Origin of the sequence: Actinosynnema sp. CS-041913, from assembly GCF_050942485.1 — a bacterium.
Classification (GTDB): domain Bacteria; phylum Actinomycetota; class Actinomycetes; order Mycobacteriales; family Pseudonocardiaceae; genus Actinosynnema.
On record NZ_CP192037.1, the window covers coordinates 2,466,877 to 2,582,219 of the forward strand.

Here is a 115,343-nt window from a genome sequence, read left to right on the forward strand (position 1 = left end):
CTGAATGAGGTGCGTGGGAAAGAACTGCGCGACCTGACCATCGGGGTGGTCGGCACCGGGCGCATCGGCGCTGCCGTCATGATCCGGCTGCGAGGTTTCGGCTGCCGCGTGCTGGCCTATGACAAGCGCCCCGGCACCTCCGCCGACTACGTCCCTCTCGATGAGTTGCTGCGGCGGAGCGACATCGTCACGCTGCACACCCCGCTCAACGAGGACACGCACCACCTCCTCGATGAGCGGCGTATCGCGCAGTTGAAGGACGGCGCGTACGTCATCAACACCGGACGCGGTGCACTCCTCGACACCGAAGCCCTGCTCCCCGCATTGGAAAGCGGCCGGTTGGGCGGCGCGGCGTTGGACGTCCTCGAAGGCGAGGAAGGAATCTTCTACGCCGACTGCCGGAACGAACCCATCGACCGCAAGCCCCTGTTGCGGCTGCAAAAGCTGTCGAACGTGATCATCACTCCGCACACCGCCTACTACACCGATCACGCCCTGCGCGACACCGTTGAGAACAGTCTTGTCAACTGCGTGAATTTCGACCTCGAAAGGCAACACTGGATATGAAGATCGGAATCATCTTCGGGGGCTCCTCCGAGGAGCATCCCGTCTCCGTCAAGTCCGCGCAGGAGGTTGCCAAGAACCTCGACACCGAGAAGTACGAGCCGTTCTGGATCGGGATCACGGAGACCGGCGACTGGCTGCTCTGCGACGGCCCCGACACCGGGTGGGAATACGGTGACTGCCGTCCGGTCGTGCTGTCACCGGACCGCGGTTCCCGCGGACTGCTCGTCCTGGAGCAGGGGAAGTACGAAGCGATCAGCCTGGACGTCGTGATGCCCGTCCTGCACGGCAAACTCGGCGAGGACGGCGCGATACAGGGTCTGCTGGAGCTCTCCGGCATCCCCTACGTCGGCTGCGACATCCAAAGCTCCGCCCTGTGCATGGACAAGTCCCTTGCCTACCTCGTCGCGGGCCACGCGGGAATCGCCACGCCGAAGTTCTGGACCGTCCCGGCGAACGAGCACCCCGATGCCGACCGGCTCACCTATCCCGTGTACGTCAAGCCGGCCCGTTCTGGGTCGTCTTTCGGCGTCACGAAGGTGTCCCGCAAAGAGGACCTGCCGAGTGCGGTGGAGGTCGCCCGGCAGTACGACTCGAAGGTGTTGATCGAAGAGGCCGTCGTCGCCAGTGAGGTCGGGTGTGCGGTACTGGGGAACGACCTGGAGCTGATCACCGGCGAGCCGGATCAGATCACGCTGTCCCACGGCCTCTTCCGGATCCATCAGGAGGACAACCCGGAAAGCGGTTCCGAGAACTCGACGGTGACCGTGCCCGCGGATATTCCGGCGGAGTCGCGCGCGCTCGTCCAGGAGACGGCGAAGACCATCTATCGCGCTCTGGGTTGCCGAGGGCTGGCGCGGGTGGACCTGTTCCTGAAGGAGGACGGCACGGTGGTCCTCAACGAGGTCAACACGCTGCCCGGCCTGACCTCGTACAGCCGTTACCCGAGGATGATGGCAGCCGCCGGGTTGCCGCTGGCCGACGTGATCGACCAGGTCGTGTCGCTGGCGTTGACCGGGAAAGCCCGATGAAAGACGATTTCGCCTACGTGGACGAGTTGGTGCCCGGCCTGCGCTGGGACGCCAAGTACGCCACCTGGGACAACTTCACCGGCAAACCTGTCGACGGGTACGCCGCGAATCGGATCGTCGGCACGAGGGTGTTGTGCGCGGCCCTGGAGAACGCGCGCGAGAAGGCCGCGTCCCTCGGCTTCGGCCTGCTGCTCTGGGACGGTTATCGCCCGCAACGGGCGGTCGATTGCTTCCTGCGCTGGTCACAACAGCCGGAGGACGGCCGGACGAAGTCGCGGCACTACCCGAACATCGACCGGGCCGAGATGTTCGAAAAAGGGTACGTGGCCGCCAAATCAGGTCACAGCCGGGGCAGCACGGTCGACTTGACGCTCTACCACCTGACGACCGGCGAACTTGCTCCGATGGGTGGTGGCCATGACCTGATGGACGAAATCTCCCATCATGGCGCATCCGGGGTCACCCAGGTCGAAGCGCGCAACCGGCAATATCTTCGTTCGGTGATGGAGGATTGCGGTTTCAATGCCTACGATTATGAGTGGTGGCATTACACGTTGAACGAGGAGCCTTATCCGGACACCTACTTCGACTTTCCCGTAGAATAAGTCAGGCCCACGTGAGGCGGCTGCTCCGGCTATTCTCCCGCGGGGCCGTGCGGCGGTTCCCCTGATCGTGACCTGGCAGTGTGCGGTGGCGCGGCGGGTAGTCGCACGGTGACGCGGAGCCCTCCGGCGGCCCGCGGGGCGAGGGTGAGCGTCCCATCGTGTGCTTGCGTGATGCTTCTGACGATCGCCAGGCCCAGGCCGACCCCCGCGTGGCTGTTGCGTATCCGTCCGGTGCCGCGCTGGAACGGCTCGACAATCGTGGAAACGAACTGCGTGCTGAGCTTCTCACCGGTGTTCTCGACGATGAGCACCACCGTCTTGGGCCGAAGGCTGGTGGTGACCCACACGGTGCCCTGCTCAGGCACGTTGTGGACGATCGCGTTGTGCACGAGGTTCGTCGTCATCTGCAGCAGGAGCGCGTGGGAGCCGATGGTGGGCGCGATGTCACCGGAGGTCTCGATGGTGAGGCCGCCTTTTTCCGCGAGCGGCAGCAGCGTTTCGGTGGCCTCTTCCGCGATGAGCGACAGGTCGACGTAGTCCCGGTTGAAGGACCGCTGGTTGGCGCGGCTGAGCAGGAGCATCGCTTCGGTCAGGTCGATCGCCCGGGTGTTGATGAAGTGGAGGCGGTCGACCAGTTCGCCGGTGTCGTGGTTCGAATCGTTGCGCGCCACGTCGAGCAGCGTCTGCGTGATCGCCAGCGGGGTGCGCAGTTCGTGGGAGGCGTTCGCCGCGAATCGCTGCTGCTCGGCGTCGTGTGCTTCGAGCCGCGCGAGCATGGCGTCGAAGGCGTCGGCGAGTTCGCGGAACTCGTCTCGGCGGCCTTCCATCTCGATCCGGTGGGAGAGCGACCCGTTCGCGACCAGGCGGGTGGCGTTCTTGATGCGGGTCAGCGGCGCGAGCATGCTGCCGGCCAGGATCCACCCTCCTCCGAGGCCGAAGACCAGCAGGAACGCCAGCACCGCGGCTGCCTTCGGCCCGAAGGCGCGCAGCAGGTCGGAGCGGTCGGGCACGAACGGCGGACCGAACGGCTCGAACGTCCCGGGCGGCGTGCTGGACGGCGGGAAGTAGATCACCTCGGGCACGTAGCGCAGCAGGAACACCCACACCGTGGCGAGCAGCAAGGCACCCGCGAGCATGAGGAACCCGGCATAGCTGAGGGTGAGTTTCAGGCGGACGCTCAATCCGGGCGCCCTATCCACGGCTCCCTCCGTCACGTCCGGCGGCGGGCCCTGCGTCGATGCGGTAGCCGGCGCCGGCCACGGTGGCGATGATCCACGGTTCCCCGAGGCGTTTGCGCAGTGCCGAGACGGTGATGCGCACGGCGTTGGTGAAGGGGTCGGCGTTCTCGTCCCACGCCCGCTCCAAGAGCTCCTCGGCGCTGACGACACCGCCTTCGGCGGCGACGAGGACATCGAGCACGGCGAACTGCTTCCTGGTCAGCGCGACGTAGCGGCCGTCCCGGTAGACCTCGCGGCGGAACGGGTCCAGCCGCAGACCCGCGATCTCCCGCACGGGTGGCCTGTTGTGCGCGCGCCTGCGGTCGAGTGCCCTGAGCCGGAGCACGAGTTCCCGGAGCGCGAACGGCTTGGTGAGGTAGTCGTCGGCGCCGAGTTCGAAACCGGAGGCCTTGTCGTCGAGGCGGTCGGCAGCGGTGAGCATCAGGATCGGCATGCCGCTACCGGAAGCGACGACGCTTTCGGCGACCTCGTCACCGGAAGGCCCGGGAATGTCCCGGTCGAGGACGATGATGTCGTAGGCGTTGACGCTCAACAGCTCCAGAGCGGTGTTGCCGTCACCTGCGATGTCGGCCGCGATCGCCGCCAGGCGCAGCCCGTCGCGGATGGCCTCCGCCATGTAGGGCTCGTCCTCGACGATCAACACACGCATGCCCTGATGCTACGAGCCGGCGCATATCGCCGGCCTATCGAAATCCACGTACGTGTCGGCAACACCGCGTTGCCTTGACTGACGGCATGACCTACCGCGAACGAGCACGAACCGCGGCCCACCCCACCGGACGGGTGGCGTCTTCCCCGGTCGTCCGGCACGCCCTCGGCAGGGCGCACGGCGCCGTCCCCGATCCCGTGACGGTTTTCGATGACGAGACCCCGGCCGTGGCGAACCTCGATCCGGAGTTGCTGCGCGCCCTGCGCCGAGCCGCGACCGATGCCGCGGACGACGGGGTCGAGTTCTTCGTCAATGGTGGCTGGCGTTCCCCGGAGTACCAGGAACAACTGTTGCGTGGGGCGGTTTCGAAGTACGGCTCGGAAGAGGAAGCGGCCCGATGGGTGGCCACCCCCGAAACGTCCGCTCACGTGTTGGGGGACGCGGTCGACATCGGACGCCTCGATGCCAGGGCGTGGCTGTCCGAGCACGGCGCGAGGTACGGGCTGTGCCAGATCTACCGCAACGAACCCTGGCACTACGAACTGCGCCCCGATGCCGTCGAGAACGGCTGCCCGCCCATGTACCCCGACCCTTCGCACGATCCACGGATGCGGCGGTGACTTCCCGAGCGGCACGGGGTCAGGTGGCGGTGATGTCCAGTCTGCCGATCTTGTTGGTGGTCAGGAGGCCGAACCAGACCGCGCCGGGTTGGTGGACGTTGATGTCGCAGGGGTAGGAGGCCGGCGAGGGCGTGCTCCACATCCGGGTTTCGCGGGTGGTGGGGTCGAACCGGGCGATCTGGTTGCCCAGTCCGACGGCCGCGGGGAAGCTCACCGAAAAGTAGATGTTGCCGTCGCTCGCCTCGGCGATGGGGCCGGGCATGGGCAGCGGGTTGCCGATGCTGCCGATGGGCAGGCCGTCGAGGATGCTGGTGAGCAGGCCGTTGACGCCGAGCAGGGGGTACTCGGTGATGTGGCCGGTGGTGGGGTTGATGCGGGCGATCTTCATGCCGAGTGCTTCGCCGACCCAGATGGTGCCGTCGGCGGCGGTGCGCACGCCGACCGGGAACGAGGCCGGGGTGGGCATCGTGTACTGGGTGAACCGGTGGGTGTCCACGTCCAGGGTGGCGACCTTGTTTAGCTGGGGCAGGTCGAACACCACGGTGCGGCCGGGGCCCGGTTTGATGATCCCGAACAGCGCGCCGACCTGGCCCAGGATCTCGCCCGGCACGGGGTGCTTGCTCCACGCCCCGGTCGCCGGGTCGTACCGGCCGATCGAGTCCAGTCCGCCGAGCGTGAACCACAGGGCGTCGTCCGGTCCCAACGCGATGTCGTTGGCCAACCCGAGGCCGGTGTGCAGCGGGATGTCCAACGGCCGGGTGTTGAGCGCGTTGGCCCACGGCAGCGGGAACTCGGTCATGCCGCCGTCGTCGGTGTCGACGCGGAGCAGGCTGTTCCCGGTCACCTGCGGCATCCAGAGGTCGCCGGCCGGGTCCAGGTCCATGCCGCCGGGCACGGACAGCGGCATGGGGGTGGAGTAGTTGGCGAACTGCCCGGTGCCGGGGTCGAACCGGGCGACCTGGCTGCTCAGGTACTGCTCGACCCAGAGCGCTCCGCGGTGGTCGAACTCGACCTCGCACACGCCGCCGACGGGGATGGCCGAGGGGACCGGGCCGTACTCGGTGATCGGCGTCCCGACCGCGGTGGCGGCGGGAGCCGGGCCGTACTCGGTGATCGGCGTCCCGACCGCGGTGGCGGTGGGAGCCGGCGCCAGCGCCGACGCGGCAAGAACCGCGGCGACGAGTCGCAGCCGTGGCCGCCCGCGCGGTGTAGACCTCATGATTCCACTCCCGAGATCGCCCCACGGCGATGCTAGGGCTTCGTGTCCCGGTGCTGCGATCACTCCAACAGGTGACGGGAACGGGCGGTGGTCGTCGGTCAGGACCGGTCGGTCGCGGGGCTGTGCCGGATGGTCAGCAGGGCGATGTCGTCGTCGGCCGGTCGGTCGCCGACGAGGGCCGCCATGATCCGGGCACAGGCCGCTTCCGGCGCGGTCGAGGACGCGACCTGCCGGAGCTCCTCCAGCCGGCTGTCCAGGTCCAGCCCGCGGCGCTCCACCAGCCCGTCGGTGTACAGGGTGACCAGCGCGCCGGGCGGCAGGTCGACCCCGGTGCTCCGGCGGCCGGTGACGCCCAGGTGGTAGCCGATCGGCGGGCCGAGCTCGGTGTCGACGAAGCCGGTCGCCCGCCCCGGCACGGCGAGCGCGGGCGGCGGGTGGCCGGCTCGGGCGAGTTCCATGCGGGAGGTCGCCAGGTCGATGACCGCGTAGGCGACCGTGGCCATGCTGCGGGCCTCGAAGTGGCTGGCCTTGCGGTCGAGCTTGCCGAGCACTTCCGCCGGGTCGGCGAACTCCAGGGCGTAGGCGCGCAGCGCGCTGCGCAGCCGTCCCATGACGATCGCGGCCGGCAGCCCGTTGCCCACCACGTCGCCGATGACCAGGCCGATGCGCCGGTCGGGCAGCTCGAAGACGTCGTACCAGTCGCCGCCGACCCCGCTGTCGGTGCCGGGGACGTAGCGGGCGGCCATCTCCCAGCCCTCGGCGGCGGGCAGGTGGCTGGGCAGGAGGCTGTCCTGGAGCATGGTGGCGGCGGCCCGCTCGGAACGCGCCCGGTGCACGTGCGCCGCCATCGCCAGCCGGTCGGCCACCAGTTGCAGCAGCTCGACCTCCTCGTCGGTGAACCGGCGAGCGGTGGTGCTGCCGACGTGCAGCACCCCGGTCAGGTCACCCTGGGCCACCATCGGGACGCCCAGCAGGGTCCGCAGCCCCCGTTGCCACAGCAGGGGGTTGATCACGGTGGACTCGTCGACGTGGGTGATCTGCACCGGTTCCCGGCGCTGCGCCACCTGCCCGGCGAAGCCCACGCCCACCGGTACCCGGACGCCCTGGAAGACCTCTTCCTCCAAGCCGGAAGCAGCCTTGGCCACCAGGTGCTCGCCGTCCGCGTCGGTCAGCAGGACGGTCGCGGTGTCCACCGCGAACAGGTCGCGCACCTGCCACAGCAGCACTTCGAGGACCTTGTCCAGGTCGAGTTCCCGGAGCGCGCTGTCGGTGACCGCCTCCAACACCCGCAGCCGCGTTCTCACGCTCTCCGGATCGCCCATCCGCCATCCCGTCCACGTCCTGGTCGCGTACACCGAGTGGACGGCACGAGTGCGTGACGAATCCCAGGTGAGTCGGTGTCGGTCGAGCCAGGATACCCGGAGCGACCGTGCGGCACACCGAGGTCCGCTTCCCGCCGTACCCTTCGCCGGCTGCCCCAGGTACCGTCTCACCTGGGGATGCGTCGACGGCACGCGCCCGTCCGCGGCCGTGGTGCCGCGAGGAGCGTCGAGGTGGTGGGCATGCGCCGGTCCGGAGTGGTGGGCCACGTGCGTGGGTTCGGGGCGCACGACCACGTGTGCTGGCGGTACCACGACGCGCGCGAGTTCCGCGACCAGGCCCGCGGGTTCCTGTCCGAAGGGCTCGCCCTGGGGCACCGGGTCCGCTACCTCGGCACCGGCGACGCAGACGCCCTGGTCGGGCACCTGGACGGGGTGGCGGGGCTCGCCGAGGCGTTGCGCACCGGCGCCGCGCAGGTCGTGTCGCTGGACACCACCCACCCGGTCGGCACGGTGATCGAGCCCGCCGCGCAGGTGCGCGCCTACGCCGAGGAGACCGAGGCGGCCCTGGCCGCCGGGTTCACCGGTCTGCGCGTCGTCGCCGACTGCACGTCGATGGTGCGCACGCCCGAACAGCTCGTGGCCTTCTCCCGCTACGAGCACCAGATCGACCACTACATGGCCGACCGGCCGTTCTCGGCGATGTGCGCCTACTCCGACGCGGAGGTGGACGAGCAGGCGTTCGCGCAGGTCGCCTGCATGCACCCGAGCACCAACACGGCCTATCCCGGCTTCCGCCTGCACGCCGCCGGTGACCGGGTCACCGTCCTGGGCGGCGAGGTGGACCAGTCCGCCGGTGACCTGTTCGCCGTCGCGCTGCGGCGGGCCGACCCTCGCCCCCACGAGGGGCGGCTGGTGTTCGACGCCACCGACCTCACCTTCCTCGACCACTGCAACCTGCTGCGCCTGGCCCGGCACGCCGCCGACCGCGACGCGTCCGTCGTGTTGCGCACGTCCTGGCCCGGCGTGGCCACGCTGGTGGAATTGCTCGACCTCGCCAACGTCCGAGTGGAGCGTGCCGCGTGACGATCACCGACATCCCGGCGTTGGGTGACTTCGTCCACCCCGCGGTGTTCTACGCCTCCGACGAGGAGTACCTGGAACTGCTCGTCCCCTTCGTCACCGAAGGCCTGGAGCGGGGCCACCCGGTCGCGGCGTCCGTGCCGGGCAAGCGGCTGCGGCTGCTGCGCGACGCCCTCGGCGACGCGGCGGACGGCGTGCTGCTGCTCGACATGGAGGTCGAGGGCCGCAACCCCGGCCGGATCATCCCCGCCGTGCTGCGCCGGTTCGCCGACCGCCACCCCGGAACGCACGTCCGCATCATCGGCGAGCCGATCTGGGTCGGGCGCACGGATGTCGAGTACCCCGCGTGCGCCCAGCACGAGGCGTTGATCAACCTCGCCTTCGCCGGCCGCGACGTCACCATCGCCTGCCCCTACGACACCGCCTCGCTGGAAGAGCACGTCGTAGCCGACGCGCTGGCCACCCATCCGCTGGTGTGGGAGACCACCCGCCGCTACGACAGCGACCACTACGCCCCCGACGCCGTCGTCAACCGCTACAACCAGTCCCTCGACACCGCACCCGACGCCGCCGTGCTCCAGGTCGCCGGCACCGTCGGCATCCGCGAAGCCCGCCGGCTCGCCACCCGGCAGGCGCGGCACTGGCACCTGCCCTCGGAACGGGTGGCCGACCTGGAGCTGATCACCACCGAACTGGTGGCCAACGGCCTCCGGCACACCGGCGGCGGCTGCCTGCTGAGCTTCTGGCAGGACGGCACCCACCTCGTCTGCACGGTCCAGGACAGCGGCCACCTGACCGACCCGCTCGCCGGCCGCCGACCGGCCACTCCCGAACAGGAGAGCGGTCGCGGCCTGCTGGTGGTCAACCAACTCGCCGACCTCGTCCGCACCCACACCACCCCGCACGGCACGACCACGCACGCCTTCCTGCGCATCACCCGCTAGGTCCGGCGGCCCGCGCCTCGACGTGGTGAGCAGGATCGCCCGACGCCGTGACTACGCGGGAGCCGGCACGATGCGGCAGCGGGTGCGGGTTCAGGCCCGGCTGCCACTGTCGATCATGGGCCCGGTGGGGACGCGGGAGGTCATCGGCGGAGGGCGCCCTGGAGGGCGGCGGTGACGTGCTGGGCCTGGAGGTCGCGGCCGTGGGTGTTGGGGTGCAGGTACCAGGGCAGGTTCTGCTCGCCCAGCTTGACCTGGGAGAGCTCGAACAGGCCGCCGATGCCGCGGTCGTCCCCGTCACAGGCGGTGTGGTCGCCGGTGACCGCGTAGAGGTCGACGAACGCGGCGTTGCCCTCGGCGGCCTTGGTCCGCATCAGGTCGTTGAGCCGTTCCTGGACCTTGTCGAACACGAGCAGGGCGTCGATCTGGATGTCGGCCAGGGGCTTCTCGGTCTGCCCGGGTGCGGGGACCTGGCACTTGGCGATGTCGGCGGGCACGATCCGCGGGTAGCCGACCAGCACGGCCTTGGCCTCGGGTGAGAGGCGGCCGATCTGGTTGAACAGCTCCGCCAGCTCCCCGTCGGCCTTCTCGAACAGCTTGTCGAGCAGCTCCTTGCCGTCGCCCTGGGAGAAGTAGACGGCGCACCGGGCGGCGGGCTCGGCACCGTCGAACGGCGCGCCGGGCAGCAACTGGCCCTCGTCGCGCAGCTTCTGGGAGCACTGCTTGAGGATGCTGGAGAACCCGAGGGTGTTGCCCCCGATGCTGCCGACGACCAGCTCGGTGTCCGTGCCCAGGGCTTCCTGCTGCGGCGGCCTGGTCAGGTTGGTCGGTGGCAGGGGCTGTCCGGTCCAGAAGTGCTCGATCAACGCGCCGCCGCAGGACCGGTCGGAGGCGACGTCGAGCGCGCTGCCCTGCTCGGCTAGTTGTCGCACCACCACCGCGGGGTAGTTCTCCCTGGCACGGAAGCAGAGGAGTTCCTCGATCTCCTCGTGGAAGGGTGCGATGCCGAAGTTGGCGGTGTAGGAGTCGCCGAAGAACACCGTCGACACCGCCTCGTCCCCGGGCGTGTGCTCCGCTGCGGCGGGCACGACGGACCCCGCACACACCACCACGACCACTGACGTCACGAGCAGGCCCCGCATCATCGTTGTCACCACTGTGTCCTTTCGCCGGATTGGTCGCCGCCGTCATCCCTGCCGCCCACCGCGTGCGGGGGCGCGACCGAGAGGCCCCGTCCGACCGGGCGGGGCCGTGCGTTGGTCTGCTGTGGTCACGCGGGGGAGCGTGCCGGTCTTGTCCGGTTCGTCGATGGCGGCGGCGTTCGCCTTTCGTTTCGGGAACCTAGGCGCGATCGCCGCCGGCGGAAGCGGATGCCACCCGATCGTGCGGCGGGAAGTCGGCCTCGGTCCGGACTCGGGGAGAACCGAGAGCCACCGGACGTCCGGCGCGAACTCGACTGTCGGGTGCCGGACGGGTACTCGTCCGCGACCCCGATCGGAGCGAACGGCACAGCCCGTGCTCGCCCGCGCCTGCTCTCACCGTCCGGTCGTGGGTGTCTCACTCGCGCAGGCGGTTTTCCGCGGTCCGCGGTGGGAGGGGGCGTTGGCCGGCCGACCGCACGCTGCCGGACCCGGGTGACGCGCCGGCCGGCGGCTGTCGGTGAGGTGCGTTGTCGGTGAGGTGCGGTGTCAGCGAGGTGCGCTGTCGGTGAGGCGCGGTGTCAGCGAGGTGCGCTGTCGGTGAGGCGCAGCCGCACGAACTTGCGTGCCTCGTGGATGCGGAACCGTGCCGTGCTCACCGGTATCGCCAGCCGTTCGGCGATGTCGGCGTATTCCAGGTCGGCGATGTCGCGGAGGACGAACGCCGCCGCCAGGTCGGCGTTGTGCTGTTCGAGCCGCTCGATCGCGTCGAGCAGGTCGATCCGCGCGCCCGCGACAACGCTGGTGGTCCGGGGGTCCGGCCGTTGCGCCAAGACCTCGGCGGGGGCGGCCTCGTCGGCGCGCCGCCGCAGGGCGCGATAGGTGTCCCGCACGCAGTTGGCCACCACGACGTGCAACCACGTGGTGAACGCCGACCTGCCTTCGAAGCTCCCGACGGCGCGGGCCACCTGCAACAAGACGTCCTGGCAGGCTTCCTCGGCGTCGACGCGGTAGAGCAGCATCGCACCGCACCGGCGCAGCACAGCGGGCCGAATCCGCCGTAGCAACGAGTCCAGCGCGCGCTGGTCCCCTGCCGCGGCCCGCGCGGCGAGGTCGTCCAGGGTCTCGACGGGCTCGTCCTCCACCGGAGTGGTCACGCCCGCAACCTCCATTTGCTCGCCGTGACTGGGCCATGATAGGGCGGTGGGCAGACCGACGGCGATCGGCCGATACCCCGTCCGGCGGTTGCTGGGGGCCGGCGGGTTCGCCGTCGTGTGGCTGGCCGACGACGAGCGCCTGGACGACCAGGTGGCGATCAAGGTGCTCGCCGAGAACTGGGCCGAGCGGCTCGATGTGCGGCAACGGTTCGAACGGGAGGCCCAGGCGCTGCGCCGGGCACGGTCGCACCGGGTCATCGAGGTGTTCGACATCGGCGAGTTGCCCGACGGGCGGCCGTACTTCGTGATGACCTACGCCGACCGCGGCAGCCTCGCCGACCTGCTGGCGGACGGCCCGCTGCCGGTGGAGGAGGCGCTGCGGCACGGCGCGGAACTCGCGCGGGGTGCGGCCGACCTGCACGCCGCGGGCCTGCTGCACCGCGACATCAAACCGTCGAACGTCCTGTTCCGCTCGACGGCGGGCCGGCCCCGCCCGCTGATCGCGGATCTGGGGCTGTCCCGTGACCTGGCAAGGGGATCGCGGTTCACCTTGGCCGCCGGAACGCTCGGGTACATGGCGCCGGAGCAGGACGACCCGGACGGCGTCATCGACGAGCGGGTCGACGTGTTCGGTGTCGGCGCCACGGTGTACCACGCGCTGACCGGCCGTGCCCCGGACGAAGAGGTCGTCGCGCCGAGCACCCTGCGCTCCGGCTTGCCGGACGGGACCGACGCGGTGCTGCTGCGCGCCTTGGCGGCCGACCCGCGGCTGCGCTGGCCCACCGCGAACGACCTCGCGACCGCCTTGGACGAACTCGCCGTGAACACCCCTGCCGAGCCACCGCGCGGACGCCCGCGAACGTCTGCGGCTGTGACAGCGGCTCTGCTCGGCGTGCTCGTGCTGGTCGGCGTGGCGGTGACGCAGTGGCCGCGATGGCAGTCGCACAACGCGAGCACCGCGAGTGCCGAGGCCCGTTCGACGTCAGCCGCCCAGGCCTCGTCCCCGGTGAGCGCGCCCAAGCCGCCGGCCGGTCTGCCCAACTGCCGGCACAGCGAGGGCAACGGCGATGTCGTGTCGGCGAACTACGTGCGCGACACCACCAGGCCCGAAGTCATCTTCGCGTCGGTGCAACTGTGCCGCGACGCCGCCCGGCGGTACTGGGTCTACCTGGTGCTGCACGCGCCGCTGGACGACGGCCGGTGGGCCAACGGCTACCTGGAACGCTGGGCCGACGACCGGCCCGACGCGCCGGTCACGTGCGCGAACCCCGGCGGCGGGGCCACCGGCCACGTCCTCCCGGGCCGGACCCAGTGCTGGAGCCCCAAGGTCGACGGCGCCGACAGCCGCTACACGTTCCTGGCCAACGCTCAAGTGTGCACAGGCGCTTACGACGACGTCGCGAACTGCTACGGCGAGGGCCGGACCGCCCGCAAACGTTGACGTTATCAGCTCGTTACTGACAGACGTGCCGCGGCGGCCATCCCATCTCGGTCAATTTCCGACTGGATGGGGACAAGATGAAGATCACGCGCGGATTCCGATTAGCGGGTCTGACGATCGTCCTGCTGCTCGCGTCGTCGGCGACGACCTGGCTGCCGGTCGCCCAGGCGGCGGCGCCGAACCTGGAGTTGCCGTTCGTCTGCGGGACTTCGTGGACGGGCAACTCGAAGGCGAGCAGCGCTCACCGCAACTACGAGATCGACTTCAACCGGGCAGACGGCGGGCAGGACCTCGGCAAGCCGGTGCTCGCCGCCGCCGCGGGCAGGATCAGAGAGGAGGGAGGCGCCTCGTCGGCGTACGGGAACTATCTGGAGATCGACCACGGGGACGGCTACTCGACCCTGTACGCACACCTGAACACCAAGGAAGCGCACCTCGGCGACACCGTGGGACAGGGCGAGCAGATCGGCACCGTCGGCAACACCGACGGCAGCGCCGTCGCCATCTCGCCGCACCTGCACTTCGAGTTCCGGAACCGGGGAAGTGGCCAGAACTACCCGGACTACATCCGCCCGGCCTCGTTCCACGGCGACCCGTTCGACTACGCGAGCGGTGTGGAGACCTACACCAGCCAGAACTGCGGCAGCACGTCACCGGTCGAGCGTTCGGGCGTCGCCGTGGTGTCCCGTGCCGCGGGCCAACTGGACGTGTTCGCCCGGGACGACGACAACTCGTTCCTGCACAAGCACTTCAACGGCCAGTCGTGGTCGCCGTGGATCGAACTCGGCGGCCAGTTCCGCTCGAACCCCGCCGCCAACTCCGGCGCCGGCCGGATCGACCTCGTCGGGGTCGGTGGCAACGGGACGCTGTGGCACAAGCGGTGGACCAGCACCGGCGGCTGGACCGCCTGGCACGACAACGGTGGGGGCCAGATCCAGTGGACCCCCGCGCTCACCTCACGCGGTGGGAACACCCTCGACGCCTTCTCGGTCAACACCAGCGAGCAGGTCGTGCACCGCTACTTCAACGGGACGAGCTGGAGTGCGTGGGTGAACCTGCAAGGCAGCGCCACAGCACCTCCCGCGGCGGTGGCGTTGGGCAACGACCGGCTGAACGTGCTCATGCGCGACGGCAGTGGCACGCTGGCGACGAGGATGTGGACCAGTGACCATGGTTGGTTCGGCTGGGTCGACCGCGGCGAGCGGATCTTCGGTCAGCCTGCGGTGAGCCACCGTTCGGATCAGCTCATGGACGTGTTCGTCCGCGACGATGGCGACAAGAGCCTCATGCACTCCGCCTCGACCAACGCCGGAACGAGCTTCAGCGCGTTCGTCGACCTCGGCGGCGGCGCCATGACCAGCGCACCCGCCGCCGTCTCCTGGGCCGGCAACCGCATCGACGTGTTCGCCCGTGCGGCCAACGGCCACCTGTACCAACGGATCTGGACCGCAACACACGGTTGGTACGACTACGTCGACATCGGCACCGTCGGCTGACCAGCCCCGTCGAGCCGGGAAGGCCCAGGAGCGCTCCGCGGCCTTCCCGGCTTCGTCCGCCATCACCGAAGACCAAGGGACACAACGATGACGCAGGGCCGCACCAGGACATCCGCCGGATCGGTCGCAGTGCTGACGCTCCTCGTGGCGGCCCTTGCCACGAGCCCCGCGCGGACACGTGCCGCCCCTCCGTCGACCGTCGCCACGAGTACGCCGCACGTCGGTCCGGTCGTGGTCGAGCCGGCGGATCCGACCTACTCGTATCGTTCGATGCCTGCGCTGCAACACATCCGCTGGACCGACCGGTCCGGCCACGAGCACGGGAGGCTCGTCCGCAGCTTCCAGATCAGCGGGGACGACGGATCGCTCAAGACCCGCGTCCAGTACCACGTCGGCGGCGGCGCGAGCGTGGCCGACCCGAGCAACTGGCGGCCGGCACTGGACGCCACGACCGGGCGGGAACTGTTGCACACCACGGACTACGCGAAGGTGAACAACGTCTTCCGATCAACCGACGGACACACCGTCGCCATCGATGAGAAGGCCCAAAAGGACGCGACGGGGCGTTACGTCCTGCGTCGATCGTCCACCGACGGCGGCGTGAGCTGGTCATCGACTCGCGCACCCATCGACACGACAGGCGCCACTGTCGACCCCGGTGCGGTGGGACGGGTGTTCCAGCGGGTGATCAGGCTGCCCGGCGATGGGTCGCTGGTGACGCCGTTCTACGCCGCCCACGCCAGGATCGGCGACAACTACCTGAGCGCGTCGCACCTCCTCGTCAGCACCACGGAGGGGAGGAGTTGGTCGTGGGCGGCGACCGTGTTCAAGTCGGACACCAACACCTACAGCGAGTCCTCGGTCACCCGCCGAGCCGACGGCCGACTGGTCGTGGTCGCACGGTACGACGTGGTGCAGAACGGGAACCGCTATGCCAGGCTCGCGTCCCGGACCACCCACGCGGCGGTCGACGACGCGGCTTCACTCCGCGCCGCCACCTGGGGCCCCTGGACGGCGGTGAAGGTCCCGGGCGCCGCCGATCCCCATGCGGCCCAAGGAGTCGCCCCGGTTCTGCACACGATGGACAACGGTGTGCTCTTGCTGGCCTTCGGCCGGCCAGGGAACAAGATCACTGCCAGCCACGACGGCGGAGCGACCTGGGGTGCGGCGCACGACCTCTACGACAACATCCCGACATCCGGCTGCACCAAGGGTTTTCCCACGTCCATCGGCTATTTCCCGTGCTCGTCGCTCGGCTCCAGCGGATACCTGGGCGTGGCCGTGACGGACGGCCGGACCGCGTACGTCATGGGCGACAACTGCCACACCAACTGGGGCTGCGCCGGTGACTACCGGTATCCGCACGGCCGCGACGCCAAATTGTGGTACAGCACCGTGGTTTTCGAGGACATTCGGATAGCGCCGCTGTACGGACGAGCCTGCCCAACCGAATGTGCGAACCTCCTCGGTAGCGCTTGAGCGGCCTGTTCGGAACGACTATGACAGGTCCCACTCGATCGGAAGATCCCTGGGGATGGGGTATGGCCACAGAATTCCGCCTGCTGGGTAATATCGAGGCGCACCTCGATGGGAACCCGGTGAACATCGGTTACGCGCAACTGCGGACGGTGTTGGCGGTGTTGCTGGTCGAGGCCGACCGCGCCGTGTCCGTCGATCAGCTCGTGGACCGGGTGTGGGGAACCCGGCGCCCGCCCCGTCGACCGCGCAGCGCTGTGCAGCACAGCATCACCATGCTCCGCGGTGCGCTCGCCGCCCTCCCGGAAGTCGCCATCACCTGGCAGTCGGGCGGGTACCGGCTCGCCACCGCCCCTGACACGGTGGACCTGCACCGGTTCCGCTCCCTCGTGGCGCAGGCACGCGCGACCGGTGACGACACCGCTGCCGTCGCGCTGTTCGAGCAGGCCTTGGCCTTGTGGCGTGGTGAGCCGTTCGCGGGCCTGGACACCCCGTGGTTCACCGCGCTGCGCGCCACGGTGCTGCAGGAACACCACACCGCCCGGCTGGACCTCACCGACCTGCTGCTGCGCCGGGGCCGACACGCCGTGCTGCTGCCCGAGCTGACCGCCCACGCCCGGCTCCACCCACTGGACGAACGACTGGCCGGCCAGGTGATCCTGGCCTACTACCGCAACGGCCGCGCCGCCGACGCCTTGAACCACTACCGACGACTCCGGCAACGACTGGCCGACGAGTTGGGCACCGATCCCAGCCCCGACCTGCAACAGCTTTTCCAGCAGATCCTCGGCGCCGACCCCACGCTGGCCGCGCCCAAGCCCGCGGCCACCGCCCCGGGCCTGTCCGTGCCACGCCACCTGCCGGCGCCGCCGAGGCTGTTCACCGGCCGCACCCGCGAACTCGGCCACCTCACCGCGGCCCTCGACGACCAGCCCGAACCGGGCGGCGCCATGGTGATCTCCGCGATCGCCGGCGCCGGCGGCATCGGCAAGACCTGGCTCGCCCTGGCCTGGGCCCACCTCCACCTCGACCGGTTCCCGGACGGCCAGTTGTTCGTGGACCTGCACGGGTTCAGCCCCACGGGGCGGTCGACCGAACCGGCGGACGCGGTACGCGGGTTCCTCACCGCGCTGGGCGTCGACCCCAATGGTCTGCCACCGGACCTGGACGCCTTGGCCGCGCTGTACCGCGGGCTGGTCGCGGGGCGGCGGATGCTGGTCGTGCTGGACAACGCCGCCACCGCCGACCAGGTGATCCCGCTGCTGCCGGGCAGCCCGTCCTGCACCGTGCTGGTCACCGGCCGCCACCGGCTGGCCTCCCTGATCGACCGGCACGGCGCCGGCCACCTGCCCCTGGGCGTGCTCACCCGGGACGAGGCCCGAGCCCTGCTGGCGGCACGCATCGGCGTCGACCGCGTCGCCGCCGAACCCGATGCCGCCGAGGACCTGGTCGAGCTGTGCGGGGGCTACCCGCTGGCCCTGTCGATCACCGCCCGCAACGCCGCCACCCGCCCCGCCATCCCGCTGGCCGAGGTCGCCGCCGAGCTGCGGGAGCTGGGCCTGGAAATGCTCGACCACGACACCGACCCCACCGCCAGCCTGCCCACCGTGCTGTCCTGGTCCCTGCACCGGCTCACCGACGAACAACGCACCGTGTTCGGGCTGCTGGGCATCGCACCCGGCGCCGATACGACCCTGCCCGCCGTGATCTCCCTGACCGCCCTGTCCCCGGTCCGCGCACGCAGGGCGTTGTCGGCGTTGGAGGAGGCGTCCCTGGTGGAACGGCGACCGCACGGCCGGTACGCGATGCACGACCTGGTCCGCGACTACGCCGCCACCACCGCCCACACCACCTTGTCCGACGACGTGCGGGAGACGGCGCTGGAGCGGGTGATGGACTTCCACCTGCACACCGCCCACACCGCCGACCGACTCCTGGACCCCCACCGCCCACCTGTCCAACCCGCCCCGCCCGCGCCCGACGTCCACCCGCGCCCGCTGCCCGACGTCGCGACCGCGATGGCCTGGCTGGACGCCGAGCACGCCACCCTCCTGGCCACCCAACGCGCCGCCGTCGCCCTCGGCCGCCACCACTTCGTCTGGCACCTCGCCCGTGCACTGGACACCTTCCACTTCCGGCGGGGGCACCTGCACCACGCGCTCGCCTCGTGGCGGGCCGCGCTGGACGCCGCAGCGCACCTGCCCGACCCCACCACCCACATCCGCGCCCACCGGCACCTCGGCCACGCCTGCTCCCGACTGGGCCTGCACGAGGAGGCCATCGGGCACCTGGAAAAGGCCCTCGACCTGGCCGTGCGCCACCACGACACCGCCGAACAGGCACACACCCACTGGGTGCTCGCGATCGTCCGCGGAGGACGGGGAGACGACCGGCGGGGTCTGGACCACGCCCGCCACGCCCTCGACCTCTTCCACGACCTCGACATGCCGACGTGGGAAGCCGAAGCGCTCAACGGGGTGGGGTGGTTCGCCGCGTTGCTGGGCGACCTCGACAGCGCCCGCGACCACTGCCACGCAGCCCTCACCCTGTGCCGACGCCACCACGACCCCACGGGCGAGGCGGCCACCCTGGACAGCCTCGGGTTCATCGCCCACCGCGCCGGCGACCACCAACAGGCCGTCGACCACTACCACCAGGCCCTCACCCTGTACCGCACCCTCGGTCACACCTACGAGGCAGCGGGCACCCTCGACCGCGTGGGCCATCCCCACGCCGCCCTCGGCCACCACGACCGGGCACGCGAGGTGTGGCAGAAAGCCCTGGAGCTGTACCGGGAACAAGGCCGCGACACCGACGCCGACCGCGTCCGAAGGCAACTCGACGACCTCGACACCACGTCGACAACAGCCTCGGCGAGCACTTCCTGACCCGGGTCGCGTTCACCGCATGGCGACACGGCCCCGCGTCATCGGCGGTCGGTGAGGTCGGTTCGCTGGGCCCGGCGGGTGGTGATCAGCCCTCCGCCCGCCGAGCGGTGAACACCGCGAACATCGGGTTGGCCCGGAGCGTCGCCCAGAATTCGGGCCCGCGCTCGGCCAGTTCCGATTCGGGGATCACCACCGGGTGGCGGCGGAGTCCGGTGAGCCCGGCCGCCGCGCAGGATTCCTCGAAAACGCCGGGCGGCCAGATGTAACCGGTGAATTCGAATGGCGGGTCGCCGTGGACGCGCACGTAGCAGCCCTGGCATTCGCCGGTGTCCTCGGTCTTGGTGACGGACAGCCCGTAGCCGGGGTAGTCGGCCAGGCGATCCCAGTCCGTCTCCGGGTTGGGCACCACCGCGACCAGGTGTCCGCCGGGGACCAGGTTCGCGGCGAGGTTCGCCACCATCCGGTCGTAGGACTCCCGGTCTCCCAGGTGGCCGAGCGGCCAGATCGCGGCGACCAGGTCGAAGTCGCCCAGCTTCGCCATCGCGGTGCCGTCGTGCGCTTCGTACGAGATGCCGAGCGGTTCGCGCTCCTCGGCCTCCCGCGCGTAGGCGAGCATTTCCCGCGCCGGGTCGACGCCGAGCACCTGCCGGGCGCCCATCCGCCGGAACATCCTGGAATAGGCGCCGGTTCCGCAGCCGACGTCCAGCACCCGGCGATCGCGCGGGTCGGGCAGCGCGGACAGCAGGGTGGCCCGCTCCGCGATTCCCATCGGGAGGTCTTTGACCTGTTCGTAGAGTTCGCCGATGCGGTCGTACTGGCTCGGCTCGGACATCCGGACCTCCTCGCGCGGCATCCTCGCTCCGACCCTAGCTCCGGGTGTACCCGGGCAATAACCGCCGAACCGCCGCAGGCGACCAGGTGGACGCCGTCGGCAGGGACGAGGTGTCCCCGAGCCGCCGGCTGCGCGGGCGCGGCGTGCTGCGGGGCGGTGGGGTGTGACGGAAGTAAACTGGATTTATTCCAGACAAGCACCTTAAGGTCGTGGCGTGAAGTCCGACTTCGAGGCGCAGTTGCGGGCGGTCTCGTTGCGCGTGACGCGGCCTCGGTTGGCTGTGCTCGCGGCGCTGCGTGATCATCCGCACGTCGACACCGAGACGGTGATCGGGCTGGTGCGTGTTGCTCACCCCACGGTGTCCCACCAGGCGGTTTACGATGTGCTGCGGGCGTTGACCGACGCCGGTCTGGTGCGGCGCATCCAGCCTGCCGGCGTGACCGCCCGCTACGAGTGCCGGGTGGGGGACAACCACCACCATGCCGTGTGCCGCTCCTGCGGCACGATCTCGGACGTCGACTGTGCCGTCGGCCACAGCCCCTGTCTCACCGCCTCGGACGACGACGGCTACGTGGTCGACGAGGCGGAGGTCGTCTTTTGGGGGACCTGCCCCGACTGCTCGGCCGAACGCACCGCCAATGAACCGTCAGCCGGAAGGAACAGGAAGTAGATGAGCGACCTCAGGGCAACGCCCCCCTCCGATGCGCAGGGCGTGGACCAGAAGGCCGCGGTCGGCTGCCCGGTCGCGCACGACTCCGTGACCGCGCAGGGCAGCGAGAGCGAGAACCCGGCGATCGACTCGCCGACCCCGAAGACGGGCGGCCGGCCGCGCACCAACCGGGACTGGTGGCCCAACCAGCTCGACCTCTCGGTGTTGCACGCCCACTCGTCGAAGGGCAACCCGCTGGGCGAGGGCTTCCGCTACGCCGAGGAGTTCGCCAAGCTCGACGTCGAGGCCCTCAAGCGTGACATCACCGAGGTGCTCACCACCTCGCAGGACTGGTGGCCGGCCGACTTCGGCCACTACGGCGGTCTGATGATCCGCATGAGCTGGCACGCCGCCGGCACCTACCGCACGCACGACGGCCGCGGCGGGGCCGGGGACGGCGGTCAGCGCTTCGCCCCGCTGAATAGCTGGCCCGACAACGCCAACCTCGACAAGGCACGCCGGCTGCTGTGGCCGGTCAAGCAGAAGTACGGCCAGAAGGTCTCGTGGGCCGACCTGCTCGTGCTCGCGGGCAACGTCGCCCTGGAGTCGATGGGCTTCAAGACCTTCGGCTTCGGCTTCGGCCGCGAGGACGTCTGGGAGCCCGAAGAGCTGTTCTGGGGCCCGGAGGACACCTGGCTGGGTGACGAGCGCTACGTCAGCGAGACGGAGATGGCGCCGGAGGTCGGCGCGACCGAGATGGGCCTCATCTACGTCAACCCCGAGGGGCCGCGCGGCAACGCGGACCCGCGGGCGGCGGCCCACTTCATCCGGGAGACCTTCGGCCGGATGGCGATGAACGACGAGGAGACCGTGGCCCTCATCGCCGGCGGCCACACCTTCGGCAAGACCCACGGCGCGGGTGTCGCCGACGGCCACGTGGGTCCGGAGCCGGAGGGCGCCCCGCTGGAGGCGCAGGGCCTGGGCTGGCTGAGCACCCACGGCAGCGGCAAGGGCTCCGACGCGATCACCAGCGGTCTCGAGGTGACGTGGTCGGACAAGCCGACGCAGTGGAGCAACCGGTTCTTCGAGATCCTCTTCGGCTACGAGTGGGAGCTGACCACGAGCCCCGGCGGCGCCAAGCAGTGGGTCGCCAAGGACGCCGAGGCGATCATCCCGGACGCCCACGACCCGGCGAAGAAGCACAAGCCGACGATGCTCACGACCGACCTGTCGCTGCGCGTCGACCCGGCGTACGAGAAGATCTCCCGCCGCTTCCTGGAGCACCCCGACGAGTTCGCGCTGGCGTTCGCCAAGGCCTGGTACAAGCTGCTGCACCGCGACATGGGTCCGGTCAGCCGCTTCCTGGGGCCGTGGGTTCCCGAGGTCCAGTTGTGGCAGGACCCGGTGCCGGCCGTCGACCACGAACTCGTGGGCGACACCGACATCGCCGCCCTCAAGGCGAAGGTCCTGGAGTCCGGCCTCACGACCGCGCAGCTCGTCACCACCGCCTGGGCCTCGGCCGCGAGCTTCCGGTCCACCGACAAGCGCGGCGGGGCGAACGGCGCCCGGATCCGCCTGGAGCCGCAGCGCGGCTGGGAGGTCAACCAGCCGGCGCAGCTCGCGGAGGTCCTGGAAACCCTGGAGGGCATCCAGCGGGAGTTCAACGAGGCGGGCGGCGCGCGGATCTCGCTCGCCGACCTGATCGTGCTGGCCGGCTCGGCCGCCGTCGAGAAGGCGGCGCACGACGCCGGCGTCGAGGTGACCGTGCCGTTCCACCCGGGTCGCACGGACGCCACGCAGGAGCAGACCGACGTCGAGTCGTTCCAGTTCCTCGAACCGCGCGCCGACGGGTTCCGCAACTACGTGCGTCCCGGCGAGAAGCTCCAGCCTGAGGTGCTGCTGGTCGACCGCGCCTACATGCTCGACCTGACGGCGCCCGAGATGACCGTCCTCGTCGGCGGCCTGCGTTCCCTCGGCGCCAACCACGGCGGCGTCCGGCACGGTGTCCTCACCGACCGGCCCGGCGTGCTGACCAACGACTTCTTCGCCAACCTGCTCTCGCCGGGCACCCGGTGGAAGGCGTCGGAGTCCGAGGAGAACGTGTACGAGATCCGCGATGCGGCGACCGACGAGCTGAAGTGGACCGCCACCGCGGTCGACCTGATCTTCGGCTCCAACTCGCAGCTCCGGGCCCTCGCGGAGGTCTACGCGAGCGAGGACGCCCGCGAGAAGTTCGTGGCCGACTTCGTCGCGGCCTGGACCAAGGTCATGGAACTCGACCGGTTCGACCTCGCCTGATCCGGCTCCACCGACGAGCCCCGGCCGATCCACCAGCGATCGGCCGGGGCTCGCCCCTCTTTGAGGGCGATCCGCGCCGCGCACCCCGGGCGACGTCGGTGGAGGTGGCTCACGCCGGTTTCGTCAGGCGCAGGGATTCGAGCCTGGCCGGATCGGTCAGGATCGCGATGGCGGCGATCCGGCCGTCGGCCACCGTGAACGAGATGATCGAGAGCGGGGTTCCGTCCTCGCGCCAGGTGACATAGCCGGGAAGGCCGTCGACGAGCACCGCCTGGTGCCGTGCGACCGCGCCGGAGGACATCCGCGCGCCGGCGGCGACCTCGGTGGCGCCGAGGACGACGACCACCCCGCCCGGAGTGTCGACCGTCAGCCGCACGTCCGGGTCGAGCACGCGCAGCAGCGCCTCGAAATCGCCCTCGGCCGCCGCCGCGCGGAAGGCGTGCACCACCTCTCGCTGCTCTCGTCCGACGGCCGTCGGTCGGTCGGTCGCCCGCACCTTCTTGCGGGCGCGGCTGGCGATCATCTTGGTCGCGTCGGCGGACTTGCCGAGGATGCGGCCGATCTCGGCGAACGGCACCGCGAACAGGTCGTGCAGCACGAACGCCAGCCGCTCGCCCGGTCCCAGCGAGTCCAGGACGACGAGCAGCGCGAGCCCGACCGAGTCGGCGAGCACGGCGTGCTCCGCCGGCTCGGGGCTGTCGTCGACAGCCACGAGTTCGGGCAGCCCGTCGCCACCGGACGCCTCGGGGCGGGTCCGGCGCGACCGCAGGACGTCCAGGCTGATCCGGCCGACCACCGTGGTCAGCCAGCCCGCCAGGTTCCCGACGGCCGCCGCGTCCTGGCGGGCGAGCCGCAGCCACGCCTCCTGGACCACGTCCTCGGCGTCGGCGTGCGATCCGAGCACGCGGTAGGCGATCGCGCGCAGCCGGTCGCGCTGGGCCTCGAACGCCTCGGCCACCAGGTTCGTCGGGCTGGTGTCGGCCATCGTGTGATCTTCCTCCGCTGGGGTGGTGACAGGTCCGGATCGTGGCGTGGGCGGCGCCGGCGACGCGGTCAGCCGCCGGCGCGCTGCTGGCGGAGCGAGATCCGGTTGCCGTCCGGATCCACTGCCTCGATGCGGACGCCGAACGGGTAGTCCACCGGTTCCGGCTCGGCGAACGTCACGCCTCGCCGGCTCAGCACCTCGAAGTCCTTGCGCAGGTCGTCCGACTCCAGGACGAGCGGACCGGGCGCGCCGCCCGGCTCGACCGGTTGTCCCGAGGCCGACGCGTGCGACCAAAGAATGATCTTGACCGGGCTGCCGGCGACGCCCACGGTGAGGAAGCGGCCGTCCGGCCCCGAGTAGTCGACATGCTTCTCCAGGCCCAGCCCTCCCGTGTAGAACTCCAGTGCGCGGTCCTGGTCGGTGACGTAGACCGTCACATACATGATGTTGCTCAGCACGCTGCTCTCCACTCCGTTACAGGTCCGACGACCTCGGGCACACGCGGTCGTCGCCGGTATGACGGGAGCCGGCGGAAGAAGGTAACCGAGCCCGGTCACTCGTTCCGGAGCGCGTCGTAGATGGCCGTCACCCGGGCGACCGCGGACAGCACACGCGACGAACCGCTTCAGCGTCTTCCCGCTCACGCGCCTGACCACCTCGCCGATCAGGTGGCCGAAGTTCGCCGCGTGGTAGCCGACGCCGTGCCTGACGTTGACGTCGGAGGCAAGAGCTGGGGCGGAACATGCGGACCGGGTGTCGGCGATCACGCCGGGGACGTGGTCGGGCCGGTTCACCGGTCGGCACCCGCGTCCGCGAGCGCCTCCGGCCCCGGTCGGGGAACGACCTGCCGCGGCAGCAGGAACGGTGTGCCGAGCAGCAGCAGTCCGGCCAGGGCGATAGCTGCCCGCGGGCCGGTGAGCTGGGCCAGCAGGCCCCACACCACGGTGATCACGGCGATGCCGGCGCTGGTGCTGATCGACCACGCGGTGAGCACCCGGGCGTGCCGGCCGGTGTCGGTTTCGGTCAACCGGTAGGCGGCCAAGACGGGGTTGAAGAGGCTCACGCAGACGATCAGCCCGAACTCGGTCACCATCACGACCACCAGCCCCGCCACGCCCGGCTGGATGAACGCGAGTCCGAGTGGCCAGCAAGCACGGAGCGCGCCGAAGACCCGCAGCACTTTCCGCTCGCCCCAACGGCGCACGACGCGGCGGGCCAGCCGTGACCCGATCAGGCCGCCGACGCACGGGACGGCGAACGCCAGCCCGTACTGCCAGACCGGGAACCCGAGGTGGGACAGCATCAGCACCGACAACAGCGGTTCCGTGGCCATGATCAGCCCGTTGACCAGCACGGCGTTGAAGAAGAACCGGCGCAGCGCGTGGTGGGCGAGGAGGTGGCGCCACCCCTCCACGACGTCGCTCCACCGGCGCGCGTGGGTCTTCCTCGCGGCCGGGGGCTGCTCGGGTTTCCTGATCGCGATGATGCCGAGCGCCGAGAGGAGGTAGCTCACCGCATCGACGACGACGGTGGTCACCGGCCCCAGAATCCCGATCGCGGCGCCACCCACGGGCGGTCCGACGACGGTGGCCGACCAGGTGGTGGACTCGAACCGACTGGTCGCCACCAGCAGCCCGTCGGCCGGGACGATGGTCTTGAGGTAGGCGCCGCCGGCGGCGGTGAACGCGATCTTCGCTGCCGCGGTGACGGTCGAGACCACCAGGAGCTGCGCGAAGGTCAACGCACCCAGCCAGTAGGCGAGCGGGATGGAGGCCAACGCCGCGAAGCGGACCACGTCCATGGCGATCATCACCGGCCGTTTGGCGCGGAACTCCATCCACGGCCCGAGCGGGACCGCCAGCAGCGCCCCGATGGCGAGCCCCGATGACGACAGCGCCGCCACTTCCGCCGAACCGGCGTGCAGGACCGTGATGGCGACGACCGACACCGCGCCGAACCCGAGCCCGGTCCCGTACGCGCTGACCGCGTAGGCGGCCCACAACCACCCGAACGCCCGGCCCAGGCTCGCCCTCCGCCACATGGTCGGCACCCGCTTCGCACCTCGTCGGACAACGCCCTGTTGCCGGTGGGATTGAAGCCGGTAGACGGGCGCTGCCACCAACAACGGATCGAGCGGTGTGCCACAACTCCTCGTTGTGGGAGTAGGTTCTCCGCTCGTGGATCTCGACGCGGTGCGCACCTTCCTGGCCGTCGCCGAGACCGGCCGGTTCCAAGCCGCTGCCGACGACCTGGGCATCACCCAGCAGGGAGCGTCGAGACGAGTGGCGAGCCTGGAGCGGGAACTCGGCGTGCGGCTCTTCGCGCGGATCGCCAGGGGCGTCCGGCTCACCGTCGACGGGCAGGCACTGCTACCCCACGCCCGCGAACTCCTCCGCGCCGCCGAGCGCGTCACAGCGGCGGTGACGCCAGGGCGCCGGGCCCTGCGGATCGACGTCGTCAGCCGCCGGATCGCACCCGCCAACCTCCTGCACGCCTTCTACCAGCAGCACCCCGACATCGAACTCGACGTCGTCGCCCTGCTGAACGCCGACGCCGCGACGGCGCTGGCCGAGGTCGGCGCGGGCACGCTCGACGCCACCTTCAGATCCCTGCGGGACTCCGCCCGCAAGGTCCCGCGCGGCCTCCGGTCGGCACGTGTCATCGACGACCGACACGAACTCCTGGTCGGCCCGCGGCACCCGCTGGCGAGGGCGAAAACGGTGACGCCGGCCGAACTCGCCGATCACCCCATCCGGATGCCCGGCCTGTCCGACCCCGAGCCGGTCGGCTACTACCGCGATCTGGCCGAGACGTTCGGGCTCACCATCGACACGATCGGCCCGGTCTTCGGCGTCGAGGCGCTCCTCGCCGAGATCGCGGACTCCACCCGACTCGCGACCCTCGTCGGCGAAGGCTCGCGCTACCTGTGGCCGGAAAGCTACGACCTCCGCCGGATACCCGTTGTCGACCCGACCCCGGTCTACCCGCTGTCCGTGATCTGGCGGGCGGACAACCCGCACCCCGTCCTCGCGAACTTCCTCGACTATCTCCGCGCCAGGTACGAGACGACGTCCGGCGGTGAGGTGTGGGCCCCGGACTGGGCACGCTGATCACAAAATGGTAAATTGCACAATTGTCCGAAGGTTTTTCTTGGGTCTCGACGTGCTCACCCCCGTGGCGCGAGGTTGACGGCGACCGTGTTCCCACCGCCGGCGAGCAGGGAGTTCACCAGGCTCGTGAACTGGCCGCAGCCGGACAGCGGTGGCATGGTGAAGGTTCCGGACAATGCCCCTCCGAGCCGGGGATCGAATCCCGGGCCGGACGTCAGCGGGATCTCCGCGGGCGTGGTCCGGCAGGACGCGGGCAGGGATACTTCGTGGCCGTGCAGGGTCACCCGGGGAATCGCGAACGCCACCCGGGCCGTGGTGGTGAACACGCCGTCGGCGAGGGTGCCCTCGGGGTTGCCGTCCGGTAGGAATCGCAGGTGGGCCGTCACCGGTGGGCGGTTGTTCAGCGTGACGTCGGTCGGCTGCAACGTCAGCACCGACGTGTGGGTGCGGGAACCGATGGTCGTGTCCAGCGTCCCGGTCAGCGGCACGGAGGCGCCCTTCACCTTCGCCGTGCCTGTCAGTGCGTACCGGTGCGTGGTGGACTGCGGCTTGGTGCGGATCTTCACCGGGTACGTCGCCCGCGCGTACAGGCCGAGTCTCTCGACCGCGCGGACGCGGATGTAGTAGTCGGTGTCCGTGTCGACACGATCACCTGGCTGGCCGCACAACCGTGGTGTGACGGCAGGATCGGCACCTGGGGCGGCTCCTACCAGGGCATGGCCCAATGGCACGCGGCTGCGGCGGCGCCTCCGGCGTTGCGGGCGATCGCCCCGGCGATGGCGTCAGCCGACCCGTATCGCGCGCCTTGGTACTCGCCCGGCGGAGCCCTGTCGCTGGACACGCTCCTCACCTGGGCGAACCGCGCGGCCTTGAACGCGGTGCGCCGCACTTCGCCGGCGGACGGCGAGCGGTTGAAGGAGCTGATGAGCACCTTGGTCGACCGGTGCGCGCTGCTCGACCGGTTGCCCGTGGGGGATCGCCCGCTGCTGCGCGAACAACTGCCGTGGGTCGCCGACGTGCTCGACCATCCGTCACGCGACGAGTGGTGGGAGGACGTGGCCCCGGTGGAGCGCTTCGGCGACATCACGGCGCCCGCGCTCAACATCGGTGGCTGGTACGACCCGTTCCTGGCCGAGACGATCCGTTCCTACGTCCTGATGCGACGGTACGGCGGCAGCCCCGAGGCCCGTGCCGGCCAGCACCTGCTGATCGGGCCGTGGGGGCACGCCGATGGCGCGGACCTCGGCGAATTCCCGGACCGGTCGTTCGGCTTGGCGGGCAACGTGAAGGGCGCGGAGCTGACCGAGGCGCACCTGCGGTTCTTCGACCGATGGGTGCGTGGCCGGACGGACGCGCGCAAGGACACGGCGCCCGTGCGGATCTTCGTCATGGGCGTCGACGACTGGCGGGACGAGCAAGACTGGCCGCTGCCGGGCACGAGCCACGTCGACTATTTCCTGTCCAGCAGCGGACAGGCGGGAACCAGTGCGACAGACGGCGTGCTGGTCACCACAGTGCCGCGCACCGACGGCCACGACACGTTCCGGCACGATCCGCTCGACCCCGTGCCGACCATCGGCGGTCCGGTGATCGCCGGCCCCGGCAGGTGGGCGGGGCCGGCCGACCAGCGGGCGGTGCGCGACAGGCACGACGTGTTGTGCTTCACCACGCCTGTGCTCGACGCGCCGCGCGAGGTCACCGGTCACGTCCGGCTCGTGCTGCACGTGTCGTCGTCCGCCGCCGACACCGACTTCACCGGCAAGCTGGTCGACATCCACCCCGACGGGAGGGCAATCCTGTTGTGCGAAGGAATCCAACGGGTCCGCTACCGGTCGTCCCTGCGCCGGCCGGCGGCACTGCGCCCGAACGAGGTGGTCGAACTCGTCGTGGACATGTGCGCCACGTCGAACGTGTTCCTGCCCGGCCACCGGATCGGACTGGAAGTGGCGAGCAGCAACTTCCCCCGCTACGACCGCAACACCGGCACCGGTCGCGCGATCGCGTTCGACAGCGGGACGGATGTGGTGGCCGCGCTCAACACTGTCCATAATGGACTTTCGAAGCCGAGTCGACTCGTCCTCCCGGTGGTGGACAGGTGAGCGCCACCGAAGACCGGGTAGCCGTGGCCGATGTCGTCGCACGGCTCGCGCACGCACAGGACGACCGGGATTGGGACGCGCTGCGGAGGCTGCTGGCCGACCAGGTCCACCTCGACCTGTCCGGGCAGTCCGGCGCCACACCGGTCGACCTTACCGCCGAGGAGCTGGTCGACCAAGCCCGCTCCGTCCTGGAGGGGTTCGCCTCCGTGCACCACGCGACCTCTCCGCCGCTCATCGAGATCGACGGGGGCCAGGCCACCTGCCGCACGCATGTCGTGGCGTACCACCACGTTCCCACGGAGGGCGTCGACTTCTGCACCATGCGCGGCCGTTGGGAACTGGGTCTGCACCGCAGCCACGGGCGCTGGCTCGTGCACCGGTGGGCCGTCGTGCGCACGGCCCCGTGGGAAGGCTCGCCCGAGGTCTACCGCATCGCGGCCGGTCGCAGGAACGCGCCAGGAGGCGCGGTGTCGACCTGTCCGCACCTGGCGACGACCGGCGGCGACTGATGATCGTCTGGTTACGGCTCGCCGAATCGCTCATCACGTCCCCATGGCTGTACGCCGTGCTGATCGCGGTGTCCTTTCTCGACTCCTTCCTCCCGCTGATCCCGAGCGAGCCCGTCGTGATCGTGGCAGGCGTCTACGCCGCCACCGGGGAGACCGACATCGTGCTCGTCATCGCCGCCACGACGCTCGGGGCCTTCCTCGGCGACCACGTCCCTTACACCGTGGGGCGACTGCTGGGCGCGCGAGTGCTCAAGCGGCTGCCACCGGGCACCAAACGCCGGGCGGCGCACGACTGGTTCACCCGCGAACTCGACGCCCGCGGCGGCTTCATCCTGGTGACCACGCGATTCATCCCGGTCGGGCGCTACCTGGCCACCTTGTCCACCGGGATGGTCGGCTACCCGCTGGGCAGGTACGCGCTGTTCGTCGCGTTCGCGACCGCCACCTGGAGCGCGTACACCGCGCTCACCGGCTACCTCGGTGGCGTGGTGTTCCAGGAGAACACGCTGCTCGCGATCGCCGTCGGCGTCGGGCTCGCGTGTGTGGTGACGGGCACCATCGAAGCCGTGCGCCACATCCGCCGGCGCAGGAGCGCCACCACTCCGGACCCGGTGGCGGACTAACGCGCCACGGAGTGTCGGTGTGTGCCGGCAGGTTCGTGCCCGTGATCCGCTTCGTGCCGCCGCTGCTGCGCAACCCGGCGTTCCGCTGGTACTTCGTGGCCCGGACGTCCTCCCACCTCGGCGACGGCCTGATCTCCATCGCGCTGCTGTTCGGCGCGTTGGGGCTCGGGGCGTCGCCGACCGGGGTGGGGCTCGTGCTGCTGGCCGGCCGGTTGCCGGTGGTCGTGTTCACGCTCGTCGGCGGGGTGGTGGGTGACCTCGTGTCGCGCCGCGCGGTCATGCTCGCCGCCGACGTCGTCCGGTGCGCCTCCCAGGGGTTGACGGCCGCCCTGCTGATCACCGGGACCGCGGCCCTGTGGCACTTGGCCGCGTTGCAGGCGGTGGCGGGTGCGGCCAACGCGTTCTTCGTCCCCGCCGCGGCGGGTCTGGTCGCCGATGTGGTGCCCGAGGGGCAACGCCGCCAGGCCAACGCTCTGGTCAACACCGCCCAGAACGCCGCGGCGCTCGTCGCCCCGGTGGTGTCGGCGGCACTGGTGGCCACGATCGGCGCGGGTGTGTCCTTCGCCGTGGACGCGATCACGTTCGCGGTCAGCGCTGCGGCGCTCGTCGCACTGCGAGTCCCGGACAGGTCGATGCCACGACGACCGGCGCTGCTCGACGCCCTGCGGCACGGGTGGCGTGACTTCCGTGCCCGGCCGTGGTTGCAGGCCACCACGGTCCAGGTCGCCGTCATCAACGGGGTGTGCATCTCCCCGTTCCTCGTGCTCGGCCCGATCATCGCCGACCAGCGGCTGGGCGGACCTCTGGCGTGGGCGTTCATCGGCAACGGCTACGCCGCCGGCGCGCTGCTGGGCAGCACCGTCGCCCTGCGCTGGCGACCGCGGCGTCCGCTCCGGGCAGCCGTCACCATTCCCGTTGCCTTGGCCCCGCTGCTGGTCCTGCTCGCCGCCGGCGCGCCGGTCCCGGTGCTCGCCGCGGCGGCCGTTCCCGCGGGGGTGCAGGCCGCCCTGTACGCAGTGCTCACCGACACCGCACGGCAGGTCCACGTGCCCGCCGACCTCGTCGGCCGCGCCACCGGCTTCTCCACCGTGGTCGGTCTGGCCGCCGCGCCCGTGGGCATGGCACTGGCCGGACCGGCGGCCGAGCGCGTCGGCACGGACGCCGTGCTGCTCATCGGCGCGCTGGTCGCCGTGGTGAGCGCGCCACTGGCACTCGCGGTGCGCTCCGTCCGGCAACTCCCGGCCGAGGCCGAACCCGGTCACTGACCTGCGTGGCGACGGCCCAGACCGACTTGCGCGGTTGTGAGATTTTTACGCGTTCTGTGAGCCCCGTTACTTGACTCGTCGGTAACCCAGGGCTGTACTCGTCGGTAACAAGAGTTTCCACGAATCGGACAACCCCCGCGGCGCTCCTACCGACGCCGCCCGGTGCGGCACTCGCACCTCACCTCCCCGTGACACCCGCGGCGCGATCCAACGCGGCCATTTCCGCTGGGCGCCGCACCGCAAGGAGTCCCCATGCGCTGGTTGAAGGCTGCCCCACTGCTCGTCGCCACCACGGTCGCCGCAACGACCCTGACCACGGCGCCCAACGCGCTCGCCACCACCGCCGGTCCACCGTCCGTCCGCTCGTTCTGGCTGCACCTCAACAGCACCCCCACGTCGGACGAGATGCTGCGCACCGAGGCCGAGCGGCGCAGCTACATCGTGCTCAACGCGTGGGAGGAGAACCTCATCCCCACGCTGAAGGACGCCAACCCGGCCGTCCAGGTGTTCGTCTACAAAGACCTCAGCTCGACCCGCAGCGAGGCGTGCCACGACGGCGTGGACGACCGGCATCTCCCCGCCGGCATCGGCTACTGCGCCGCCGACCGCAACCACCCGGAGTGGTTCCTGAAGGACGCCGACGGAAAGCGCTTCGAGTACAGCGGCTACTCCGGCCACTGGCAGATGGACGTCGGCAACACCGCGTACCAGAAGGCTTGGGCGGACAACGTCGTCTCCAGCAGCAAAGCCTCCGGCTTCGACGGTGTCTTCATGGACAACGCGCTGTTCCCGTGCGACGCCTACCACGAGGGTGTGTGCCCGGCGAAGTACCGCACCGACGAGGCCTTCCAGGACGCCTACAAGTCGATGCTGGCCAACACCCGCGGCGCGTTCACCTCAGCGGGTCTGAAGACCGTCGCCAACCTGTCCAACGCCCGCCTGCACGACGGCGCGTGGGACGCCTACACCGAGCACCTCGACGGCGGCTTCGACGAGTGGTGGCTCACCTTCGACGACACCAACCTCTTGTCGGAATACCCGATGGGCTGGAGCCGGCAGGTCGCCGAGATCGCCGCCAACGAGGCACGCGGCAAGCTCACCTGGGTACAGCCCCACTTCACGCCCGACGCCGACCAGCCGTTCCGCTACGCCCTCGCCAGCTACCTCATGGCGACCGGTGACAAGGCGGCGATCGCGGAACTCGCCCACACCGACCGCTACGACAACGCCTCACCGTGGCACCCGGAATACGACTGGAAGCTCGGCACGCCGTCCGGCGCGTACCGCTCGGTGGGCACCAACGTGTTCCGCCGCGACTTCGCCTGCGGCACCGTGGTGGTCAACGCCAACCGCACCGGCTCTGCCGCGGTGACGGTGCGGCTCGGCGGCTCGTATGCCGACGCCGAGGGCTCGTCCGTCACGTCGGTCTCGCTGCCGGGCACGTCCGGCGCGATCCTCCGGAAGTCCTGCTGACCCGGTCCGGTGTCGTTGTGCCGGCCGGAAGTTCACCGGGTTTCGGGGGTCGGAGCGCTGTCGCGCAGCAGAGTGATCGAGTGGCGGGTGTTCCGGACCTGTTGGTGGTCGGTGTCGAAGACCCGGAGCTGGTCTTCCAGCAGGGCTTCGAGTTCGTTCGCGGCGCGAGCCGGGCCGTGGGTCACCGCGCGGACGTGGGCGAAGCTGCCGCGCATGGCCAGCGTCTGTGGGTGGAACGGTCCGAGGACCGCGGTCTGGTCCTCGATGACCCGCTCCATCGCCGACGCCGCGCCGGTGGCGTCGCCCGACATGGACTGCCACAGCGCGCAGTGGCCGCGTGCGGCGAGGATCAGCGGGTTGTCCGGGCCGAGGGCCGGCCCGTGGTCTTCGAGCAGGGCGTCGAACTCCGCCACCGCACGCGCCGGCCCTTCGGTCAGACCGAGCCAGGTGGCGCGGTCGGTGCGCAGGAGGACCACTTGGAGGTCGTCGGGTTCGGCGGCGTGTCGCCACTGCGCGACGAGATCCTCGGAGACGGCCAGTGCTCCGACCACGTCACCGGTGCAGCCGCGCAGTCGGGCCAGCGCCGCACGGGTCGTCAAGGTGTCCGGGTGGTCGGCTCCGAACAGGCGCTGTCGAGTCGACAACAGCGATTCGTACTCCGCTTCGGCGGCCCGGACGTCGCCGATCTCCGCCCGCCACTGGGCGATCGCGAAGCGGATCGCCAGCGCGTACGGGTGCTCCGGCCCCAGGGTGTCGACGGCGATCGCCCGCAGTTCGGCGAGGTGGTCCAGGGCCGCGGCCGGTTGGCCGCTGGAGGCCAGCGAGTTCTCCGCGAACACCAGGACTGGGTGGGGTTCGGGCCGCCACAGGGCCCGGCCCGCCGCGCTGTGCAGTGCCGCGGTGTTGCGGCGCAGCACATTGGCGAGTCCGATGTCCCGCTCGACCGGCGGCCAGAGGGTCATCAGCGCGGTCGCCACGGTCTGGGGGAGTTCCGCCGCGACCGATGTCGTGTACCGGTCACGGGTCGCTCGTTGCACCAGCACGTGCACTCTCACTTCGGTGTGCGCGTCGTCCGGGGTGTGCGTCAACAGGTTGAGCTTGTGCAGGTTCCTCAGAGCCTGCCGCACGCGGTCCGCATCCGCGTCCAGCCGGGCCGCCACGGGCTCCGCCGTGAGAACGGCCTCCGGCGCGCCGTTGGGGTCGAGCAGCGCGAGCACGGCGAGCACCGCGCCGGCGAGCCCGACCGGCTCCGTGCGGTCCGCCTGCTCGACCGACAGCGACCAGACGGCGGCCACGGTGTGCTCCTGGTCGTCGGGCAGCATGTCCAGGTCTCGGGCCAAAGCCGCCAGCGTCCGCCGCCTGTCCCGCAGTTCCGCCAGGTACCACGCGCAGGTCTGCTCCTGCTCGACCACGACGGCCGCCGCCTGGGCGAGGGCGAGCGGCAGGTGCCCCAGTTCGGCGGCCAGCTCCGCGGCGCCTTCGGCGGCGTTCGGGGTGTCGGCGAGGCACGCCGTCACATAGGACTCGGACTCCTCCGGCGTGAAGGCGTCGACGTGCAGCACCCGCCGCCCCGCGCTGCGCAACGCCGCGTCCCGACGCCGTGTCGTCACCACCACCCGGCCGGTGGCGCTGCCCGGCGGCCACAACTTCACCAGGTCGCGCGGTGACCGGAGGTCGTCCAGCACGATCAGCCACCGCGCGGGAGTGGACGCCAGCCAGTCCAGCAGCTTGCGCGCGGCCACTTCCGGATCGCGGTCGTCGACGCCCGTCACCGCCGCCGCCCACCGCGCGTACTCCCAGACGAGTCCGCTCCGCGACGACGCGGTCAGCCACAGCACCAGCTCCGCGTCACCCGCGGCCCACACCCGCTCCGCGAGCCACACGGCCAACTGCGACTTCCCGATCCCGCCCATCCCCGACAGCACAACGGTGTGCGCCGCCCCCAACGCCTCGACCAACTCCGCGCCGACGCTGCGTTCCTGTAACGCCCCGGCCCGCGGCGGCCACGTCGAACGCCCCGGCAACGCCAGCGGCGCACGCGGTCGCTGGTGGAGGTGGACGCCGCCGTGCAGCTCCCCGACTTGGAGCAGCGTGCCGTGGACGTCGCCCCGCACGATGTTGACCGGGTTCCCACGCCCGCCGGACTCAGCCATCGCGGCCTCCGCGTCGAGTCGAGCCCACCATCCGGGCAAGCCAGCGGCCACCCCCGCACGGTGGCAGGTCGGGATGTTCGGCCGGTCGGGTTCTCAAGCGGTGGTGGAGGCGAGTCGCCCACCTGGTCAAGCCGATCGCGACCGCTACGAGGGCGACGCCGGCCAGGATGTCGAGGACGTAGTGGTGTCCGGTGACGAGGACGACGGACGCGGTGAGGAGGGGGTACAGCCAGGCCGCCCAGGCGGCTCGTGGAGCGCGGTTGCGCAGCGCCGACCACGCGGCGTAGGCGCACCAGGTCGTCCAGGCGACGTGCATGCTCGGCATCGCCGCCAACAGGTTCACGCCGGGACGGGGAATGCGTGACTGGGCTCCGTAGAGGATGTCGTAGGTGGCCATGTAGTCGACGATGCCGGGTTGGGCGAAACGTGGAGGAGCCTCCGGGAAGAGCCACACGAGCGGCAGGTCCAGCAGCATCGTCACCACCAGGACGGTTCGCAGGTTGCCGTAGCGCGGTCGTCGGGCGATGTAGAGCCAGATCAGGACGGCCGGCACGGCCAGCACGCTCAGGCGGTAGAAGTAGCCGGTCAGGTGGATCGCGACGGGGTGCGCCAGCATCGCGTGGTTGAGCGGCTGCTCGATCGCGATGTGGAGGAACCGCTCCAGGCGCTGGACGTGCAGGGCGTTGCTCGTCGCCGCCGGGTCGCCGCGGTCGACTGCCGCCCGGATCAGGCCGAACGCGAAGTACCAGGCGATCAGCAGCGGCACTTCGAGGCGCCACGTGGGCCGATTGTGCTTGCGGGGTAAGGACGGCACGCGCGGTGACGGTACGCGGGCTCCGCGGCCGGAGATCCGCTGGGTCGGGAGGCGTTCGACGCGCTGCCGCGGGCGCTCGACGTGCCCGGTGGCCGTATCCCCGGGCCGCTCGACGAGCGGTCCGCGTTGTGGCGGGCCGAACTCGCCCGCCGCGCGGTGCTCGTGGTCCTGGGCAGGTGACGCGGCTGTGGTCTGTGGTGCCACCCCACCCTCTGAACCACTCCGAATGCGCAATAACGTCGTGTGTTAACGGCAACACCACACCGGCCGCGATGCGCCACAATCCGGCCATGACCGACGAGGCGAGCGTCTCGGCCCTGCCGCAGGCGCCGGACGCGATCGAGCTGCGGCACCTGCGCGGGTTCGTCGCGGTGGCGCAGGAGCTGAACTTCGGCCGGGCGGCGGCGCGGCTCTACCTGTCCGCGCCCGCGTTGAGCCGGCAGGTCCGCACGCTGGAGCGGCTCGTCGGCTGCGACCTGCTGCGCCGGTCGACGCACCGGGTCGAGCTGACCACCGCGGGCGAGACGTTCCTGGACTGCGCCCGGAGCCTGCTGCGCGACCTCGACCGGGGCCTGTCGGTGACCAGGGCGGCCGGCGGCGAGTTCGCCGCGCGGATCGCCAGGTTCTGGGCGGTGGTGGGGGACACCGGTCCGGAGGCCGGCTTACAGGACCTGCGCGACACGTGCGAGGAGCTGCACGCGCGGTTCAGCCCGCCCCCGGAGGTCGGCGTCCGCCCGGTCAACACCGGCGGGGTGCCCTCGTTCCTGCTCTCACCGCGGCCCGACGCCCCGGTGCGGGTGCTCTACCTGCACGGCGGCGCGTACGTGACGGGTTCCGCGTTCGGGTACCGGGCTTTGGCGGGCGCCATCGCGGCGGCCGTCGACGGCCGCGTGGTGGTCCCCGAGTTCCGCCTCGCACCGGAGCACCCGTTCCCGGCCGCGCTGGAGGACGCCGTCCGCGCCTACACGTGGCTGCTCGACACCGGCGCCGATCCCCGCCAGGTGGTGGTGTCCGGCGACTCCTCCGGCGCCGGCCTGGCTCTCTCGCTCCTGCTGACCCTGCGCGAGCACGACCTGCCGCAGCCCGGCGGCGCGATGCTCCTGTGCCCGTCCGTGGACCTCACCTGCCGGGCTTTCCCGGAACCGGTCGAGGGAGCGCCGTCGTCCCGGCTCACCAGGGCGGAGGTGCGGCGGTTCGTCGACATGTACCTGGCCGGGCACCCGATCGACGACCCGGTGGTCAGCCCGCTGCTGGCCGACCTGAGCGGCCTGCCGCCGCTGCTGATCCAGGTGGGCCTGGGCGACCCGGTGCGCGACGAGGCCAGGAACCTCGCCGCCCACGCCCGCGCGCACGGCGTCGACGTCCGGCTGGAGGTCTACCCGACGAGCACGCACGTCTTCCAGGTCTTCTGGTCGTTCCTGCCCGAGGCCGCCGACGCGCTCGCGGGACTGGGCCGGTTCACCCGTGACCTTGCCGGGCGGGGGATTCGGCGCGGTTTGGCTTGATGCGGTGGTCTTCGGCGATGAGGGCTTGTGCAGAGGTCCTGGAGTCCCGCAGCAGGCCGACCGCCCCGCTGCGCGCGCGCGGCGTCCGGGTGCCCCGGACATCCGCGATCCGGTCGGCTGTGTCTCTTCGTCGGTCATCGCTCAGGCCGTCCGCTTGACCGTGCCGACGTGGTCTCGTAGCCGGTGCCGCAGCCACGTCCACGGCGCCGGGCCGGGTTGGGCGCCGGCCGCCGGGAGTGCCGCCGCTCGTTCGTGGAAACGGGCGTTGGAGGCGAAGTCGAGTGGGAACGCGGACCGGTCGACGCCGCAGTAGGCGCCGTGCCGTGCGCGCTCCAGGACCCGGTCCCAGTCCTCGATCGTGGCCAGTCCGGCCGAGCGGGTGCCGTGTGAGAACAGGCCGAGGTGGATCTCGTCGAACGGCGCTGTGCGGCGGAGGTAGTCGTCCAGCATGTCGCGGGCGGGCAGGGTGGAGAACACCGTCCAGTACGGCACGAGGCCGCGGGCCGGTGGGAGGTGCGCGTCGATCAGCGCGAAGCTGCCGACCAGCAACCGGTCGGCAGGCACGCCCTGTTCGGCGTACCAGGCGCGGTACGCCTCGGCGACCGGTTCGCTCAGCGCCTGCGCGCTGGGGAATTCGAGCCGTTCCAGCAGCCAGTTCTCCGCCGTGGACAGGCGCGCCAGATCGGGGACGAGCGTCGGGTCGAAGCCCCACTCGGCTTCCGGGCTCCGCGAGTCGGGCTCGGGGCTGTCCCAGGCCCGCACCGGTGAGCCGTACCCGGCGAGGAACCGGGCGATCCGCGGGCCGCCGCGCGCGTACTCCTCCGGGGTCGCTCCGCCCACGGCGCCGTGCTGGAAGACCTGCCGCGGGCCCGTGGTCGTGGTCGGCCAGTGTTCGGTGCAGTCGGAGATCAGGACCGTGCCGCCCGGCGCCAGGCACTCCCGCAGGAAGTCGACGTAGGCCGGGGGGAGCCGCTGGTACTTGAACCGGAAGTAGGCCATGTGGCGGATCATCAGCCGGTCCTGGTTGGCGTCGTGCATGTGGTGGACCGCTATGCCCGGGTTCGCCTCCGCGAAGGCGGCGCGCTCCTCGGCCAAGGCGGTCATCGACGTGCGCGGCTCGTCGGGGTCGATGCCGTGCCGGCGGACCGGGACCAGGAACGTCTGAGGCAGCCAGGGCACGCCGGCCAGCGCGGCCAGGTGCACCAGCGCCCCGGAGGAGGAGCCGATCACCACTGCCGGGTAACGCCGGCGCGGGTAGTGCCCGACCGCCCAGCGTGCGATCGCGTCGCTGTCCACGTCGCGCAACCGGCGCTGCCGCACCGCCTCCGACCAGCCGGACCAGGTGTAGAGCGCCTCACGGAGGCGGACCGGCAGCCGGTTGACCGCCGGTAGCACCAGCCCCGCGGCGCGGGCGGCGGGCCCGAGTCCCAACACCGGGCTGCCGGCGCCGTGCAGGTGCCGGCCCAGCACCCGGAGGAAGGTCGAGGCGGAGTCGAACGACGCGACCGCGCGTTGGGGCCTCATCGCCCGGCCCCCGCGTCGGCGAGTTCCCGGATCGGCTCGCTCCACGCCTCGGGATCGAGCCACAGGAACGTGTGCGGTCCCGGCATGTCCACCATGCGCCCGTCGTCGGCCAGCTCGGCGAGCCGACGCGCCCAGCGCGCGGTGCACAGCTCGTCCTGTTCACCGCGCAGCACCAGCACGGGACAGGCCAGGTTAGGCACGACGTCTTCGAGGCGGTCGCGCAGGAGCGCCCGGACCAGGCGGACGATCTGGCGGAGGCCGGCACGACGCCACTCGGGGCGGTGGGTCCTGTTCAGGCCGGGGGTCGGGATTCGCAGGTCGCGTCGCCAGTAGTAGAGCGCGCGGGGGACGGACCGCGCCTTCGGATCGACCGTCGGGGCGGCCAGCACCACCGCGGCCACCCGGTCTGGCCGGGCGAGCGCGGCGCGGGCGGCGACCTGGGTGCCGCTGGAGTGCCCGGTGAGGATGACCGGAGGCAGGTCGGCGGCGTCCAGCCAGTCGCACACCGCTTCGGCGTGGCCCGCCACGTCCAGCCTGTGCGGTGTGTCGTCGCTGCCGGCCAGACCGGGCAGGTCGACCAGGTGCGCCCGGGTCCAGGACAGCGCGGCCAAGGCGGGCAACTGGTAGCTGGACACGGCCATGCCCATCACGGCGACGACCGGTGGCGCGTCCTGCCGGCGGCCCAGGAGGCGGCTGCGGATGCGGCCGTGGCGGGTGTCGGTGAACCGGACGAGGTACTCGGCGGGGAGCGCGGGCGGCGTCATGCGTCGACGTCAACGCGCTTCGGTGGTCACGCACGGGCGGACTCCGCCGGCCGGTTCCCCGGCGGCACCGCGGTGGAGCTTCGCCTGCTCCGGCATGACGACCACCTCCGGCACCCGGCTACCTCATTCTCCGGCGGCCAAACCTCCGATCGGCCGGACGGGTGACCGTGCTCGCAGGCGTGAGGGCTCGGAGGCCGGTTCCCGCGGTGTCCGACTTTCCGAGGCGTGGTTGGGGGCGGTGGTCGGGGGTATGCCGACGCCATGCGGACCAGCGATCCAGTAGTGAGGCGCACGGCATGAAGGTCCGGGAGGCCGCGGAGTTCACCGAAGCCGCCGGCACCCGGGTGCACGCCGCGGTTCTCGGCCCGGCGGGCGCGCCCGATGTGGTGTGCGTGCCGGGGCTGGGGTGTTCGCACCGCTACTTCCTGCCGTTGGCACGGCGACTCGCGTCCGAGGCCCGGGTGGCGGCCGTCGACCTGCCGGGTTTCGGTCGCACGCGGGGTCCTCGGGAGCCGTTGGACGTGCGGGGGCTGTCGCGGGCGCTCGCCGACTGGTTGCGGGCGACCGGACGGGGTGGCGCGTTGTTGATCGCGAATTCCGCCGGCTGCCAGGTGGTGGTGGACCTGGCCGTGCATTCTCCGGACCTGCTCGGCCCGGTCCTGCTCAACGGTCCCACGATGGACCGGCACGCCCGTTCGCCGCTGCGGCAGCTCGGACGGCTCCTGGTCGACGGCCCGCGGGAGCGTCCGACGCTGGGCCTGGTGCTGGCGAGGGACTACGTCGACGCCGGGCCGCGGCGGGTCCTCGGGACGTTCCGGCACCTGCTGGCCGATCCGATCGAGCGCAAGCTGCACCACCTGCGCACGCCGACCGTGGTGGTCCGGGGCGACCGGGATCCGGTCGTGCCGCGGTCGTGGGCCCGGGAGGTCGTGGCGCTGCTGCCGGACGGCCGGTTCGCCGAGGTGCCCGGCGCGGGGCACACCCTGAACTACTCCGCGCCCGCCGAACTGGCCGGGATCGCGCTCGCGCTGCTCGCGGAGTGGAGGAGCGGGCACCGCCGCGAGAGTTGAACCGGTGCCCGACCGCGCTGCCCGGCCGAGCCGATCCCCGACTCCCACGGCCGTCCGAGCCGCGCGGAGTTCGCCGATCAGGGGGGTGATGGTGGCTCGGCCGTGTGTAACGCGGAGCCATTCCTTGTCGGGCCGGTCGGCGGCGCGGCATCGTGCCGTTGTCGGGGGCGAACGGAGGTACTGATCGTGGGACCGCGTGTCGTATCCAGGGGCCGGCGAAGCCCGGTCGTGCGGGTGTTGGCGGTGGTGGCCGTGACCTTCTTCCTGGTCGCCGTCCAGGCCGGGGCCGCTCCGGCGGCCACCGGGCCGGGCCAGGGCCGGGAGAACTCCGAGGAGCGGAAGGACCAGTACTACATCGCCGAGTTCATCCAGCAGAACTTCCAACTGCGGACCTTCCACAGCCCCGGCCAGTTCAAGAACCACCACGAGGCGAGCAACTGGGGCGCGAGCTGCGTGCAGGAGCACCCCGGCAGCCGCCCGCACGGCAGGCAGCGCAATGGACCGAATCCCGAAGGCGGTCGCTGCGGGCAGGGCGGCGGCAGCGCCAACACCGCCTACGGGTACGGCATCATGGAACTCAACGTGCCCCGTCCCGTCGGCCTGATCCTCCGCACCCCCACGGCGGTCTCGGCGAAGGAAGGCAAGGCGTGGGTCAGCCGGTGCGTCAACACCCACCCGGAGCCCGACTACCGCTTCGTCAGCTCCACCGCCTCGGCGACCCCGAGGGGCACACCCACCGATTGCTGATCCGGGTAGTCCACCGTCGGAAGCGCCGGACCGGTGCTCCCGACGGTGCGCCCACCGGCGCGCGGTACACACGCCCAGGTGATGTTCGGCGGTTTCCTTGTACCGAAGCGGTGATGCCGGCGTGGTGGTGGGTCCGCGAGCCGTACCGTGGCGCGCCATGGGGCATTGCGACCTGATCGGCTCGCGCCGGGCGGAGCGCCCGACTCGTCGTGGGCGGCTTGGTGATCCGACTCTCCGAGGAGTGCGGATTCCGTTCACGATGACGAGCGCGTGTCGGTGAACCGGGTGGGCCGCACCCGGTACGGGGGCCGTGCCACTCGATAGATGGTCATTGCTCGCGCCGGCTCGGCTCGGTGCGCTATTGCTTGCTTGCCCCAGTGCGTGGCCGTCACCGCGGACGAATCCGCTGCCGGGCAAGGGTTTCCCGCTCCGCTCGGTGTGCCGGGCGATGCCGGGACGGATTCGGCTGCCGCGGTGGTCCTAAGAGGAGCGTTGGATGCTTGGCGTGCGAGGGCCTTTTCCCGAGGCGGAGTTGTGCCATCCGCTCGATCGGCAGTGGTTGCACTACGCGTTCCTGTCTTCGACCAGTGCGCACGCGGTGATCTCGAACCTGTCGGTGCTCGGCCCGGAGCCGCCGGCGGACGGGTCGGCCGCCCGGTGGGCGCCGCAGCGGATGGCCATCCTCCTGCTGCACGACCCGGTGCACGGTTGGTCGTCCACCCAGTTCAACGCGGTCGCGCCCGATACGGCGTGGTCGGCGTTCCGGCTGCCGCACCCGCACGGGTCGCCCGGCGCGTTCCCGGTCGCCGCCGCCGCGGGGAGGCCGGCGGTCGACCTCCGGCTGTCCCGCACCAGCAGGCCGTGCACGTCCCAGTGCGCCCCGTTCGGGCACGACCAGTTCCTGCGGTGGCAGTCCGAGCCCGGCGTGCGCGGCTCGGGAACGCTGCGGTCACCGCACGGTGACGTCCGGTGCGAGCTGCTGGGGTACCACGAACGCGTCCGCGGTCGGTGGAGCTGGCCGGTGCTGGGCGGCTGGGTCTTCGGTTTCGCCAACGCGCCGTCCGACGACGCGGCGAACCCGCCGCCGTGGTCGGTGGTGTTCACCCTGATCCAGCCGCAATACCCGCACGACGCCGCCACCGGCTCGGTGATGCTGTGGCGGGACGGCCGGATGGTGCGGCACTTCCCCCGCCGCCGGCTGGAGGTCGCGGTGCACGGCGAACTCGACCGGGACCGGGTGGTGCTGGTCCCGCCGCTGGCGTCCACCCTGGCCACCCCGCCCGCCCCGCCGGTGCCCAGCCGGTTGCTGATCACCGCGGGGCTGGGCGACGACCGGCTCGTGCTCGACTTCCGGCCCACCACGGCCGCCCGGATCGCCAACCCGTCGGAGACCAGCCTGAAGCCGTTCAGCGTGCACGAGCTGCTCGGCGCCTGCGCGATCGCGGGCGTGGTCTCCGGCCGCAGGTTCGGCTTCGAAACGCAAGGCATCGTCGAGTTCGCCGGAGACGCCCGTGACGACTGAGACCGCGCCGTACACCGGTGCGCGGCTGCTGACCGAGACCGTGGCCGCGCTGTCGGAACGCGCGCCCGCCATCGTCGCCGCCGCCGCCGAGGAGCTGCGGGAGACCCGACTGGGATTGCACTTCCACGACGGCAGCCGGGCGACCATGACGGCCCGCTACAGCCGCCTGCTGGTCGAACCCGACCTGGTCGGCGAGCCGGACGTCGAGGTGGTCTTCGACGACCGGGCGATGAACCTCGTCTTCGACGCCCAGCGTCCCCCGGTGGAGCAGGTGTTGCCGCAGAGCCTGGACGTGCGCGGGCCGCGTGACCGGGTCCTGGCGGTGTGGCGCGCGTTCGTGCTGCTGTCCCAACGCGCCTCGGGCCTGCGGTTCGTGCAGCAGCTTTGGCGCGACTACCGCGACCAGGCGCCCCGGCTGTGGGGCGCGGCCACCGGCGGCTCGGCGCCGCGGGTCTCCCCGCACGGCGACGTGCCGACCGGCTGGCACGCCGTCGACTTCCTCGCCAACCGCCAACCGCTCGAACCGGGCGACCGGACGACCATCGGCGGCACCGCGAGCGCCGCGCCCAGGCTGCTCTGGGACGGCCGCCGCAGCACCGGCTGGTGGGAGGCGCGGCCGGTCGGCGACGCCGACCTGGTGCAGACCATGCGGGCCTGCCGCGCGCGGACCAACCAGGAGATCGACCGGCTGCTGCCGGACCGCGAGCCGAAAGCGGACCTGTACGACCTGATGCGGTCCTACCCGACCCGCCAGGGCAAGGGCCTGCGCCCGACGCTGGTGTTCGCCGCCTGCGCCGCGTTCGGCGAGAAACCCGAGAACGCGGTGCGGGCCGCCGCCGCGCTCGAACTGTTCCACAACGGCTTCCTGGTGCACGACGACATCGCCGACGAGTCGACCCACCGCCGCGGCCTGCCCACGATGAACACCGAGTTCGGCAACGGGCTGGCGGTCAACACCGGTGACGGGCTCAACCTGCTCGCGGTGGACGCCGTGCTGGCCAACCTGGAGACGCTCGGGCTGGCCCGGACGCTGGGGCTCATCCAGGAGGCCATGCACATGTGCCGGGAGTCCATCGAGGGCCAGGCGATGGAGCTGGGGTGGATCCACCACCGCGTGGTGCCGCCCCGGGACGAGGACTACTTCACCATGAGCACCAAGAAGACCGGCTGGTACACCTGCATCAGCCCGTGCCGGATGGGCGCGGTGTGCGCCGGCGTCACCGACCCCGGTGTGCTGGGCCGCTTCGACGAGGCGTTCCGGCTGATCGGGATCGCCTTCCAGATCCAGGACGACATCCTCAACCTCGTCGGCGACGAAGCGCTCTACGGCAAGGAAGCACTGGGCGACCTGCTGGAGGGCAAGCGCACCGTGATGCTGATCCACCTGTTCCGCCACGCGGACGACCGCGAGCGGCAACGGCTCGGTGCGCTCCTGCACCAGCGGCGGGCCGACAAGTCCCAGGCCAACGCCGAAGAGCTGCTCGCCGCCATGCGGCGGCACGGCTCCATCGAGTACGCCACCGAACTCGCCGACCGGCTGGCCGCCGAAGGCATCGCCCGGTTCGAGCGCGACCTGGCCATCATCCCGGAGAACGAAGGAAAAGCAGTGCTGCGACAGATCGCCCACTACGTCACCACCCGGCCGCTATGACCGACCGCCTCGACGACTCCGCCCTCGGCGAAGGCGACCGGGCCGCGCTGCGCTTCGTGGGAAGGATCAACGCCCGGCTGCGCGAGGTGCTGTGCACCCTGGCCCGCCGCGGCGTCGCGATCCGGCAGGACGAGCCGCGGCGCGCCCGGCAGATCCTCGACGCGCTGGCGCCCTGGCCGTTCTACAAGGGCGGCCAGGTCCTGTTCGACCTGCTCGAATGGGAGGACTTCATGGTCGACGGCGAGCCGCCGCCGGTCCTGTCCCGCGCCGAACTCGGCGCCCTGCTGGCCCTGCCGGTGCGCTGGGTGGACACCGCGGTCGCCGCGGTCGACACCCACGCGGCCGGCCCGTTCCGGCAGATCGGTGGCATCCCGCACGTCCGGTGGATGGCAGCCACCGCCCAGTCGACCCTGCACGAGGTGGTACGCGGCCTCACCGAGGTGCTCACCCCACCGCCGGGCTCACCGGACGCCGGCGGGGGTGTCGCAGACACCGACGGGGATGCGGCCGATGTCAGCGGAAGTGTCGCCGACGAGGCGCTGCCGCCCCTGGAGAGCGGCTTCTACCTCTACGAAGACGTCGTGCTAGGCCTGTTCGACCTCATCGGCGCGCGCCTGCCACGCCCGGTCGAACCCGAAGACCCGACCCAGTCCCCGGAGGAACCCGACCAGGAAGACGAACACGACACCGAAGGAAGTTCGATGACCACGAGCCAGCAAACCGCAGCGACCGGGACCGCCCTCTCGACCGAGGTCTTCCCGATCGAGGAGACGTTCCGCGTCACCCGGGTCGACGACCTCGAACACGAGTGGGCGTTGCACGGCGACGCCACCCTCGTCGGGGACGACGGCCTGCAACTGACACCCAGGGCCACGGACAAGGCGGGCACGGCGTTGCTGAACGTCCCGTTCCCGTCCGCGTCCGGTGTCTCCATCGAGTTCGACTTCTCCAGCGCAGGCGGCAACGGCGACGGCTTCGCCGTCTACCTCATCGACGGCGCCTACGACACCGATGTCGGCGGCTACGGTGCCGGCCTCGGGTACGGCCGCGGCCCCTACGGCAAGAGCAACGGCGTCACGAAGGGCTGGCTCGGCCTGGGCTTCGACAAATGGGGCAACTTCTCCCGCGTCTGGGCCGGCCCCACCGCCGAGGACGTGCGCAAGCCGAACCGGATCGTGCTGCGTGGCTCCGGTGACCGCGCCGGCGGGTTCGGCTACATCGACGGTGTCGCCGCCCCCGGTGGCTTGAACGCGGTCTGGGCAGACCGGGCGCACGTCCAGGTGGTGATCGTCGACGCCGTGCTGACCGTGCACGTGACCCGTGGCGACACGACCACGACCGTGTTCGACGGGGTCGACCTCAAGCTGGCGCAGGGCCAGGCCGCGATGCCGGGGACGTTCAAGCTCGGCCTGTCCGCGAGCACCGGCCAGGAGATCTCCCGCCACTGCCTGCGGAACCTCGTCATCGCACTGCCCGCCGCGATGCCGGTGACCGTCGACGGGGCGGCCGAGGCCCCGGCCGGCAGCCGGATCAGCTTCACCGTCACCGTCCGCAACGACGGGCCGAACGACGTCCCCGACGCCGTGGTGACCGGCACCCTCAGCCCAGCGCTGTCGGACGTGAGCATCGACGTCTCGCAGACCGGCGGCGGCGCGTCCTCCACAGGTCCGGGCAGCGCCGACAACGGCACGTTCCGGCAGCCGCTCCACCTGCCGGTCGGCGGCACCGCGACGATCACCGTCACCGGCGACGTCGACCGCGAGGCCACCGGCAAGGCCACGTGCGCGGCGACGATCGAGTCGGCGACGCACCGCAACACCTCGCCGGACAACTCCGACTCGCACGACACGCGGTTGACCGAGTACATCCCGAAGGACGACCTGCGGGTGTGCCAGCACGCGGCGGTCTCGGTCGCGCCGGGCGCCGAGGGGCACATCGCCTTCAGCGTCGAGAACCCGGACAACAACCCGGTCGACCTGGCGAACGCCGAACTGGTCTTCGACGCGCCGACCGGGTTCGAGTGGACCGGCACGATCACGTTCACCTACTACAACGCCGGCGGCCAGAGCCAGGGGAGCGGGGGTACGACGCTGACGCCCACCCTGGAGAACGGCAACAGGAGGCTGCGGCTGACCGGGCTCCAGCAGTTCCAGGCGAACCAGGGCTACGTGCTCACCTATGCCCTGGGCATCCGGGCGAAGGCGGACGCCCAGCCCGGCCGGCACACCGACGGCAAGGCCGTCCTCGCCGACTCGCGTCCGCTGCGCCTGACCGCGACCGTGCAGGGCACCGCGCAGCCGCAGACGTTCGCCAACAACGACACCGCGCTGCCCGTCGTCCAACCGGCCCTGCTGGAGACCAAGCAGGGCGAGACCGGGTTCATGGCCGTCACCATCGGCTTCAACCAGGGCACCGGTCAGGACCTGAACAGCATCGACCAGGTGTTCCGCGCCCCGTCCGGGTTCCGCTGGAGCGGTTTCGTCTCGTACTCCTACTACAGCGGCGGCCAGAACACCCAGGGCAGCCAAGGCGACATCCAGCACCGGATCACCGACAACGGCACCGTCCTGAAGATCACCGGGATGCCCGCGCTGCAAGCGTCCCAGGGCTTGTACCTGACCTACGTCCTCGGCCTCACCGCGGGCGACGACGCCGCGACCGGTCTGCACGGCGACGGCGAGGCGAAGATCGGCACCGCCCGCCCGCTCGCCTTGCACGCCGAGGTGTTGGACAAGAACGAACCTGCCCGCTGCAACCGCTGAGCCGACACCCGGTGCGGGCCCGACCCGGGTCCGCGCCGGGGTGTGGTGGCTTCGGTGGTCCACATGCGACAGTCGCCTCCTGCTGCGACACTGCGGACGCGCTCACCTGAAACAGGAGTGCCACGCCCTCCACCGCCTACCTGAACCGGCTCACCGCGCCCGACGGCACGGTCATCGCCAGGTCGGTCACGTTCGGCCAGGACATGTGGCACTGGGGCAGCAAGGTCTTCAACCACGAGACCGGGCACGCGCTCGGCCTGCCGGACCTGTACGGCTACCAGGGCGACCTCCACCGGTTCGCCGGCGGCTGGGACCTGATGGGCCGCTACACCGACACGCTCGTCCCCGTCTCGGTGCGCGGCGGTCGCAAGGGCGTGGTGATCCGAACCAGCCCGACCACCGTGCTGGTCAAGGACGCGCGGCCGGGCTCAGGCGGCTGCGAAGGCCACGAACTGAACGACGCGCCGTTCGACGTGGGCAGCCGATTCCGCGACGCCGCGAGCAACACCACGATCGACGTGATCGGCCGGTCCGGCGACGACTACCGGATCAACATCGCGTTCGGCGTGGCGCCGTAGCCGACCGCGATCCGCAGTCAGGCGATTTTGCGGCGGTAAGTGATCGTGGCGAGGATGTACGTCAAGACGAGGAGACCGACACACCAGCCGAGGGCGATCCAGATGTCGGAGTCGACCGGCTGCTCGGTGAACAGGTCGCGGATGGCGTTGACGATGGACGTCACCGGCTGGTGTTCGGCGAAGGCGCGCACCGGGCCGGGCATGGTGTCGGTGGGCACGAATGCCGAGCTGATGAACGGCAGGAAGATGAGCGGGTAGGAGAACGCGCTCGCGCCGTCCACCGATTTCGCGGTGAGGCCCGGGATGACGGCGAGCCACGTCAACGCCAGGGTGAACAGGATCAGGATGCCGGCGACCGCGAGCCAGGCCAGCACTCCCGCCCCCGAGCGGAAACCCATCAGGAGGGCGACGAGCACGACGACCACGAGCGAGATCAGGTTCGCGATCAGCGAGGTCAGCACGTGCGCCCACAGCACGGACGACCGCGCGATCGGCATGGACTGGAACCGCTCGAAAATGCCGCTCTTGGTGTCCAGGAAGAGCCGGAACGCGGTGTAGGAGATACCGGAAGCGACCGTGATGAGCAGGATGCCCGGCAGCAGGTAGTTGACGTAAGAATCCGACCCTGCTTTTATCGCGCCGCCGAACACGTAGACGAACAACAGCATGAAGGCGACCGGCATGATCGAGGTCGTGATGATGGTGTCCACGCTGCGCGTGATGTGGCGCAGGGATCGTCCGAGCAGGACTGCGGTGTCGCTGAAGCGGTGCTTGGTCATCGTTGTTCCCCACTGGTCGTGCCGACGCGGGCATCGCCGCTGTCGCCGTGCTTGCCCCGGGTGCCGACGAGCGTCAGAAATACGTCTTCGAGGGTCGGCTGCTTCTCGACGTATTCGACCTTGGCCGGCGGAAGCAGCTTCTTCAGCTCGGCAAGGGTGCCGTTCACGATGATCCGACCCTCGTGGAGGATCGCGATCCGGTCGGCGAGTTGTTCGGCCTCGTCCAGGTACTGCGTCGTGAGCAGCACCGTCGTGCCCTGGCCGGCGAGCTCCTTGACGGCCTGCCACACCTCGATGCGCGCCTCGGGGTCGAGCCCGGTCGTCGGCTCGTCCAGGAAGATGACCGGCGGATTCCCGACCAGGCTCATCGCGATGTCGAGGCGGCGGCGCATGCCACCCGAGTACGTCGACACCTTCCGCGCGCCGGCGTCGGTCAGCGAGAACCGGGCGAGCAGGTCGTCCGCGATTTTGCCCGGATTCTTCAGGTGGCGCAGCCGGGCGACCAGCACGAGGTTCTCCCGGCCGCTGAGAATTTCGTCGACGGCCGCGAACTGCCCTGTGAGGCTGATGGACTCCCGCACCTCCGCAGCCTGCGTGGCGACGTCGAAGCCGTGCACACCGGCCGTTCCCGCGTCGGCTTTGAGCAGCGTGGAGAGGATTTTCACCACCGTGGTCTTGCCCGCCCCGTTCGAGCCGAGCAGGGCGAAAATACTGCCCCGCGCCACATCGAAGTCGACGCCGCGCAGCACCTCCAACTTTTTGTACGACTTCTTCAGACCCTGTACCCGGATCACCTGCTGTGCCGTCATGAGTGACTGTCCCCGTCCTGTTCTTCGGCGCGCTTGATGGCGCTGGTCAGCCGTTCCCGCTCGCGGGCGACCCAACCGCCCTTCGAGTAGTTCTGGAGGAACACCTCGGCAAAATCCACGGGGTCCTCTCCGACGATCTCGCGGATCGCGGTTCCGTCCGCCGCGGCCCGTTCGAACAGATCGGCCAGGTCCTCGTACATCGAGGCCGCGGTGTCGCCGTCGGCCGGCCCGAAGTGCATCAGGTACCGTTCCAGCGCATCGACCGCCGTGCGATAGTTCGAAGGAAGTTGCCGGGTGCGCGCCTTGTACGCCCGCCATCGCCGCTTGTCGCCGATCACCTTCGCGGTGATATCCGAGATTCCCATGGTCATCCGCCTCCTTGGCGAAGCTTTTCGTGTCGTTCCGCCAGAAAGCCCCACGGACGCCGGAACTCCAGCTACCTAGTGCCACTGACTACCGGTAGATAGTAGCACTGAATAGTGGCGGCGCAAGCCCCCCGTGACCTGCCCTGCCCGGTTCGCGCTCGACCTCCGCACTGCTCACGGCGACCACGATCCACCGCTGCCCTGACGCCGCACAGCCACGGCCCTGACACCGCTCCTGACGCGCTGTCGGCGCTGCGCTAGCCTTACCTAGCAGTTCTATGCATCGCACATCTAGGTGGAGGCCGCGTGAAAGTCGCCAAGGATCTTGTTGCCGCGTCCGCGACGCCGATGGTGCTCGGCATCCTGGCCGAAGCGGACAGTTACGGGTACGCCATCCTCAGGCGGATCAACGAGCTGTCCGGCGGGCAGCTCGACTGGACCGAGGGCCTGCTCTACCCGTTGCTGCACCGGCTGGAGCGCCTCGGGCACGTGGAGTCGAGCTGGCAGTCGGTCGCCGGGGAGCGGCGGCGCAAGTACTACCGCATCACGCGCACCGGCCTGGCCGAGTTGGCCGAGCAGCGACGCCAGTGGGACACGGTCGTGGCCGCGCTCAAGGAGGTCTGGCACGACTCCAGACCGGTCGTCGCCGATCCGTTGGGAGGCCTCGCATGACCGGCGGTGAGGACGAGCTGGAGGCCCAGTTCGCCCAGTGGCGGCAGTACGCGCAGCGCCGCAAGGAGTTGCGGCAGTCCGACGCCGACGAGCTCGAAGACCACCTGCGGGGCTCGGTGGACGAACTCGTGGCCGCGGGACTGCACGCCGACGAGGCGTTCCTCGTCGCCGTCAAGCGGATGGGCAGCCTGGACGACCTGGCCCGCGAGTTCGCGCGCGAGCACTCCGAACGGCTGTGGAAGCAACTGGTGCTGAGCGACACCGCGGTGTCGGACGGCAAGCGGCGGCGTGACGTGCTCGCCTTGGTGATCTGCGCGGTAGGCGCGGCGTTGTCCATCAAGGCGCCGGAGCTGTTCGGTCTGTCCATTGAGGACGATGGCGCCTTCTACGCGCCCAACCTCGGCCTGCTGGCGCTGCCGTGGCTGGCGGCGTTCCTGGCGTGGCGTCGCCGGGCCACCAGGGCGGTGGTCGGTGTGCTGCTGGGGCTGTTCGCGCTCGGGGCCGTGGCCGCCAACGCCTACCCGCTCGCGGACGACTCGCAGTCGGTGGTCGTGACGAGCGTCCACCTGCCCATCGCGCTGTGGTTCGCGGTCGGGTTGGCGTACGTGTCGGACGACGTGCGCTCGCCGCGGCGGCGCATGGACTTCATCCGCTTCACCGGCGAGTGGTTCGTCTACTACGTCCTGATCGCCCTCGGCGGCGGCGTGCTGACCGCCTTCACGTTCGGGACGTTCGAGGCCATCGGCATCTCCCCGGAGCACTTCGTCTCGCGCTGGCTGCTGCCGTGCGGAGCCGCGGCGGCGGTCGTGGTGGCGGGGTGGCTGGTCGAGGCGAAGCAGAGCGTCGTGGAGAACATCGCGCCGGTGCTCACCCGCCTGTTCACCCCGCTGTTCACGGTGGCGCTGCTGGCGTTCCTCGTCGCGGTCGTGGTGACCAGCGCCGGCATCGACGTCGAGCGGGAAGCGCTGATCCTGTTCGACCTCCTGCTGGTCGTGGTGCTGGGCCTGCTGCTGTACTCGATCTCGGCCCGCGACCCGCTGGCCCCGCCGAGGCCGTTCGACCGGCTCCAACTCGCCCTCGTGGTCGCCGCACTGGCCATCGACGTGCTGGTGCTGCTGGAGATCACCGGTCGCATCACCGAGTTCGGCACCACGCCGAACAAGGCGGCGGCCCTGGGGGAGAACGTCATCCTGCTGGCCAACCTGGCCTGGTCGGCGTGGCTGCTGCTGGGCCTCGTCCGTCGTCGCACGCCGTTCGCGGCCCTCGAACGCTGGCAGACCAACTACCTCCCGGTGTACGCGGCGTGGGCGTGGATCGTGGTCCTGCTCTTCCCCCCGTTGTTCGGCTACCTCTGATCGATCGGCCGCTGCCCGCCGAGTCCCGGAAACTTCCACCGGATTCGGCGAACCCGGGCACGGCACGGGCCCGACCCGCTTCACTACTCCCGCACGGCACGGAGGTGGGACATGGCGGAGCGGTTCGGGCCGTATCGGGTCGGGGAGTTGCTCGGCCGTGGCGGTATGGGGGTGGTGCACCGGGCTCACGACACCGTCAGCGGTCGCACGGTAGCGCTCAAACGGTTGTTGACCGCGGACGCGGAGTACGAGGCGCGGTTCCGGCGTGAGTCGCGGGTCGCCGCCGCGCTCACTCACCCGCACGTGGTCCCGGTGCACGCCTACGGCGAGATCGACGGCACGTTGTACCTGGACATGATGCTCGTCGACGGCGTGGACCTGCACCGCCTGCTGGCCGACGGCACCACGCCGGACGTCCTGCTCGGCCTCCTCGGCCAGGTCGCCGAGGCTCTCGACGCCGCGCACGCGGCCGGCCTCGTGCACCGGGATGTCAAGCCGTCCAACATTCTGGTGGACCGGTCCGGCCACGCGTACCTGGCCGACTTCGGCATCGCCCGCCCGGTGTCGGCGGCGGCTACGGCGATCACCCGTTCCGGCCGGTTCATCGGCTCGCTGGACTACCTCGCGCCGGAGCGCCTCGGCGGCGAGGCGGACGGCCGCGCGGACGTGTACTCGCTCGCCTGCGTGCTGTTCGAGGGGCTGACCGGCAAGCTGCCGTTCGGTGGGGCCGAGCCCGCCGCGAAGCTGGCCGCGCACCTGCTGGAGCCGCCACCCGCCCCGTCGCGGTTCGACCGGCGCATCGGTCCTGCCCTGGACGCGGTGGTGGCCCGCGGCCTGGCGAAGGAGCCCGGCCACCGCTACCCGACGGCGTCCGCGCTGATCTCGGCCGCCGCCGACGCGGTCCGGGTGAACGGGACCGCGACGGTGGCCGCGGGCACCGCCGACCAGGAGCGGTTCATCGAGGCGATCATCCGCTCGGCCGCCGGCACGACCGTCCTCGCGCCGGGCGCGGGCTGCCCGTACCCGGGCCTGCGCGGGTTCACCACCGACGAGGCGGGCTGGTTCCACGGCCGGGCGCACGTGGTCACCGACCTGCTGGTGCGCCTGGCCGACCAGGTCGTCCACCCGGAGCCGACGATCGTGGTGGGCGCGTCGGGCGCGGGCAAGTCGTCGCTGCTGCGCGCGGGACTGCTGCCCGCGGCGGCCGACTGGCCGCAGGTCGTGCTGACGCCCGGTGCGGACCCGGTCGGCGCGCTGGCCGCCGCCGTGGCCGGCGTGACCGGCGCCGAACCCGCCGCGCTCGCCCGGCGGATCCGCGCCGGGCGGCTCGGGCTGACCGAGCGGGTGCTGATCGTGGTGGACCAGTTCGAGGAGCTGTTCGCCCACGACATCGGCGAACCCGACCGCGCCGCCTGCGCGGCGGCCCTGGCGGACGCGGGCCTGGGACTGGTGGTGCTGGCCGTGCGCGCGGACTTCGTGGAGCACTGCATCGGCCTGCCGCCGCTGCGCCGCGCCCTGGCCCGCTCGGTGATCCTGGGACCGCTCAGCGTGGACGAACTGGGGCAGGCGATCACCGCGCCCGCCGCGGCGGTGGGCGCGTCCGTCGAGCCGGGGCTGCCCGCCCGGCTGATCGCCGACCTCGGCGGGCCCGACTACGACCCGGGCGCGCTGCCCCGCCTGGCGCACGCGTTGCGGGAAACCTGGCACCACCGCCAGGGCGACACCCTCACGCTCGCGGCCTACCTGTCCACGGGCGGGATCGACGGCGCCGTCGCGCGCACCGCCGAGCAGGTCTACGCCCGGCTGTCGCCCGCCGACCAGCAGGTCCTGCGCACGACGGTCCTGCGCATGGTGAGTGTGCACGACGGCGGCAACGTCACCCGCCGACGCGCGGTGGTGCCGCCGAGCCCCGTGCTCGACCGGCTGGTCGCGGCCCGGCTGGTCACCGTCGACCGGGACGGGGCCCAGCTCAGCCACGAGGCGCTGCTGACCGCGTGGCCCCGGCTGCGGGCCTGGGTCGACGAGGACCGCGACGCCCTGCTGACCCGACGCCGGCTCGCGGACGCCACCCGGCGGTGGGCCGACGCGGGCCGCCACCCCGGAGACCTGCCGCGCGGGCCACGCCTGGCGGCGACCCTGGCGTGGGCCGACTCGCACGCCGACCTCACCGCCGTGGAACGGGACTACGTCGACGCGATCCGCCGGGCGCGCAGGCGGTCCCGGACGGGTCGCGTGGCCACCGCCGCCGGGGCCGCCGTGCTGGTGGTGGTGGTCGTCATCGCCGCGACCATGGCCGTGCTGGCGCGTGGCGAGTCGGCGCAGCGGCTGTCCCGGCAGCGGGCCACCGAGTCGCTGACCACCGTCGACCCGATCCAGGCGATGCGCGACGCCCTGCGCGCCCAGGACGCCCACCCGACCCCGGAGGCGCGTTCGGCACTGCTCTCGGCGCTGACCCGGACCGCACCGCTGACGTTCACCGAAGAGGACCACCCGGCTTTCTCGGGCGGGCTGACGGTCGACGTCGACCCGGCCGGACGCCGTGTCGCGGTGGGAGGCTGGCGCGGCGAGTTTCTGGTCTGGGACGTGGTGGAACGCAAAGCCCTGCTCGCCACCGAGGACGGCTCCGGGGAGGATGTCGACGCCGTCCGGTTCTCCAGGGACGGCACCCGGATCGCGGTCTCCGGCGGCGACACCACCGTGTGGGACATCGGGTCCGGGACGGTGGTGCACACCGTCGAGGGCGGGAACGCGGCGGACTGGAGTCCTGACGGGACACTGGCGGTCGCCGTGTCGGGCGGGCTGGAGCTGTGGCGCGGAGGCGTCCGGGTCCGGTCGGGGTTCGGGCTCGGGACGTGGATCAGCGACCTGCGGTTCCGCCCGGACGGGCGGCGGCTGGCCGTCGGACGCCAGGACGGCGGCGTCGAGCTGTGGGATCCGGCGGGGGAGCGGGTCGCCCTGCGCACCGAGCACGGCGACGCGCTGCCGGGCTCCTCCAACCTGGTCCGCCTCGGTTACGCCGCCTCGTTCCTGGTGTCCACCCGGACCGACGAGACCGTGCGGCTCTGGCACCCCGACACGGCCGAGCCGCTCGCCGAACTCGCGCCCGGCCGTGGCGGAATGGCCCTGCTCGGCGCCGGCGAGCGGGTGTTGACCGCCAACCTCGCCGAACTGTCCGCCCGGTCGCCCGTCACCGGCGAGGTCACCGCCGAGTACGCGGGCAATCGCGACCCGATCTTCGCGCTGGCCTCGGCGGGCGGCACCGTCGCCGCCGCTACGACGCGGGAGACCGTGGTCGTGTGGCGGGCGAACCCGCACCGCTTCGACGGGCTGCTCGGACCCGCCAAGGGCGTGGGTGTCGAACCCGCCGACGGCACGACGTGGGTCGCGGACGACCGCCGCGTGGTGCGCGTCCGGGACGGCGAGCCGGTCGCGGGCGTGGACGTCCGGATCGGCCCGCGCGGGCACCGTGCGGTGGTCCACGCGCTGCCCCGGGTCGAGGGGATCACGGTCACCGGCCCGGACGGCGCGGAGCGGACGGTGCCGTTGCCACCGGGCAGCGACGTCCGCGCCTTCGCGGTGTCGGGGGACCTGATCGCGGTCTCCCTGCGCCCCGAGGGGAGGAAAAGCGAGGAGGTGCGGGTCTGGGCACTCGACACCTTCGCGGAACGCGGGCACTTCGAGGTGCCGTACCCGTTGCGCGACTTGGCGTTCTCGCCGGACGGCGAGTGGCTGGCCGCGGTGGTGGTCGGCGATGTCAGCGTGTGGTCGCAGGTCTGGGACACCGGGTCGTTCACCCGGCAGGAAGGCAGAGTCGAGGACAAGGGAAGCACCTTCGCCCTCGGCTTCCACGGCGATTCGCTCGTCGTCGCGGCGGGCGGGACCGCCAAGTTCACCGACCCGGCCACCGGACGCGTCGAGCGGGAGATCGCGGTGGGCGCCGACGTGACCGCGCTGGCCTTCGCCCCCGACGGCGAGACCCTGGCCACCGCCTCCGCCGACCGGCCCGACGTGCGCCTGTGGGACGTGGGGACCGGCGAGCAACTGGCCGCCGTCCAGGGCCACCGGTCGCCACCGACCCGGCTGGCCTTCACCGCCGACGGGCTGGTGAGCGCCGGTGACGAGGTGCTGCGGCTGCCGACCGACGCGGCTGCGGCTGTCGCCCGGCTGTGCGCGCTGCTGGCCGAACACCCCGGGGCGGACACCGCCGACACCGGATGCGGGTGACACCACGGGGTCCGGTTGACGGCGTGCCGATGGGACGAACGGGTGTACCTATCGCAACGGTGCTCCATACCTATAGCTGACGGCTGCGGTACGGGTTGATATGCCGTGCATATTCGTTGTCCAGCCGGACTCGGCCGGCTGGATTGTTAAATAAACACCGGAGACATCCCGGTCTGTCGCTGTGCGCCGCGTATTCGCTGGTCACGTCAATGTGCTGATCATTTTACCGGGAGCGGTCCCAGTCGGCTCCGGTTGAGCGGCGGCGGGGCTATTCGCTAGCTTCGATTGCGCCCGACGTGCCCTGCAACGCGTCGGGCCCCTGCAATGAAAGGAAGAGCAACGTGAAGAAGTTGTTCTTGATACCTGCCCTGCTGGCCCTGGTGGTCGCCGTCCTCGTCGCACCGAACTCGAACGGCTCATTCGTCGTGGCGGGCCACCCGACCAGCGCCGTCGATGTCGCGGAAGCGCCCGCGAACCTGCTGTCCGCCGCCCCCGCGGCGGGGTGGCCGGTGCCACGTGCGCGCACGTTCCGCATCCTCAGTTCCTGCTCGGCGTACGCGGCGGTCATCCGCCAGGGTGCGCGTGCGTGGAACGGACTGACCGAGAGCACCAGCGGAACCCCGGTGGAGTGCCGCAACAGCTACATCGCCGACTGCGGCGGCGGTAGCCGGGTGGTCGGTTGCAACTGGGGTCAGGGGCAGCGGATCGCCCTGTACATGGGCGGTGTGAGCGACGACGCGCTGCTGGCCGCCCACGAGTTCGGCCACGACTGGTACGGCCACTCCACCTACCAGTGCGCGGGCTGGGGCAGCCCGCAGGAAGTGATGGCACCGAGAATGTGCAACTACGGCGCCACCACCGCGTTCGAGAACTGATCCACGCCGATGCGGGGAGCGTCCTTCGGGCGCTCCCCGTTCGCGTGCGGTTCCCGCCTGCGGTGTGAGCGCGTGTCGGGCGACTTCCGGGCCGATATCGGTGATCACCCTGATGTCGCGCGGTTCGCCAAGCCATAGGTTTCCCTTGGCTCGACCACGACGGTCCGGCGAGTTCGGGTGAGGCATGGGGGGACGAAGTGGCGATTGCGCGCCGGTGGGCAGCGGGTGCTGCCGCTTTGTACGTTCTGTGGGGCCTGCTGCACATGGGTCTCGGTGTGTCGACGGTGATCGGTGATCTCGCGGGCGGTGCGCCCGAAGGGGAGTTGGCGGCCGAGAGCCTCATGTTCTTCGTCTGCGCGACCGTGCTGGGAGCGCAGGCCGTGCTGGTCGCGCTGGCCATGAACCGCGTCAACAGCCGTCCCGGGTTCTGGCTCAACGCCGTCGTGCTGGGTGTGGTCGACGCGGCGTTCCTCGCCGTTCTCGTGGTCCCCGGCCACGTCGACCTCATCGGCGGCACGTCGGGACCGGTCATCTGGCTGCTGGCCACCGTATGTGCCGCGGTGGCGCTGCGACGCGAGCCGGTGAGCAACTCGCTCCACCATCCCTGAGCGCGATGGGAAGAGAAACCCTCGGCGGCCTGTCGATCACCTCTTCGTCGGCGCCGAAAGCGCGGCGAACCAGGGATTCGGTGGTGCCGCCGATCCGGGTGCGGGCGGGACGCTGACGGGGCGGTGGCGAATCGTCTCGACGCCGGCCGCGCGGGCCGCGGTGAGATCGCGATCCGTGCCGCCGACGAACAAGCACGACTCCACCGGGATGGCGCGCGTGTGGATCGCCAAGGTGATCAGGTCCGGGGCCGGCGGCAGGGCGGCGCGGTCCGGCCCGGTGCGCCCGACGAGGTGGTGCACCCGCTCGACCAGGCCGTGCAGCACGAGGAACGCCTGGACCGCCGCGATGTCCAGGCTGCTGACCACGGTGACCCGGGCGCCGGCGGCGGCCGTCACGGCGAGGGCCTCGTGGACACCGGGTGCGACCCGTGCGGCGGCCACCACCCCGTGCTCGATCCGGCATAGCTGCGCGTACACCGCCTGCCCGGTGGCCGGGCCGATGGTTGCCGCGTGGGCGAGGACCACGAACGGGTCGTCGGTGCGCGCGACCCTCCGAGGCAAGCGGCCTTCGGCCACCAGCACGCGCAACCGATCGGCCGACGACCTCGTGGGCGGCAACTCGGCGATCGGGCCGTCGAACGCCACCAACACGTGATCGCGCTCCACGAGCAGTTCCTCGGCACGCACAGCTCCCCCTTCTGCTACTCGATGCCCTCGGCGGCGCTGCGGGCTTCGCTCTGCACCGCGGCCGGGAGGTCGGTGTCCGCCGCCATCCCGCGCAGCTTGCGCAGTCCTCGCGGTCTGTCCACGCGGCCCAGCTCACGGGCGGCGGCGAGTCTGGTGTGCGGCGATTCCTTGCGGTTGTCCGCGATCTTCGACAGCGATGTCCCTTGATCGGCGTAGTTCAGCTCGTTGATGAGGGACAACCTCGCAGCGAAACCGAGGGTCGGATCCCCGGCCAGCTCATGCAGCAGGGCGCGGTTGCCGAACCAGCCGATCCCGCCGGCCTTCTTCGCGGCGACAACCCGGATGTCGTCGGGTTGCCCGGTGTCGCGGGCGATCACCTCGCACACCTCGCGCTCCACCGCGGTGCCCGCCTCCGCGGCGGCGTGCATCCGGCTCTCGGCGCCGATCGCGGGGTCGCGCGCCAGTTCGGCGAGGAGCCTCGTCCCGGCCGCGTCGTCCACGACAGCGGTCTTCTGGGCAGCCGTGAGGCGATCCTGCTCGGGCACGGAGACGTCGTTGGCGATGATCTCGTAGAGATCGACCAACTGGTCGCGGGAGATGTGCTTGCTCGCCAGCATCGCGGTCTCCAGGCGGGAGGACGGTAAGCGGGTGCGGTCCGCCACGAGGGCCTGGTAGTGCGGCAGCGCCGCGGTGCGGGAGAGCGTCGCGAGGTGGCCGAGCGCCCACAGCTTGTCGCCGTCCGCGTCGTCGTACGCGGTGACGATCTGCTCGACCAGGTCCACGCTCATCGCTCGGCGGTCCGTGAGCAGCGCCTCCATGCGCAAGCGCGGCGGAAGCGCGCTGTCCGACGCCAGCTCGGCCAGGATTCCGTAGTGCCGGTCGAGGCGCAGGACGAGGAACTGGGCCGCCTGCAACCGCACGCCGGGCGCCGCCTTGGTCCGAAGGCGTTCCAGGAGGTCTTGCAGGCGGTTCCGGTCGTCACCGAGGACGGTGCTCATCGCCTCCTCACGGGCGGTCTCTCCGGCGCCGCTCTCGGCCAGCACGCACATCAGGTCGATGCCGCGCGGGCGGTCATGGGACAGCGCGGTGCGGGCGGCGGCCAAGCGGACGGTGTCCGATGCCGTGATGTCGGCGACCACATCGGCGAGCAGGGCGAGGCCGCGGCCGGGCTCGTGCGCCGTGACGAGTTGCGCGGCTTGCAGACGGACGTGCTCGTGGTGCGAAGTGGCGGCGAGGCGGGTGAACATCCCCACGGCGACGACCGGATCGGTGTCGAGGAGCATCTTGCCCGCCGCGGTGCGGGCCGTGCGGTCCACTTGCGCATCGGCGATGAACACCTCGGCGACCGGCACACCGTCGTGGGACGAGAACCCGTTGAGGAACCGCAGGGCCTGGTAGCGGCGGTCCTGAGCCGTGGCCGGGTTCCGCACGACGTCCTGGAGCACGGTGACCGCCCGGTCCGGGTCGATGTCGTGCAACCACTGCGCGAAGCGCGACCAGTCCCGGTGGGACGTGCGTCCCGCGACGAGCCGGCGGAGGTGGTGGGTCGCCGCGCCCACGACGTTCTCGGGTAGGGCGACGCCGTGATCGACCAAGGCGGACACGAACCCGAGGTTGTGCCTGCGGTGCCAGGGCCGCATGAGGCGGCGCAGCGGTCGGCGCAGGTCCGCGCCGGCCTCCGCCCACCGCGCCACGAGGAACACCTTCACCGCGAGGTCCGGCCAAGGCCAGGTGCGGCGCGGTCGCAGCAGGCGACGGCTCCGCCGGGTGTCCGGAGCGCCGTGTGCGCGTGCCAGCGCGGCGGCGGCGAGGAACTCCTCGATCGTCTGATGGCGGAAGGCGAACACCCGGCCGCGTTGGAGGACCAGGCCGCTGAGCCGCAGCACGTCCGGCACCACCTCCGGCCACACCTCGGCATCGGGTTTCCACCGCACCGCGAGGTCGAGCACGCTCGCCTCGCCTTGGTGGAACAGGCGCTGGTAGGCGATGTCCTGGAGCAGCACCTCCAGGTTCTCCACGAGGTGGTCGGCCGCGCGCTGGGCGGCGGGGCCGCGGGGCGCGAGCCGCTTGAGCAGTCGGGCGCGCGCGTCGATCTCGTAGACCTTGGCGAGCTGCCACGTCACGAAGCGCTCGTATAGCTGGGTCTGGTTGTGCGGCGGGTCGAGGTCCGGGTTCTCGGCCAGCAGGACGCACAGCATGGTCGCGATCAGCGGCACGTGCGCGAGATCGCGCAGCTTCGTCAGTTGGACCTTGGCCAGGAACCGGGCCGCGTGTCGTTCGGGCTGTGCCTGGCCCTCCTCGCGCATCCAGTTGCCGACGAACTTCCGCAACTCCTGCTCGGAGAACCGCTCCAACACGTAGGTGGGTGCGGTCCTGCGGTCGGAGAGCCGGCGCAGCTCGCGCTCGTGCAGCGGGCGACTGGTGACCAGGAACCGGTGGGTGGACCGGCGTCGGTGGTGTTCGACGCGCCGCGTGACCGCCGTTCGGGCGCCGGGGTCGAGCACCTCGTCCAGGCCGTCCACCAGGACCAGCCAGGGCACTCCGCGCATCGGCTCGGTGCCGAACAGCTCCACCAGCCGCCGGTGGTCGAGGGTGAAGCTCAGTCCCGGCAGGACCCCCTCCGCCAACGCTTCCGGCAGCGTGCTGTCCCGCGTCAACGCGTCCGCGGTGACGGGGACCGGCACGAAGTCGCCCTCGCCCTCGTCGAGCCACCTCGCCGCGGTCGCCGCGGTGATGTGGCGGACGAGGCTGGACTTGCCCGCACCCGGCTCCGCGATCACCTGCGCGCCCTCGAACATCGCCACCAGGTCCTCCGCCGCGATCCGTTCGGGGGCGGTGTCCTCGTCCAGTTCGTCGTCGTGGTGGGGAGCGGCTTGGCGGCGCAGGTAGATCGCCGACAGCGGCGGCGCGACCTGACGTGCCCATTCGTACTGGTGGTCGTGGTCGGCCGTGCGCACCGTCTCCAGGTACTCGCGCAGCACGGGGCCCGCGTGCCGCCACTCGCCTGCCGTGAGTTGGGCAGGGCCGAGGAGGTCGAGCCAAGCGTCGTTGCGCCGCGGCAGCCCGGGGATGTCGGGCACTTGCAGGAAGTCGCCGGCCGGTCCGAGGACACCGCATACCCCACCGGTGCGGCGGTCCAGCACGGGCGATCCGGGCTCCGGCCCCGCTGCCAGGCGCAGCGCGGTGGGTGGCGTGCCCGGGCGAAGGGACGCGAAGGGATCGCCGGTCTTCGGGACGGTGACCAGTGCCAGCCCCTCGCCGAGCCCGACGCTCGCGGCGATCGTCAGGACCCGATCGGACGCGACGCGTACGCCCCGGACTTCGCCGTATCCCGTGCGCAGCCGCACCACGGTCTCCAACAGCGCCTGGTGGAGCGGGTCCGCTGCGGCCGACGGGGAGACGTTCGTGATCACGACGCCACCCCGGATGTCCCGCGCCTGTACGACAGGCGCGTTGGCGACGCCCGAGAGTTCGTTGTGGTGCAACGGTCCCGTGTCGGAGGGTGACTCGTCGTTCACGATCGGTGTGATGCTCCTCGGCGACCGGGCGGCGACCGGACAGGAGTCCGGTTCAAGTGCTCAGGAGACCACATCCCGGAAGCCGGGGAACCGCAATCTTGCCAACGGTGAGGACACCCGGTTGTCGTGTCGACAGGCGAGGTGTCGCAGACACAGAGCTGTCGCACCTTGTCACAGCGGGCGGCGTCACAGCGGGCGGCGCAGCCCGTCCAGCACGAGGGTGATGACGTCGTCGGCCTCGGCCCGCCAATTCGGGCGGTCATGGGCCGCGCTGATGCCGTGCAGCACCATCATCACGGCACCGGCGTCCACGTCGTCCCGCACGGCGCCGTCCCGCACGGCGGCGGCCAGCAGGTCGGTGACGGTCTGCTCCAGCGCCCGGCCGCCCTCGGCGAGGGCGCCCGAGCGATCGGCCATGAGCGTGGCCAGCGTCCGGGCCAGGCCCTCGTGGGCGGCGATGTGGTCGACCATGCCGCGGAGGAAGGTCGCCAAAGCCTCCGCCCCGGGCAGCGTGGCCTGCAGCCGGCGGGCGCGGTCGCACAGCGCGGCGACTTCCCCGTGGTAGACCGCCTCGGCCAGCGCCTCCCGGGTGGGGAAGTGGCGGTACAGCGTGCCGGTGCCCACTCCGGCCAGCCGGGCGAAGTCATCGAAGCGCAGGTCGAAGAAGTCGCCGGCGTCGAAGACCTCTCGTGCCTTGGCGATCAGGACGTCGCGGTTGCGTCGGGCGTCGGCCCGCAGCGGCTTGTCGGCGGTCATGCGTCACCTCGCGTTGACAAATGGAGATGACCTCCATATCTTCGAATAAGTGGAGATTGTCTCCAAATCGATCGTACCCCACGAGGTGCAGCGTGAAGATCCTCATGTTCGGCCGAGGCGTGATCGCCACCATCTACGGCTGGGCCCTGCAACAGGCGGGGCACGAGGTCGAGTTCTACGTCCGGCCCGGCCGCGCGGCGACGTACGGGGACGCGGTCGACCTCGACCTGCTCGACACGCGGCGCCGGGTGCGGGGGCAGCGCGTCGCCGAGAAGTGGCCGGTGCGCTACCGCGAGGCGCTGGAGCCGGACCACGACTTCGACCTGATCGTGCTCAGCGTGTCGCACCACCGCCTCGCGGAGGCGACGGCCTTCCTGTCCCCGCGTGTCGGCCAGGCCACGGTGCTGGTCTTCGGCAATGTCTGGACCGAGCCGCCGGCCGCGGTCGGCGCACTCCCCGTCGACCGGGTCGCCTGGGGCTTTCCCCAGGCCGGTGGCGGTTTCGGCACGGACGGCGTGCTCCGCGGGACGCTGCTGCGGTCGGTCGTCTTCGGCACCCTCGACGGCCGGCCCCCGACCGACCGGGAGCGGGCCGTGCGCCAGGCGTTCCGCGAGGCCGGCCTCCGGCTCAAGGAGGAGCCCGACTTCCGCGGCAAGCTGTGGGTCCACTTCGTGTCGGATGCCGCCCTGCTCTCGCGGGGCCTGCGGCTGGGTTCCCTGTCCAAGCTCGCCGGGGCGACGGGCGACCTGCGCGAGGCGCTGCTGACCGGCCGCGAACTGCTGCCACTCCTCCAGGCGCGCGGCCTCGACCTGCGACGTCACCGGGGCGGTGTGCTGATGTTCCGGGCGCCCACCTGGCTGACGGCCCCCGTGCTCGCCTGGCTGACCGCCCATTTCGCCCCCGTGCGCGTGAATTTCGCGGCGCACTCCGATCCCGACGCCGAGGAGCCGCGGGAGGTCTGCCGGGACGCCCTGGCCGAAGCACGACGGTTGGGCATCCCGGTACCGCGGCTGGAAGCGGCGGAACCGCACTTCGCCCGTGAGCGGACGGGTCGAGTCTGAATCGGCCTCTCGCTGTCCAGCCGCTACCGCCTGTCCGTGCCGTCGTGGGAGGAAAAGTCATGACCACCGCCGAGAAGCACGAGTTCCCCATGGTCCGTACGTGCCCCTTCGCGCCGCCGGCGGCGTACGAAGAGATCCGCGAAGGAGAGCCGGTCTCGCGGGTTCGGCTGCCCGACGGCGGGTGGGCCTGGGTGGTCAGCCGCCACGAAGACGTGCGAACCGTGTTGAACGACCGGCGGTTCAGCGCCGACCGGCAGCATCCGGAGTTCCCGCAGTTGGTCAAGGGCGAGGCAGCGTCCCGGCGGCCGGACGAGGAGCGCACCCTGATCATGATGGACGCGCCCGAGCACGGGCCGGCGCGCAAGGCCGTGCTCGGCGAGTTCACGGTGCGGCGGTTGGAGGCGCTACGGCCGCGGATCCAGGAGATCGTCGACGGGCAGATCGACGCGCTGCTGGCCGGGCCGCGGCCCGGGGACCTGGTGGAGTCGCTGTCGCTGCCGGTCCCGTCACTGGTGATCTGCGAGATGCTGGGTGTGCCCTACGCCGACCATGAGTTCTTCCAGCGGCACACGGTGAACGTGATCAAGCAGTCGACGCCGCCCGAGGAGCGGTGGGCGGCCATGGGAGCCCTCCAGGGCTACCTGGCCGACCTCATCGCGGAGAAGGAGGAGAACCCGCCGGACGACCTGCTCGGGCGGCAGATCGTCAAGCTGCGCGCGGACGGCACCTATCGGCGGACGGCACTGGCCGGCATGGGCTTCCTGCTGCTCGTGGCCGGCCACGAGACGACGGCGAACATGATCTCGCTGTCGACCGTGGCGTTCCTGCGCAACCCGGAGCAGCTCGCGATGATCAGGGCCGACCCGGGCAGGACGCTCAACGCGGTCGAGGAGATGCTGCGGTACTTCACGATCATCGACGTGGCGACGGCCCGGCTGTGCGTCGAGGACATCGAGGTCGGCGGGCAGCGGATCCGCGCCGGCGAAGGAGTGCTGGCGCTCGGCTATTCGGCCAACCGTGATCCGCGGGCGTTCGAGAACCCGGACCGGCTCGACATCGAGCGCGGCGCGCGCCACCACGTCGCGTTCGGGTTCGGGCCGCACCAGTGCCTGGGCCAGAACCTGGCTCGGATGGAGCTGCAGATCGTGTTCGACACGCTGTTCAGCCGCGTCCCCACGCTGGAGTTGGCGATGGATGTCGACGAGCTGCCGTTCAAGGACGACGCGAACATCTATGGCCTGTACCAGCTCCCGGTGACCTGGTAGCGGACGAACTGCCATCCCCCTCGTCAGGAGGAGAAGGCCATGAAGATCATCGCGGACACCGACAGGTGCGTCGGCGCCGGACAGTGCGTGCTCACCGAGCCCGCGCTGTTCGACCAGAGCGAGGACGACGCCACCGTCATCGTGCTGGACGAGACACCGGAGGGCGAGCTGGTCGCGAAGGCCCGCGAAGCGGTGCACCTGTGCCCTGGCCAGGCCCTCTCCCTGGAGGAGTGAGTCATGGCCTCACCGCCTGAAAGGATCACGCTGCTCGGCGTGGGCCGCTGAACGGCGCTCGACCTCGGTGGCGTGCACGAACCGGTCCGGGCGCAGCACCACGACGTCCGTGCCGTGGTCGGCGAACCAGGCGGTGAGCGTGCCGTCCACGTCCTCGACCGTCGTGATGCCGGCGGGCTCGGTCGAGCCGGGCGGCACGATGCGCACGAACCGGGCCACCGGGCCCCGCCAGCCGATCGCGGTCGCCGTGTCCACCCCCGGGCCGATCACCGCGAACTCGGCGCCCAGCACGTCGTCCAGGGGCACCCGCGTCCCGCCGACGGTGACGTCGGGCTGGGGGAACATCCGGCCGACCGGCCCCCGGTGGCCCGGCAGCGCGGGACGGGGCTTGAACTCGAAGTGCCGGATCGCGCGGCGGATGCGGGGCACGGTCTGCGCGGTGCGCAGCACGGCGTCCCTGACGGCGGCGGCGAACCTGTTGCGCACCAGGAACACCCGTCCCAGGCGCAGGCTGGTCAGCGCCATCGCCTCGGTGTGCGGGCGGCGTTCGGCCTCGTAGCCGTCGAGCAGCGCGTCATCGGCGTCGCCGCGCAGCACCTGCGCGATCCGCCACGTCAGGTTCGCGGCGTCCCGCAGGCCGCTGCACAGGCCCTGGCCGAGGAACGGCGGCAACTGGTGCGCGGCGTCGCCGAGCAGGAACACCCGGCCGTCCCGCCAGCGGTCCGCGCTCAGGTGGTGGAAGGTGTAGACGACGGCGCGGGTCACCGTGAACCGGTCCGGGTCCACGTAGGGCGCGATCAGGTCGCGGATCGTCGCCGGGCTCGTCATGGTCTTCGGGTCTTCGCCGTCCAGGAGCATGAACTCCAGTCGGTGCGTGCCGAACGCGCCCGGTGACACGAACGCGGGACGTCGCCAGTCGCACACGAACCGGGTGGCCTCGACGCGGGTCGCTCCCGGTGCCACGACACCGGAGACCGCGAGCCACGGTTCGGCGTTCGACGTGCCGGTGAGGCTGATGCCGGCGGCCGTGCGGGTGGCGCTGCGCGCGCCGTCCGCGCCCAGCAGGTACCGGGTGTCGACCTCGGTCTCGCGCCCGTCGTGGCGCAGGGCGACGGTCACGTGGTCGTCGTGCCGGGTCAGGCCGGTCAGCTCCGTGCCGGTGCGCAGGGTGACGTGCGGGAACCGGTCCAGGCCCCGTCTCAGCGTCGCTTCGAGCCTCGGCTGGTCGAAGAAGTGCAGCGGTCCGGCGCCGAGGCCGAAGTCGATCTCGTCCAGCGCGATCTCGGCGAACACCCGGCCCTTGGCGTTGACGTACTTGGCTCTCCGGGGCGGGTAGGTGTCGCGCTCGATCTCCTTGCGCAGGCCCGCCTGCTGGTAGACGCGCAGCGCCTCGTCGTCGCAGGAGAACGCGCGCGGTTGGCCGTGCGGCTCGGTGCTCCGCTCGACCACGAGGGTGCGCACGCCGCGTGCGCCCAGCAGGTTGGCGGTGAGCGCGCCGACCGGCCCGCAGCCGATGACGACGGCGTCGTACATGGGGTCCATCCCTCCGTTGTGCTGTTCGAGGCCATCGCAGCGGAGGGCTGTGGAGATCGTGTGGAGGCGTTAGTGGAAGCGGGCCAGCAGCAGGTGGGCGCCCTGGGCCTCGGCCGTCGCGCGGCCGGTGTCGAGATCTCGTGCGTCGCCGCCGGCCAGGCCGCGCACCCGGTGCAGCTCTGCGGTGAGGACGTGCTCGCCGACCGCCCGTGCGGCGGTCAGGCCCTCGTCGGCGAGTGCGGCGGCCCGCTCGTGGTGACCGGCGACGAGGTGGGCGTCGGCGACGGCGGCGATCGTGATCGTGCGGGTCGAGCGCAGGCCCGGACGGTAGATGCCGTCGGCGGCGGCGCGCAGGGCCGCCAGCCTGGACGCGTCGCCCCGGCGCACGGCCGCCCACTCGGCGAAGAAGTCGCCGGTCGTCACGAAGTGCGTCAGGTGGCCCTCCACGCCGATGCGGCGGCACGCGTGCGCGGCCCGTTCGGCCGCGTCCACGTCCTGTTCCTGGAGCGCCGCCCACCCGGCGAACAGCTCCGCGTTGGCGCGGCCGTACGGGTCGTCGGTGCGTTCGGCCAGGGCGCGTGCGGCGGCCAGGTCCGGTTGGGCGTCCAGGCCGCGCAGTGATCGCACGAGGGCGCGGAACTCGTGGACGGCCAACGTCGGCGTGCGGCCGGTCTGCCCGTGCAGGAGGCGTTCGTCCAGGTGGTCGAGGGCGGCGGTGAGGTGGTCGTCGGCGTCGGCCAGGTGGCCGCCGAAGTAGGCGGTGACGCCGCGCAGGTAGTGGGCGGCGGTCCTGGTGAGAGGGCCGCTGTCGAGTGCGCGCAGTCGGTCGGCGAGGTCGGTGGCGAGCGGGAAGTCGGCGCGGTTGCAGGCCAGTTCGCCGAGCGTCCACAGGGCGGTGCCCACGTCGGCGGTGGCGGCGTCGGACGGGCTCAGGCGGATCAGCAGGTGGTGGGCGCGGGAGGCGGCCTCGGCCACCGCGTCGCCGCCGACGCCGACCGTGATCTGGAGCAGCGACGTGCGGCGCAGGTGCACGGCCAGCTCCTCGGCCGGGTCGGTGAGCAGGGCCGCGGCCCGGTCCAGGTGGGACAGGGCGTCCTCGAAGGCGAGGCGGCGGGTGGCGTCCTCGGCGGCTGCCATCGTCCAGTGCAGGTGGTCGGCGCGACGGTCCCGCGCCCGGCCGTAGTGGTGGGCCAGCTCGGCCGGCGTGAGCAGGTCGCGGGCGGTGTCGGCCAAGCGGGCGTGCAGGGCGGCACGTCGGGTCGGGGACAGGTCCGCGTACGTCGCCTCGGCGAACAGCGGGTGCCGGAACCCGACGACGCCCGGCGCGGTCTCGGTGACCAGGTGGCCGGCGGCGGGCGAAGGGGTGCCCACCGCCGTGACGTCCAGGTCCCGGCCCGCGACGCTGAGCAGGTCCAGGCAGTCGCGGGTGGCCTCGTCCAGGGCGTGCAGGCGGCGGCGGACGGTGTCGCGGACGCCCGGCGGCGGGTCGTCCGGCGAGGTCAGCAGTTCGGTGAGGAAGAACGGGTTGCCGCCCGTGCGGGTGACGAGCCGGTCCACGACGGCGGCGGACGGCGTCGTGCCGGTGTGCTCGCGCACCAGGTCGGCCACCGCGTCCGGGCCGAGCCCGGTGGGGTGCAGGCGGCGGTGGCCGGGGGAGCGGGCCACATCGGCGAGCGCGGCGACCAGGGCCGGGTCGTGCTCGTACGGGCGCAGCGTCGCGATCACCAGTGCCCGCGAGGTGTGCAGGGTGGGTGCCAGGTAACGCAGGAGCAGCAACGAGTCCGGATCCGCGGCGTGCAGGTCGTCCAGGACCAGCACCAGGCCGGCGGGGGCCGCCGCGGTGTGGACGAGTGCGGCCACCGCGTCGTAGGCGCGGAAGCGGGCGGTCGGGTCCACGCGGTCGGCACGGTCCGCGGCGGACGGGCCGGCGAACCCGGCCAGCGCGGGCTCCACGGCATCCGGTGACAGCGTGCGGACCACCTGCGTCCACAGCCAGAACGGCGGCATCTGCCCGATGTCCGGGCACCGTGCCCAGACGACCGGTGTGCCGGCCGCCGCGGCGCGGGCCCCGACCGTCCGGGCGAGGCTGGTCTTCCCGATGCCCGCCTCGCCGACCACCGCCACGAACCGCCCACCCCGGCTCCGGGCCGCGACCAGCATCCCGTCGAGCATCGCGAGTTCGGGTTCACGACCCACGATCCGCACGTCGCCGTGCCCGGTGATCCCTGGGGTGTGCGCAACCGCGTGAACCTGCGGGACGGCGGTGCCCGGCGGGACGGCGGCCTCCGGCACGTCCTGGGCCAGGATGCTCCGGTGTAGGGAGCGGAGCTGCTCCGTGGGCGTCACGCCGTGCTCGTCGAGGAGCACCCGCCGCCCCTCGTCGTAGACCGCGAGCGCCTCGGTCTGCCGCCCGGTGCGGTAGAGGGCGAGCATCAACTGGCCTCGCGCGGGCTCGCGTTCCGGGTGGTCGGTCACGAAGCGCCGCAGGTCGGGCAGGACCTCGTGGTGCCTGCCGAGCGCCACGGACGCGGTGAGGAGCCCTTCCTCGGCCACCAGACGTGCCTCGACCAGCCCGGCCACGTCGGCGCGGACGGCGGCGAGACCGACCGCCACGTCACCCCGCCACAGGTCCAGGGCCTCGCGGTAGCGGTGTCGGGCCAGCGGCGCGTCACCGGACGCGAGGGCCGCCGCCGCGTCGCCGGCGAGGGTGGTGAAGCGGACGGCGTCCACGGCGTCCGGCGGCACGGCCAGCTCATACCCGCCGGGGTGGCCGCGCAGCAGCCCGGCGGGCGCCCGGTGGCCCCGGCCGGGTTCGAGGACCCGCCGAAGGCCGGCCACGTGGGTCCGCAGTGTCACGGCGGCGCTGGCGGGTGGCCGGCCGTCCCACAACGCGTCGGCCAGCCAGTCCGAGGTGAGGAACCTGTTGGGCCGCAACAACAGCAACGCCAACAGGGCACGCTGCCGCGGGCCGCCGACCGGCACCTCCACGCCGTCCCGCTCGACCCGCAACGGCCCCAGGATCGCGAACCGCACGACGTGACCCCCGATGGTTCCAGGGCTGACCGCCAGGCCGATGACGGCCGTCAACAGCAGCGCCGCATTCATCCTAATGCCACCTGGCGTGGACTGGCCGCCATGCCGGGCCGCCGCCGGCCGTGCGGTGAAAGCGTGCGGCAAGGCGAAGGAACCGATGGTGTCTTCGACGTCAACGACCCCGGGCAACGATGGGACCGTGTAAGCCGGACGGACCCCAGCAGGAGGTGTGACGTTGACCGTCCGGCTTGACGAGGCGGCGCGCGGCGCACTGCGACCGGACGAGGTCGTGGTGATCGACTGGCATGTCACCGGTCTGTGCTGCGCCGACTCGGGGGAGTTCTCCGTGCGCGCGCTGCGCAAGGCCCGGGTGCCGAGGCGGATGCGTCCGCTCGACGCGAACCCGCGCGACACCGTGTACGCCCACCCGACCGCGGCGGCCCACCTCGCCCGCCGGAACCTGGCGGTGAGCTGCCGCCGGGTCGGACCGTTCCGCTGGTTCACCACCGACCTGCCCCCCGACGCCGGCCTGCGGGCCTGCATGGGGCGCCTGCCACCGGACTAGCACACCTGCCCTTCCCTACTCGATGAGGAGAGCCATGAACGCAACGAGGTTGCGGCCGATCGTGGGGTGGACCGCGGTCGCCGTTGTCGGCGCCGTCGCGTGGGCGGTGCTGGCGTTGTCCCGTGGGGAGTCGGTGAACGCCGTGTGGCTGGTCGCCGCGGCGCTCGGCTCGTATGCGATCGCCTACCGCTTCTACGCCCGGTTCATCGTGCGGCGCGTGCTGCGGGTCGACGACACCCGGGCCACGCCCGCCGAGCGGCTCGACGACGGGGTCGACTTCCAGCCCACGGACCGGCGTGTCCTGTTCGGACACCACTTCGCCGCCATCGCCGGCGCGGGCCCGCTGGTGGGCCCGGTGCTGGCCGCGCAGATGGGCTACCTGCCCGGCACGCTGTGGATCGTCGTCGGCGTGATCTTCGCGGGCGCCGTGCAGGACATGGTGACGATGTTCTTCTCGATGCGGCGCGACGGCAAGAGCGTCGGGCAGTTGGCGCGCGAGGAGATCGGCCCGGTGGGCGGCGTGGCGGCGCTGGTCGGCGTGTTCGCGATCATGATCATCCTGTTGGCGGTGCTGGCGCTGGTGGTGGTGAACGCGCTGGCGAAGTCGCCGTGGGGCACATTCTCCATCGCGATGACCATCCCCATCGCCTTGTTCATGGGGTTCTACCTGCGGGTGTTGCGGCCCGGACGGGTGCTGGAGACCAGCGTGATCGGCGTCGTGCTGCTGCTGGCCGCGATCGTCGCCGGCGGCTGGGTGCAGACGTCGGGCTGGGCGGAGGCCTTCACCCTGGAGCCGCGGACGCTCGTGCTGTGGCTGGTGGGCTACGGGTTCGTCGCGTCGGTGCTGCCGGTGTGGATGCTGCTCGCGCCGCGCGACTACCTGTCGACGTTCATGAAGATCGGCACCATCGTCCTGCTCGCGGTGGGCGTGCTGGTGACCACGCCGGCGCTGAAGATCCCGGCGTTCACCGAGTTCGCGTTCAGCGGCACCGGCCCGGTGTTCGCGGGGTCGCTGTTCCCGTTCGTGTTCATCACGATCGCCTGCGGCGCGCTGTCCGGGTTCCACTCCCTGGTCGCCTCCGGCACCACGCCCAAGATGGTCCAGAAGGAGTCGCAGATCCGGCTGATCGGCTACGGCGCGATGCTGGTCGAGTCGTTCGTCGCGATCATGGCGCTCATCGCGGCGGCCATGCTCGACCCCGGCCTGTACTTCGCGATGAACGCCCCGGCCGGCGTCGTCGGCAGCACCGTGCAGTCCGCGTCCGCGGCCGTCACGCAGCTCGGCTTCACCATCACCCCCGACCAGTTGCAGACCGCCGCGGCGGCGGTGCAGGAGTCCACGCTGGTCGCCCGGACCGGCGGCGCGCCCACGTTCGCGGTGGGCATGTCGGAGATCTTCTCCGGCCTGATCGGCGGTGCCGCGATGAAGGCGTTCTGGTACCACTTCGCGATCATGTTCGAGGCGCTGTTCATCCTCACGACGGTGGACGCGGGCACGCGGGTGGGCCGGTTCATGCTCCAGGACGGGCTGGGCAACCTGTGGAAGCCGTTCGCGCGGGTGTCCTGGCGGCCGGGTCTGTGGATCAGCAGCGCCCTGGTGGTGCTGGCGTGGGGCTACTTCCTCTACGTCGGTGTGGGCGACCCGCTGGGCGGCATCAACCAGCTCTTCCCGCTGTTCGGCATCGCCAACCAGTTGCTCGCGGCCATCGCGCTCACCGTCTGCACGACGCTGCTGATCAAGAGCGGCCGGCTGAAGTGGGTGTGGGTGACGGCGGTCCCGCTGGCGTGGGACGTGGCGGTGACGCTGACGGCGAGCTGGCAGAAGGTGTTCAGCGCGGATCCGAAGCTCGGTTTCTTCGCCCAGCGCGACAAGTACGCCGCCGCGCTGGACCGCGGTGAACTCCTCGCACCGGCCAAGAACGCCGACGAGATGCAGTCGATCATCACAAATTCCACTGTGGACGGTGTGCTCGCGGCCACGTTCGCGCTCCTGGTGGTCATCGTGCTGGTGGACGCGGTCCGCGTGTGGGTCCGCATCCTCCGCGGCGGCCACCCGACGAGCACGGAGACGCCGTACGTGCGCTCCACGCTGGCCGTGCCCTCCCGCGGCGGCCCGAGCAGGTCGGTCGAGGTGGTCGACGGCTAGCCGGGCAAGCGCCGGGTGGCCGGACGAGCGACGCGCGCCGGATCACCGGTGTTCGGCACACCCGCACCCGAGCAGGATCAGCGCCCGGTCGCGCCGTCGATCAGTTCGCGGAGGATGTCGGCGTGACCGGCGTGGCGACCGGTCTCCTCGATCAGGTGGGTGAGTGCCCAGCGGACGCTGGGGGCGGGGCGATCCGGCCGTGGGCGGGGGACCGGCGCGCCGAGGTCGGCGCACCCGTCGAGGACTTCGTTCGCCTGCTCGACCGTCTTCCGATAGCGGGCGACGACATCGGCCACGCTGTCCGCCGGCGCGGCCTGGAACGTCTTCCGCCAGTTGGTGACCTTCTCCCCGAGGAACGTCGAGCGCTCCACGAAGGTGAGGTGGTTGAGCAGGCCGAGCAGGTTCGTGCCCGACGGCACTCCGGCTGTTCGGACCTGCGGTTCCGGGGCGCCGTCGACCTTCATGGCGATCACGGTCCGGAGGTAGTCGAGGAATCCGCGCAGAACCTCCGTCTCGCTGCTTCCGGTTCGGGGCGGCGGGTTGTCGCGGCGGGCGGCGGTGGGCATGCTGGTCTCCTTCGTGGCAGAGCCGTCCCCGAAAGTGACCGCATCGGCGGTGGGCACCGAGGCTCCTTCTGTCGGGACCTCCCCAGTCTCGCCAGGCTCGCCTCGAACTGGCACGGGAACTTGCGGTTCCGGCAAGATGGTCCCGTGGACCGCGAAATGGGAGACGTGCTCGACGCGGTGGGGCCGCGGCTGCGTGCGCTGCGTCGCGACCGCGGCATCACCCTCGCCGACCTCGCGGTGACGACGGGGGTGTCGGAGAGCACCCTGTCCCGGCTGGAGGGCGGGCAGCGCCGGGCGACCCTGGAACTGCTGCTGCCGCTGGCCCGTGCCTACGACGTCCCGTTGGACGATCTGGTCGGCGCCCCGCGCACCGGCGACCCCCGGATCCACCTGAAGCCGATCCGGCGGTTCGGGATGGTCTTCATCCCGCTGTCCCGGCGGCCGGGCGGCACGCAGGCGTTCAAGATGATCATCCCGGCCCGTCCGCGACCGCTCGAACCGACCCCGCAGGCGCACGAGGGCTTCGAATGGCTGTACGTGCTCAACGGCCGCCTTCGGCTGGTGCTCGGCGAGCACGACCTGACGCTGCCGCCCGGTGAGGCAGCCGAGTTCGACACCTCCTTGCCGCACTGGCTGGGCAGCGCCGACGGCGGTGTGGTCGAGCTTCTCATCCTGTTCGGCCTGCAAGGGGTGCGTGCGCACGTGCACGCCACGCCCGCGGCCAAATCCCCGCCCCGCTGACCGGCGTCCGATAGTCGGTCGATGCCGCTCAACCCCGCAGTCGGGCGTTGAGCCGTGCGGCCTGTCGGGTGAGGTGCGCGCGTTCCGGGAGGTTGGGCGCCGATCGGGCGGCTTCGGCGTAGAGCCGTGCCGCGGTGACCGGGTCACCGGCCCGCTCGTGCAGGTACGCCGCAGCCGCGGTGTGGCGGGGCAGGGCGGGGTCGAGCCCCGCCAGGGCGGCCAGGCCGGCCCGCGGCCCGTCCGCCTCGCCGACCGCGACGGCCCGGTTGAGGCGGGCCACCGGGCTGTCGGTGAGCCGCACCAGCTCGTCGTACCACTCGACGATCTGCACCCAGTCGGTCTCCTCGGCCGCCTGGGCGTCGGCGTGCAGCGCGGCGATGGCCGCCTGGGCCTGGAACTCGCCCAGGCGGTCGCGGGCGAGGGCTGCCTGGAGCACGTCGACGCCCTCGGCGATCAGGAGGGTGTCCCACCGGCCGCGGTCCTGCTCGGCGAGGGGCACTAGCCTGCCGTCGGGGCCGGTCCGCGCCGGGCGCCGGGCGTGGTGCAGCAGCATGAGCGCGAGCAGTCCCGCGACCTCCTCGTGGTCGGTCCTGGCCGCCAGTTGGCGGGTGAGCCGGATCGCCTCGGCGGCGAGGTCGACGTCACCGGAGTAGCCCTCGTTGAAGACCAGGTAGAGCACGCGCAGCACGGTGCCGACGTCACCGGGCCGGGTGAACCGGACACCCGAGACGGTCCGCTTGGCCCGGCTGATCCGCTGGGCCATGGTCGCCTCCGGCACGAGGTAGGCCCGCGCGATCTGACGCGTGGTCAGACCGCCGACCGCGCGCAGCGTGAGCGCGACGGCCGAGGCCGGTGTCAGGGACGGGTGCGCGCACAGGAAGTAGAGCTGGAGCGTGTCGTCCACCGCTTCGGCCGGGCCGGGCGTGGGCTCGTCCTCGACGCGCACCTCGCGGTGCCGTCGGGAGGTGTCGGCGCGGGCGGCGTCGAGGAACTTGCGCCAGGCCACCGTGACCAGCCAGCCCTGTGGATCGCGCGGCGGGTCGTCCGACCACACCCGCACGGCTTCGACCAGGGCGTCCTGCACGGCATCCTCGGCCGCCGCGAAGTCGGCTCCGCGACGGACGAGGATGGCGATCACGGTGGGGGTGAGGGTCCGCAGCAGGGCCTCGTCCACCGTGGATCACTCCGTGATGGTCGGGGGCGTGGCGTAGAACGGGCGCAGTTCGAGCCACTCGTGGATCGGCTTCCCACCCGCGCCCGGCGCCGCGGACAGCTCGCCGGCCAGCTCAAGCGCCCGCTCGTAGGTCTCGACGTCGATCACCATCCAGCCGGCGATGAGGTCCTTGGTCTCCGCGAACGGGCCGTCGGTGACCGGCGGCCGGCCCTCGCCGTCGTAGCGGACGAACGTGCCCGCGGGGGCGAGCGCCTGACCGTCGACGAACTCGCCGGTGCCCTCCAGCCGAGCGGCGAAGTCCCGCATGTACTCCAGGTGGGCCGAGATCTCCTCCGGCGTCCACTGGTCCATCGGCACGTCGTTGACCGGTGCCGGCGCGCCCCGGTAGTGCTTGAGCAGCAGGTACTTGGCCATCGTGTTCTCCTCGGTGCGGTGCGGCCCATTGTGGCCGTGTTCGGTGCGGGGACGGAGCCGGGTCCGGGTTCTCGACATCCCACCGGGAAGTTTTCCGGCAGCCGTCGGCGGAGGCTGCACAAGATCGCCACCACGGCCTGCCTGACGGCGTTGGAAACGCGTTCCCGACGGCCGCTCTCGTCGGGGTCGGGCGCGCCCGGCGACCCGGCGACCATCGTGGCCGGGAGGACGAGGGTGCGGCTCGCCTTCATCGCCGCGCTCCCGTTCCTGCCCGCCCCCTGTTGGCGCTCTATCTGGTCGGTGCGATCCTCGTGGTTTGGTGCTGCCGGCGTGGGGCCTTTTCAGTTTCGGCTTTGGGATTCCAGCCCGCAGCGCATTCGAGCGCAACGGTGGGAAAAGCGTCGAATGGGACCGCAAATGTGCGTGTACGGAGCTTCATCCTGATGGTCTATCGCAGCCGAAGGCATTCGGCTCTACGGTGATGATCGTACGGCGGATGGTCTTACCGGTAACCGTCCGAGGGTCATTACACCGTTCGACCGATGTCGACCCCGCTCAGCCGCTGTCGGCGAAGAGCGCGGTATCACGTTGCCGAAACCAGAGGGAAAGTCCGGGGCGCTGCGCGCGTTCCCGGAACTCCAGGTCGCCCATTTTTGGTGCAATGCGATAAGGAGTGAGAACGATGAAGCGTTTACGGACGTCCCTGACCGTCATCGGTGCAGCCGTGGTGGCGCTCGCCGCGACGGTGGTGGTCACCCAGGGCGGTGTCAGTGCGGCTCAGCCCGCCATCCAGGCGGACCAGGCGGTTGCCCACCTGCACGCGCAGGTCGACCTGCCGCCCGGTGTCTGGACGGATACGCCGCTGACGGTCGCGCTTCCCTTCTCCGGCACGTACGAACTCGACGCGAACGTCCGCGGACGCCTTTCCGGCGTCCCGTCCCTCAACACCTACATCACCGCCCGGCTGTGGAACGTCACGACCAACACGGCCGTGCCGGAGAGTGAACGGCTCGTCAACCAGATCATCGACCTCAACCCGGGCGACGCCGCGACCGGCAACAACCAGACCGCGCCGATCAGCGAAGTGGTCAAGGTCGCCGGGCCGACGACCATTCGGCTGCAAGCGCGGCGGGCCGACGCCGTCGGGGCGGCGACCATCGCGCAGATCTACTCCGACGGCGCCGGTTACACCTCGCTCCGCTTCGATCGGGTCGCCCCTTGACCGTCCTCTGAGGACAGACGGGTGGTCTCGCTCCGGACTTCCGGGTCGGGGCCATCCGTGTCGTCGGGAGGTCGACGGCTGCCCCACGGGTTTCGTCGGCGGATCGTCTGCGGCGACTGGGCGGCGGAACTGCTCCGGCTGACACTGGAGAATGCGCGGCTTTGTCGCTGGTGCTCGACGAATCAGACGGGCTGGGACGCTGTCCGGGTCGCCGTCGTGGTGGTTTCCCAGGTGAACCCGTCCGGGTCGGTGAAAGGCCCGATGGCGCCGCCGACCGCGATCCGGTGCGACCCGCCGCCGTCGGGGGAGACCCCGGCGTCCTTGGCGAGGGCGCGGCGTCGGTACAGCGCCAGCTTGACGGGGCCCGGCCCGGAGGCGAACTCGACGTACATGCGGCCGAAGCTCTTCGCCACGGTGAGGCCTCGGTCGAGGTAGAACTTCCTGCTCGCGGCCACGTCGGTCGTTCCCAGCAGGAGCACGATGGAGTCGATCCGCCGGGTGGCCGGGCCGGTGTTCTTCTTCGCCGAGGTCGCGATCTTCCAGATCGTCCCGTCCGGGGCTTGTACGACACCGCCGTAGCCCCACATCGACTTCGCGGCGGGCTTGAGCGCCGTCGCCCCGGCGTCGAGGGCCGCGTTGATCAGCGCGTCGACATCGGCCGGCTGGGACACCGTGAGCGACAGGGTGAACCCGCGGAAGCCGGTGGTCGGTTCCTGCGAGGCCCGCAGCCGCAGTTGGGTGTCCAGCCCGAAGGCGGTGGCGTAGAAGCGTTCGGCGGCGGCGGGGTCGGCCACTTCGAGGGTGATGTTGTCGATCGAGGTCATGGCAGGAACGCTAGGCGCTGCCCGGTCGCCGGCGCTTCTCGAATCCTGATCGGTCTCGGCGCCGGGCGAACTGCCGGTCGGCCGACTGCCGGCTCACTCCGGGTTGGTGGCGGTGGCGAGGACGCGTTTGATCCGAGGCATTTCCGCGAGGGCGGTCCGCGCCTCGGCCTGCATCAGGGTCAAACCGGGATCGTCGGACGGGTCGGTGCCGAGTGCCGCCTCGTAGACCGCTCGCCTGCGCTGTTCCCACGCGGGCCGTTCGGCCACGTCGACGTCGGCGAACCCGGCGGCGCGCAACACCTCGCCGCAGCGCAGGGTCGCGAACCGCTCCACCACGTCCGCGTCGCCCGGGGTGCGGGCTTCCCAGCAGGTCAGCACGAGTCGACCGCCGGGGCGCAGCACGCGCCGCAGTTCCCGTGCGGCGAGGTCGCGGTCCTCGGTGAACTGGAACGCGTCGACGCACATCACCGCGTCGGCCACGCCTGCGTCCAGGCCCGTGCCCGTCAGGTCCCCGACCACGAAACGCGCACTGGCACCCAACCCGAAGGCGTCCCGTCGTCGTGCCGCGGACGCGACCGCGACCGGCGAACTGTCGACACCGCACAACGTGGCGCCGATTCGACGCGCCACCCACATCCCCGGCCCGCCCCGTCCGCAGGCGATGTCCACCAGCAACCCGCCGGGACCGACGCGCACGGCCGACGCGACTTCCTCAAGACCGGACGCCGGCACGAAAGAGAACGGCTCCACCTCCGGCGGCAGGTCCGCGTCCAACAGCGTCGGGAACGTCCGGCGCAGCCATTCCGACCGCTCCGAAACCAGGAAGGCCTCATCGAACGACTCAGGCAGATCACTCATGCCACCACAGTAAAGCCGAACCGGGTTCACCTGTGGTCGCCGGAAATCGGCGGCCGGCCGCACGGTGGGTGACGAAAGCGCCGGCCGGCGATACTGTGCCGCAGAAGTACGGCAAGTAGCAGGAGAAGCGAATGCGGTTTCGGGTGCTCGGTCCGGTCCAGCTCAGGGATGGCGAGGAGTGGGCGACCGTTCGCGCCCACCAGCAGCGGAGTGTGCTGGCGCTGCTGCTGATCGAGGAAGGACGGGCGGTCGCCGCCGGTCGGCTCGCCGACGAGCTGTGGCGCGGGCACCCGCCGAAGGGCGCGCTGAACACCGTCCAGGTGTACGTCAACCGGCTGCGGCGGCTGATCGGTGAGGACGCCCACGACGTGCTGGTCACCACCACCGGCGGATACCGGCTCGCGGTGGACGACAGCGACGTCGACGCCAGGGTGTTCCTCGATCTCGTCCGGTCCGGGCAACGCGAACTGGCCGACGGGAAGCACGAGGCCGCCGCGGAGACGCTCGGCGCGGCCCTCGCGCTGTGGCACGGACCGGCGTTCAGCGACGTGCAGGGCGACACCGCGGCGGCGGAGGCCGCGCGGCTGGACCAGGTGCGGCTGACCGCCTTGGAGGCCCGGCTGGACGCGGACCTCCGGCTGGGCCGGCACGCCCAGGTCGTGGACGAGTTGCAGGGGTGGGTCGCGCTGCACCCGTTGCGCGAGCAGTTGCTGAGCCACCTCATGGTGGCGTTGTACCGGTGCGGGCGCCGGGCGGAGGCCCTCGACGCCTACCGGCACGGACGGGCCCGGCTGATCGCCGAGCTGGGGCTTGAGCCGGGCCCGGTGTTGCAGGGCTTGGAACACGCGGTGCTGTCCGACGACCCGGGTCTGACGTTCGCCCGGGACACGGCGCGGCTGCCGCTCGTCGAGCCGGCCCAACTGCCCGCCGACGCCGCGGGCTTCACGGGGCGCGAGGTCGAACTGCGGCGACTCGACCGCCTGGTCACCGATGTAGGGAACCCGCCCACCGCGCTGCCGGTCTCGGTCATCACGGGGACGGCGGGCGTCGGCAAAACCGCGCTGGCGCTGCACTGGGCGCACCGGATGCGCGGCCGTTTCCCCGGTGGGCAGCTCTTCGCCGACCTGCGCGGGTACACCGCCGGCCCGCCGGCCCAGCCCATCGCGGTGCTGACGCGCTTCCTCCGCGCCCTCGGCGTGCACGCCGAGGAGATCCCCACCGACGTGGACGAGGCCGCCGCCCTCTACCGCAGCCTCCTGGCCGACCGGATGATGCTCGTGGTGCTGGACGACGCACGGGATCAGGCCCAGGTCCGTCCGCTGCTGCCGGGATCCGACAACTGCGTCGTGCTGGTCACCAGCCGCACGCCGCTGTCCGGGTTGGTCGCCGGGGTCGGCGCGCGGAGCCTGCCGCTGGACGTGCTCACCCAGTCCGAAGCCGAAGCCCTGCTGCGCACCGCACTCGGTCCCACCCGCACCGGACCCGTCCCGGAACTGGCCCGCCTGTGCGCGCGATTACCGCTCGCGCTGCGGATCGCCGCCGCGTACCTCAGCGCCCGCCCCGGTCTTCCGGTCAGCCGCTACGTCGAACAACTGCGTGGCGACCGCCTGGCCACCCTCCGCGCGCCGGACGAGATGCAGTCCGCGGTACGGGCCGCGTTCGACCGGTCGTACCGGCGTCTCGGCGACGACGCGCGCAGGCTCTTCCGCCTGCTCGGCGCGGTTCCGGCGGTGGACTTCACCACCCGGGCCGCGGCGGAGCTGATCGACGTCGCCGAAGCGGACGCCGACCGCCTCGTCGCCGAACTCGCCACGGCGCACCTGCTCGACGAGCGCCGCCCCGGCCGGTACCGCAGCCACGACCTGCTGCGCGCGTACGCACGCGAACTCGCCGACGCCGAGGATGACGCCGACGCCGCGACGGACCGGCTGAACGCCTGGTACCTGCTCACCGTCGACCAGGCCGCGACCGCCCTGTACCCGCAGATGCGGCGGCTCACCCTGCCCCCGGCGAACACCAGGGCCACCCGTTCGCCGTTCGCGGGCCACGCGGACGCCGCCGCCTGGCTGGACGCGGAACGGTCCAACCTGCTCGCCGCGGTGACGCACGCGGCCCGGCACCGCCCGGCCGCCACCGCCGGGCTGATCGCCGACGCGCTGCGCGGCTACTTCTGGCTCCGCATGAACACCATGGACTGGCTGACGATGGCGGAAGCCGCGTTGGACATCGCCAAGGCCCTCGACGACACCAGGGCGTCGATCGTGGCGTTGCTGAGCCTGGCCGACGTCCACTACCGGCAAGGCCGCAACGAGCGGGCGGAGCAGCACTCGCTCGACGCCCTGACGTTGGCCGCGTGCACCGGCTGGCCCGAAGGGCAGGCCGCCGCCCGCGGGAACCTCGGCAACCTCGCGCTGGAGTCGGGACGGCTCGCCGAGGCCCTCGACCACCACCGCGCCGCGCTCGCGCTCAACCGGCGCACCGGCCGACTCACCAACCAGGCCAACAACCTGGGCAACCTCGGACTGGTGCACTGGCACCGCGGTGACCTCCGGCAGGCGCTCGACCTCTTCACCGGCGCCCTGGAGATCAGCAGGAAACTCGGGTCCGCGCACGGACAGGCGGTCGCGCTGACCAACCTCGGCTGCGTCCAGCACGACCTGGGCGACCTGGACCGGTCGATCCGCCACCTCGTCACCGCGCTCGGCCTGCACCAGGAGACCGGCGACCGGAGCTCGGAGGCCGAGTCGCGCGCCGAACTCGCCATCGTGTACACCGACACCGGCCTCTACGACGAGGCGTTCGAACAGGCCCACCTCGCCCGAGCGCTGGCCCGCGACGCACGGGACCGCCGCCGGGAAGTCGACTCCCTCATCGCGTTCGGCGCCACGCACCACCTCCTCCACCACCCCACCGACGCCACCGCCCACTACCTGGAAGCCGTGGACATCGCCCGTGACGTCACCTATCGCTTCGGGGAAGCGAAGGCGCTGATCGGGCTCGCCACCACGCGCGGCGACGCCGGCGACGCCCGCACCGCGCTCGGCTTCACCCGGCGGCACAGCTACGGCCTGTTGGAGGGACACGCGTTGCTGGCGTGGGCGACCACCGACACGGAGCCGACGCGGGCCGCCGAGAACACGTCTCTCGCGAACACCCGCTTCGCCGAAACCGGCCACCGCGTCGGGGAAGCACGGGCCCGCGTCATGCTCGCGGGCTTGCGCGGTCGCGGCCGGCAGCACCACTGACCCGGCTGCCGACTGCGAACTCGCGGAGGAGAGCCGGCGCGCCGGGACTCGGCGCTCACCCCTCCAGCGTGCGTTCCGCCAACATGTCCACGACGTCCTCCAACCGGCCTCGGCGCCGGTGGGCCAGTCGCTGCCGATGCGCACCCGACCCGCCATCGCGCAGGAGGCGAAGTCCGCCGCGCACCGCACCGGTCTCGCCGGCGGCGTCCAGTTCCGGGCCGATGTGGGTGATCAGCTCGGCCACGCCCGCCGCGGGCCGGGTGCGGTCGCCGGCGGACGGGCCGTCCTCGTCGGGGAGGCCGAAGCGGGCTGCTTGCCAGCACGCCGCCCGCAGTGCCTGGTCGGCAACGCGCGGCGGCCGGTGTCCGGCCCGCACGGCGGTGAGAGCGGTGGCGACCAGGGCTCTGGTCAACGCCGTGAGCAGGATGGTGTCGTCCACCGTCTGCGGCACGTCGGCCACCCTCACCTCGACCGTGGGTTGGTGGTGCGACGGCCGGACGTACCAGTAGAGCATCGCGTCATCGAGGATCGCGCCGCTGTGCAACAACTCCGCGACGACCCGTCCGTACTCGTCCGCGTCGGTCAGGAGCGGCGGCGGGCCGGCCGTCGGCCAACGTCCCCACAGCAGGGTCCGCCAGCTCTGGTAGCCGGTGTCACGTCCTTCCCAGTACGGCGAGTTGCCGGAGAGGGTGAGCAGCGCCGGTAGCCACGGGCGCAGGTGGTTGACCACCTGCACGGCCTCTTCGGAGTCGGCGACGCCGACGTGCACGTGGCACGAGCAGACGCACTGTTGCTCCACCACCGGCCCGAAGTGTTCGACGATCCGGTGGTACCGCGGCTGATCGAGGACGGGCGGTGGCCCCGGGCTGCCCAGCACGACGGTGCCGCTGGCGACCAGGCGGCAGCCGACGGCTTCGGCGGCGCGTGCCGTCGCGCGCCGCAGGTCCAGCAGTTCCGAGCGGAGGTCGGAAAGGCTCGTGCACACCCCGCTGACGGTCTCGACCTGGGTTCGGGACATCTCGGGGACGATCCCGCCACCGACCCGCCGCGACGTGGAACGGATGACATCGCCGGACCGGTGCACGGTCTGCCGGGTCGTCGTGTCGGTGAGGAGGAATTCCTCCTCCACGCCTACGGTCAACTCCAAAGTGGGCCCCTGTCCCGCGACGGTCAACCGGTCGCGATGTAGTGCCAGTAGTCGGACAGCAGGTCCGGTATTTCGTCGGCGCTGCGCGTGACCCACCGTTCCGGTTCGCCCTGGGCGAGACCGTGCTCGACCACCTCGGGCAGCCGCTGCCGCATCTCGGCGGGTTCCTCGGCGTAGTTCCGCAAGTACGCGACCACCGGTTCCGGGACGTTGTCGAGGTCCCGCAGCGCGCCCACGAGTTCGGCGGCGACCGGGCAGAACAACTGGAAGTCGGTGTGCAGTTCCATCGCCGCCTCGGCCGGACCCGCGTGCGCGGCCACCCACGACACCGCCTGGTTGAGCTGGGTGACCGCCTGGGGCGGGTCCGCGTGGCGCAGTTCGTCGGCGTCCAGCCCCACGGCGGGCGCGACGGCGTCGGCCAGCAGCCGCCGTTGTGAGATGAACACGGTTGCCACGTAAGCGAAGTAACCGGCCGGGACCTCGTGGCGGAACCGGTCGAGCAGGGAGCCGTACCGGGGGATCTCGGCCTGCTGGGTGAGGAATTCCCCGATCACCAGCCGCTGGAGGTGCTGCGGGTGGATGCGGCCCTGCTTCGCGGCGGCCAGCAGCTCGTTGCTCTGGACCTGTTGTCGGACCGGCAGCAGCGCTTGGTACCTCTCGATGATTTCGGCGGCTTTCGCCATGAGCTTCCTCCTGGCCGCCCATCGGGCAGCAGTCCGGGCACCATGCCGGATCCAGCCTAGAACGCCGGTGCGGCAACAGATATACAACCTTTGTTCTAGACCCGCCGCGGCTCCGCCATCCCGCACAACTGTCCATAGTGGATTGTTGACGACAAGCCGTTCCCAGGCGGTATTACGACACACGAGGGACGTTGTCCGCGGATTCCCGACGACGCTGGACGCGTTGTCGTGGCCGCTGTTACGTTGAACCGGACGTCTGGTTGTCCGTCCACAATGGCCGGTAAGGACCGTATCGTGGCAGAGACGAGTGCCGCCGACTTGCAGGTCGACTTCCCCTTCGACTACACCGACTACGTGTCGGGCGGACGGCGGATCGGTCGGTTGCCCGACCACGCGCTGGGCTCGCCGGTGGCCGTGGTGGGCGCCGGCGGCAGCGGTCTGACCGCCGCCTACGAACTGCTGCGGATCGGCTGCCGGCCGATCGTCTACGAGGCGGAGACCGAGCCGGGAGGCCCCGGTGGGCGCAGGCTCGGCGGTCGCATGTACTCCCGGCGGCTCTCGGCCTCGGACAGCGCCGTGGTCGAGTTGGGGTGCATGCGGTTCCCCGGCTCGGCGCGCCTGCTGCGCCACTACACCGAGGAGTTCGGCCTGCGCTGGAAACCCTTCCGCGACGAGTACGCCGCCGGCGTCACGCCCCGGACGGTGCTCGACCTCGACGGGCGCAGCTACCCGGTGAGCACCATCACGGACCTGTACTCCGAGCACGCGCGGTTCGGGCGGGCCCACCCGAAGTGGGAGGAGGCGTTGCGCCGCATCGGCGTTTTCGAGTTGCAGGAGGCGTTGGCCGCACGCGACCGGGCGCGGGCCAAGCGGCTCTGGTCCGACCTGGTGCACCGGTTCGAGGAGTGGAGCTTTTACCGGTTCCTGCGTGATCCCGGCGGGGTCGGCCTGAACCGCTCCGACGCGCACCTGCTCGGCACCGTCGGGGTGGCGACCACGGTGTGGGACTCCTTCTACGACTTGTCGTTCCTGGAGACGCTCCGGATGCTGCTGACCACCGAAGGCTCGACGATGTACCTGCTGGAAGAGGGCATCAGCGCGCTCGCGGACGCGTTCTGGCACCGGAGGACCACCGGGCCCGACGGGACCACGACCAGCCTCGCGGAGGTCAACCGCGGCGCGCCGCGGCCGGCGGTGACCGCGCTGGACGTCGGTGGGAACTACGCGCAAGGGGTGGTCGTCCACTGCGAGGACGGCACCAGCCAGTGGTACCCCGCCGCCGTGTTCACACCGCAACTGCACATCCTGGAGACCGGTGTGGAGGTCCGGCCGCTGAACGGGGTCCAGCCGTTCGGGCCGCGCTTGCGGCGTGCCATCCGGCGGCTCAGCTACTGGCAGTCGGCCAAGACGGTCCTGGTGACCAGGGCGCCGTTCTGGGAGGGCACCGGCATGGACGGCGTCACCATCACCGACCGGCTGCCGAGGGCGACCTACACGTTCGACTACGGCCCGCCACCGGACCCGGACGGCCGGCGCGGCGTGCTGATGTTGAGCTTCACCTGGGCCCAGGACTCGATGAAACTGGCGTCCTCCACCGTCGCGGAGAGGGTGGCGGCCCTGGTCCGCGAGCTGGCCGACATCCACCCGGACGTGGCCGACGAACTGCGCCGGCAGGCGGACACCGCCGACGCGTGCGCGATCTCGTGGGAGAACGAGCGGAACTTCCGCGGCTACTGCCGGTTCGCCCGGCCGGGTGAGTACCCCTACCAGTGGGACCTGTTCGCCCACTTCCTCAAGGACTTCACCGGTTCTCCCGCGGTGCCGGGCGAGCCGGCGACACCGCTGTTCCTGGCCGGGGACGACGTCGCGTGGTCGCCGGGGTGGCTCGACCACGCGATGGCCTCCGGCCTCAACGCCGCCTGGGGCGTGCTGCGCTGCCTGGGAGGCGGCAGCGGTCCGGGCAACCCGGGCCCCGGGGACCTGTGGGACGACGAGCACTACCGCCCCCTCGCCCTGTCCGACGGCGTGGAGGCCGATCAGGGGTGAACGCGATGCCGAGCGCCGCCGACTCCGCGCCGGGCGACCTCGTGGTGGTCGCCGACCGGCTCTGGGATGGCGAACAGCTCCACGCCGACCGGCACGCGCGGGTCCTGGTGCGCGGCGGACGGATCGCCGCCGTCGGCCGGGACGTGGACACGGCGTGGGCGACCACGACCGTGGCGCTGCCCGGCCACACGCTGTTGCCCGGCCTGATCGACTGCCACGTGCACGTGCTGGACGAGGCCTTGGTCACCGAGCCCATCGGCGTCCAGGTCCTCTGGGCGCTGCCGGCGATGCGGGCGTTGCTGGACAACGGTTTCACGACGGTTCGCGACCTGGGCAGCGGCGACTACTCCGGCTCCGTCGACCTGCGCCGCGCCCAGGCGGAAGGGATCGTCGTCGGACCGCGCCTCATCACCGCGCCGAACCTGCTGTCCGCGCGTGGTGGGCACGGGGAGAAGGAGCCGGCACTGGCCACCCGGTTCGGGCTCCGGGTCGGCACCCTCGGCGACGGCGTCGCGGACGTGGTCCGCCGGGTCCGCGAACAGGCGCGCGCGGGCGCGGACTGGATCAAGTTCGCCGCCGGCGGCGGCTTCTCCTCACCCGCGGACGACCCCGCGGCGGTGACGTACTCGCAGAGCGAGATGGACGCGCTGGTCGGCGCGGCACACGATCTCGGCCTGCCCTGCGCGGTGCACGCCTTCAACGACGAGGCCGTGCGCCGTGCCGTGCGCGCGGGAGTGGATTCGGTGGAGCACGCCAACCTGGCGGGGGAGGAGACCTTCGCGCTGCTGGCCGACCGGGGCGTGCCCCTGGTGCCCACGCTGCACGGCATGGCCCACTTCACCGGACGGCTGGACGACGACGAGTTCTGGACGGGCAGGCTTCCCCTGGTGCGCCGGAAGTTCCGCGCGCACGCCGACCGCATCCGCGCGTCGGCACGACTGCTCGCCGACAGCGACGTGACTCTGGTGTTCGGCACCGACGCCGGCACGTTCCCCCACCCGGACAACTGGCGGGAGTTCGTGGACATGGTGAACGCCGGCATCCCGCCCGAGCGGGTGCTGCGCGCCGCCACCAGCGGCGCGGCCGATCTGCTGAAGCGGCCCGACCTCGGCCGGCTCCGGCCCGGTGGCGTCGCCGATCTGGTCGCGGTGCCCGGTGACCCGCTCACCACGATGGACGTGATGGGCCGGGTGGACTTCGTGATCCAGGACGGCGCGGTGCGCACGCGTCCGTGAGGCGACGGTCGCCGGGTGGGGACCGGAGAGATCCGGTGCGTCTTCGCGACGAGCCCCGTCTTCGCGACGAGGCCGGTCTTCGTGACGTGGCCGGTCTTCGTGACGTGGCCGGGGCGGGTTCGTGGCTCAGACCGTCTTCATCATCCCGCCGTCGATCACGAGGTCCGCGCCGCTCATGTTGGCCACCCGCCCGGAGGCGAGGAACACCACGAGTGCCGCGATCTCCTCCGGCTCGGCGAACTGGCCGGTCGACAGGCCGACCGTCGCCGGCAACCGGTCCTTGAACTCCTCCAGCGCGGAGCCCGCCCGCCGGGCGAGCAGGTCGCCGGGCCCGCCCGGGGACGTCCACAGGTCGGTCCACACCGGGCCGGGCGAGATCGTGTTCACCCGCAGCCCGCGGGGGCCGAACTCCTCGGCGAGCGCCTTGCCGAGGTTCGACACCGCGGCCTTGATCGCCGACTGCGCGACCAGGCGCGGCTGGGGGAGCTTCGCGTTGACCGAGCTGATGTTGACCACCGCGCCGCGGCGGTCGAGGAGGCTCGGGAGCGCCGCCCGCGTCGCCCGGATGTTCGACATCAGCGTCAGGTTGACCGTGTGCAGCCAGGCTTCGTCGTCGAGTTGGAGGAACCCGCCGGGAGGCGTGGAGGTGCCGGCGACGTTGTTCACGAGCAGGTCGATCCCGCCGTGCCGGTCGAGCGCGTGCTGCACGACGCGGGCGGGTTCGTCCGGGTCGCCCAGATCGGCTTCGAGCGCGTCCGGTGTCAAGGCCTTCAGCGCATCGGTGACCGTGCGGCTGCCCGCGACGACGGCGAATCCGTCGTCCACCAGCGCCCGCACGATCGCCAAGCCGATCCCCCTGCCCGCTCCGGTCACCACGGCGATACGCGTCTTGGTCGTCATCAGGTAAGCCTTCCCCCGCGTCCACTTTCTCCGGCAGCTTATCGCGTCGGGCCGGGTGGACGGCTTGAGTAAACCGGAAACCGGGATTTGGGACCATTCCGAACAGCGCGCCGAATTCGTCCGAGGTGCCTCGGCACGGCATATTCCGACACTCGCGGCCGGTCGGGCTTCCGGCACAGCCGTCCGGCTCGTATAGCGCGTGAGTAGGGTCGGATGGCATACGACCGCCGGCGCGAGGAGGTTGTGGTGGTGAGGTTCCGGTTGCTGGGCGGCGTCGAGGCCGACGTCGACGGTGTGCCGGTGGACCTGGGGTCGGCCAAGCAGCGCGGGGTGTTGGCGGTGCTCTTGGTGGAGGCCGACCGCCTGGTCACGATGGATCGCCTGCTGTCGTGCGTGTGGGGTGAGCAGGTCCCGGATCGGGCCCGGAATTCGCTCTACACCTACCTTTCCGGTCTGCGTGCGGCCCTGTCCGGGGCCGAGGACGTGCAGTTGGTCCGCCGCTCCGGCGGCTACCGGCTCACCGTCGAAGAGCAGGACGTGGACCTGCACCGGTTCCGGGAACTGATCGGTGGAGCCCGTGCGGTGGACGACGAGCGGGCGGGGGAGTTGTTCCAGGAGGCGTTGGGGTTGTGGCGGGGTGTGCCGTTGGCGGACCTGGACACCCCGTGGGCGGACGATGTGCGGACCGTCCTGGAGCGGGAACGCCTGGCCGCCGAACTGGACCACGTCGATGTCGCGTTGCGCCTGGATCGCCATGCCGAGTTGTTGCCGGGCCTGGCCGACCGGGCGCAGCGTCATCCGCTGGACGAGCGGGCCGCCGGCCAGTTGATGCTGGCCCTGTACCGCAGTGGTCGTCAGGCCGACGCGGTGGAGCAGTACCGGCAGGTGCGCACCCGGCTGGTCGACGAACTCGGCGCCGATCCAGGTCCCCGGCTCCAGGAGCTGTACCAGCGCATCCTGAACGCCGATCCGGACCTGACCACCCCGACCGGCACGACGGCCGTCGCGGCGGTGTCGGCGGTGCCCCGTCAATTGCCGGCCCCGCCCCGGTTGTTCACCGGCCGCACCGACGAGATCGCGGTGTTGACCAAGGCGGTGGAGGCCGCGGACACGACGGTGGTGATCTCGGCGCTGGCCGGGACCGGTGGGATCGGCAAGACCTGGCTCGCGTTGCACTGGGCGCACCACCACCTCGACCGCTTCCCGGACGGGCAGCTCTTCGTGGACCTGCACGGGTTCAGCCCCACCGGCCCGCCGACCGCCCCGGAGGAAGCACTGCGCGGGTTCCTCAGCGTTCTCGGCGTCGCCCCTGACCGCATCCCCACCGTCCTGGACGCCCAGGCCGCGTTGTTCCGCAGCCTGGTCGCGGACCGGCGGATGCTGATCGTGCTGGACAACGCCGCCACCCCGGACCAGGTGGTGCCGCTGCTGCCCGGCACCCCGACCTGCACCGTGTTGGTCACCAGCCGCAACCGGCTCCCGGCGCTGATCGCCCGCCACGGCGCCCAGCCGCTCCCCCTGGACGTGCTCACCGACAGCGAGGCCCACGCCCTGCTGGTCGCCGCCCTGGGCGCGGAGCGCGTCGCCGCCGACGAACCCGCGATCGCCGAACTCATCGCGCTGTGCGGCGGGTTCCCGCTCGCGCTCGGCCTGATCGCCGCCCGCATCCACCCCCGCCTGACCGCTGCCGAGGCCGTCGCGGAACTGCGGGAGTCCGGCCTGGACGCCCTCGATGACGACGATCCCACGGCCAGCCTGCCCGCCGTGCTGTCCTGGTCGTTGCGCCACCTCACCGAGCAGCAACGCACCGCGTTCGCGCTGCTGGGCATCGCACCCGGCCCGGACATCGGCCTGCCCGCCGCCACCAGCCTCACCGGCCTGCCGGAACGGGACACCCGCGCCGTGCTGCGCGCCCTGGCCGACGCCTCGCTGATCGACCCCCACCCCGGCGGCCGGTACACCATGCACGACGTCGTCCGCGCCTACGCGACCACCGTCGCCGACACGCTGCCCGAACCGGTGCGGCTGTCCTCGCTGGAGCGGGTGGTCGACTTCTACCTGCACACCGCCCACACCGCGCACCGCCTCATGGCCCCCTACGCGGAGATCCAGCTCGACCCACCCGCGCCCGGCGCCCAGCCCCACCCGCTGCCTGACCAGCAGACCGTGCTGGCCTGGCTGGACACGGAGCTCCCTCACCTGCTCGCCGCCCAGCACACCGCCGCCGTCCACCGCCGCCACCACGTCGTCTACCACCTGGCGTTCAGCCTGACCACGTACCTCCAGCGGCGGGGACACCGCCACGACGACCTGGCCGTGTGGCGGATCGCGCTGGACGCCGCGGAACACCTGCCCGACCCGACCACCCGCATCTTCGCCCACCGCTACCTGGGCCGCGCCCACATCAGGCTGGACCAGCACGAGGAGGCCATCGCGCACCTGCACCAGGCACTCGCGCTGGCCGAACACCACGACGACACCGTCCGACAAGCGTCCTCCCACCAGGACCTCGCGCTCGCGTGGGAGCAGCGGGGGGACATTCGCCAGGCCTTGGAACACGCCCGACACGCCCTGGACCTCTTCCGCACCCTGGACAACCCGATGGGGGAGGCCGCGGCGCTCAACGGGGTGGGCTGGTTCGCCGCCCAGCTAGGCGATTTCGACACCGCCCGCGACCACTGCCAGGCCGCCCTGACCCTGGTCCGACGCCATCACGCCCCCGATGGCGAGGCGGCCACGCTGGACAGCCTCGGCTTCATCGACCACCGGGCCGGCGACCACCGCCAGGCGATCGACCACTACCACCAGGCCCTCGCCCTGTTCCGGACCCTCGGCAACACCTATGAGATCGCGGACACCCTCGACCGCCTCGGCCACCCCCACACCGCGCTCGGCCACCACGACGAAGCCCGTGAGGTGTGGCGGGAAGCGCTGGCGCTGTACCGCGAGCAGGACCGGGACACCGACGCGGAACGCGTCCGAAAACAAGTCGACGACCTCGACACCACCGACGGTGATCGCGCCGGCTGACCACGGCTCCGACCGGGAGTTCAGGCGGTCGTCAGCGTGGCGACCCCGGGCCCGTCGAGTTCGGCCATCGCCACCCGTCGCCCGGACAGGGCCAGGAGCAGCGCGAGCGCGGTTCCGCGCACTTCCGGACCGTCTCCGATCGACAGGTCGGCGTCTGTCGCGGTGAGCCGGAGACGGGCCGCCAACTCCTTGGCCCCGCCGAACGACGCCGGGGTGCGGGCCTGGAGGCGGAGCGACCTGACGACGACCTCCGGCGGGTAGGTGCGGGCGAGGCCCAGCGGTCGACGGATGTCCTCGCCGTGGACGACCTCCTCGACCAGTCGGCTGTCGAGGTGCGCCGGAGGGGTCGACGTCCGGGTAGCCACCTGGCGCAGCCGCTCCAACGTCTCCCGGGGCGCCGCGCCGCGCTCGCGTTCCACCCCGCGTGCGTTCTGGCGGTGGAAGTCGAACCGGGCCCGGACGAAGCCGGCCACGAAACCGAGACGAGTGGTCCGGGCGGTGTCGATCAGGTGGGCGACCACGTCGTGCACCGTCCACCCCGCGCACAGTGACGGTTGCGCCCAGTGCCCGTCATCGAGCTGTGCGAGGTCGCCGATCAGCGCCGCCCGCTCCGCGTGCACCATCGACCAGATGTCGTCCTTCACGCGCTTCTCCTCAGCTCGACCACAGTGTCCGCCGAGGGTGAGACTCGCGGAACGGTCGGAAGTCGTCGCTCGGCGCGGGCAAGCGGCTGTTCAGCGACACCGACAAGGACAAGCAGAACCTCGCGCTCGTCGAGAGCGAGCCCTACTCCAACGGCATCCGGAAGCCGGCCCCGGTGACTCCAGGCGGCGCCGGGCAACGATCGGATCACGTCCGCAGATCGGCGGCCGGCGAACTACTCGGCCAGCCGAGACTCACGTGGGCGCGTGGCTACGTGGCCCTCCGCCCATCCGTCGACTGCACCAAGGGGAACACCATGATCGGGTTCGAGGTAGAGATCAGCCTGCTCGTCGTCGACGGCAAGGGCAAGTCGCTGCCCGGCGAGAGCAACCTCGCGCAGTGCCCGAACTACGGGATGAAGATCGTCAGCGACCGGCGGCAGAAGAACTCCAACATCGAGTTCGTCACCGAACCGGTCTCCGTCGTGGGCGCGGGCAGCGGGACGGGACCGGGGACGCTGGCGGCGCAACTCGCTGCCATCAAAGAGATGCGGGACGTGCTCTACGCGGCCAAGCCCGGCTCCTTCGCCGCCGCGATCGCGAAGCACGGGACGGCCGTCGAGGACGGCGTGACGGCTCGGATCATCGAGTTCCCCGCCAAGTACAGCCCCGCGGAGGACGACGGCAGCGACGGCCTCTTCCTGCACTACTCCGTCGGTGTGCCGGTCAGGTCGCTCGCGGGCTTCTTCGACCTGGTGCGCAAGATCGCCCCGTACGTCCCCGGCCGGCAGAACTTCCTGAACCGGGCGCGGTTCAGGATGTTCCAGGCGGCCGACTTCGCCGCGGTCGTGGCGAAGGACTTCGCGGCCAACGGCGCGTCGGGGCGGGACAGCGTCCAGGCCATGTACGCCTACGCGCAGCTCGTGTACACGCAGATCGCCGGTATCGCCGACTACACCAGCGAGGTCGACGAGTCGGGCCAGGTCAAGAACGGCACGGTGGCCCTCGGCAGGACGTCGTTCCACGAGATCTACCCGATGCTGCCGGTGGACGTGCGGCAGTACCTGGCGAAGAGCTGGGACGACGAGTCGATGCTCGACCGGATCGCGAAGGTCCAGGACGAGACGGAGACCCAGGGCGTCACCGCCGACTTCAACGAGCACGTCATCCGCTCGGTCCCGGGTCTCCCGGAGCACTCGCTCAAGGACTACCTGCAGTCCGCCCTCACCGGCGCGCCGCAGGTCGGGCAGTCGACCATGTACGGGAAGATGACCCTCATCGCCCCCGCGCAGGAGAACAACCTCGATGTGATCGTCTTCGAGCTGCGCACCGTCGGCTCGCACTACAAGACCTGGAACCAGGTGAACGGCGACCTGGACACCCTCGTCCGCTGGGTCCAGAACGCCTGACCCACGCCGCCGCGCCCGTGGTGTCGGGTCGGAGGAGTCGCCGTCGTGTCGGGCCGTGGCGGACGCCGTTCGCCCGGGTCGATCTCACCTCGTCGGTCCGTCGGGAGCCCTGGTCGGCCTTGCGCCGACCGGTCGGTGTTCGAGGAGTTCGCGCACTCGCAGCAGTTGCAGGGCGAGTTGGATCTCCAGTGCCTGGTCCGGTTTCTGCCAGCCCGGCCCGAGCAGGTCCTTCACGCGGTCGAGTCGGCGGGTGACCGTGTTGGTGTGCACGTGCAGGCGCTCCGCCGCGTAGGTGGGGCTGCCGCCCTCGTCGAAGTACGCCCGCAGGGTCGGCAGCAGGTCGGCCGAGCGCTCCCGGTCGTAGTCGAGCACCGGGCCGATGACCTGCGCGACGAAGCCGGCGGCGTCGCGGTCGCCTGCCATCAGCGCGCCGACGAAGCCCAGGTCGCGTGCCGACGCGGCGCCGCCCGCGACGCCGAGCGCGACGACCGCGTCCACGCAGCGGACCGCTTCCCGGTAGCCGTCGTGGATCGATCCGGCGTCGGTGAGCGGCCCGGCGGCGCCGACCGGCACGGGCGTGCCCAGCTCGGACTCCATGGCCGCGGAGGCGTCGCGCGCCACGGTGCTCGCGTCGCCGCCGGGCAGCAGCAGGACGAGGTGGTCGTCGCGGGAGCCACGCAGTCCGCCCAGCCGCCGCGCGTACGCCCCCGCCCACGCCTTGGCCCGGCAGAGCAGGTCGCCCTTCGGCTTCGCGACCACTACCAGGTGAGGCTCGGCCAGGTCCAGGCCGAGCCGGCTCGCGCGCTCGGCGAGCCGCCCCGGCGCCCCGCGTTCGTCGCCGAGCACGTCGTCGAGCCACCGGTCGCGTGCGTCGCCCGTCGGGTTCGCCACGGGTGGGTCGCGTCGCATGATCACGACGAGCGCGCGGGCGAGCAGGCGGAGCCGACCCCGTTCCCGGTCGGTCAGCTCGTCCGGTCCGCGCAGCACCAAGGCTCCGAGGTGTCGCTGCCGCCAGCACAGCGGGACCACCCGCACGCCGCGTTCCGCGATGACGGGTTCGCTCGTCGTCATGCCGGGCACGCCGGCCAGAACCGTCGTGTCCCCGACGTCGGCCGGATCGCCGGCGGCGCTGCGCAGCTCCCCGTCCGCGTTGTAGACGGCGACGTTCCCGCCGAGCCAGGCCGCGCCGGTCGCGACCGTGGCGGGCAGATCGTCGTCGGACAGCAGCACGTCCATCAGCGCTGCCTGGAGATCGTGGTGTTCGTGCAGACCTTCGGCGGTGGCCGACAACTGGGACAGGCGCGACTCCAGCTCCGCCGCCCGCGCCTCCGCGGCGATGCGCATGCGCGTGGTCTCCATGTACAGGCCCGCGAGGATGCCCAGGGAGCTGACCAGAGATCGCTCGTCCGCGGTGAAGTGCCGGACCTTGCGGCTTGCCACGTGAAGGACACCGCGAGGCTGCGAACGGCCGCCCAGGCCCAGCGGCACCGCTATCGCCGCGCGGAGGTCTTCGGCCCTCGCCATCTCCTCGAACGCCGGGCTCAGCGCGATCCGCTCGTCCGCGAGCAGGTTGTGGGTGGCGAACGGTGCGCCGTTGGCCTGCTCCGCGGCGACGATGCCGTCGGCGGGTAGTCGCAGGCCGACACTCAGGCTGGACGTGTGGCCGTCGGCCGCCTGCACCCGGCTGTAGCGCTGTTCTTCGTCCAACAGCATGATGTAGGCCATGTCGACGCGGAGCAGTTGACGTGCCCGCCTGGTGATGGCGTGCAGCAGGACGGCCATGGACTCGTGGGGCGCCGCCAGTTCCCGGGCCACGTCGACCAGGGCGGCGAGCCCGGCCTCGCGGCTCCGGCCCCGTTGGATGTGGACGTGCACGCGCATGGCACGCCAGACGGCGGCCTTCACGTCGGGCGCCGACCCCGCAGCGGCGTCGAGCCTGCCGTCGTCGTCCAGCAGCGTCTCGAACGCGTCCGTGGGCGCACCGCCGGCCAGCATGTCCAGCAGTTCGGCGATCAGGTCTACGGCAACCACTTCCCGGGACGTGGACGAACTCGTCATCAAGACACCGCCCGCAGCTCACCGTCAGTCGGATACCACCTTGCGCACACCGTTGCGGCGGGCCGACTCCACCGGTCGGCGTGGCGAGTGGACGGAGCGCGTTCCCCGTTCACCCGCCGGATGTCCGCCGCGGAGCCGGCCCCGGTCGGGCGGCTCAAGCCTTCTTGCGCAGCCCGTGGGCGAGCAGGGTGAGCACGGCGAAGCCCAGCATCATCCAGATCCCCGGGTAGAGGTCGCCCAGCCGCGTGGCGGGCACGATCACCGCGGTGACCACCGCGAGGCCGAAGGCGCCGCCGATCTGGAGCGAGCTGTTGAGCAGGCCCGCGGCGAGCCCCTGGTCCTCGTCGGCGATGCCCGCGGTCCCGGCGACCATCAGCGCCGCGAGGCTGAGCGCGAAGCCGAGGCCCCAGACGAGCGCCACCGGCACCAGCACACCCCACAGGTCCGGCTCCGGGCCGATCCGCAGGAACAGCAGGTAGCACGGGATGAACGACACCAGGCCGACGAGCAGGACCTTGTGCACCCCGAACCGGTCCATGAGCCGGCCGAGCCGGGGTCCGATGATGATGGTCAACGCCGTCCCGGGCAGGATGACGAACGACATGTGCCACGGTTCCCAGCCGTTCAGGTTCTGGAGGTACAGGGCGAGCACGAACTGGAACGCCATCGCGCCGCCGTACAGGAGGAACATGCTGAGGTTGGCGGACACCAGGTTCCGGTCGCGGAAGAGGCTCAGCCGGATCAGCGGCTCGCGCACCTTGCGCTCGATGACGACGAAAGCGGTGAGCAGCACCGCGGACAGGGCGAACCCGCCGATCGTCCGCGGTGTCGCCCAGCCGATCTCCGGCACCTCGACCACGGTGAAGACCAGCAGCAGCATGCCCAGCAGCAGGGTCAGCGCGCCGCCGACGTCCAGGCGCGATCCCCTGGTGCGCGGTGGGTCGGCCGGGATGAAGCGCAGTGCGCCCAGCACCAGCGCCACGGCGACCACGGCCGGCAGGACGAAGGTGGACCGCCAGTTCAGCGCGGCGAGGAAGCCGCCGATCAGGAGGCCCGACGAGTAGCCGGACGCCTCGAACACGTTGAAGATCCCGAACGCCTTGTTCCGCTGCGCGCCTTCCTGGAAGGTCGTGGTCAGCAGCGACATCGCGGCGGGCGCGGTGAAGCCCGCGGCCACGCCCTTGACGAAGCGCGTCAGGATGATCAGGAGGGCGTCGTCCGCGAACGCCCCGAGCAGCGAGACGACGGCGAACACCGCCATGCCGATCACGAACACCCGCTTGCGGCCGAACAGGTCGGCGCACCGCCCGCCGAGCAGCAGGAACGCGCCGAACGCCAGGATGTAGGCGCCGGGCACCCATTGCGCGGTGGCCGCGCTCACCCCGAACGCCCGCTGGATCTCGGGAATCGCCACCGCGATCATCGAGTTCTCCAGCCCGTCGAGCGTGATCGCCCCGCTGAAGATGACCAGCAGAATCCACTGTCGCGCGTTCCACCGCACCGATAAGGCAGCGGTATCGGGCGCCGAGCCGGTGTCGTCGCCCCTTTGCTCCTCGTTGGGGGTCAAGCTGGTCGACATGTGTTGCCGTCCTTCGGCGCGTTGGCCGGAATGCGGGGACCTCGCGTCCCGGCGTGATTGTTGACCCGGATGGGACTGGTCGGGACCGGTGAGCGCTTTTGGCGGCCGGAATGCGCGTACCCGGCCGGCGTCCCGCGATCGGGCGTCGTCGGAGGCGGGCGCGCCTCGTGCCGCAGCCTTGTCTGACGCGCGCTACCGGCGTCCGCGATAGTCGCACACGCGGCTTGTTGCATACGACTCATGATGTCGTATGCAAGCACTTGGTCGCAAGGGAGGGTTACGGTCCGTGAGAAGTGCCGATGACGTCGAGTCGCGCGCCCGGGGGTGGCGCACCCTCGCCGCGCTCCACGTCCGCATCGAAGACGCACTGGCCCAAGCCTTGCGGGAGGCGGCGGAGCTACCCGAGCCGGCGCCACTGGTCGACGCGCTCGCCGCCCTCGGCGTGACGAAGTAGCCCGGCTCCGAGCCGCCGCGTGGCGCGGACCCGCCCGGCGCCCCCGTCGACCTGCGCCCATTCGTGCCCGCCCGAACCGACCTGACAGACCATCGGTCGACTTTCCGGGAACCCGTTCCGCGCTGGGTAGCGTCGCTTTCGCTGCCCGCGCAAGCGCGAATACGCCATCCCGAAGGAAGGAATGCCATGTCGACCGACGTGTCACCCGAGGCAATGCTGGAAGCCGTGCGGGACATGCTCCCCACTCTCCGCCAGAACGGTGCCGAGGCCGACCGGAACCGGTGGATCCCGGACGAGAACATCGCCTTGCAGGAAAAAGCGGGCGTGTTCCGGATGGGCGTGCCCGCGCGGTTCGGCGGTCTGGCCTACTCCGCGGCCGACATGGTGCAGGTCCTCACCGGGATCAGCCGGGGCTGCGGCGCGACCGGGTGGGTCTCCATGGTGTGGGTGCACACCGCGTGGACCGTGCAGCTCTACCCGGACAAGGCGCAGGAGGAGGTCTTCGCGGGCGGCTCCGTCCGGGTGTCCAGCGCGATCGCGCCCACCGGCACGCTGACCCGCACCGCGGGCGGGTACCTGCTCAGCGGAAGCTGGAAGTTCAACACCGGCGTCCGGGCCGCCGACTGGAACCTGCTGACCGCGGTCGTCGACAACGGCGACGGCTCGAAGGGTCAACTGATGGCCCTGGTCCCGGTCCGCGAGATGACCATCCTGGACGACTGGGACGTCGCCGGGGCGGCCGGGACCGGCAGCACGACCTCGGTCGCCGAGAGCGTGTTCGTGCCCGAGCACCGCGTGATCAACTACGCGGACGCGGTGAACGGCAATGTCCCCGGCCGCACCGATGACGGTTCCGACGGCCGGGCCTACGGCCTGATGAGCCTGGTGATGGCGATGATCGCCGGCGTGTTCACCGGCATGGCGCGCGGCGCGTACGAACAGTTCCTGGCGCGGCTGCCCGGACGCGGCATCACCTACACGTCGTGGACGGAGCAGAGCCTCCACCCGCTGACCCAGATCCAGGTGGCCACCGCCAAGAACAAGATCGACGCCGCCGAAGCCTTCTCGGCGGTGTGGCTCAAGGTGATCCAGGACCGCGCGGACGCGCGGGAGCAGCTCACCACCGAGGAGAAGGCCGTCGTCCGCGGCCGGACGACCTGGGCCGCCCAGCTCGCCAAGGAGGCGGTGGAGCTGCTGTACAACGCCGGCGGCGGCTCGGTGATCCGCCACGACGTGCCGCTCGGGCGGTTCCGCCGGGACATCGAGGCGCTGTCCCTGCACGCGCTGATCCAGTTCAACGCGAACATGGAGTTGCAGGGCCGCGTCCTGCTCGGCCTGGACCCCGACACCCCCTACCTCTGACCCGCACGGACCGCGACACCGGAACCGGCACCCTCGCGGGACGCCGGTTCCGGTGTCTTCCCCGTGCCGGTTCGAGGGGTGTGAGTCAGCGGCGGGCGGGCGGATACCCGTTGGCGGTGCGGGGAAAGCGGCATGCGCCGATGTGTCTATTGTGGACTATGGTCGTTTGTCCAGCTCGGCCACCCGACACGGTAGGTGGTGTCGGCGAGCGCGAGCACCGCGAGCGCCGCGGACGCCAGGGTCGTGTGCCGGTGCCAGCCCGCGAACGACCGGCCGGTGAAGTCCCGCAGGCCCACCCGGTCGGCGAACCTGGCGAGGTCGTGGTCGACCCGGTCGAGGAACCGGCTGGTGCGCAGCAGGCTCGCGGCATCGGCGTCGGGCTGGTTGGACAGCCACAGCTCGGCAGGCCACGACTGACCCGCCGAGCCCACACCGAGCAGCACCAGGTCGCCCGAACGCGCGGCCTGGCCGGGAGTGCCGATCCGTGCGGGGTCGCCCAGACGCCCGGCTTGGCCCGTGACGCCGACCCGTGCGGGGTCGCCCGAACGCCGGGCCCGGCCGGGGATGCCGACTCGCACGGTGGCGGCCAGCAGCGGCCAGCGGCCCGCGACCGGTTTCCGGGTCTCACGCAGCACGCCCATGACCTGTTGCGCGGGCAACGGTTCCGAGCGCCGGGACGCGGTCGGGTCGGAAACCGTGAACAGCCGGGTTCCGCCGACCCGCAGCAGCAGTGGGATCTCCGGGTGTAATCGCGCGACGGCGGCGTGCACGTCCATCCCGCGCGCGTCCATGACCAGCGGGCGGGAGGGGAAGTCCAGCCGCGCGTCCGTGCCGAGGAACGCCTCGATGGCGCACTCGCCGTCGGTCTCCGCGCGGACCCAGTCCGGGATCGCCGCGCGCCGGCGTTTGCCCGGATCCCGCACCCACGCCTGCGACAGGTGCAGCCGCCAGTCGACCGGGACGGTGATCTCGTTCGACGCCGCCCAGACGCCCATGGCCTGCTGCGCGTTGAGCGTCTGGCCGAGATCGGGGGAGAACCGCCTGGCCACACCCACGGAGTGGGTGCCCGCCTTGGGGATCAGCATCGGCCGCACCACCCACGCGTCCGGCGCGGCGACCTGCCGGACGTGCTCGGCCAGCGCCCGGCGGACCGGCGCCCAGGCCCACGTCGAGTCGCTGATGAAGTGGTGCAGGTACTGTTCGGTCGCCTGGCCGCCGACGGCCTGGGCGATGTTGCGGATCGACTTGCGGCCGGCCGCCCGGAGCAGGCCGGTCAGGTACTCGACACCCTTGCGCCGCTGGTCCTCGCGGGTGAACGAGGCGAACAGAGCGGAACTGAGTTCGGCGACGACCAACTCGCGCGAGAAGTCCGGGATGGGGCGCGCTGCTGTGTTCCCTCGGCCGGGCATGGAGCCTCTCTTCACGTTGTGTCGACAGGGATGCCACCCAACGTGGCTCGGGGACACCGGACCTGCCTAGATCCGGGGAGCACCAACCTGCGCGCCTCGGGGGTGGGCCGACGCCACTCGAACGCGGATGGCGGCCGGGCGCGCCACGCGAGCCGATATCGGGGGGTGGTCGGGCCACACATCCGTCCGGTCCCGCCGGTTGCTCCAAGTGGCCCCAGGCGGGCCGGACACCGCAGGTCACCGCGCACGGCCCGGCCGGGCCCCACAGGAGGTGTCGGGGGCGGGCACCTCGCCGTCCACCGGTGGCGTGGGCCGATCCGGGCCGCGCGGGGCGGACATGACGGAGATCGAGGGAACCTGACGTACTGCATTCCCGGTTCGTTGCCCGTTGTCCGGGTTCGGCTCCACGATCGCCGTGTCGACGAAGTGGTGTTCATCCGCGAACTGAGCCGCACGACCGCGCTCGCCGCACACCTCCGGTCGTGCCCGGTCCCTTCGTGATTGGAGTGTCAGTGGACAACGCCGTGCGCGAAAGCCCACCCAGGATCGCGCTGCAGCAACCGGATTGGGACGACTACGAACTCGTGCACCGGGTGCGGGCCGCCTTGACCTCCCGGCCCGGCCTGGTCACCTCCGACGAAGTCGGACAGCTTCGCGCCGCGCTCGCGGTGGTGGCCGCCGGCCGCGCGCACGTCGTGCAGGCGGGTGACTGCGCCGAGGACTTCGGGTCCGCGGCGGGCGACGTCGCCCGCAAGGCGGCCCTGCTGGACTTGTTGGCGGGCACCATGAAGATGGCCACGCACCGCCCCGTGGTGCGGATCGGCCGGATCGCGGGCCAGTTCGCCAAACCCAGGTCCAGCCCGACCGAAGTGGTCGGCGGCGTGGTGCTGCCCTCCTACCGGGGCCACCTGGTCAACCGCCCCGAACCCGACGCGGCCGGCCGGAAACCCGATCCCAACCGGGTGCTCGCCGGGTACGCCGCGGCCCGGACCGTCACCGGCCTGCTGGGCTGGGGTGGCGGTGGCGCGCGGCCGATCGACCCTCCGCTGTGGACCAGTCACGAGGCGCTGCTGCTGGACTACGAGATCCCGCTGCTGCGCCGGGACCGCACCGGGCAGGCGTTCCTGGCCTCGACCCACCTGCCGTGGATCGGCGACCGCACCCGCCAGGTGGACGGCGCGCACGTCGACCTGCTGGCCGGGGTGGCGAACCCGGTCGCCTGCAAGGTCGGGCCGACGATGACGGCGGACGAGTTGCGGGCGCTGGCGGACCGGCTCGACCCGCACCGCGAGCCGGGCAGGCTGACCCTGATCTCGCGGATGGGCGCGGACCTCGTCACCGAGCGGCTGCCCGGACTGGTGGCCGCGGTGCGCGCGGCCGGGCACCCGGTGATCTGGCTGTGCGACCCGATGCACGGCAACACCACGCTCACCCCCGACGGCCTCAAGACCCGTTACGTGGACACCGTCGTCGCCGAGATCGAACGCTTCCAGCGCGTGGTGCGGGCCGAAGGCTGCGTCGCCGGAGGACTGCACCTGGAGACCACACCGGACGACGTCACGGAGTGCGCTCACGACGAGTCCGGAGTGGACCGCGTGGGCGACAAGTACACGACCTACTGCGATCCCCGGCTCAACCCGGGGCAGGCGGTCGCCGCTGTGGCGGCGTGGGCCGGTTGACCGCGGACCGTCCACGACCGACGTGGGCAACGCCGCACTCGTCGCCTGATTCCCGACGGAGGACCACGATGACAGGCATCCCCCCGATCAACCCCTACCCGCTGCCGACGGCGGACGACCTGCCCGCCAACACCGCGACGTGGACCGTGGACCCGCGGCGGGCGGTCGTGCTGATCCACGACATGCAGCGGTATTTCGTCCGGCCGTTCTCCGACGTCATGCGGAGCCGGATCATCGCCAACATCGCGGCGCTGCGCGTGGCGTGCGCGGAGCGGGGCGCGCGGATCGCCTACACCGCGCAGCCGGGCGGCATGAGCGAGCGGGAACGCGGTCTGCTGCGGGACTTCTGGGGCCCGGGGATGCGGGTCGACCCGGCCGATCGGGAGGTGGTCGGCGAACTCGCGCCCGCCGACGGCGACTGGGTGTTCACCAAGTGGCGCTACAGCGCGTTCTTCCGCTCCGACCTGCTGGAGCGGATGCGCCGCGACAACCGCGACGAGCTGATCCTGTGCGGGGTGTACGCGCACGTCGGCGTGCTGGTGACGGCGTTGGAGGCGTACGCCAACGACATCCGCGCGTTCTTGGTCGCCGACGCGATCGGCGACTTCACCGAGGCCTACCACCGGCTGGCCGTGGAGTACGCGGCGCAGCGCTGCGCCGTGGTCGCCACGACGGCCACCGTCGTCGCCCAGGCCGGGGCGGCGGACCGGCCGCGGGTCGCGCTGTGACCGGGGACCTGCTGGACCGGGTCCTCGCCGCGCCCGACCGGCCGTTCGCCCTGCTGCACCGGACCGAGGCGGGCCACGCCCGGGTGGACGTGCTGGTCGGCGAGGTGAGCACGCCAGGGGTGCTGGCGGACATCGCGCTGCCGGCCGGCCCGGTGTCCCGGCCCCGGCACGACGTGCTGGCGGTGGTGCCGTTCCGGCAGATCGCCGAGCGCGGCTACGAGCACCGCGACGACGGCGAGCCGCTGCTCGCGCTGACCGTGGCCGACCAGGCGGTGCTGCCGCTGGAGGACGTGCTGCGCCGGTTGCCGGACGTGCCGCTGCGGCTGGACCGCGGCCGGTTCGACACCGACGACGGCGGCTACGCGGAGACCGTCCGCCGGGTGCTGGCCGACGAGATCGGCGAGGGCGAGGGCGCGAACTTCGTCATCCGCCGCGGGTACGTCGCCGACATCGCGGCGTACTCGCCGCGGTCCGCGCTGTCGTTGTTCCGCAGGCTGCTCCTGGACGAGACCGGCGCGTACTGGACGTTCGTGGTGCACACCGGCGACCGCACGTTCGTCGGCGCGACCCCGGAACGGCACATCAGCGTCACCGGCGGCACGGCGGTGATGAACCCGATCAGCGGCACCTACCGCTACCCGCCGACCGGCCCCGCGCTGGAAGGGGTGCTGGGCTTCCTGGCCGACCACAAGGAGTCCGACGAGCTGTACATGGTGCTGGACGAGGAACTGAAGATGATGGGCCGCGTCTGCGACGACGGCGGTCGGGTCCACGGGCCGTACCTGCGCGAGATGGCCAGGCTCGCGCACACCGAGTACTTCATCGCGGGCCGCACCGGCCGCGACCCGCGTGACATCCTGCGCGAGACGATGTTCGCCCCGACGGTCACCGGCAGCCCGCTGGAGAGCGCCTGCCGGGTGATCAGCCGCTACGAGCCCACCGGTCGCGGCTACTACAGCGGTGTGGTCGCGCTCATCGGCCGCGACGCGGCCGGGAGCCGGTCGCTGGACTCGGCCATCCTGATCCGCACGGCCGCCATCGACGGTGGCGGCACGGTCCGCGTCGACGTGGGCGCGACGCTGGTCCGCCACTCCGACCCGCTGGCGGAGGTGGCCGAGACCAGCGCCAAGGCGGCGGGCCTGCTGGCCGCCCTCGGTTCGGAACCCGGCCCCCGCCGGGCCGAGGGCGTCGGTTTCGCCGAGCACCCGGAAGTCCGTGCCGCCCTGTGTGCGCGCAACGTCGACATCGCGGCGTTCTGGTTGTCGGACAACGGATCGCGTGACCCGGTCGACCCGGCCCTGGCGGGCCTGGAGGTGCTGATCGTGGACGCGGAGGACACCTTCACCTCGATGCTGGCCCACCAGTTGCGGGCGCTCGGGCCGGAGGTGGTGATCCGCCGCTTCGACGAGCCCTACGACGTGCGCGACGCCGACATCGTCCTGATGGGCCCGGGGCCGGGCGATCCGCGCGAGAGCGGTCATCCGAAGATCGCACACCTGGCGTCCACAGTAGACATGCTGCTGGCGGAACGGCGGCCGTTCCTGGCGGTCTGCCTGAGCCACCAGGTGCTCAGCGCCCGGCTCGGGCTGCCGCTGGTCCGCCGCGACGTCCCGAACCAGGGCGTCCAGCTTGGCGTGAACCTGTTCGGCACACCGCGGCGCGTGGGCTTCTACAACACCTTCGCGGCGAGCAGCGCCGAGGACGTCCTGCGCCACCCGGGCATCGGCGCGGTGGAGGTCAGCCGCGACCCGGTCACCCACCAGGTGCACGCCTTGCGGGGCCCGCACTTCGCGTCGATCCAGTTCCACGCGGAGTCGGTGCTCACCCAGCACGGCCCGACCATCCTCGGCGCGCTGCTGACCGGCCTGACCGCGGGCCTGTCCCGGCCCCGGCGTCGGAGCGGCCAGATCGGCGCGGAGGCGGTCTGACCGTCATCGGGGCGCGAAACCCGCGCACCACCGGGTCGTCGCCGCCGACTGGCCGGTTGTCACCGGCCGGGGCGTCGGTGTCGCCGGTCGAGCGGCTCAGCAGCTTCCGACGGCCGGCTCAGCCGCTCCGGACCGCCAACGCCCCCGGTTGCGTGCTCAGCGTCTCGCGGACCCGCAGCAGTCGCAGCGCGAGCTGGATCTCCAGTGCCTGCGCGGGTTTCTGCCAGTCCTGGCCGAGCAGTTCCTTCATCCGGTCGAGCCGGCGGGTGACGGTGTTGGTGTGCACGTGCAGGCGCTCGGCGGCGTAGGTGGGGCTGCCGCCCGCGTCGAAGTACGCCTGGAGGGTGGCCACCAGGTCGGTGAAGCGCTCCCGGTCGTACTCCAGCACCGGCCCGATGGCCGCCTCGATGAAGCCACCGACGTCCTGGTCGGGGGACACCAGCGCGCCGACGAACCCCAGTTCGTACACGGACGCCGCGCCGCCCTCGACGCCGAGCGCGGTCACCGCGTCGAGGCAGCGGATGGCCTCGCGGTAGCCCCGCCGGACGGACTCGGCCCCGGTGAGCGGACCGGCCGCGCCCACCGAGACGGGTTTGCCCAGCTCGGCCGCCATCGCCGCGGCCACGTCGCGCGCCACGACACCCGCGTCGCCGCCGGGCAGGAGCATGATCAGGCGGCCGTTGCGGGAGCTGCGGAGCCCGCCCGTCCGCCGCGCGTACGCCGACGCCCACGCGTTGGCCCGGCCCTGGATGCCGTTCTCCGGCCGGGCGGCCACCATCAGGTACGGCCGCGTCAGGTCCAGCCCGATCCGGCGGGCCCGTTCGGTGAGCAGGCGCGGCACCCGGCCGCCGTCGCCGAGCGCGTCGTCGAGCAGCCGTTCGCGCACCTCGCCGTCGTGGCCCGTGGTGAGCTTGTCCCGCCGGATGACCAGGACGGCCACCCGCGCGTACAGCCGCAGCCGTTGGCGGGCCGGGGCGGTCAGGTCGCCGGGCGCGGACAGCACCAGCGCGCCGACGTAGTCCTTGGTGGTGCACAACGGGGCCACCCACCGCCCATCCGCCGGCGCGGGCTCCGGGGTCGTCAGCTCGACGGCGATCGCGAGCGCGGAGGTGTCGTCGCCGTCGTCCGGTCCGTCGCCCGCGGTCGCCAGCACGTCCCCGGCTGCGGTGTAGGCCGTCACACGGCCGCCGAACGACTCCGCGGCGGCGGCGACCAGGGTGCGCAGGTCGCCGTCGGAGGCCAGCATGTCCACCAGCTCGGTCTGCAGGTCGCAGTACTCGCGGAACCCCTCGGCGGTCGTGGAGGCCCGGGACAGGCGGGCTTCCAACTCGGCGACGCGCGCGTCGGCGGCGAGGCGGAGGTGGGTGGTCTCCAGGTAGATGCCGGCGAGGATGCCGAGGGAGCCCACCAGGGACCGCTCGTCGGCGGTGAAGTGGTGGACCTTGCGGCTCGCGACGTACAGCCTGCCGCGGGGCGTGCCGCCGTTCGGCTGGTCGCCGCAGCTCAGCGGGACCGCGATCAGCGCGTGCAGGCCCTCGACCCGGACCAGCTCCGCCAACGCCGGATTGAGCGCGACCCCTCCGTCGGCCGGCAGGTCGTGCGTGGCGAACGGGGCCGTGAAGCCCGGACCGGTGGTGGTGCCGTCGTCGGCGGGCAGGCGCAGGCCGATGCTCAGCCCGGACGTGTGGCCGTCGGCGGCGAGCACTTGGACGCCGTCGTGCTCCTCGCCGGCGATGGCGATGCAGGCCATGTCCATGCCCAGCAGGTGACGGGCGCGCCGGGCGATGGCGTGCAGCAGACCGGCCACGGAGTCGTGGGGGAGGGCCAGGTCCCGCGCGGCGTCGATCAGCGCGGTCAGGCCCGCTTCCCGGACGCGGCCACGCTGGATCTGGCTGTGCACACGCAGGGCGCGCCACACGGCGGCCTTCAGGTCGGTGGTCGCGGCGCCGGCGGCGGCCCTCCGGGCGTCGTCCAGGAAGTCCTCGAACGCGTCCACGGGCGCCCCGCCGGCCAGCAAATCAAATAACTCGTCTATGCCGCCGCTCGCGGTCGGCTGAGGAGACGCAAAAGTCTCCACTGTGTTACCCCCAGGTTCGAGTGTGCTGTCGTCACCCGATCGCACTATCGCATTGGTCGGGTAGCCACGTTGGGTAAACGTTCTGTCCGATCCTCGCTCAGCTTATCGAAATCGACTGTCAGGAGTCTTCGGCCGATACCCATCGTTGAGCGTGCGAAAGCAGAATCGAATGACGGCAGCTCCACGACCGGCGGCGCTGCCGGATCGGGGCTGCGTTGATCGTGTTTCCAGTCCGTCGGGCACAGTCGTCCACCGGCGGACGGAGCGATCCATTTTCCCGTTTCCGGCGCGCCGGACCGATGTCGAGCGCGGTGAGTTCGCTTTCCCGCTTCGCGGTGACGGGAGTCAGGCCGGTGAGTTCGGCGGCCACCGTGTCCCCCGACGCGGAACACCGGTTCGGGAGGACAATGTCGATTCCGCCCGGAAAGCGCATCGGGCGCGGTTCGGCGGCGTTTCCCGCAGCCACCGGGCGGCGCCGCGCGGGCCGGTCGCCGGTGAGCCCGGCGACAGCCACGGCCTGCCGATTCCCGGTACCATGGTCACGAGCACACTACCAGCACCTGCAATAGTTGCACACAGCATGCTTGGTGCGGTGCCGATGATGCCGTGCGACAGCAGTGGGCGGCAAGGAGGGATGGCCTCGTGGAGAGCGCTGACGCCGTCGAGATCCGCGCGCAGGGTTGGCGGACCCTGGCCGCGCTGCACGCGCGCATCGAGGACGTGCTGGAGCGGGCGCTCCAGCAGGCGCACGACCTGTCGGTGAGCGAGTACAGCCTGCTCGACGTGCTGTCCCGGCAGGAGCCCGGCTGCCTGCTGCGGATGAACCAGGTGGCCAAGGCCGTGGTGCTGAGCCAGTCGGCGACCACCCGGCTGGTGACCCGGCTGGAGCGGCGCGGCCTGCTCCAGCGGTACCTGTGCGAGGACGACCGCCGGGGCATCTACACCGAAGTCACCGACGAGGGCCGCAGCGCCCTGGAACGCGCCCGTTCGACCCACGACGACACCTTGGCCCAGGCGCTGAAGGACGCGGCGGAGCTGCCGGAGCTGGCGCCGCTGGTCGATGCGCTCGCTGCCCTGCCGTATGCCGGAGTGTCGCGCTAGCGCTCCCGCCTGGCATCGGCGACCCGCTCGCCGTCCTTCCTGGCACCGGATCCCACCCCACACCGCCGACGCGCCCTGAACCGCGTCGGCGGCGCCGTGCCACCGTCCTCTGTGGTCTCTTCCCGTCGCCACAACGAAGTCTGGCCCGCCGCGACATGACAGATTGCCGTCCGGCGGCTGGGAACTCCGCTCCACGCCGGGCTAGCGTCGGGAACGAACTGGAGAACAGCGCGACCGCCGACGTCCGCTCCGATGCGCACCAGCCCCCTCGGTCCCGGAGCCCCGGAGTCGGCCAGTGATGCGATGTGGAGACCAGCATGCGGCTTACGCAAACGGTGGCAGAAGTGATGCGGCGCTACGCGGACCGCCCCGCCGTGGGTGAACGCGCCAAGGAGGCCTTTCGCGACCCCGGCACCGGTCGCACCTCGCTCCGGCTGCTGCCGTGGTACGAGACGACCAGTTTCGGCGAGCTGTGGCAGCGCGTCCGCGCGGTGGCGACCGAGTGGCACCACAACCCGGCCCACGCCACCGTCCCGGGCGATCGCGTCGCCCTGCTCGGCTTCGCCGGCCGCGACTACACGACGGTCGACCTGGCCTGCAGTTGTTCGGGCGCGGTCACCATCCCGCTCCAGACCAGCGCCCCGGCGTCGCAGCTCAAGGCGATCCTGGCGGAGACCGAGCCGAGCGTCGTGGCCGCCGCCGTCGAACGGGTGGACGCCGCGGTCGACCTCGTGTCGACCGCCCCGTCGGTCCGCCGCCTGGTGGTCTTCGACTACCACTCGGCGGTGGACGACCAGCGCGACAGGCTCACCGCCGCCCGGGAACGCCTGGCGGGCCATGACATCGCCGTCGAGTCCTTATCGGACGTCCTCGACCGGGGCGCGCTGCTGCCGGAAGCGCCGCTGTTCACCTCCGAGGACGGCGACGACCCGATGACCATGCTCGTGTACACGTCGGGCAGCACCGGCACCCCGAAGGGCGCGATCTACACCGAACGCCTGGTGGCCGCGATGTTCGGCGGCGGCGGGTGGTCGGACCTGTTCTCCGAACAGCGGGCGGTCACCTTCCACTACATGCCGATGAGCCACGTCGCCGGGCACTCGTCGGTGAAGAACACCTTGGCACGCGGCGGGGTCAGCTACTTCACCGCGAGCAGCGACCTGTCCACGTTCTTCGAGGACATCGCGCTCGCGCGCCCCACCGAACTGTCGCTGGTGCCCAGGGTGTGCGAGATGCTCCTCCAGTACCACCGCAGCGAAGTCGACCGGCGGGCCGCGGGCGGCGCCGACCGCGCGGCGGTGGAGGCGGAAGTCAAGGCGCACCTCAGGAAGAACGTCCTGGGCGGCCGGATCGGTTGGGCGAGCTGTGGTTCCGCGCCGCTGTCCGCCGAGCTGCGCGCGTTCGTGGAATCGTTGCTGGAGCTGGAGTTGCACATCGTCTACGGCGCCACGGAGGTCGCGGGCGTCTCGCTGGACGGCGCGATGCTGCGCCCGCCGGTGATCGACTACAAGCTCGCCGACGTGCCCGAGCTGGGTTACTACCGGACCGACACCCCGCACCCCAGGGGCGAGCTGCTGGTCAAGACCGAGGCCGCGATCCCGGGCTACTTCAAGCAGCCCGAGCTGTCCGCGGCGATCTTCGACGCCGACGGCTACTACCGGACCGGCGACATCGTCGCCGAGATCGAGCCGGACCGGCTGGAGATCCTGGACCGCCGCAACAGCGTCCTGAAGCTGTCCCAGGGCGAGTTCGTGGCGACCGCGAGCCTGGAGGCCGTGTTCGGCGCCGGCCCGCTGGTCCGGCAGATCTTCGTGTACGGCAACAGCGAGCGGTCCTACCTGCTGGCCGTGGTCGTGCCCACGCCGGCCGCGCTGGACCGGTTCGGCCCGGGGGAGATCAAGCAGCGGCTCAGCGAGTCGTTCCAGGAGATCGCGAAGGACGCGGGCCTGAACTCCTACGAGATCCCGCGCGACTTCCTGATCGAGACCGAGCCGTTCGGCCAGGCCAACGGTCTGCTGTCCGACCACCGCAAGCTGCTGCGGCCACAACTGCTGGCGCGGTACCGCGACGAGTTGGAAGCGCTGTACGCCGACATCGCGCTCCGGGAGTCCGAGGAACTGCGCGAAGTCCGCCGCACGGGCGCGGATCGGCCCGTGCTGGAGACCGTGCAGCGGGCCGCGCGGGCACTGCTGGCCGGTTCCATGGCCGAGGTCGGCCCCACCGCGCACTTCCGGGACCTGGGCGGCGACTCGCTGTCCGCGGTGTCCTACTCCGCCTTGCTGCACGACATCTTCGGCATCCGGGTGCCGGTGGACGTGCTCATCAGCCCGGCGAACGACCTGCGGCAGGTGGCGGCCTACGTGGAGGCGAAGCGCGCCGCCGGGCTGGACCGGCCGACGTTCGAGTCGGTGCACGGTGCGGACCGCACCGAGGTCCGTGCCGGCGACCTCAGCCTGGAGAAGTTCTTCGACGCGCGCACGATCGCCGACGCGAAGACGCTGCCCCGCGCGACCGGCGCCCCGCGGACCGTCCTGCTCACCGGCGCGAGCGGCTACCTCGGCCGGTTCCTCGCCCTGGAGTGGCTGGAGCGGCTGGCCCCGGCCGGCGGGAAGCTGATCTGCGTAGTGCGCGGCAAGGACGCCGCGGCGGCGGCGAACCGGCTCGACGAGGCGTTCGCGGGCGGGGACTCGGACCTGGTGGCGAAGGTGGCGGAACTGGCCGGGAGCCTGGAGGTGCTGGCGGGCGACATCGCCGAACCCCGCCTGGGCCTGGACGAGCGGACCTGGGACAAGCTGTCGGAAGAGGTCGACCTGATCGTCCACGCGGGCGCGCTGGTGAACCACGTCCTGCCGTACGACCGGCTTTTCGAGGCGAACGTGCTGGGCACCGCCGAGCTGATCCGGCTCGGGCTCACCGGTCGGATCAAGCCGTTCACCTACGTCTCCAGCGTCGCCGTGGCCACCTCCCGACCCGGGAAACCGGCGCTGGACGAGGATTCCGACGTGCGCGCGGCGATCGGCACGCAGCCGGTCCACGACGGCTACGCGGGCGGGTACGCCACCAGCAAGTGGGCGGGCGAGGTCCTGCTGCGGGAGGCGCACGACCTGTGCGGCCTCCCGGTGACCGTGTTCCGCTCCGACATGATCCTCGCGCACAGCAGGTACGGCGGGCAGTTGAACGTCCCGGACGTGTTCACCCGCCTGCTGTTCAGCCTCATCACGACCGGCATCGCGCCGCGGTCCTTCTACCTCGGCGACGCTTCGGCGGCGCACTACGACGGCCTGCCGGTCGACTTCACCGCCGCCGCTGTCGTGGCGCTGGGCGCGCGGGACGACGGGTTCCGCACCTACAGCCTGGTGAACCCGCACGACGACGGCATCTCGCTGGACACGTTCGTGGACTGGCTCAGCGGCGCGGGCCACCGGATCGAGCGGGTGGACGACTACGCGGACTGGCTCGCCCGGTTCGAGACGGCCATGCGCGCGCTGCCAGAGGCGCAGCGCCGGCACTCGGTGCTGCCGCTGGTGCACCGGTTCGAGCGCCCCGAGGAAGCCGTGCCGGGCTCGGAGGTGCCGTCGGAGCGGTTCCACGCCGCCGTTCGCGCCGCCGGGGTCGGTCCGACCGGCGACATCCCGCACCTTTCGGAGCCCTTCATCCGGAAGTACGCCGCCGACCTCAAGCCCTTGCTGTCCGCCTGACCGCGCCTGCCCGCTGTCCGTTCATGATCGGCCGCACCGAGCGCTGACCGGCCCTGATTCGCTTTCCCGACGGAGGAGAACGGTGACGACATCGGCGATTCACCCGGCGAAGGGTGGGACATGATGTTCCCGGCGTGCAACCTGCTGCTACCCAGGCAGATCGTTCCGGTCGACCGCCAGTTTGCGGCGGGATCATGACCGCGGTGGAGACCGGCCTGTTCCGCCACGTGCTGGGGCACGTCCCGACCAGCGTGGTCGTGGTGACCGCCCTGGAGTCGGGCCGGCCCGCGGGCATGGCGGTAGGGTCGTTCGTCTCGGTCTCCCTGGACCCGCCGCTGGTCGGCTTCTTCCCGTCGAGGTCGTCGTCGAGCTGGCCGAAGATCCGCCAGGCGGGCCGCTTCGGCGTCAACGTGCTGGGCGAACACCAGCACGAGACGAGCCGCACGTTCGCCACCCGGGGCGCCGACAAGTTCGCCGACACCCGGTGGCACCGGGGAACCCATGGCACACCGCTCCTGGACGGCGCGATCGCCACGCTCGAATGCGACTTGGTCGGGGTGACCGACGTGGGTGATCACTACTTCGCCCTGGGCCGGGTCCTGTCCCTGCACGCGACCGGCGACACCCCGCTCGTGTTCTTCCGCGGGGATTACGCGCGCCTGGCCTGACGATCTGGTGCGGCACGCCATCCCCCGGTGAGGGTGGATCGGCGACTGGTTGGACCACCGGGCTGAGGCGACCGGACGCGGCCCGGCACCGGTCAGGGTGAAAGAGGAAGTTTCCGCCCAGGAAGACCGCTGGATCGCGGGACAGCGGCAGGGGCGACCCGTCAGCATAAGGGCACCGTCTCAGCACGCACCTCCCCCCGAAAGGACCGCAGTGGACCAGCCGACCCCGCCGGAGCCCGCCCCGGAGGCATCGCCACCGGCGCCCGCACCGGAGCCCACGGCGGCGACGCCACCGCAGCCGTCACCATCGCAGCCGACGCCATCGCAATCGACGCCACCGCAGCCGACGCCTGAGGCCGAGCAGGAGACATCGCCCTACGAGCGCCCGCGAACCGCGCCCGAGCCCCCGCACGTGCCGGCGGACGAGACGCCACCACAGGACAGCACCGACGTTCTGGTGGCTCCCGTGGACCTGTCGGCGCAGGAGGTGCCGGACACGACGCCCGAGCCCGTGCCGATGGCTGTTTCGGACACGTCGGCGCAGCCCGTGCCGCCGGTCACCGCGCAGTCGCCCTGGCAGTACTCGGCGGAGCCGACGCCCGGGATCACGGTCGAGATGCCGTGGCAGCACGCGATGACAGCCCCGCCGGGGTTCCCGCCGGAAGCGCCCGAACCCCCACCGGTCGTCGAACGGGTCGTCGACCCGCCCGCCGCCGCCTTCGCCAACGCCTCCCTGCTCGGCGCCGGCTACCTGATGCTGGGCCGCCGCCGGGCCGCCATCCTGACCGGCCTGATCACCCTCGCGCTCATCGTCGTCCTCGCCACGGCCGTCCGCTCCGTGTGGCTGGAAGTGGTCGTCCTCCTGTGGTGGGCGGCCGTCATCGCGCACGGCTGGCGACTCGCCGGCGGTCGTGCGCGCACCCCCGGCCCCAACGCCCGGCGGCAACGGCTGATCGCGCTCGCCACCACGCTCCCGGTGCTGCTGGCCGTCGGCTTCCTGCGCTTCGACGCCGCGGGCATCGAGCAGGACAGCGTCGACGCCCGGAACGGGGGCGACTGCTCCCGGTCCGTGGCCGCCGTGGACCGGCTGTGGTTCGGTCACCACCTGGCCAACGCGCCGCTCACCGTCCGTGGCGAGGACACCGTGCGGGCGTGCGCACGACTCGACGCGGCCGAAGGCGAACTGCGCACCGGGTTGACCGGCGACACCGCGGCCGTGGAAACGGGCTTCGCCGGCCTCTCGGCGGCCCTCGTGGAACTGCCCGGCTACGAGAAGGTCGTGGACCGCGCCCTGGACGGCTTCCTGTCCGGCCTGCCCACCGAGGACGCCTGCGACACCAGGGACATCACCGACTGGCTCCGTCAACGCGGAAGCCAGGGCAACGCGCTGGACCGGGCGGCCGAAGTGGTGCCGCGCATCGCCCCGCCGGCGATGGTGCAGTGCGCCGACACCCTCATGGCGGCGAGCTCGTTCATCGAAGCCCGCGCGCACTACCAGGAACTGCTCGACCAGTACCCGACGCACGAACTCGCGCCCAAGGCCAAGGAGGGCGTGCAGAAGGCCACGTGGGCGATCGAACTCGCGAACGTGCGGTCGCTGCTCGCCACCCCGTCCGCGGACAAGCCCAGGTACTGCGACGCGCCCGCTCCGTACAGCGCCGCCGCACCTTACGGCGCGCAGAGCCCCAACCGCGCGTGGCTGGCCGGCAAGAACGAGCACACCAACCGGCTTCCGGGCGACTGGCTGGTCGACGACGTGGCCAACGCCACGACGGTGATGTGCGCCGGCGCGGTCGCCCACGGTTCCGTCGTGGAGACCTGCACGTACCTGTACTCGGGCACTTTCAGCGGGGAGAGGGACGTGTCGTTCCACCGGATCGCGATCCCGGTCCGGGTCTACGAGGTGAAGACCGGCAAGCTGATCGCGGACACCACCGTGGAGATCAACGGCGAGGCCTGCCCGGCGGTCGTCAGCTACACCACCTACAGCACCATCGACACCGGGCCGGCGTCCGACATGTACGTCACCGCGTCCGAGGGCGACGTGCACGCCGCGTTCAACCCGTTGATCAATCCTTGACCGGTGAGGTGCCGCTCACACCAACGTCCACAGTGGACTTCGCTGCTTTAGGGTGCGGCTCCCAGCACCACTGTGGTTCCTGGGCTCAGACCCACCACTGATGCTGGGAGCCGCACCATGGTCGCGCGGCGTCGCCGACCGGCAGGCTCACCGGGAGCAGGCGGGAACCCGGGCACCGGGTTCCCGCGTCCTTCCGCCGAAAGAGAGCCTGGCATGCGATCGACCAGAAAGGCGGTGGCGGTGGCCACCGGCGTGCTTGCCGTCGGCGCGCTCGTGGCCGCCCCCGCGGCACCGGGACACGCGAGCGGGGAGCCGGCTCGCGTCACGTGGGGCACCTGCCCCGAATTGCCTACGGGGACAAGGGGTTCGGCACGGGCCGGCGACCTGGAGTGCGGCACGCTCGACGTGCCCGTGGACTACCGCGCGCCCGACCGCGGGACGATGAGCATCGCGGTGTCGCGGCTGCGCAGCGGAGACCCGGCACGCCGGCGCGGTGTCCTCCTGGTCAACCCCGGCGGTCCCGGGGTGGCCGGGCTCGACCTGCCGGTGGCGATCGCGGAGCGGAACCCGCCGCGGGGCCTGCTGGACTCCTACGACCTGATCGGCTTCGACCCGCGCGGCGTCGGGCACAGCGGCGGCGTCACCTGCGCGCTGTCGTCCGAGCAGCAGACCATCGCCTTCGGAACCTATGCGCACGGCCCCGACGACGTGGCGGAGCAGGCCGGGCGCGTGCAGGACATCGCCGAGCAGTGCGTGGCCCACGGGGGCCCCAACCTGCCACACCTGACGACGCGGAACACCGCGCGTGACATCGACCGGATCAGGCAGGCCTTGGGGGAGCGGCGCATCTCCTACTTCGGGACGTCGTACGGCACGTATCTCGGCGCGGTCTACCTGGCGCTGTTCCCGGACCGGGCGGACCGGTTCCTGCTGGACAGCGCCGCCGACCCGGACATGGTGTGGCGTGAGCAGTTCCGGACCTGGGGCCGGGGCGCGGAGGTGCGGTTCCCCGACTTCGCGCGGTGGGCTGCCGCGCGGCACGACGTCCACCACCTGGGGCGCACGCCGGAAGCGGTGCGGGAGAAGTACTTCGAACTCGCGGGCGCACTCGACGCGGCGCCGGTCGCCGGGGTGACGGGGGACGTGTTCCGGCAGTTGACCCGCCTCAAGCTCTACCGCGACGAGGACTTCCCTTCCCTGGCCGCGATCTGGCAGAGCCTGTCGTCGGGCGACGCGGCCGGGGTGCGGAGCGCCCAGCCGCCCGACGACGGCTTCCTCGCCGCACACTTGGCGGTAACCTGCGGCGATGTCGCGTGGCCGAGGTCGCAGGAGCACTACCAACGCGCGGTCCGAACCGACCGGCAGCGCTACCCGCTGGTCGGCGCCCTGACCGCGAACATCACCCCCTGCGCCCGCTGGCCGCTCGCGCCGCTGGAGGAGCCGACCCGGATCGGCGGCACCGGCCGGGCCTTCGTGCTGATCCTCCAGAACCTCCGCGACCCGGCGACGGTCTACGCCGGCGGGGTCGCGCTGCGCGGGCGGCTCGGCGAGCGGGCCGCGCTGGTCACCGTCGACGCAGGGGAGCACGGCGTCTACTTGAGCGGCAACACATGCGCGAACCGCTTGGCGACGGAACACCTCGTCGCCGCGTCACCGCCGACCCGGGACCGGTTCTGCCCCGCCGAGTCGCATCCCTGACGCGCGCCCACGACCGCACGACGAGGCCGGACCGCCCGCACGGATGCGAACGGTCGCGGCTTCGTCGTCCGGGCCGAATGAAGCTGGTGGCGTTCACGCGGGCTCCACCGGTGTGGCGAGGGGACCATCGGGGGTGGTCTCCGCCTGTCCGGCCGTCCTGCCGTGCAGGCGTTCCGCCTGGTCGTCCAGCCGGCCGTCGAGGCGTTCGCGGAGCAGTCCGACCCAGGAGTCGGGCAGCGCCTCGGGGTGGTCGAGCAGGCGTCGGGTAGCGGCGTGGTCGGCTCGGTCGACGTTGAGCACGCGGTGCACCTCGGCGGCCGTGATGCCGTGTTGTGGCCGGGAGACGAGGTCGAAGCGGTCGTCGGCGGCCACGCGGCCGGGTGCCAGCACTCGGCAGTAGAAACC

The 115,343-nt window shown here is 71.6% G+C and carries 91 protein-coding genes and 1 pseudogene (2 of these 92 only partly in view); 54 read left to right on the forward strand and 38 right to left on the reverse strand.

From position 1 onward, the window contains the following. The 3 genes in view from vanH to vanX are tightly spaced (each overlapping or abutting the next) and all read left to right on the forward strand, a layout consistent with a single transcriptional unit that may run on beyond the window. Positions 1-567, forward strand: the 3' portion of a protein-coding gene (gene vanH / locus ACQPZF_RS12040) for a D-lactate dehydrogenase VanH (protein ID WP_433274532.1). Its footprint begins 390 nt before the window's first position; the window shows 567 of its 957 coding nt (coding positions 391-957); its start codon lies off the left edge, out of view; it ends in the stop codon at positions 565-567. Continuing rightward, positions 564-1,595 carry a D-alanine--(R)-lactate ligase gene (vanA, locus tag ACQPZF_RS12045; RefSeq protein WP_433271309.1) on the forward strand — a complete coding sequence of 344 codons (1,032 nt, stop codon included), beginning with the start codon at positions 564-566 and terminating at the stop codon, positions 1,593-1,595. Before vanH ends, vanA begins: the two co-directional genes overlap by 4 nt. Further along, on the forward strand, positions 1,592-2,200 hold the full coding sequence (vanX, locus tag ACQPZF_RS12050) for a D-Ala-D-Ala dipeptidase VanX (RefSeq protein ID WP_433271311.1): 609 nt from the start codon (positions 1,592-1,594) through the stop codon (positions 2,198-2,200). Before vanA ends, vanX begins: the two co-directional genes overlap by 4 nt. Positions 2,201-2,229: 29 nt before the next feature. On the opposite strand, the gene ACQPZF_RS12055 is transcribed toward vanX, so the two are convergent. Together ACQPZF_RS12055 and ACQPZF_RS12060 are read right to left on the reverse strand one after the other, a co-directional pair. Beyond that, entirely contained in the window at positions 2,230-3,399 is a 1,170-nt protein-coding gene (locus tag ACQPZF_RS12055) for a sensor histidine kinase (protein WP_433271313.1), read from the reverse strand. Next, entirely contained in the window at positions 3,392-4,087 is a 696-nt protein-coding gene (locus ACQPZF_RS12060; RefSeq protein WP_433271315.1) for a response regulator transcription factor, read from the reverse strand. Before ACQPZF_RS12060 ends, ACQPZF_RS12055 begins: the two co-directional genes overlap by 8 nt. Before the next feature lie 74 nt (positions 4,088-4,161). Here ACQPZF_RS12060 and ACQPZF_RS12065 point away from each other — a divergent pair, with 74 nt between their 5' ends. Continuing rightward, entirely contained in the window at positions 4,162-4,707 is a 546-nt protein-coding gene (locus ACQPZF_RS12065) for a M15 family metallopeptidase (protein ID WP_433271318.1), read from the forward strand. Between the two features lie 19 nt (positions 4,708-4,726). Here the strand turns inward: ACQPZF_RS12065 and ACQPZF_RS12070 are convergent, their stop codons facing one another. Further along, positions 4,727-5,926 carry a Vgb family protein gene (locus tag ACQPZF_RS12070; RefSeq protein ID WP_433271320.1) on the reverse strand — a complete coding sequence of 400 codons (1,200 nt, stop codon included), beginning with the start codon at positions 5,924-5,926 and terminating at the stop codon, positions 4,727-4,729. Between the two features lie 98 nt (positions 5,927-6,024). Beyond that, positions 6,025-7,248 carry a PP2C family protein-serine/threonine phosphatase gene (locus tag ACQPZF_RS12075; protein ID WP_433271322.1) on the reverse strand — a complete coding sequence of 408 codons (1,224 nt, stop codon included), beginning with the start codon at positions 7,246-7,248 and terminating at the stop codon, positions 6,025-6,027. A 240-nt stretch (positions 7,249-7,488) separates the two neighbouring features. On the opposite strand from ACQPZF_RS12075, the gene ACQPZF_RS12080 reads away from it, so the two are divergent. Then, positions 7,489-8,331, forward strand: coding sequence for an MEDS domain-containing protein (locus tag ACQPZF_RS12080; protein WP_433271324.1), 843 nt, complete (start codon positions 7,489-7,491; stop codon positions 8,329-8,331). After that, complete coding sequence (locus ACQPZF_RS12085; RefSeq protein WP_433271326.1) at positions 8,328-9,272, forward strand: anti-sigma factor RsbA family regulatory protein; 945 nt, start codon at positions 8,328-8,330, stop codon at positions 9,270-9,272. Before ACQPZF_RS12080 ends, ACQPZF_RS12085 begins: the two co-directional genes overlap by 4 nt. A 140-nt stretch (positions 9,273-9,412) precedes the next feature. Here ACQPZF_RS12085 and ACQPZF_RS12090 read toward each other — a convergent pair whose 3' ends face one another. After that, positions 9,413-10,414 (reverse strand): SGNH/GDSL hydrolase family protein, encoded by a 1,002-nt coding sequence (locus ACQPZF_RS12090; RefSeq protein ID WP_433274534.1) that lies wholly within the window; start codon positions 10,412-10,414, stop codon positions 9,413-9,415. A gap of 575 nt (positions 10,415-10,989) precedes the next feature. After that, the gene (locus ACQPZF_RS12095) at positions 10,990-11,565 is read right to left on the reverse strand and encodes an RNA polymerase sigma factor (protein WP_433271328.1); all 576 of its coding nucleotides are present in this window, start codon (positions 11,563-11,565) and stop codon (positions 10,990-10,992) included. 46 nt (positions 11,566-11,611) lie between these two features. Here ACQPZF_RS12095 and ACQPZF_RS12100 point away from each other — a divergent pair, with 46 nt between their 5' ends. The 4 genes from ACQPZF_RS12100 (at position 11,612) to ACQPZF_RS12115 (ending at position 18,866) form a co-directional block, all read left to right on the forward strand. Continuing rightward, positions 11,612-13,006, forward strand: coding sequence for a serine/threonine-protein kinase (locus ACQPZF_RS12100; RefSeq protein WP_433271330.1), 1,395 nt, complete (start codon positions 11,612-11,614; stop codon positions 13,004-13,006). A gap of 77 nt (positions 13,007-13,083) precedes the next feature. Continuing rightward, a complete protein-coding gene (locus ACQPZF_RS12105) occupies positions 13,084-14,502 on the forward strand; it encodes a peptidoglycan DD-metalloendopeptidase family protein (RefSeq protein WP_433271332.1) in 1,419 nt (472 codons plus the stop codon). 270 nt (positions 14,503-14,772) lie between these two features. Next, positions 14,773-15,981 carry a sialidase family protein gene (locus tag ACQPZF_RS12110; protein WP_433271334.1) on the forward strand — a complete coding sequence of 403 codons (1,209 nt, stop codon included), beginning with the start codon at positions 14,773-14,775 and terminating at the stop codon, positions 15,979-15,981. A gap of 62 nt (positions 15,982-16,043) precedes the next feature. Beyond that, positions 16,044-18,866, forward strand: coding sequence for a BTAD domain-containing putative transcriptional regulator (locus tag ACQPZF_RS12115; RefSeq protein ID WP_433271336.1), 2,823 nt, complete (start codon positions 16,044-16,046; stop codon positions 18,864-18,866). Positions 18,867-18,951: 85 nt separating this feature from the next. Here ACQPZF_RS12115 and ACQPZF_RS12120 read toward each other — a convergent pair whose 3' ends face one another. Beyond that, the gene (locus ACQPZF_RS12120; protein ID WP_433271339.1) at positions 18,952-19,698 is read right to left on the reverse strand and encodes a class I SAM-dependent methyltransferase; all 747 of its coding nucleotides are present in this window, start codon (positions 19,696-19,698) and stop codon (positions 18,952-18,954) included. 44 nt (positions 19,699-19,742) lie between these two features. Between ACQPZF_RS12120 and ACQPZF_RS12125 the strand changes: the two genes are divergently transcribed. The 3 genes from ACQPZF_RS12125 to katG are packed head-to-tail and all read left to right on the forward strand — an operon-like array spanning position 19,743 to position 22,645. After that, positions 19,743-19,865 (forward strand): hypothetical protein, encoded by a 123-nt coding sequence (locus tag ACQPZF_RS12125; protein WP_433271341.1) that lies wholly within the window; start codon positions 19,743-19,745, stop codon positions 19,863-19,865. 47 nt (positions 19,866-19,912) lie between these two features. Then, the gene (locus ACQPZF_RS12130; protein ID WP_433271343.1) at positions 19,913-20,368 is read left to right on the forward strand and encodes a Fur family transcriptional regulator; all 456 of its coding nucleotides are present in this window, start codon (positions 19,913-19,915) and stop codon (positions 20,366-20,368) included. After that, positions 20,369-22,645 carry a catalase/peroxidase HPI gene (katG, locus tag ACQPZF_RS12135; RefSeq protein ID WP_433271345.1) on the forward strand — a complete coding sequence of 759 codons (2,277 nt, stop codon included), beginning with the start codon at positions 20,369-20,371 and terminating at the stop codon, positions 22,643-22,645. 109 nt (positions 22,646-22,754) lie between these two features. Here katG and ACQPZF_RS12140 read toward each other — a convergent pair whose 3' ends face one another. The 3 genes from ACQPZF_RS12140 to ACQPZF_RS12150 form a co-directional block, all read right to left on the reverse strand. Further along, entirely contained in the window at positions 22,755-23,630 is an 876-nt protein-coding gene (locus ACQPZF_RS12140; protein ID WP_433271347.1) for a sigma-70 family RNA polymerase sigma factor, read from the reverse strand. 68 nt (positions 23,631-23,698) lie between these two features. After that, on the reverse strand, positions 23,699-24,088 hold the full coding sequence (locus ACQPZF_RS12145) for a VOC family protein (protein WP_433271349.1): 390 nt from the start codon (positions 24,086-24,088) through the stop codon (positions 23,699-23,701). A gap of 332 nt (positions 24,089-24,420) precedes the next feature. After that, positions 24,421-25,671, reverse strand: a complete 1,251-nt coding sequence (locus ACQPZF_RS12150; RefSeq protein ID WP_433274536.1) for an MFS transporter — start codon at positions 25,669-25,671, stop codon at positions 24,421-24,423. A gap of 136 nt (positions 25,672-25,807) precedes the next feature. Between ACQPZF_RS12150 and ACQPZF_RS12155 the strand changes: the two genes are divergently transcribed. Then, entirely contained in the window at positions 25,808-26,740 is a 933-nt protein-coding gene (locus ACQPZF_RS12155; RefSeq protein WP_433271351.1) for a LysR family transcriptional regulator, read from the forward strand. Between the two features lie 56 nt (positions 26,741-26,796). Here ACQPZF_RS12155 and ACQPZF_RS12160 read toward each other — a convergent pair whose 3' ends face one another. Beyond that, complete coding sequence (locus ACQPZF_RS12160) at positions 26,797-27,408, reverse strand: hypothetical protein (protein WP_433275006.1); 612 nt, start codon at positions 27,406-27,408, stop codon at positions 26,797-26,799. Positions 27,409-27,426: 18 nt separating this feature from the next. Between ACQPZF_RS12160 and ACQPZF_RS12165 the strand changes: the two genes are divergently transcribed. The 5 genes from ACQPZF_RS12165 to ACQPZF_RS12185 all read left to right on the forward strand — a co-directional run bounded on the left by ACQPZF_RS12165 (position 27,427) and on the right by ACQPZF_RS12185 (position 32,709). Then, a complete protein-coding gene (locus tag ACQPZF_RS12165) occupies positions 27,427-28,839 on the forward strand; it encodes a CocE/NonD family hydrolase (protein ID WP_433274538.1) in 1,413 nt (470 codons plus the stop codon). After that, a complete protein-coding gene (locus tag ACQPZF_RS12170) occupies positions 28,836-29,348 on the forward strand; it encodes a nuclear transport factor 2 family protein (RefSeq protein WP_433271353.1) in 513 nt (170 codons plus the stop codon). Before ACQPZF_RS12165 ends, ACQPZF_RS12170 begins: the two co-directional genes overlap by 4 nt. Further along, positions 29,348-29,971, forward strand: a complete 624-nt coding sequence (locus ACQPZF_RS12175; RefSeq protein ID WP_433271355.1) for a DedA family protein — start codon at positions 29,348-29,350, stop codon at positions 29,969-29,971. Before ACQPZF_RS12170 ends, ACQPZF_RS12175 begins: the two co-directional genes overlap by 1 nt. Before the next feature lie 41 nt (positions 29,972-30,012). Continuing rightward, positions 30,013-31,236 (forward strand): MFS transporter, encoded by a 1,224-nt coding sequence (locus tag ACQPZF_RS12180; protein ID WP_433271357.1) that lies wholly within the window; start codon positions 30,013-30,015, stop codon positions 31,234-31,236. 252 nt (positions 31,237-31,488) lie between these two features. Continuing rightward, complete coding sequence (locus ACQPZF_RS12185) at positions 31,489-32,709, forward strand: putative glycoside hydrolase family 15 protein (protein WP_433271359.1); 1,221 nt, start codon at positions 31,489-31,491, stop codon at positions 32,707-32,709. 32 nt (positions 32,710-32,741) lie between these two features. Here the strand turns inward: ACQPZF_RS12185 and ACQPZF_RS12190 are convergent, their stop codons facing one another. Further along, the gene (locus ACQPZF_RS12190; RefSeq protein ID WP_433271361.1) at positions 32,742-34,862 is read right to left on the reverse strand and encodes a tetratricopeptide repeat protein; all 2,121 of its coding nucleotides are present in this window, start codon (positions 34,860-34,862) and stop codon (positions 32,742-32,744) included. After that, positions 34,855-35,676 (reverse strand): phosphatase PAP2 family protein, encoded by an 822-nt coding sequence (locus ACQPZF_RS12195; protein ID WP_433271362.1) that lies wholly within the window; start codon positions 35,674-35,676, stop codon positions 34,855-34,857. The genes ACQPZF_RS12190 and ACQPZF_RS12195 overlap by 8 nt, the downstream gene beginning before the upstream one ends. Before the next feature lie 290 nt (positions 35,677-35,966). On the opposite strand from ACQPZF_RS12195, the gene ACQPZF_RS12200 reads away from it, so the two are divergent. Next, positions 35,967-37,181, forward strand: coding sequence for an alpha/beta hydrolase fold domain-containing protein (locus ACQPZF_RS12200; RefSeq protein ID WP_433271364.1), 1,215 nt, complete (start codon positions 35,967-35,969; stop codon positions 37,179-37,181). A gap of 141 nt (positions 37,182-37,322) precedes the next feature. Here ACQPZF_RS12200 and ACQPZF_RS12205 read toward each other — a convergent pair whose 3' ends face one another. Next, entirely contained in the window at positions 37,323-38,705 is a 1,383-nt protein-coding gene (locus ACQPZF_RS12205) for a hypothetical protein (protein WP_433271366.1), read from the reverse strand. Beyond that, a complete protein-coding gene (locus tag ACQPZF_RS12210) occupies positions 38,702-39,469 on the reverse strand; it encodes an alpha/beta fold hydrolase (RefSeq protein WP_433271368.1) in 768 nt (255 codons plus the stop codon). The genes ACQPZF_RS12205 and ACQPZF_RS12210 overlap by 4 nt, the downstream gene beginning before the upstream one ends. A 296-nt stretch (positions 39,470-39,765) precedes the next feature. Here ACQPZF_RS12210 and ACQPZF_RS12215 point away from each other — a divergent pair, with 296 nt between their 5' ends. The 6 genes from ACQPZF_RS12215 to ACQPZF_RS12240 all read left to right on the forward strand — a co-directional run bounded on the left by ACQPZF_RS12215 (position 39,766) and on the right by ACQPZF_RS12240 (position 47,799). Next, entirely contained in the window at positions 39,766-40,539 is a 774-nt protein-coding gene (locus tag ACQPZF_RS12215; RefSeq protein WP_433271370.1) for an alpha/beta fold hydrolase, read from the forward strand. 228 nt (positions 40,540-40,767) lie between these two features. Then, positions 40,768-41,286, forward strand: a complete 519-nt coding sequence (locus tag ACQPZF_RS12220; protein WP_433271372.1) for a hypothetical protein — start codon at positions 40,768-40,770, stop codon at positions 41,284-41,286. A gap of 496 nt (positions 41,287-41,782) precedes the next feature. Beyond that, positions 41,783-42,808, forward strand: a complete 1,026-nt coding sequence (locus ACQPZF_RS12225) for a hypothetical protein (RefSeq protein ID WP_433271374.1) — start codon at positions 41,783-41,785, stop codon at positions 42,806-42,808. Then, positions 42,798-44,459 (forward strand): polyprenyl synthetase family protein, encoded by a 1,662-nt coding sequence (locus ACQPZF_RS12230; RefSeq protein WP_433271376.1) that lies wholly within the window; start codon positions 42,798-42,800, stop codon positions 44,457-44,459. The genes ACQPZF_RS12225 and ACQPZF_RS12230 overlap by 11 nt, the downstream gene beginning before the upstream one ends. Then, positions 44,456-47,221 (forward strand): hypothetical protein, encoded by a 2,766-nt coding sequence (locus tag ACQPZF_RS12235; RefSeq protein WP_433271378.1) that lies wholly within the window; start codon positions 44,456-44,458, stop codon positions 47,219-47,221. Before ACQPZF_RS12230 ends, ACQPZF_RS12235 begins: the two co-directional genes overlap by 4 nt. 203 nt (positions 47,222-47,424) lie before the next feature. Then, positions 47,425-47,799, forward strand: a complete 375-nt coding sequence (locus ACQPZF_RS12240) for a hypothetical protein (protein ID WP_433271380.1) — start codon at positions 47,425-47,427, stop codon at positions 47,797-47,799. Between the two features lie 17 nt (positions 47,800-47,816). Here the strand turns inward: ACQPZF_RS12240 and ACQPZF_RS12245 are convergent, their stop codons facing one another. Genes ACQPZF_RS12245 through ACQPZF_RS12255 form a run of 3 tightly spaced genes read right to left on the reverse strand, consistent with a single transcriptional unit; the run spans position 47,817 to position 49,725 of the window. Further along, positions 47,817-48,578, reverse strand: a complete 762-nt coding sequence (locus tag ACQPZF_RS12245; protein WP_433271382.1) for an ABC transporter permease — start codon at positions 48,576-48,578, stop codon at positions 47,817-47,819. Continuing rightward, entirely contained in the window at positions 48,575-49,387 is an 813-nt protein-coding gene (locus tag ACQPZF_RS12250) for an ABC transporter ATP-binding protein (protein ID WP_433271384.1), read from the reverse strand. The genes ACQPZF_RS12245 and ACQPZF_RS12250 overlap by 4 nt, the downstream gene beginning before the upstream one ends. Next, a complete protein-coding gene (locus tag ACQPZF_RS12255) occupies positions 49,384-49,725 on the reverse strand; it encodes a DUF1048 domain-containing protein (protein WP_433271386.1) in 342 nt (113 codons plus the stop codon). Before ACQPZF_RS12255 ends, ACQPZF_RS12250 begins: the two co-directional genes overlap by 4 nt. Positions 49,726-50,058: 333 nt before the next feature. Between ACQPZF_RS12255 and ACQPZF_RS12260 the strand changes: the two genes are divergently transcribed. From ACQPZF_RS12260 to ACQPZF_RS12280, 5 genes are all read left to right on the forward strand, one after another. Then, on the forward strand, positions 50,059-50,424 hold the full coding sequence (locus ACQPZF_RS12260; RefSeq protein ID WP_433271388.1) for a PadR family transcriptional regulator: 366 nt from the start codon (positions 50,059-50,061) through the stop codon (positions 50,422-50,424). Next, positions 50,421-51,779, forward strand: a complete 1,359-nt coding sequence (locus ACQPZF_RS12265) for a permease prefix domain 1-containing protein (RefSeq protein ID WP_433271390.1) — start codon at positions 50,421-50,423, stop codon at positions 51,777-51,779. Before ACQPZF_RS12260 ends, ACQPZF_RS12265 begins: the two co-directional genes overlap by 4 nt. A 111-nt stretch (positions 51,780-51,890) precedes the next feature. Continuing rightward, on the forward strand, positions 51,891-56,003 hold the full coding sequence (locus ACQPZF_RS12270; protein ID WP_433271392.1) for a protein kinase domain-containing protein: 4,113 nt from the start codon (positions 51,891-51,893) through the stop codon (positions 56,001-56,003). Positions 56,004-56,344: 341 nt separating this feature from the next. Then, positions 56,345-56,878: a hypothetical protein gene (locus tag ACQPZF_RS12275; RefSeq protein WP_433271394.1), complete on the forward strand. Its 534-nt coding sequence runs from the start codon at positions 56,345-56,347 to the stop codon at positions 56,876-56,878. 236 nt (positions 56,879-57,114) lie between these two features. Beyond that, complete coding sequence (locus tag ACQPZF_RS12280) at positions 57,115-57,486, forward strand: hypothetical protein (protein WP_433271396.1); 372 nt, start codon at positions 57,115-57,117, stop codon at positions 57,484-57,486. A gap of 36 nt (positions 57,487-57,522) precedes the next feature. On the opposite strand, the gene ACQPZF_RS12285 is transcribed toward ACQPZF_RS12280, so the two are convergent. The 3 genes from ACQPZF_RS12285 to ACQPZF_RS12295 form a co-directional block, all read right to left on the reverse strand. Continuing rightward, complete coding sequence (locus ACQPZF_RS12285) at positions 57,523-58,173, reverse strand: HAD family hydrolase (protein ID WP_433271398.1); 651 nt, start codon at positions 58,171-58,173, stop codon at positions 57,523-57,525. Between the two features lie 14 nt (positions 58,174-58,187). Then, positions 58,188-61,691 carry an NACHT domain-containing protein gene (locus ACQPZF_RS12290; RefSeq protein WP_433271400.1) on the reverse strand — a complete coding sequence of 1,168 codons (3,504 nt, stop codon included), beginning with the start codon at positions 61,689-61,691 and terminating at the stop codon, positions 58,188-58,190. 186 nt (positions 61,692-61,877) lie between these two features. Continuing rightward, positions 61,878-62,447 (reverse strand): TetR/AcrR family transcriptional regulator, encoded by a 570-nt coding sequence (locus ACQPZF_RS12295; RefSeq protein ID WP_433271402.1) that lies wholly within the window; start codon positions 62,445-62,447, stop codon positions 61,878-61,880. Between the two features lie 92 nt (positions 62,448-62,539). On the opposite strand from ACQPZF_RS12295, the gene ACQPZF_RS12300 reads away from it, so the two are divergent. From ACQPZF_RS12300 to ACQPZF_RS12310, 3 genes are read left to right on the forward strand one after another with little or no spacing between them, the layout of a single operon-like run. After that, on the forward strand, positions 62,540-63,508 hold the full coding sequence (locus ACQPZF_RS12300) for a ketopantoate reductase family protein (RefSeq protein ID WP_433271404.1): 969 nt from the start codon (positions 62,540-62,542) through the stop codon (positions 63,506-63,508). Positions 63,509-63,567: 59 nt separating this feature from the next. After that, positions 63,568-64,773, forward strand: a complete 1,206-nt coding sequence (locus tag ACQPZF_RS12305) for a cytochrome P450 (RefSeq protein ID WP_433271406.1) — start codon at positions 63,568-63,570, stop codon at positions 64,771-64,773. Between the two features lie 39 nt (positions 64,774-64,812). Next, the gene (locus ACQPZF_RS12310) at positions 64,813-65,007 is read left to right on the forward strand and encodes a ferredoxin (RefSeq protein ID WP_433271408.1); all 195 of its coding nucleotides are present in this window, start codon (positions 64,813-64,815) and stop codon (positions 65,005-65,007) included. A gap of 9 nt (positions 65,008-65,016) precedes the next feature. Here the strand turns inward: ACQPZF_RS12310 and ACQPZF_RS12315 are convergent, their stop codons facing one another. Together ACQPZF_RS12315 and ACQPZF_RS12320 are read right to left on the reverse strand one after the other, a co-directional pair. Next, entirely contained in the window at positions 65,017-66,540 is a 1,524-nt protein-coding gene (locus ACQPZF_RS12315; protein ID WP_433271410.1) for a bifunctional 3-(3-hydroxy-phenyl)propionate/3-hydroxycinnamic acid hydroxylase, read from the reverse strand. Positions 66,541-66,609: 69 nt separating this feature from the next. Then, positions 66,610-69,645 carry a BTAD domain-containing putative transcriptional regulator gene (locus ACQPZF_RS12320; RefSeq protein ID WP_433271413.1) on the reverse strand — a complete coding sequence of 1,012 codons (3,036 nt, stop codon included), beginning with the start codon at positions 69,643-69,645 and terminating at the stop codon, positions 66,610-66,612. Between the two features lie 163 nt (positions 69,646-69,808). Here ACQPZF_RS12320 and ACQPZF_RS12325 point away from each other — a divergent pair, with 163 nt between their 5' ends. Both ACQPZF_RS12325 and ACQPZF_RS12330 read left to right on the forward strand, forming a co-directional pair. Then, positions 69,809-70,138: a hypothetical protein gene (locus tag ACQPZF_RS12325; protein ID WP_433271415.1), complete on the forward strand. Its 330-nt coding sequence runs from the start codon at positions 69,809-69,811 to the stop codon at positions 70,136-70,138. A 34-nt stretch (positions 70,139-70,172) separates the two neighbouring features. Further along, the gene (locus tag ACQPZF_RS12330; RefSeq protein ID WP_433271417.1) at positions 70,173-72,284 is read left to right on the forward strand and encodes a carbon starvation CstA family protein; all 2,112 of its coding nucleotides are present in this window, start codon (positions 70,173-70,175) and stop codon (positions 72,282-72,284) included. 77 nt (positions 72,285-72,361) lie between these two features. On the opposite strand, the gene ACQPZF_RS12335 is transcribed toward ACQPZF_RS12330, so the two are convergent. Beyond that, positions 72,362-72,850 carry a DinB family protein gene (locus ACQPZF_RS12335; protein ID WP_433271419.1) on the reverse strand — a complete coding sequence of 163 codons (489 nt, stop codon included), beginning with the start codon at positions 72,848-72,850 and terminating at the stop codon, positions 72,362-72,364. Positions 72,851-73,006: 156 nt separating this feature from the next. On the opposite strand from ACQPZF_RS12335, the gene ACQPZF_RS12340 reads away from it, so the two are divergent. Continuing rightward, on the forward strand, positions 73,007-73,591 hold the full coding sequence (locus tag ACQPZF_RS12340) for a helix-turn-helix domain-containing protein (protein ID WP_433274540.1): 585 nt from the start codon (positions 73,007-73,009) through the stop codon (positions 73,589-73,591). A gap of 28 nt (positions 73,592-73,619) precedes the next feature. Here the strand turns inward: ACQPZF_RS12340 and ACQPZF_RS12345 are convergent, their stop codons facing one another. The 3 genes from ACQPZF_RS12345 to ACQPZF_RS12355 form a co-directional block, all read right to left on the reverse strand. After that, the gene (locus ACQPZF_RS12345; RefSeq protein WP_433271421.1) at positions 73,620-74,765 is read right to left on the reverse strand and encodes an RNA polymerase sigma factor; all 1,146 of its coding nucleotides are present in this window, start codon (positions 74,763-74,765) and stop codon (positions 73,620-73,622) included. 6 nt (positions 74,766-74,771) lie between these two features. Next, positions 74,772-75,179 carry a YciI family protein gene (locus tag ACQPZF_RS12350; RefSeq protein ID WP_433271423.1) on the reverse strand — a complete coding sequence of 136 codons (408 nt, stop codon included), beginning with the start codon at positions 75,177-75,179 and terminating at the stop codon, positions 74,772-74,774. 555 nt (positions 75,180-75,734) lie between these two features. After that, positions 75,735-75,935, reverse strand: a complete 201-nt coding sequence (locus ACQPZF_RS12355; RefSeq protein ID WP_433271425.1) for a hypothetical protein — start codon at positions 75,933-75,935, stop codon at positions 75,735-75,737. On the opposite strand from ACQPZF_RS12355, the gene ACQPZF_RS12360 reads away from it, so the two are divergent. Continuing rightward, positions 75,904-76,401, forward strand: a complete 498-nt coding sequence (locus ACQPZF_RS12360; RefSeq protein WP_433271427.1) for a hypothetical protein — start codon at positions 75,904-75,906, stop codon at positions 76,399-76,401. The two genes, ACQPZF_RS12355 and ACQPZF_RS12360, sit on opposite strands and share 32 nt — an antisense overlap. Positions 76,402-76,583: 182 nt before the next feature. On the opposite strand, the gene ACQPZF_RS12365 is transcribed toward ACQPZF_RS12360, so the two are convergent. Both ACQPZF_RS12365 and ACQPZF_RS12370 read right to left on the reverse strand, forming a co-directional pair. Further along, positions 76,584-77,225 carry a glyoxalase gene (locus ACQPZF_RS12365; protein ID WP_433271429.1) on the reverse strand — a complete coding sequence of 214 codons (642 nt, stop codon included), beginning with the start codon at positions 77,223-77,225 and terminating at the stop codon, positions 76,584-76,586. Between the two features lie 93 nt (positions 77,226-77,318). Beyond that, positions 77,319-78,083 (reverse strand): class I SAM-dependent methyltransferase, encoded by a 765-nt coding sequence (locus tag ACQPZF_RS12370; protein WP_433271431.1) that lies wholly within the window; start codon positions 78,081-78,083, stop codon positions 77,319-77,321. A gap of 131 nt (positions 78,084-78,214) precedes the next feature. Here ACQPZF_RS12370 and ACQPZF_RS12375 point away from each other — a divergent pair, with 131 nt between their 5' ends. Next, positions 78,215-81,328, forward strand: a complete 3,114-nt coding sequence (locus ACQPZF_RS12375; protein ID WP_433271434.1) for a BTAD domain-containing putative transcriptional regulator — start codon at positions 78,215-78,217, stop codon at positions 81,326-81,328. Between the two features lie 55 nt (positions 81,329-81,383). On the opposite strand, the gene ACQPZF_RS12380 is transcribed toward ACQPZF_RS12375, so the two are convergent. Both ACQPZF_RS12380 and ACQPZF_RS12385 read right to left on the reverse strand, forming a co-directional pair. Continuing rightward, positions 81,384-82,475, reverse strand: a complete 1,092-nt coding sequence (locus ACQPZF_RS12380) for a carboxylate-amine ligase (protein WP_433271436.1) — start codon at positions 82,473-82,475, stop codon at positions 81,384-81,386. A 23-nt stretch (positions 82,476-82,498) separates the two neighbouring features. Next, positions 82,499-83,158 (reverse strand): hypothetical protein, encoded by a 660-nt coding sequence (locus ACQPZF_RS12385; RefSeq protein WP_433271438.1) that lies wholly within the window; start codon positions 83,156-83,158, stop codon positions 82,499-82,501. Positions 83,159-83,452: 294 nt separating this feature from the next. On the opposite strand from ACQPZF_RS12385, the gene ACQPZF_RS12390 reads away from it, so the two are divergent. Both ACQPZF_RS12390 and ACQPZF_RS12395 read left to right on the forward strand, forming a co-directional pair. Further along, a complete protein-coding gene (locus tag ACQPZF_RS12390; RefSeq protein ID WP_433271440.1) occupies positions 83,453-85,204 on the forward strand; it encodes a flavin monoamine oxidase family protein in 1,752 nt (583 codons plus the stop codon). 5 nt (positions 85,205-85,209) lie between these two features. Beyond that, positions 85,210-86,439, forward strand: coding sequence for an amidohydrolase family protein (locus ACQPZF_RS12395; protein WP_433271442.1), 1,230 nt, complete (start codon positions 85,210-85,212; stop codon positions 86,437-86,439). A 126-nt stretch (positions 86,440-86,565) separates the two neighbouring features. On the opposite strand, the gene ACQPZF_RS12400 is transcribed toward ACQPZF_RS12395, so the two are convergent. Next, positions 86,566-87,339 (reverse strand): SDR family NAD(P)-dependent oxidoreductase, encoded by a 774-nt coding sequence (locus ACQPZF_RS12400; RefSeq protein WP_433271444.1) that lies wholly within the window; start codon positions 87,337-87,339, stop codon positions 86,566-86,568. A gap of 213 nt (positions 87,340-87,552) precedes the next feature. Between ACQPZF_RS12400 and ACQPZF_RS12405 the strand changes: the two genes are divergently transcribed. Continuing rightward, positions 87,553-90,369 (forward strand): BTAD domain-containing putative transcriptional regulator, encoded by a 2,817-nt coding sequence (locus ACQPZF_RS12405; protein WP_433271446.1) that lies wholly within the window; start codon positions 87,553-87,555, stop codon positions 90,367-90,369. A gap of 20 nt (positions 90,370-90,389) precedes the next feature. On the opposite strand, the gene ACQPZF_RS12410 is transcribed toward ACQPZF_RS12405, so the two are convergent. Next, positions 90,390-91,013 carry a maleylpyruvate isomerase family mycothiol-dependent enzyme gene (locus ACQPZF_RS12410; RefSeq protein WP_433271448.1) on the reverse strand — a complete coding sequence of 208 codons (624 nt, stop codon included), beginning with the start codon at positions 91,011-91,013 and terminating at the stop codon, positions 90,390-90,392. 68 nt (positions 91,014-91,081) lie between these two features. Between ACQPZF_RS12410 and ACQPZF_RS12415 the strand changes: the two are divergent. Both ACQPZF_RS12415 and ACQPZF_RS12420 read left to right on the forward strand, forming a co-directional pair. Further along, positions 91,082-91,177: pseudogene (locus ACQPZF_RS12415) on the forward strand (dihydrofolate reductase family protein); the annotation flags it as partial. Between the two features lie 150 nt (positions 91,178-91,327). Next, positions 91,328-92,419: a hypothetical protein gene (locus ACQPZF_RS12420; protein ID WP_433271449.1), complete on the forward strand. Its 1,092-nt coding sequence runs from the start codon at positions 91,328-91,330 to the stop codon at positions 92,417-92,419. A gap of 84 nt (positions 92,420-92,503) precedes the next feature. Here the strand turns inward: ACQPZF_RS12420 and ACQPZF_RS12425 are convergent, their stop codons facing one another. Together ACQPZF_RS12425 and ACQPZF_RS12430 are read right to left on the reverse strand one after the other, a co-directional pair. Beyond that, positions 92,504-94,477 carry a helix-turn-helix domain-containing protein gene (locus tag ACQPZF_RS12425; protein WP_433271451.1) on the reverse strand — a complete coding sequence of 658 codons (1,974 nt, stop codon included), beginning with the start codon at positions 94,475-94,477 and terminating at the stop codon, positions 92,504-92,506. Between the two features lie 154 nt (positions 94,478-94,631). Beyond that, complete coding sequence (locus tag ACQPZF_RS12430; RefSeq protein ID WP_433271453.1) at positions 94,632-96,056, reverse strand: MFS transporter; 1,425 nt, start codon at positions 96,054-96,056, stop codon at positions 94,632-94,634. Between the two features lie 286 nt (positions 96,057-96,342). Between ACQPZF_RS12430 and ACQPZF_RS12435 the strand changes: the two genes are divergently transcribed. Both ACQPZF_RS12435 and ACQPZF_RS12440 read left to right on the forward strand, forming a co-directional pair. Further along, on the forward strand, positions 96,343-96,510 hold the full coding sequence (locus ACQPZF_RS12435) for a hypothetical protein (protein WP_433275008.1): 168 nt from the start codon (positions 96,343-96,345) through the stop codon (positions 96,508-96,510). 186 nt (positions 96,511-96,696) lie between these two features. After that, complete coding sequence (locus ACQPZF_RS12440) at positions 96,697-97,872, forward strand: acyl-CoA dehydrogenase family protein (protein WP_433271455.1); 1,176 nt, start codon at positions 96,697-96,699, stop codon at positions 97,870-97,872. Positions 97,873-98,018: 146 nt separating this feature from the next. Here ACQPZF_RS12440 and ACQPZF_RS12445 read toward each other — a convergent pair whose 3' ends face one another. Beyond that, entirely contained in the window at positions 98,019-99,281 is a 1,263-nt protein-coding gene (locus ACQPZF_RS12445) for an IS701 family transposase (RefSeq protein WP_433271457.1), read from the reverse strand. Between the two features lie 512 nt (positions 99,282-99,793). Between ACQPZF_RS12445 and ACQPZF_RS12450 the strand changes: the two genes are divergently transcribed. The 3 genes from ACQPZF_RS12450 (at position 99,794) to ACQPZF_RS12460 (ending at position 103,616) form a co-directional block, all read left to right on the forward strand. Next, on the forward strand, positions 99,794-100,960 hold the full coding sequence (locus ACQPZF_RS12450) for a 3-deoxy-7-phosphoheptulonate synthase (RefSeq protein ID WP_433271459.1): 1,167 nt from the start codon (positions 99,794-99,796) through the stop codon (positions 100,958-100,960). A gap of 68 nt (positions 100,961-101,028) precedes the next feature. Beyond that, positions 101,029-101,688, forward strand: a complete 660-nt coding sequence (locus ACQPZF_RS12455; RefSeq protein ID WP_433271461.1) for an isochorismatase family protein — start codon at positions 101,029-101,031, stop codon at positions 101,686-101,688. Continuing rightward, the gene (locus ACQPZF_RS12460) at positions 101,685-103,616 is read left to right on the forward strand and encodes an anthranilate synthase family protein (RefSeq protein ID WP_433271462.1); all 1,932 of its coding nucleotides are present in this window, start codon (positions 101,685-101,687) and stop codon (positions 103,614-103,616) included. The genes ACQPZF_RS12455 and ACQPZF_RS12460 overlap by 4 nt, the downstream gene beginning before the upstream one ends. A 118-nt stretch (positions 103,617-103,734) precedes the next feature. On the opposite strand, the gene ACQPZF_RS12465 is transcribed toward ACQPZF_RS12460, so the two are convergent. After that, a complete protein-coding gene (locus ACQPZF_RS12465; RefSeq protein ID WP_433271464.1) occupies positions 103,735-105,612 on the reverse strand; it encodes a helix-turn-helix domain-containing protein in 1,878 nt (625 codons plus the stop codon). Between the two features lie 723 nt (positions 105,613-106,335). Here ACQPZF_RS12465 and ACQPZF_RS12470 point away from each other — a divergent pair. The 5 genes from ACQPZF_RS12470 (at position 106,336) to ACQPZF_RS12490 (ending at position 114,938) form a co-directional block, all read left to right on the forward strand. Next, positions 106,336-106,794, forward strand: a complete 459-nt coding sequence (locus ACQPZF_RS12470; protein ID WP_433271466.1) for a MarR family winged helix-turn-helix transcriptional regulator — start codon at positions 106,336-106,338, stop codon at positions 106,792-106,794. Between the two features lie 317 nt (positions 106,795-107,111). Beyond that, positions 107,112-110,492, forward strand: a complete 3,381-nt coding sequence (gene car / locus ACQPZF_RS12475) for a carboxylic acid reductase (RefSeq protein ID WP_433271468.1) — start codon at positions 107,112-107,114, stop codon at positions 110,490-110,492. Positions 110,493-110,686: 194 nt separating this feature from the next. Next, positions 110,687-111,160 carry a flavin reductase family protein gene (locus ACQPZF_RS12480; protein WP_433271470.1) on the forward strand — a complete coding sequence of 158 codons (474 nt, stop codon included), beginning with the start codon at positions 110,687-110,689 and terminating at the stop codon, positions 111,158-111,160. A gap of 457 nt (positions 111,161-111,617) precedes the next feature. Further along, positions 111,618-113,240: a tetratricopeptide repeat protein gene (locus ACQPZF_RS12485; protein WP_433271472.1), complete on the forward strand. Its 1,623-nt coding sequence runs from the start codon at positions 111,618-111,620 to the stop codon at positions 113,238-113,240. Between the two features lie 213 nt (positions 113,241-113,453). Then, positions 113,454-114,938 (forward strand): alpha/beta hydrolase, encoded by a 1,485-nt coding sequence (locus tag ACQPZF_RS12490; protein ID WP_433271473.1) that lies wholly within the window; start codon positions 113,454-113,456, stop codon positions 114,936-114,938. Between the two features lie 93 nt (positions 114,939-115,031). Here the strand turns inward: ACQPZF_RS12490 and ACQPZF_RS12495 are convergent, their stop codons facing one another. Then, positions 115,032-115,343 carry the 3' portion of an MOSC domain-containing protein gene (locus tag ACQPZF_RS12495; protein ID WP_433271475.1) on the reverse strand. Its footprint extends 429 nt past the window's final position, so the window shows 312 of its 741 coding nt (coding positions 430-741); its start codon lies off the right edge, out of view; the stop codon is at positions 115,032-115,034.

Excerpts from the sequence above, each read along its gene's own strand:
- vanA (WP_433271309.1), top strand. The coding sequence starts at position 564 with ATGAAGATCGGAATCATCTTCGGGGGCTCCTCCGAGGAGCATCCCGTC.
- vanX (WP_433271311.1), top strand. The coding sequence starts at position 1,592 with ATGAAAGACGATTTCGCCTACGTGGACGAGTTGGTGCCCGGCCTGCGC.
- ACQPZF_RS12060 (WP_433271315.1), bottom strand. The coding sequence starts at position 4,087 with ATGCGTGTGTTGATCGTCGAGGACGAGCCCTACATGGCGGAGGCCATC.
- ACQPZF_RS12070 (WP_433271320.1), bottom strand. The coding sequence starts at position 5,926 with ATGAGGTCTACACCGCGCGGGCGGCCACGGCTGCGACTCGTCGCCGCG.
- ACQPZF_RS12075 (WP_433271322.1), bottom strand. The coding sequence starts at position 7,248 with ATGGGCGATCCGGAGAGCGTGAGAACGCGGCTGCGGGTGTTGGAGGCG.
- ACQPZF_RS12080 (WP_433271324.1), top strand. The coding sequence starts at position 7,489 with ATGCGCCGGTCCGGAGTGGTGGGCCACGTGCGTGGGTTCGGGGCGCAC.
- ACQPZF_RS12090 (WP_433274534.1), bottom strand. The coding sequence starts at position 10,414 with ATGATGCGGGGCCTGCTCGTGACGTCAGTGGTCGTGGTGGTGTGTGCG.
- ACQPZF_RS12105 (WP_433271332.1), top strand. The coding sequence starts at position 13,084 with ATGAAGATCACGCGCGGATTCCGATTAGCGGGTCTGACGATCGTCCTG.
- ACQPZF_RS12110 (WP_433271334.1), top strand. The coding sequence starts at position 14,773 with ATGCCTGCGCTGCAACACATCCGCTGGACCGACCGGTCCGGCCACGAG.
- ACQPZF_RS12115 (WP_433271336.1), top strand. The coding sequence starts at position 16,044 with ATGGCCACAGAATTCCGCCTGCTGGGTAATATCGAGGCGCACCTCGAT.
- ACQPZF_RS12120 (WP_433271339.1), bottom strand. The coding sequence starts at position 19,698 with ATGTCCGAGCCGAGCCAGTACGACCGCATCGGCGAACTCTACGAACAG.
- katG (WP_433271345.1), top strand. The coding sequence starts at position 20,369 with ATGAGCGACCTCAGGGCAACGCCCCCCTCCGATGCGCAGGGCGTGGAC.
- ACQPZF_RS12140 (WP_433271347.1), bottom strand. The coding sequence starts at position 23,630 with ATGGCCGACACCAGCCCGACGAACCTGGTGGCCGAGGCGTTCGAGGCC.
- ACQPZF_RS12150 (WP_433274536.1), bottom strand. The coding sequence starts at position 25,671 with ATGTGGCGGAGGGCGAGCCTGGGCCGGGCGTTCGGGTGGTTGTGGGCC.
- ACQPZF_RS12175 (WP_433271355.1), top strand. The coding sequence starts at position 29,348 with ATGATCGTCTGGTTACGGCTCGCCGAATCGCTCATCACGTCCCCATGG.
- ACQPZF_RS12185 (WP_433271359.1), top strand. The coding sequence starts at position 31,489 with ATGCGCTGGTTGAAGGCTGCCCCACTGCTCGTCGCCACCACGGTCGCC.
- ACQPZF_RS12190 (WP_433271361.1), bottom strand. The coding sequence starts at position 34,862 with ATGGCTGAGTCCGGCGGGCGTGGGAACCCGGTCAACATCGTGCGGGGC.
- ACQPZF_RS12200 (WP_433271364.1), top strand. The coding sequence starts at position 35,967 with ATGACCGACGAGGCGAGCGTCTCGGCCCTGCCGCAGGCGCCGGACGCG.
- ACQPZF_RS12205 (WP_433271366.1), bottom strand. The coding sequence starts at position 38,705 with ATGAGGCCCCAACGCGCGGTCGCGTCGTTCGACTCCGCCTCGACCTTC.
- ACQPZF_RS12210 (WP_433271368.1), bottom strand. The coding sequence starts at position 39,469 with ATGACGCCGCCCGCGCTCCCCGCCGAGTACCTCGTCCGGTTCACCGAC.
- ACQPZF_RS12215 (WP_433271370.1), top strand. The coding sequence starts at position 39,766 with ATGAAGGTCCGGGAGGCCGCGGAGTTCACCGAAGCCGCCGGCACCCGG.
- ACQPZF_RS12225 (WP_433271374.1), top strand. The coding sequence starts at position 41,783 with ATGCTTGGCGTGCGAGGGCCTTTTCCCGAGGCGGAGTTGTGCCATCCG.
- ACQPZF_RS12235 (WP_433271378.1), top strand. The coding sequence starts at position 44,456 with ATGACCGACCGCCTCGACGACTCCGCCCTCGGCGAAGGCGACCGGGCC.
- ACQPZF_RS12240 (WP_433271380.1), top strand. The coding sequence starts at position 47,425 with ATGTGGCACTGGGGCAGCAAGGTCTTCAACCACGAGACCGGGCACGCG.
- ACQPZF_RS12245 (WP_433271382.1), bottom strand. The coding sequence starts at position 48,578 with ATGACCAAGCACCGCTTCAGCGACACCGCAGTCCTGCTCGGACGATCC.
- ACQPZF_RS12250 (WP_433271384.1), bottom strand. The coding sequence starts at position 49,387 with ATGACGGCACAGCAGGTGATCCGGGTACAGGGTCTGAAGAAGTCGTAC.
- ACQPZF_RS12265 (WP_433271390.1), top strand. The coding sequence starts at position 50,421 with ATGACCGGCGGTGAGGACGAGCTGGAGGCCCAGTTCGCCCAGTGGCGG.
- ACQPZF_RS12270 (WP_433271392.1), top strand. The coding sequence starts at position 51,891 with ATGGCGGAGCGGTTCGGGCCGTATCGGGTCGGGGAGTTGCTCGGCCGT.
- ACQPZF_RS12295 (WP_433271402.1), bottom strand. The coding sequence starts at position 62,447 with ATGACCGCCGACAAGCCGCTGCGGGCCGACGCCCGACGCAACCGCGAC.
- ACQPZF_RS12305 (WP_433271406.1), top strand. The coding sequence starts at position 63,568 with ATGACCACCGCCGAGAAGCACGAGTTCCCCATGGTCCGTACGTGCCCC.
- ACQPZF_RS12310 (WP_433271408.1), top strand. The coding sequence starts at position 64,813 with ATGAAGATCATCGCGGACACCGACAGGTGCGTCGGCGCCGGACAGTGC.
- ACQPZF_RS12315 (WP_433271410.1), bottom strand. The coding sequence starts at position 66,540 with ATGTACGACGCCGTCGTCATCGGCTGCGGGCCGGTCGGCGCGCTCACC.
- ACQPZF_RS12320 (WP_433271413.1), bottom strand. The coding sequence starts at position 69,645 with ATGAATGCGGCGCTGCTGTTGACGGCCGTCATCGGCCTGGCGGTCAGC.
- ACQPZF_RS12330 (WP_433271417.1), top strand. The coding sequence starts at position 70,173 with ATGAACGCAACGAGGTTGCGGCCGATCGTGGGGTGGACCGCGGTCGCC.
- ACQPZF_RS12335 (WP_433271419.1), bottom strand. The coding sequence starts at position 72,850 with ATGCCCACCGCCGCCCGCCGCGACAACCCGCCGCCCCGAACCGGAAGC.
- ACQPZF_RS12340 (WP_433274540.1), top strand. The coding sequence starts at position 73,007 with ATGGGAGACGTGCTCGACGCGGTGGGGCCGCGGCTGCGTGCGCTGCGT.
- ACQPZF_RS12350 (WP_433271423.1), bottom strand. The coding sequence starts at position 75,179 with ATGGCCAAGTACCTGCTGCTCAAGCACTACCGGGGCGCGCCGGCACCG.
- ACQPZF_RS12365 (WP_433271429.1), bottom strand. The coding sequence starts at position 77,225 with ATGACCTCGATCGACAACATCACCCTCGAAGTGGCCGACCCCGCCGCC.
- ACQPZF_RS12370 (WP_433271431.1), bottom strand. The coding sequence starts at position 78,083 with ATGAGTGATCTGCCTGAGTCGTTCGATGAGGCCTTCCTGGTTTCGGAG.
- ACQPZF_RS12375 (WP_433271434.1), top strand. The coding sequence starts at position 78,215 with ATGCGGTTTCGGGTGCTCGGTCCGGTCCAGCTCAGGGATGGCGAGGAG.
- ACQPZF_RS12385 (WP_433271438.1), bottom strand. The coding sequence starts at position 83,158 with ATGGCGAAAGCCGCCGAAATCATCGAGAGGTACCAAGCGCTGCTGCCG.
- ACQPZF_RS12395 (WP_433271442.1), top strand. The coding sequence starts at position 85,210 with ATGCCGAGCGCCGCCGACTCCGCGCCGGGCGACCTCGTGGTGGTCGCC.
- ACQPZF_RS12400 (WP_433271444.1), bottom strand. The coding sequence starts at position 87,339 with ATGACGACCAAGACGCGTATCGCCGTGGTGACCGGAGCGGGCAGGGGG.
- ACQPZF_RS12405 (WP_433271446.1), top strand. The coding sequence starts at position 87,553 with ATGGCATACGACCGCCGGCGCGAGGAGGTTGTGGTGGTGAGGTTCCGG.
- ACQPZF_RS12420 (WP_433271449.1), top strand. The coding sequence starts at position 91,328 with ATGATCGGGTTCGAGGTAGAGATCAGCCTGCTCGTCGTCGACGGCAAG.
- ACQPZF_RS12425 (WP_433271451.1), bottom strand. The coding sequence starts at position 94,477 with ATGACGAGTTCGTCCACGTCCCGGGAAGTGGTTGCCGTAGACCTGATC.
- ACQPZF_RS12430 (WP_433271453.1), bottom strand. The coding sequence starts at position 96,056 with ATGTCGACCAGCTTGACCCCCAACGAGGAGCAAAGGGGCGACGACACC.
- ACQPZF_RS12440 (WP_433271455.1), top strand. The coding sequence starts at position 96,697 with ATGTCGACCGACGTGTCACCCGAGGCAATGCTGGAAGCCGTGCGGGAC.
- ACQPZF_RS12445 (WP_433271457.1), bottom strand. The coding sequence starts at position 99,281 with ATGCCCGGCCGAGGGAACACAGCAGCGCGCCCCATCCCGGACTTCTCG.
- ACQPZF_RS12455 (WP_433271461.1), top strand. The coding sequence starts at position 101,029 with ATGACAGGCATCCCCCCGATCAACCCCTACCCGCTGCCGACGGCGGAC.
- car (WP_433271468.1), top strand. The coding sequence starts at position 107,112 with ATGCGGCTTACGCAAACGGTGGCAGAAGTGATGCGGCGCTACGCGGAC.
- ACQPZF_RS12480 (WP_433271470.1), top strand. The coding sequence starts at position 110,687 with ATGACCGCGGTGGAGACCGGCCTGTTCCGCCACGTGCTGGGGCACGTC.
- ACQPZF_RS12490 (WP_433271473.1), top strand. The coding sequence starts at position 113,454 with ATGCGATCGACCAGAAAGGCGGTGGCGGTGGCCACCGGCGTGCTTGCC.